Raw genomic sequence first — 113,691 nt, 5'->3', positions numbered from 1 at the left:
ATTCGCCAAGGCCTGTGGACGCTCGCCGCCATCCAGCACGCCTACCAGCAAATCAGCAGCGCCCAGCTCAACGACGATTTCAGACAAGGAAGGCGCCAGGCTGACAACCCGCTCGACCGCCGCAGCCTGGGCCGTGACGACCAGCAGCAACACCGCCAGCCAGGCGCGCATCAACCCAACTGACGCGGAATGCGATAGAGGTAGAACAGCACCAGGGTCGACAGCGCCAGCAGAAACAGCGGCACCGCTTCCAACCCGACAAACACCGCCAGTGCGCCGATCCAGGCCGGCAGTGAGGCCACCAGCAAGGCCACACGGCGACGGGCCGCGAGGGTGATCCAGGCAGCCGGTTCTTCAGGGGTATCGAGGGCTTTGCCGGTGGCGATCAGCGCGTGTTTATAGCCATGGAAGTAACGCAGGCTGACAAACATCGAGGCCACGCCGGCGATGAAAAACGGCATCGCCAGCACCGGCAGCAAGGGCTCGGCCTTGCCAAACACCAGGTTGATCACAAACAACGGCACCAGCGCCAACGCCAGGTATTGCCACCAGTTAAACGACAGTCGCCGCTTGACCTGGCCGCGCGTCACGCCCGGTCGACCTCGCCCTGGTGCTCGTTGCCCATCATGTGGTCGAGCTTGCTGGCCTTGGTGGCCAGGTACAGCTTGTTATGCGGGTTGTGGCCGGTGTGCAGCGGCACGCGCTCGGCGACGGTGATGCCCATGTCGGTCAAGGCTTTGACCTTGCGTGGGTTGTTGGTCATCAGGCGCAGGGATTTGACGCCCAGGTGCTGGAGCATCGGCAGGCAGATCCCGTAGTCACGCTGGTCAGCAGCAAAACCCAGGCGCTCGTTGGCTTCTACGGTGTCGGCCCCGCCATCCTGCAGCTCATAGGCGCGGATCTTGTTCAGCAGGCCAATGCCACGGCCTTCCTGACGCAAGTACAGCAACACGCCACGGCCTTCGCGGGCGATGGCCTGCATGGCGGCTTCCAGTTGCGAACCGCAGTCACAGCGCTGGCTGAACAGGGCATCGCCGGTCAGGCACTCGGAGTGCACGCGACCGAGCACCGGAGCGCCGTCCGCCACGTCACCGAGGCTCAGAACAACGTGTTCGCGCCCGGTGGTTTCTTCAAGAAAACCATTCATGGTGAACGTGGCAAAAGGGGTTGGCAGCTTGGAAGCGGCAACGAAAACGACGGGCACCGTGTGCTCCTGATTTCTGATTTCACAGGGGATAGATTGTAACAGCAGGTTCCTACAGACGCTTAAGCTGAATTGTCGCTGATAAAGATCAATAGGTTCGATTGGCCTTCAGCCTGGTTCTATGCCTTTCAGAAATGTTGATAGCCACGGATGGCGGGGGTGATGTCCTGGCCAGCCGCGTCCAGCAGGGTAACGCCCTGCCCCGGCTCGACCCGGCCAATCACATGGACCGGCGCACCGGCAGCCAACAACGGTGCCAGTTCGGCAGGTGGCAAGGTGAACGCCAGTACGTAGTCGTCCCCGCCGCTCAACGCGGCTACCCGCGCATCCGCGTCGCCGACAAAGGCGAGCAAGGCCGCCGACAACGGCAGCTTTTGCTGCTCGATCAACAAACTGACAGCCGACGCCTTGGCGATATGCCCGCAATCAGCCAGAAGGCCGTCGGAAATATCCATGGCAGACGTCGCCTTGCCCCGCAACGCCAGGCCCAGCGCCAACTGGGGTTGCGGCGACCAGTAATGGGCCAGCAACGGCTCGGCGACAGCGGCCTCTGCCGTGCGCTGCCCCAGTACCAGCGGCAATGCGCCTGCCGCATTGCCCAGCTCACCGCCGACACACAGCAAGTCGCCGGGCCGCGCACCGCTGCGGGTCAAGGCCTGGCCCGCCGGCACCCGGCCAAACACGGTGAGGGTCAGGCTCAGCGGCCCACGGGTAGTGTCGCCACCCACCAGAACCACACCGCAACTCTGGGCCATGGCGTTCAAACCCTGGGCATAGCGTTGCAGCCAATGGGCATCAACCGTCGGGGTGGTCAGGGCAAGGGTAAACGCGAGGGGGTTGGCGCCCATGGCTGCCAGGTCACTGACTGCCACGGCCAGCGAGCGCTGGCCGAGCAGAAACGGATCGCAGGGGTCGGCAAAATGCACGCCGGCCACCAAAGTATCAGTGGAAATCGCCAGCTGTTCCCCGGGAGGAACCGCCAGCAAGGCGCAGTCGTCGCCAATCCCCAGTGCAATGCCTTCGCCGCCTTGCGCACAGGGCGCGGCGGCGAAGTAGTTGCGGATCAGCTCAAACTCGCCCATTGCGTCAGCAAGCGCCAGTTAGCGCTTGTACGCCTTCACTTCGGCTTCACGCAGGCGCGGGGCCAGCTTGTCGAGCACGCCGTTGACGAACTTGTGACCGTCGGTGGAACCGTAGACTTTCGCCAGTTCGATCCCTTCGTTGATCACTACGCGGTACGGTACGTCGACGCGCTTGAGCAGTTCCCAGGTGGACAGGCGCAGTACGGCCAGTTCAACCGGATCCAGCTCTTCGAGGGTCAGGTCCAGGCACGGCGACAACGCAGCATCGATCTCGTCCAGGTTGGCCGGAACGCCGTGCAGGATGTCGTGGAAGTAGCTCTGGTCGGCAAACGTGAAGTCGTTATCGACGCGAAATTGCGCTTCAATCTCGTTAAGCGAAGTGCCGGCCATATGACGCTGGTACAGCGCCTGGGTGGCGAGCTGACGAGCCGAACGACGCTTTTCGCTTTTCGAGGGCTTGCCGGCGTCTGCTGCGCGCGGGTCCTGGGGGTTGAACTGATCGCTGTCGTCGCTAATCACTTGGCCTCCAACTGTGCCAGCAAGCTGACCATTTCCAGGGCGGACAGGGCAGCTTCGGCACCTTTGTTACCGGCCTTGGTGCCGGAACGTTCGATGGCTTGCTCGATGGAATCAACGGTCAGCACGCCGAAGGCGACCGGCACGCCGAACTCCATGGACACCTGGGCCAGGCCCTTGGTGCATTCGCCAGCCACGTATTCGAAGTGCGGAGTACCGCCACGAATGACCGCGCCCAGGGCGATGATCGCCGCGTATTCACCCTGCTGTGCAACTTTCTGCGCAACCAGTGGAATTTCGAAGGCGCCAGGAGCGCGGATAATGGTGATGTCGCTTTCGCTCACACCGTGGCGAACCAGGGCATCCACGGCACCGCTTACCAGGCTTTCAACCACGAAGCTGTTGAAGCGGCCAACCACCAGGGCATAGCGGCCTTTGGGGGCGATGAAGGTACCTTCGATGGTCTTCAGGGTCATTCGACAAATCTCTTAAAGAGCCGGGACGCGCTAAGTGCGCGCCCCTCAGTGATATTTGAACCGCGAACAAGGGGTAAACAACGCCGGCCTTTATTCGGAGGGCACGTATTCTACTACTTCCAGGTCGAAACCGGATATGGCATTAAATTTCATTGGCGCACTCATCAGGCGCATTTTGCGTACGCCCAGGTCCCGCAGGATCTGCGAACCGGCCCCGACGATGCTGTAGGTGGTCGGTTTTTTCACCGGCACGTGGTCGGCGGTTTCACGGATATGCGCCAGCAACACGTCGCCATCCACCGGATTACCCAGCAGCAATACCACGCCGCTGCCCGCCTCGGACACCGCAGACATCGCGGCCCGCAGGCTCCAGCGCCCCGGTTGCTTGACCATCAGCAGGTCGCGCAGCGGGTCCATGTTGTGCACCCGTACCAGGGTCGGTTCTTCAGCGCAGATGGTGCCCAGGGTCAGGGCCATGTGCACGTCGCCTTCCACGGAATCACGATAGGTCACCAGGTTGAACTGGCCCAGTTCACTGTCCAGCGGCTGCTCGGCAATCCGCTGAACGGTACGTTCGTGGATCATCCGGTAGTGAATCAGGTCGGCAATGGTGCCGATCTTGATGTTGTGCAGTGCGGCAAACTCTTCCAGCTCGGCGCGACGGGACATGGTGCCGTCGTCGTTCATCACTTCGCAGATCACACCGCTCGGCTCGAAACCGGCCATGCGCGCCAGGTCGCAGGCGGCTTCGGTGTGGCCGGCGCGAGCCAGGGTGCCACCCGGTTGGGCCATCAGCGGAAAGATGTGACCAGGGCTGACGATGTCTTCGGCCTTGGCGTCTTTCGCGGCAGCGGCTTGCACGGTGCGGGCGCGGTCAGCAGCGGAGATGCCGGTGGTGACACCGGTGGTGGCTTCGATGGACACGGTGAACTTGGTGCCAAACCCCGAACCATTGCGCGGCGCCATCAACGGCAGCTTCAGCAGCTCGCAGCGCTCGCGGCTCATTGGCATGCAGATCAGGCCACGGGCGTGCTTGGCCATGAAGTTGATGTGTTCCGGCTGGCAGCACTCGGCGGCCATGATCAGGTCGCCTTCGTTTTCGCGGTCTTCGTCATCCATAAGGATAACCATCTTGCCTTGGCGGATGTCTTCAACCAGTTCTTCGATGCTGTTGAGCGCCACGCGGCACCCCCTTGGGTCAGGATTTAAGGTAGCCGTTAGCGGCTAAAAAACTTTCAGTGATGTTACCGGCGGGCCCTTGAAGAGAATCAGACTCTGCGGCCTTATCGCCCAACAACAGGCGCTCCAGGTAACGGGCAAGCAAGTCGACTTCCAGGTTCACCCGGCGACCCGGCTGGTACGACGCCATGATGGTTTCGCTCAGGGTGTGGGGAATGATGGTCAGTTCAAATTCGGCGCCATTCACGGCGTTCACGGTCAGGCTGGTGCCGTCGACGGTGATCGAGCCCTTGTGGGCGATGTACTTGGCCAGTTCCTTGGGCGCGCGGATGCGGAATTCCACGGCGCGGGCATTTTCGCTGCGGGCAACCACTTCGCCGACACCGTCGACGTGGCCGCTGACCAGGTGCCCACCGAGGCGGGTGGTCGGGGTCAGGGCTTTTTCCAGGTTCACCGGGCTGCCGCTCTTGAGGTCGTTCATCGCGGTGCAGTCCAGGGTTTCCCGGCTGACATCGGCGGCAAAGCCGTTGCCAGGCAACTCGATGACGGTCAGGCATACACCGCTGACGGCGATGCTGTCGCCCAGTTTGACGTCGCTCAGGTCGAGCTTGCCGGTTTCAACCAGCAGGCGTACGTCGCCGCCTTTTGGGGTCATTGCACGGATGCTGCCGATGGATTCGATAATGCCGGTGAACATGCCGTTCTCCTGAAGACGTGGCGCAGGCCGGGAATTATACGCTCGCTGCAGGGACGGGGATGGCAGTGACTCGCCAGTCATCGCCCACAGCGCGCATTTCAGTGATCTTGAGTTGGGGGGCGTCGGCCAGTTTCTCAAGCGGCCAGTCCAGCAAAGGCCGGGCAGCGGAGCCGAGGAACTTGCCGGCGACGAATATCACGTATTCGTCCACCAGGCCTTGCTGGGCGAAGGCACCGGCCAGGCTTGGGCCGGCCTCCACCAACACCTCGTTGACGCCACGGGCGGCCAGGGCCACCAGCGCGGAACGCAGGTCGACCTGACCGTCGACGCCCGGCACCACCAGGCACTCGGGGCCGGTTGGGTATTGGTTGTCCGGGGTCACGCAGGTGATGACCAGCGCGGGGCCGGCCTTGAAGAACGGCGCATTCAGCGGCACCCGCAGGCGGCCGTCGATCAATACGCGCAGCGGCGGACGGGACATGGCCAGGGCGGTGGTTTCTTCATCCAGCCCCAGCTCGGCGGCGCGCACCGTCAGGCGAGCGCCATCGGCCAGCACGGTGTCGGCGCCGGTGAGCACCACACTGGCCTGGGCCCGCAGGCGTTGCACGGCGGCACGGGCGGCCGGGCCGGTGATCCACTGGCTTTCGCCATTGGCCATGGCGGTGCGACCGTCCAGGCTCATGGCCAACTTGACCCGCACAAACGGCAGGCCATGCTCCATGCGCTTGAGAAAGCCCGGGTTGAGCGCCCGCGCTTCGTTTTCCAGCAAGCCGGCGTACGTCTCGATCCCGGCCTGGGCCAGGCGACGCATGCCACGCCCGGCGACTTCCGGATTCGGGTCCTGCATCGCCGCGACCACACGGGCCAAACCGGCATTCACCAAGGCATCGGCGCACGGTGGCGTATGCCCGTGGTGGCTGCACGGTTCAAGGGTCACGTAGGCCGTGGCGCCCCGGGCCTTGTCGCCCGCCGCCCGCAGGGCATGGACTTCCGCATGGGGTTCGCCTGTGCGCACGTGCCAGCCTTCGCCAACAACCTGCCCGTCACGCACGATCACGCAGCCAACCCGGGGGTTGGGGTGGGTGGTGTACAGGCCCTTGCGCGCCAGTTCCAGGGCACGGGCCATGTAATGAGCGTCGAGTACCGCTTGTTCTGCCGAAGGTGGGTTCATTCTTTTACCGGCTCACGGGCCAGGCGGTCGATCTCTTCGCGGAACTCGTTGAGGTCCTGGAAGCGTCGATACACCGAGGCGAAACGGATATAGGCGACTTCGTCGAGCTTTTGCAGCTCGCCCATCACCAATTCTCCAACCACCAGGGATTTGACTTCGCGCTCGCCAGTGGCGCGCAGCTTGTGCTTGATATGCACCAGCGCCGCTTCCAGCCGCTCGACACTCACCGGGCGTTTTTCCAGGGCGCGCTGCATTCCGGCGCGCAGTTTTTCTTCGTCGAAAGGCTGGCGACTGCCGTCGGTCTTGATCAGACGTGGCAATACCAGTTCGGCGGTTTCGAAGGTGGTGAAACGTTCACCGCAGCCAGAGGCCAGGCATTCACGCCGGCGACGCACCTGTTCGCCCTCGGCGACCAGACGCGAGTCAATGACCTTGGTGTCGTTGGCACCGCAGAAGGGACAGTGCATGGTGGCAGGCAACAAAAAATGGGAGGGCCATGGTAGCGCATCCCTGTGGCAAGACAAGCCATAGCCTTTACGGTATATAGGCTGACTATTATGTTTCATATTTTTTAAGCCACGGATTTTGTCCTTTCTGGAGCCGTACATGCAGTTACGACCACTTGTTTTGCTCACGTTGCTCGGTTTTCTGGTCGCCTGCAGCAGCCATGCCCCAAAACCTGCCGCGCCGGTTGCCGCCCCTCAACAAGAGAAAAAAATCCCGGGTGTGGAAGAAGACCTCGGCCCGCTGCCCGCCTACCAGCGTGAAGTCAGCGGCCAATTGAACGGCGTACCGGCCGGTGCGGAAGTCGAACTGGCACTGCTGGTGATCGACGACCGCTCGCGCCCGCAACAACTGCTGGCCAGCAGCGTGCTGATTGGCAACAACAAGCCGTTGGCCTTCCGCCTGCGCTTCAACCCTGAAGCCTTCCCGGCAGGCGGGCGCGTTGAACTGCGCGGCCGTGCCAGCCAGTCCGGCCAGTTGATCCTGCACCTGCCGCCCGTGCGTATCACCCAAGCGATCACCCAGACCACAGGGCCGCTGCAACTCGTTACCGCACCATGACGCCACCGCTGGACCTGCAACGCGCACTGAGCGAACTGATCGGCGACGCCCAACTGGTGCCCTGCCCGCTGCCGGGCACCGAGTTGTCGTTGTGGCTGCTGGACGCCGACAACATGCACCGCGCCTTCAGCCCCGAAGAAACCCGACGCATCCTGCATGAACCGCCGTACTGGAGTTTTTGCTGGGCCAGCGGCCTGGCGCTGGCCCGGTATCTGGCGGCCAACCCTGAGTGGGTGGCAGGCAAGCGAGTGCTGGATTTCGGGGCAGGTTCGGGCGTTGCCGGGATTGCCTCGGTAAAGGCCGGAGCGCTGGAAGTGGTGGCGTGCGACCTGGATCCGCTGGCCCTGGCTGCCTGCCGGGCGAATGCGGAACTCAATGGCGTGACCCTGGGTTACTCCGCAGACTTCTTCGCCGAGGCCGATCGGTTCGACCTGATCCTGGTCGCCGATGTGCTGTACGACCGGGCGAACCTGCCGCTGCTGGATGAATTCCTGACTCGAGGCCGCGAAGCGCTGGTGGCCGATTCCCGCGTGCGGGACTTCCAGCACCCGGATTATCAGCGCCTGGGCATCCTCGACGCCCTGACACTGCCCGACCTGGCCGAGCCCTGGGAGTTTCGCAAGGTGAGCCTGTACCACTCGCAGCGCGCTTGAGAGCATCGCGGGCAAGCCCGCTCCCACATTTGAAATGCATTCCCCTGTGGGAGCTGGCTTGCCTGCGATTGCGATCCTGAGACCGCCCCGCTTTCAGCCAACCCCACCAACCCTTATAGTTGCCCCATCCCCTGCTTTCTTCGAGATACCCCATGAGTGAGCCCACGCCGTACATCTTCGACGCCACCACCGCCACGTTCGACCAGGCCGTGATCCAGAATTCCTTCGAAAAACCCGTGCTGGTGGATTTCTGGGCCGAGTGGTGCGCGCCGTGCAAGGCGTTGATGCCGATGCTCGCGCAGATTGCCGAGAGTTATCAGGGTGAGTTGCTGCTGGCCAAGGTCGATTGCGACGCCGAGCCGGACGTGGTCTCGCGCTTTGGCATTCGCAGCCTGCCCACCGTGGTGCTGTTCAAGGATGGCCAGCCGGTGGATGGGTTTGCCGGTGCGCAGCCCGAGTCCGCCGTGCGCGCGATGCTCGAGCCCCATGTGCAGATGCCGCCGCCAGCCGCTGCCGACCCACTGGAGCAGGCCCAGGCGTTGTTTGCCGAAGGCCGTATCACCGACGCCGAGGCCGTGCTGGTGACCTTGCTCGGGGAAGACAACACCAACGCCGCTGCGCTGATCCTGTACGCACGCTGCCTGGCCGAGCGCGGTGAGCTGAGCGAAGCGCAAACCGTGCTCGACGCCGTCAAGAGCGATGATCACAAGGCGGCACTGGCCGGCGCCAAGGCGCAGATTACCTTCCTGCGCCAGGCCGCCGACCTGCCGGACGCCGCAGATCTCAAGGCCCGCCTGGCGCAAAACCCGCAGGATGACGAGGCGGTGTACCAACTGGCCGTACAACAACTGGCGCGCCAGCAATACGACGCCGCGCTGGATGGCTTGCTCAAGCTGTTCATCCGCAACCGCAGCTACAGCGAGGGCTTGCCCCACAAGACGCTGTTGCAGGTATTCGAACTGCTCGGCAACGACCATCCGCTTGTCACGGTGTACCGCCGCAAGCTGTTCGCCGCGCTGTATTAAGCCTTACTCGATCCAACTGTACAGCGGCGTATCCCCGCCGCTGGCCACCTTGACCTTGGCGCTATGGCGCAGGCGCACCAGCAGGCGCTTGCCCGCCGAGGCGCTGCCGGCCAAGCCTTCCAGTTGATCAAGCAATTCCAGGCCGTTGAGTTGCCCGGCCTTGCGCAGCAAGTCCTGGGCGGCCTGCCACAGGCTCTCGTCCAGGTTACCCGCGGCCGGCGCCACCACGGGCTCGGCACTCGGCGGTTTGCTGGCTTGCAACTGCGCGCCCAGCCGGGCCCAGTCGCCGTCGTCCAGCTCCAGGGTCAAGTCCACTGGCAGGTCGCCAACGGTTCCACGAATTCTCAACATCGCACTTACTCCCGCACTTTTCTGACGAGCATGCTCCCACGCGTCTTGCGCTACGCCAAGCAGGCGGTCAAACTCCTCGCAAAATTGTTATAAGATCACATAACAAAACTTTCATCTTTGTTCGGGAGTTCCACCATGCGCCGTTTGCTGCTCGCTTTGCCGTTCGCCCTGTTGCCACTGGCCATCGCCCAGGCAGCCGACGAGCATGATCATGATCACGAGCACGGCAGCCTGGGAGCCCACGAACACGGTGTCGGCCGCCTCAACGCCGTGCTCGACGGCCAGGCCCTGGAGCTGGAACTGGACAGCCCGGCGATGAACCTGGTGGGTTTTGAACACCTCGCCACCACCCCTGCCGACAAAGCCAAGGTCGCCGCCGCCCGCAAGCAACTGGAGCAACCCTTGGTGCTGTTCAGCCTGCCCAAGGCCGCCGGTTGCGTGATCAGCACCCAGGAACTGAACAGCCCGCTGTTCGGCGACAAACCTGAAGCCGACCACGATGAGGACGATGACGACCACGCCACCGATGGCAAAGGCGCCGCCGCCCACGAGCACCACCACGACCACAGCGAAATCCACGCTCACTACCAGTTCACCTGCGCCACGCCGACCGCCCTGAGCAACCTCGACCTGACTCAGGTGTTCAAGACCTTCCCCGCCACCCAGAAAATTCAGGTACAACTCATTGGCCCGAGCGGCCAGCAGGGTGTGGAAGCGACCGCGCAGGCAGCCACCCTGAAATTCTGATGTAAACACCACACTGTAGGAGCTGGCTTGCCTGCGATGCAGACGCCGCGGTGCTCCAGAAACACCGCGGTGATGCCATCGCAGGCAAGCCAGCTCCTACCGTTGATCGGTGTCATCATCCAAATCGAGCCAGACCACTGACCTCCCTATGACCCAAGCACTTATCGAACTGTCTGACCTGGGCTTCAACTGGCCGGGTCACCCACAGTTGCTGGACATCCCGACGTTTCGCCTGGAGCCGGGGGAAACCCTGTTCCTCAAGGGCCCCAGCGGCAGTGGCAAGACCACCCTGCTGGGCCTGCTGGGCGGTGTGCAAAAGCCCAGTCGCGGCAGTATTCGCCTGCTGGGCCAGGAGCTGACCGAGCTCTCGGCCGGCGCCCGCGACCGCTTCCGCGTCGACCACACCGGCTACATCTTCCAGCAATTCAACCTGCTGCCGTTTCTTTCGGTGCGCGAGAACGTCGAACTGCCCTGCCACTTTTCCAAGCTGCGGGCGCAACGGGCAATCCAGCGTCACGGCAGCGTCGACCAGGCCGCCGCGACCTTGCTCGCCCACTTGGGCCTCAAGGACAAGAACCTGCTGGAACGCCGCGCCGACTCGCTCTCCATTGGCCAGCAACAACGGGTGGCCGCCGCCCGCGCGTTGATCGGCCAGCCGGAACTGGTGATCGCCGACGAACCGACGTCAGCCCTGGACTACGACGCCCGGGAAGCCTTCATTCAGTTGTTGTTCGCCGAATGCCGCGAAGCAGGCGCCAGCCTGCTGTTCGTCAGCCATGACCAGAGCCTGGCGCCGCTGTTCGACCGCAACCTGTCGCTGGCCGAACTCAATCGCGCCGCCACGCCCGCAGAGGTTTGAGATGTATTTGTTTCGACTAGCCATGGCCAGCCTGGCTAACCGCCGCTTTACCGCGATCCTCACCGCCTTCGCCATCGCCCTATCGGTGTGTCTGTTGCTGGCGGTGGAACGGGTACGCACCGAAGCCCGCGCCAGCTTCGCCAGCACCATCAGCGGCACCGACCTGATCGTCGGCGCGCGTTCCGGCTCGGTGAATTTGCTGCTGTATTCGGTGTTCCGCATCGGCAACGCCACCAATAATATTCGCTGGGACAGCTACGAGCACTTCGCCGCCAACCCGCAGGTGAAATGGGCGATTCCGATTTCCCTCGGCGACTCCCACCGCGGCTACCGCGTGATGGGCACCAACGAATCCTATTTCGAACACTATCAATACGGCCGCCGGCAGAACCTTGAACTGGCCAGTGGTCGCGCCTTCGCCACCGATCCATTCGAAGTGGTGCTCGGCGCCGAAGTGGCCGATGCACTGCATTACAAGCTGGGCGACAAGCTGGTGCTGGCCCACGGCGTGGCGGTGGTCAGCCTGGTCAAACACGATGACAAGCCGTTCACCGTGGTCGGCATCCTCAAGCGCACCGGTACCCCGGTGGACCGCACGCTGCACATCAGCCTCGGTGGCATGGAAGCGATTCACATCGACTGGCACAACGGCGTACCCGCCCAGGGCAAAGGCCGGATCAGCGCCGACCAGGCCCGCAACATGGACCTGACGCCCCAAGCCATCACCGCGTTCATGCTCGGCTTGAACAACAAGATCTCCACCTTCGCCCTGCAACGGGAGATCAACGAATTCCGTGGCGAACCAATGCTGGCGATCCTGCCGGGCGTGGCCCTGCAAGAGTTGTGGAGCATGATGGGCACCGCTGAAAAAGCGCTGTTCGTGATCTCGCTGTTCGTGGTGCTGACCGGCTTGATCGGCATGCTCACCGCGATCCTCACCAGCCTCAATGAGCGCCGCCGGGAAATGGCGATCCTGCGTTCGGTGGGCGCGCGGCCCTGGCATATCGCGACGTTGCTGATCTTCGAAGCCTTTGCCCTGGCGCTGTCCGGCGTGATCGCCGGCGTCGGGCTGCTGTATGTGTGCATCGCCGCGTCGCGCGGGTATTTGCAGGCCAATTACGGCCTGGACCTGCCGCTGTCGCTGCCGAGCGAATATGAATGGACCCTGCTCGGCGGTATTCTCGTCGCAGCCCTGCTGATGGGCAGCGTGCCGGCCTGGCGCGCCTACCGGCAATCGTTGGCCGACGGCCTGTCGGTACGTTTATGAGGAAGCTGTTGATGCGTCGCGTCGTGCTTGCGCTGTTACTGCTGGTGGCCCTGCCCGCCTGGGCTGAAGACCAGCCCAGGGACCTGTCCTGGCAGGAGATGATCCCGCCGGATGCGCCGCCGGAAATCCCCAATATGAAACCGTTGCACGACTTGTCGGGCATGGCTGATGCGTTGTCGGTGGAGTCTGCGCCGGCCGCCAAGCAGGACCTGCCCAACGCGCCAGTCGTACAGAGCCTGGACGGTAAGCACATCCGCCTGCCGGGTTATATCGTGCCGCTGGAAGTCAGCGAAGAAGGTCGCACCACGGAGTTCCTGCTGGTGCCGTATTTCGGCGCGTGCATCCATGTACCGCCACCGCCGTCGAACCAGATCGTGCATGTGAAAAGCGAAGTCGGCGTGAAGCTCGACGAGTTGTATCAACCGTACTGGATCGAAGGCCAGATGCAGGTCAAACCGTCCAGCAGCGAACTGGCCGATGCCGGCTACCAGATGGATGCCGACAAGATCTACGTGTACGAATTGCAGGAGTAGCGCGTTATCACCGTTTCATTGAGCTGAGTCAAAAGCCCAGCCGGAACGATCTCTACCATTGGATGTATCTCTTTTAATACATCCTCTGGAGCTCCCATGAACAAGTCCCTGCTCGGCGCGTCGCTTGTCGCGCTCGCCCTCATCGCCCCCGTTGCCCACGCTCACGAAGCCGGCGACATCCTGATTCGCGCCGGTGCCATCACCGTCAATCCGAAAGCGGACAGCAGCAGTGTCAAGGTTGACCAAGGCCCACTGGCCGGGACCAACCTGGGCGGCAAGGCGACCATGAGCAGCGACACTCAACTGGGCTTGAACTTCGCCTACATGTTCACCAGCCACTGGGGTATCGAACTGCTGGCGGCCACGCCGTTCGAGCATGATGTGAAGATCAAGAACACCGCCCTGGGCGCTGCCAACGGCAAGCTCGGTACGCTGAAGCACCTGCCTCCGACCCTGAGCGTCGTGTACTACCCGCTGGACAGCAAGTCGGTATTCCAACCGTACATCGGCGCCGGTATCAACTACACCTGGATCTACGACGAGCACGTCGGCAGCCGCGCCGAGCAGGCCGGCTTCAGCAACTTCAAGGCGGAAAACTCCTGGGGTTGGGCCGCGCAGATCGGTGCGGACTACATGATCAACGACAAGTGGATGATCAACGCCCAGGCGCGCTACATCGACATCAGCACCAAGGCCACCGTGGATAACAACGCGCTGGGCCAGGGCACTCGGGCCAAGGTCAATGTGGATGTTGACCCGATGGTGTACATGGTCGGTATTGGCTACAAGTTCTAGGTTCTACCCAAGGCCCTGTTGTACAGGGCCTTTTTTGTGAAGCTTCCCATGGAGCCAAGCGCCAATCAGAGGCCAGGCACACGCCCGTGTGCTGCGAGTCAGGCTTCAGCCAGGAGTTGGCGAACTTCAGCGATGACCAAGTCAATGTTGAACGGCTTTTTCAACACCGCATTGAACAAGTCCGACCGCTCCATACCAATATGTGCCTGGGCTCCGCTGATCAGGATGATGGGCAAGTGATTGACTGCCGGTAGCGCGCGGACAGCTTCGGCAAACTCCTGGCCGTCCATGACCGGCATCATGAAGTCGGTGATGATCAACGCTGGCCGCTCGCGCTCCAGGACCTCGAGTCCTTTCTGGCCATTGCTCGCTTTTACGACCATGTACCCCTCATCCTCCAGCGCATAGCCGAGAATGTCAGCGATCAAATACTCGTCGTCGACGACCAGGATGGTGGTCATGTCAGTTCAACCCGAATCAGAGACTTTGGACGCTGAGCCCGGCAGCGAAGAATCATTAGAGACAGCCAATGCATTTCTTGATGCCTTCTTCAGGTCAACGCCGTTTTCATGGATTACCACTTCAAGAAGCGAAGGATCGTAGAAGCTATCTCGTACCTTAAGAATCGAAAGCATTCTTCTTAGTTCAGATTGAATCTCGAAGAAACGCATCAGCAGCAGGTTATCGACAATACTGGACAGGTCCGGGGTCGGAGAACTGACCTCCGAACCAAAAACGTCACGCATCTCCCATGAGGCAAATACCGTTACGCCACGGGCACGAAGCTCGCTCATCAGCGCGCTGTAGAAATCGGTGATACGTGCCGGGTTTGTCGACACTCGGGTCATGCCGCTCAAGCTGTCGATGAACAGGCGCTTGATGCCCTTTTCCTCAACCATTTTCAGCAGCCGTGCGCCGAGACCGTCGATCAGGCCTTCTGTCGTGGGTTGCCAGGCAATACTCAGCGCACCACTTTCTTCCATACCCTTGATATCAATCCCCAGCGATTGGCCTTTGAGACGTAACCGCTGCGGGCTTTCATAAAAACCGAAATGCAGGCCCGGCGCGTCCACTGTCGACTCAGCGAGGAATCTGAGCCCCAACGTGGTCTTCCCGACGCCGGAAGGCCCCATGACGAGGGTAACGGAAGAACTGTGCAGGCCACCGCCGATGATGGCGTCCAGCGAACCGATGCCGCTGGTGATACGCGTCAGATCGGCACTGTCAGGTAACGACGGATGGCTGTAGAGGCTTTCCAGACGCGGATAAACCACCAGGCCATCGTCGGTAATTTCACACTCGTGCAATCCGGTCAGTGCACCACTGCCCCGAGTCTTGCGCAGTTGAATCCGGCGCACCGAACGGCTGCCGTGAAGCTCCTCACCCATTTCAATCACACCATCAACCATGGTGTGCTCAGGACTGCCGTCGTCCAACCGGGAACTGGTGAGAAACAGCACCGTACAACCGGCGAACGCAGCGTGGCCTTGCAGCTCGGAAATGAATTTCTTGGTGTCGATGGGCGAGTCAGCCTTGGAGCGTGCATTGAGCAAGCCGTCGACCACTAACACGGTGGCCTTCTGACGACTGATCTCACGCCGGAGCAGCTTGACCACTTCATCGAGACCTTCGTTCTCAAGGGTGTCAAACGCACTGACGAACTGAATTTCGGCTCCCACCCGGGAAACATCAAAGAAGTTCAGGGTCGAGAGGAATTGAAATAAACGGTCGTGGGACTCGGCCAGCAACGTGGCCACCAGTACACGGCCCCCGTTGCGCGCATGATTGAATCCCAGTTGATTGGCGAGGATGGTTTTACCCGATCCTGGGCGCCCCTGGATAATGTAGGAGGCACCTGCGACTAGCCCGCCCTTGAGCAGAGCATCCAGCCCTTCTATTCCGCTTTGAAGGCGATTTAGCTTTTCCACAATGCAACCCTGATGTGAACAACAGGCTCTTAAGCCGAAGGTTTACGATGCTAACTCCATTTGCGCAATCGGGCTATCCGCTCATCCAGTTCAAGAGCGCGGCAAATAAAGCGTGAACGTACTTCCCTGCCCCGGACGACTCTCGACCCTGACCTCTCCCCCCGACTGTTTGGCAAAACCCAATACCTGACTGAGCCCCAGCCCACTTCTCTGGCCTTTGCCTTGGGTGGAGAAAAACGGTTCAAAGATTCTATCGAGGCTGAACGGAGCGATACCCGAGCCATTGTCTGTGATGGACACGGCAACGAAACGCCCCTTGATAAGGGGATAGCCATCGGACACAGGGATAAGGTCCATCGACTCAACACGGATGACCAGCTCCCCCTTATCCATCATGGCGTCCCGGGCGTTCATGACCATATTGAGAACGGCGGCCTCAAACTGTCCTGGGTCAACGTGAACAACGCAGGGTAATTCTGTGGACTCGATGCGTACGTGGATGCCTGTGCCAACCCGCACAGCAATCGTATCGGCCATGGCCAACGTGCTTGAATTGATATCCAGCGGTGCGGGATGCAGGGCTTGCCTGCCAGCGAAGGACAGCAATTGGCTGGTGAAATGAGAACCACGCTCCACCGCCTGGGAAATGGCTTCCACCAGGCGCAGCCGCCGCTCTTGCGATACGGAAGGACGCTTCAAAAGATCCGCTGAAGAACGGATCACCGTCAGCAGATTATTAAAGTCATGAGCCACTCGGCCTGTTACCCGCCCCAGCGCGTCCATCTTCTGCGACTGAAGTGACTGCTCTTGGCTCACATCCTGAACAGTTCCCGTCATCGTGACGGGTAGACCATCATCGGCATAACGGGGTCTCGCGCACACGTGCAGCCAGCGAGTTTCACCGACTGGCGTCATGACGCGGTAGCGAACGTCGTAGTCGCCACGTTGAGCAATCGAGCGATCCCACGCTTCGGCCACTCGGCGCTTGTCTTCGGCGTGCACCAAGCGCTGCATGTGTTCATAGCTGAACGGTACGTGAGGTTCGAGTCCGAAGTTGAGGCGACAAGTGGACGAGGTCTTCAGCTCGCCCGTCGTCAAGTCCAGGCGCCATATACCAAGCCCGGCGGTACTCAAAGCGAACTGCAGGTCGTGCGCCTCCTCATACACATCATCGTGAGGCGGCGGCAAACCATTCACCGGAGAATGTGTTGCCATGATGGGTCGGGCTCCTCTTTTAGGCCGCCCATGGCGAGATGGGCGAAGTCTTCTTCTGAATGCAGACTTTTGCTTTTGCTGAACGAGCCGTAAGCACAATCAATCCCTATTGGCATGGATGACCGCGCGCACCAAAGGTTTCAAATTTTTCGTATGCCGTGGCGCCCCCGCCTGGCCAACACGTATCAACTGAATCCGTCCAGACAACCGCCACAAAAAAGGCGCCTGTTGCAGGCGCCTTTTTTTACGTTTGACCGTGTCGGTAGAACCGGTCGAGCAACGCCGGCAACCCGGCCCGCCATGCCCGTGGCTTGATGCCGAAGGTGTGGAGGATTTTCTTGCAGGCCAGCACCGCGTGTTGCGGTTCATCGGCAGCGTCCGGACGGGCGGCGTGGGCCTGGGCAGTCGGGGACTCCACGGCCAGCGGGTGGAAGTTGCGCGCCTCGGTCAGGATCGCCTGCCCCAACGCCAGCGGGGTGGTCGCTTCCTGGCCGGCATAGTGATAAGTGCCCCACAACGGCGCCGCGCAATCAAGTTGCTTGAGCACCGAAATGATCACCCGCGCCGCGTCGTCCACCGGCGTCGGGTTGCCCCGGCGGTCGTCGGCCATCAGCAGTTCGTCAGGTTTTTCGGCACGGGCCAGGAAGCGCCCGAGGGTGCCGTCGACGCTGTCATCCAGCAGCCAGCCAAAACGCAGCAGCACGTGCTGCGGGCAGGTGGCGCGTACGCTCTGCTCGATGCGCCACAACGCCTGGCCCCGCAGGCCCAAGGGCACGGGTTCGTCTTTTTCGCTGTAGGCGGTGGCGCGGGAGCCATCGAACACCCGGTAGCTGGACGGTTGCAGCAAAGTGATGCTGTGGTGCTGGCACAGTTCCGCCAGGCGCTCGATCGCGTACTCCTGCGCGGCAAGACGCGTCTCGCTGACCGTCTCCGCCTGAAACCAGTCGAAGTAATAGGCGAGATTGATCAAGGCATCGGGACGGGTGTCGTCGAGCAGTTGCGTGAGGCTCGCGGCATCCCAGCCGTCTTGGGGCGGACGCGGGGCGAGGAAACCGATGTCTTCCTCCGCACCGAGGCGAATCAGCGCCTGCCCGAGGGCATTCCCGCCGCCCAGTAACATAAGGCGCATTCGCATAGATTGAGCAGGCCCGGTCTGTTTGGAACGATGGTTATTATCGACAGGCTTGTGAGCCATGCCGTTGGCATTTGCCAGAATCGTTGCATTTTGCGGGTTTGTAGCGCAACCGTCACTTATAAAGTGTGCTGCCCATTGCCGCCTGGGTGGTTTGGATAGAGAGAGCGCATTTTTGTGGCTGGGGTGCTCGTTGTGGCGAGGGAGCTTGCTCCCGCTGGAGTGCGCAGCGCTCCCGCTTTTTTGGGGCCGCTACGCAGCCCAGCGGGAGCAAGCTCCCTCGCCACAACAAGCCCCGTCACCACAGCAAGCCTCCTCATCACACCAAGCACCCACCGGGGTTGCAAGTTGCCGGGGCTGGCCGCATAAATTGGGTATGAACCTTCCTGAATCAACGGACACGGCCTTGAACGGTTTCCACCCCGCCGTCAGCGCCTGGTTCCGCAGTACGTTCCCGTCGGTGACCACCGCCCAGGCCCAGGCGTGGCCGCTGATCCGCCAGCGCCGCTCGACGCTGATTGCCGCGCCCACCGGCTCCGGCAAGACCCTCACCGCGTTTCTCGCGGTGCTGGACGACCTTGTGCACCAAGGCCTGGCCAATGGCGGCCAACTGCCAGACCAGACGCTGGTGGTTTACGTCTCGCCGCTGAAGGCATTGTCCAACGATATACAGATCAACCTGCAAAACCCGCTGGCCGGCATCACCGACCACTTGCAGCGCCTGGGACTGCCGCCGCTGGCAATCCGCACTGCCGTGCGTACCGGCGACACGCCGCAGAAAGACCGCGCCCTGATGCGCAAGCACCCGCCGCATATCCTGGTGACCACCCCGGAGTCGCTCTACGTGCTGCTGGGCTCGGATTCCGGCCGGCAGATGCTCGCCAGCATCCGTACGGTGATCGTCGACGAAATCCACGCCATCGCCGCCAGCAAGCGTGGCAGTCACCTGGCCCTGACGCTGGAGCGCCTGCAGGGTTTATGCAGCGAACCGTTGACCCGCATCGGCCTGTCCGCCACGCAAAAGCCCATCGAAGCGGTGTCGCGTTTTCTAGCGGGCGCCGGCCGGCCCTGCGAGATCGTCGACATCGGCCACGCGCGCCCACGGGACCTGGATATCGAAGTACCGCCGGTGCCGCTGTCGGCCGTCATGGCCAACGACGTGTGGGAGCTGGTCTACGACCGTCTCGCCGAATTGGCCAAACAACACCGCACCACGCTGATTTTCGTCAACACCCGGCGCCTGGCTGAACGCTTGGCCCGGCACTTGAGCGAGCGCCTGGGCAAAACCGCCGTCGCCGCTCACCACGGCAGCCTCGCCAAGGAACTGCGCCTGGACGCCGAACAACGGCTCAAGGCTGGCGAGCTGCAAGTGTTGATCGCCACCGCGTCGCTGGAGCTGGGGATTGATATTGGCGATGTTGATCTGGTGTGCCAGATCGGCTCGCCCGGCTCGATCAACGGTTTCCTGCAACGGGTCGGACGCTCCGGGCATCAGGTTGGCGGCACGCCCAAGGGCCGATTGTTCGCCACCACCCGTGACGACCTGATCGAATGCGCCGCCCTCCTCGACTGCGTGCGCCGGGGCGAGCTGGACACCTTGCTGATCCCGGTCGCGCCGCTGGATGTGCTGGCCCAGCAGATCATCGCCGAAGTCAGCTGCCAGGAATGGCAGGAACAGGCCCTGCTCACGCTGATCCGCCGCGCCTCGCCCTACGCCGAACTGGATGAACGTCACTATCAAGCACTGCTGCAGATGCTCACCGAGGGCTACAACGGCCGCCAGGGCATCCGCAGCGCCTACCTGCACCGCGACGCCATCACTCGCACCCTGCGCGGCCGGCGTGGCGCCAAGCTCACCGCGGTGACCAGCGGCGGCACCATCCCCGACAACGCCGACTACAGCGTGCTGCTGGAGCCGCAAAGCCTGAACATCGGCAGCGTCAACGAAGACTTCGCGGTGGAGAGCATTGCCGGGGATATCTTCCAGCTGGGCAATACGTCCTACCGCATCCTGCGGGTGGAAGCCGGCAAAGTGCGGGTCGAGGATGCCCACGGCCAGCCGCCGACCATTCCGTTCTGGCTCGGCGAAGCACCGGGGCGCAGTGCCGAGTTGTCGTTTGCCGTGGCGCGCTTGCATGGGCAGTTGGACGAGCTGCTGGCCGCCACGCCCGGCAAGCTGCAAGCGGCGCTCGACTGGCTCACCGGCACCCTCGGTTTGAACCTGGCCAGCGCCGAACAGCTGGTGGATTACCTGGCACGGGCACGGCTGGCATTGAGTGCGCTGCCGTCCCAGGACACGCTGATCATGGAGCGGTTTTTCGACGAGTCCGGCGGCACCCAATTGATCATCCACACGCCGTTCGGCAGTCGCATCAACCGCGCCTGGGGCCTGGCGTTGCGCAAGCGGTTTTGCCGCACCTTCAACTTCGAACTGCAAGCCGCCGCCAGCGAAGATGCGATCGTGTTGTCGCTGTCCACCAGCCATAGCTTTGAGCTGGATGAGGTATGGCGCTACCTGAACAGCAACACCGCCGAGCACATCCTGATTCAGGCGGTGCTGGATGCGCCGCTGTTCGGCGTGCGCTGGCGCTGGAATGCTGGCGTGGCACTGGCGCTGCCGCGTTATACCGGCGGGCGCAAAGTGGCGCCGCAGATCCAGCGCATGAAGAGTGAAGACCTGATCGCCAGTGTGTTCCCGGACCAGATCGCCTGCCTGGAAAACCTCGCCGGCGAGCGTGAAGTGCCGGCGCATCCGCTGGTGGAGCAAACCCTCGACGACTGCCTGCACGAGGCCATGGACAGCGAAGGCTGGCTGACCCTGCTGCGGCGCATGGAGCGCGGAGAGATCCGTCTGATCAGCCGCGACCTGCCGGCGCCGTCACCCTTGGCGGCGGAGATTCTCAGCGCGCGCCCCTACACCTTTCTCGATGACGCACCGCTGGAAGAGCGTCGTACCCAGGCCGTGCTCAACCGCCGCTGGAGCGACCCGCAGAGCACCGACGACCTCGGCGCACTGGATGCCGAAGCGATTGCCGGTGTGTGCGAGGAAGCCTGGCCTGCGCCTAATGGCCTGGATGAAATGCATGAAGCGTTGATGAGTTTGGCGTGCATCGCCGAATCCGAGGTCACGCCGCAGTGGGCCGAATGGCTGCAAACCCTGGCCGACGGCGGGCGCGCCAACCGCTTGCAGACGGGTACCGACCAAGCCGTTTGGGTCGCCCTGGAGCGCTTGAGTTGCTTAAAGGCGATCTATCCAAATGACCTGCCACTACTGCCCGGCTTCGATGAGCCCTGGACCTTCGATGAAGCGCTGGTGGAAGTACTGCGGGCGCGCCTGAGCGGTTTTGGCCCATTGACGCTGATCGAGATCGCCGCCCCCCTGGCCTTGCCGGTAGCCGACGTGTCACAGGCCCTCGCACGGCTGGAAAGCGAAGGCTACGTACTGCGCGGCCGTTTCAGCCCCGGCGCCAGCGACGAACAATGGTGCGAACGCCACCTGCTGGCGCGCATTCACCGCTACACGGTCAAGCGCCTGCGCCGGGAAATCGAGCCGGTGGCGTTGCAGGATTTCATGCGGTTTCTGTTCGACTGGCAGCACCTGTCGGACGGCACCCGGGGCCAGGGCAGCGCCGTGTTGCCGCAGATCGTCGCGCAGTTCGAAGGGTACGCCGCAGCCACATCAGCCTGGGACAGCGATTTGCTCAGCGCCCGAATCAAGGATTACGCGCCCCACTGGCTGGACGATTTGTGCCGCAGCGGCAAGGTGGTGTGGACACGCCTGAGCAACAAGGCTGGCGCGACGGCCTTGCGTAGCACGCCGGTGGTGCTGTTGCCCCGCAGCCAGGTGCCGTTGTGGAGCGGATTGACCGAAGCGCCCGACAGTGCCGAGCTGTCGCCCAAGGCACAGAAAGTCCACCAGGCACTGCGGGAAAACGGCGCGCTGTTTTTCGATGAACTGATTCATGAAGCCCATCTGCTGCGCACCGAACTGGAAACCGCCTTGCAGGAACTGGTGGGCGCGGGGCTGGCGAACGCCGACAGCTTCGCCGGCCTGCGCGCCCTGACCACGCCCGCGAGCAAACGCCAGGCCCGCAGCAGTCGGCGCGGGCGCGGAGCGTTTGTCGGCGGGATGGACGATGCCGGGCGTTGGGCGCTGGTGCGGCGGGCGCCGGTGGCGGATGGCACACGTCCGGGGGCTCACTCGGCCGAGACGCTGGAGCATGTGGCGATGACATTGCTGCGGCGATACGGCGTGGTGTTCTGGCGCCTGCTGGAGCGCGAGGCGGACTGGCTGCCCAGTTGGCGCGAACTGCTGCGCACATTCCATCGGCTGGAAGCCCGAGGCGAGATTCGTGGTGGGCGGTTTGTGAGTGGTTTGGCGGGGGAACAGTTTGCGTTGCCGGAAGCGATTCCGCTGCTGCGGGAAGTTCGGCGGCGGCCTCACGATGGAAGCTTGATTGCCGTGTGTGGAGCGGATCCGCTGAACCTGGTGGGTACGCTGCTGCCGGGTGGTAAGGTGCCGGCGTTGAGCGGTAATCGGCTGGTGTATCGGGATGGATTGCCGGCGGCGGTGGAGATTGCGGGCAAGCAGCAGGTGTTGCTGGAGCTGGATGCGCAGGCGGCGGGGTTAGTGCGGGAAAAACTGATCAGGCGCTGAAGTGTGTAGCGCCTGCGATGAGGCCAGTACTGCCACCACAACAACTATTGGGTCCTCGGCTGCTCAGTCAGCACCACCGGCGAAGGCACCTCTTCCTCCGGCTCATCCACCTGCTGCCCAATCCGCTGCGGCACCATCACCTGCTGTGGATAAGTTTGCGCGAAGTGAACAAAGGCACAGTTATCCACAAGCTTTTTCAACCGCTGGTTAAATGCGCGGCTCACCGCATATTGCCCGCCCGACACCGTACGGAATTGCGCCGTCAGCACCACACCGTTGAGGTCCATCTTGTCGACGCCAAATATCTCCAGCGGCCCTTGCAGGTTGTACTTGAGGAACACGTCGTCGCGGATCGACTGCCCCGCCTCGCGGATCAACTCCACAGCCTTGTCGACGTCGGTGTCGTAGGTGAACTGCACCGAGAAGAACGCGTAGGCAAATTGCCGCGACTGGTTGGTAACCGCCTTGATCTGCCCGAACGGCACCGAATGCACAAACCCCTTGCCGTCCCGCAGGCGCAGGGTGCGGATGGTCAGGCCTTCGACGGTACCGGCGTGGCCAGAGTCGAGCACCACCCAGTCGCCGATCGACAGCGTGTCTTCGATGATGATGAACAGCCCGGTGATCACATCCTGCACCAGTTGCTGGGAGCCAAAACCAATGGCCAAACCCACCACCCCAGCACCCGCCAGCAGCGGTGCAACGTTGATCCCCAGGTTCGCCATGGTGGTGATCGCGCAGATCACCACCAGGATGATTTTCACCGCGTTGCGCAGCAGCGGCAGGATGGTTTTCACCCGCGTGCTGGGCTGGCGGCTGGAGCGTTTGTTGACCGGTGGTTTCAGCGCTTCCTGAATCGCGGTGTCGAGCACCACCCAGAACAGCCAGGTCACCAGCAGGATCAAACCGATACTGCTCAGGGAATCACTGATGGCCCGGCCGACGGAGTTGCGCTGGGCAAATTCAAATAACGAAACGCCCCAGATACGCCCGAGGATTTCGATAAAGGCGATGGCCATCACGATGCGCAACAGCGCGTGCAGCAGGCTGAGGAAACGCTCCTTGTAGGCGCTGCTGCGCTGGACCGCCACCGTGCTGCGGGACTGGAACAGGTGCTGCAATACCGTGCTGAGGAACACCGTGCCGATCAGCAGAATCGTGGTGAACAGTGCGCAGCGCAGGGCTTTCTGGCTGTCGTCGCCGGCGCCGATCAGGTTGATCGCCGACACCAGCACCATTAACAGAATCGGCCAATACCACAGGCCGGAAAACACCCGCAGGGATTGCTGCACCGCCGGGTGTTTCAAGCGCTGGGTCAGGGGCCGGTTGCGGATCAAATGCGCCACAGGACGGCGCAGGCGAATCACCAGCATGCCGAAAATCACCGAGGCAAACAGCCCGGTGAAAATCGCCACGCTGGCGGTGATATTGCCCCCCAATTGGCGGGCGATCTGCGGGCTGGTCAGCGCATCGCTGAGGGCCGCAAGGAAGCCGATCAGGAACAGCGGCTTGGGGCAGTAGTCACGAATAATCTGCACCGCCGGGCGCTTGTGGCCGACGTTGAACATGACGATCACGCACAGCAGCATCGAGGTCGAAAAAATACCGCTGCTGGTGGCGTAGGCAAAACACAGGGCCAGCGCACGGCCCACTGACGTGGGCAGGAAATGGCTGACGTAAAGCGTCAGTGGCAAACAGATCAAGGCCGGAATCGTGTAGGGAATGAGGTAGCCGAGCAACGCCTGGAGGCGCTGGCGCGGTGCGATATACCGCTGCAGGCTCAGGCGCTTGACGATAAGGCGCCCAAGCAGGGTCAGTGCGGCGAAGGCGCCGATCCACACCCCGGACAACAACAGGAAATCCCCCGCCACACTCCACGAGGAACGTTCGGACGGCTGGTTGACCAGCTTGTCCACTTCATCCGCCGCCCGATCGGCCCGCAGGCGCCAGGCGTCCACCAGGCTCTGGTTGAGGTCGAGTTTGTCCTGCACATGATCGATGCTGGAGCTGATGGCGCCGAGCAGGCCGCCTTCTACCAACAGTTCCGGCGTGGCCGGGGCGGCAGGCGCTGGAGCCGCGGGGGCGGTGGCCGCTTGCAGCGCGCCACTGCCGCAAAACAGCAGCGTGCCGAGCAGTAGCACAGTCTTTAAATTCAACAAAACACCGGGCTCCTTCAGAAGGGTCTGTAAGGAACTGACGGGTTTGAGGCCGGATCGTTCCCCCAGTACGTCGATCCGTGCGTTCCAGGCAAATATCAAATGCCAATACCTGTCTTTTTCCGCACAAGCCAACACCCGAGACTGCGCTCCTGATTGAAACCCACGGGAGTTGCAGCCATGCCCATTGCCTTGCTCGCGCTGACCCTCAGCGCTTTTGCCATCGGGACGACCGAGTTCGTCATCGTTGGCCTGTTACCCACCATCGGCGCCGACCTTGGCGTCAGCCTGCCGTCTGCCGGCCTGCTGGTCAGCCTCTACGCCCTGGGCGTGGCCATCGGCGCGCCGGTGCTCACCGCCCTGACCGGCAAAGTGCCACGCAAACTGCTGCTGTTGTCGCTGATGGTGCTGTTCACCCTCGGCAACCTGCTGGCCTGGCAAGCGCCGAGCTATGAATCCCTGGTACTGGCGCGGATCGTCACCGGTCTGGCCCACGGGGTGTTCTTCTCGATTGGCTCGACCATCGCCACCAGCCTGGTGCCCAAGGAAAAAGCCGCCAGTGCGATTGCCATCATGTTTACCGGCCTGACCGTCGCGTTGGTGACCGGTGTGCCGCTGGGGACATTTATCGGCCAGCACTTCGGCTGGCGTGAAACCTTCCTCGCCGTCTCGGCCCTGGGTCTGATCGCGTTTATCGGCAGCCTGCTCTACGTGCCGAACAACATCGCTCACAACAAACCCGCGTCGCTGTTGCAGCAACTGCAAGTGTTGAAACAACCACGGCTGCTGCTGGTGTACGCCATGACAGCGGTGGGTTACGGCGGCTCGTTCATCGCCTTCACCTACCTGGCGCCGATCCTTCAGGACATCTCCGGGTTCAGCGCCGGCACCGTGAGCCTGGTGCTGCTGGTGTACGGCATCTCGGTGGCCGTCGGTAACATCTGGGGCGGCAAACTGGCGGACAAACGCGGCCCGATCAGTGCCCTGAAAATCATCTTCGCCCTGCTCGCTGTTGTGTTGTTTGTATTGACCATGACCGCAAGCAACCCATGGCTGGCCTTGGCCACGGTGCTGGTGTGGGGCGCGGTCGCCTTCGGCAACGTGCCGGGCTTGCAGGTGTACGTGGTGCGCCAGGCGGAACATCACACGCCGAACGCGGTGGACGTGGCCTCGGGCCTGAACATTGCGGCGTTCAACCTGGGGATCGCCGGCGGTGCGTGGGCCGGTGGTTTGATCGTCGCTCACATGGGCTTGATCCACACGGCGTGGATTGGCGGTTCGGTGGTGCTGGTGGCCCTGGCGCTGACGGCCTGGAGCGGGCGCCTTGACCGGTTGGGGCCGGTGTATGCCGAGAGTTCGACCCGGGTGGTTGGCGGGCACTGATCCCGCAGCGATAAAGAACCCCATGTGGGAGCGGGCTTGCTCGCGAAAGCGGTGTGTCAGTCAACAGAGATATCGACTGACCCACCGTCTTCGCGAGCAAGCCCGCTCCCACATTTTGTGAAGTGCCGTCTGTAGGAACGTCGAAACTTTCTGCCGATCCTCACAGTCATCCAAAAACTGAGGTCATCACACAGTTAACCCACGGGAGTCATCATGGCCGCGATTCATATCGGCATTTCCGGCTGGCGCTACACGCCCTGGCGGGGGGATTTCTACCCCGAGGGCCTGACCCAGAAGCGCGAGCTGCAGTTTGCCTCACGGGCGGTCAACAGCATCGAGATCAATGGCTCGTTCTACGCGCTGCAAACACCCAAGCGCTACGCCGAGTGGTATGGCGACGCGCCCGAAGGGTTTGTGTTCAGCGTCAAGGCGCCGCGCTATATCACCCATATCCTGCGGTTGCGGGAGGTACACAAGCCGATGGCGAATTTCTTCGCCTCCGGTGTACTGGAACTCAAGGAAAAACTCGGGCCGATTCTCTGGCAGTTCCCACCCAGTTTCAAATTCGACCCGCCGTTGTTTGAAGCCTTCCTCGCCGAATTACCCACCACGACCCAACAGGCCGCCGCCCTCGCCCGCGAGCATGAGCCGCGCCTGAACGGCAAGGCGAGCATGCAGGCCCACGGTAAAAAGCCGCTGCGACACGCGGTGGAGATTCGCCATAAGAGTTTTGCGGTGCCGGAGTTTGTCGAAATGCTCGACAAGTATGGCGTGGCCCTGGTGGTGGCAGACACGGCCGGCAAGTGGCCCTATCTGGAAGATGTCACGGCGAACTTTGTCTATCTGCGGTTGCATGGGGACAAAGCGTTGTATGCCAGCGGCTATACGTCCGAAGCGATCAAGCGCTGGGGAGATCGCATCGAACGCTGGAGCCACGGCAAACAACCCGCCGATGCACAGTTGATCGACCCGAAGCACAAACCCCGCGCCCGCAAGCAGCGCGAGGTGTTTTGCTACTTCGATAACGACATCAAGGTGCGCGCGCCCTTCGACGCGCACCAATTGCTCCAGCGTTTTGGCCTGGACCAGGCATTGGCCACCGAGCCCGGCAAGTTGCCGGACACGGGGGTGCTGCCATGACCCATCCGGAGCTGATGCCGATCACGCCCACCGAAACCATCACCCGCTTCAGGGTGCTGACGGTCAATACCCACAAGGGCTTCACCGCGCTCAACCGGCGCTTCATCTTGCCCGAGTTGCGGGAGGCGATTCGCAGTGTGGCCGCCGACGTGGTGTTCCTTCAGGAAATCCATGGCACCCACGAGCGCCATCCCAAGCGCTACAGCAACTGGCCGAGCATGCCGCAGTACGAGTTCCTTGCCGACAGCATCTGGCCGCAATATGCCTATGGGCGTAATGCGGTGTATCCCCATGGCGACCACGGCAACGCGTTGCTGTCGAAATTCCAGATCATCCGCTACGACAACCTCGACATTTCCCAGAGCGGCCACGAAAGCCGCGGGCTGCTGCATTGCGTGCTGCGTTTGCCGGGCAACGTGCAGGAGGTGCATGCCATCTGCGTGCACCTCGGGTTGCGGGAAGTGCATCGCCAGCAGCAGTTGCGCCTGATCACGCAGCGGATCGCCGAGATTCCCGCCGACGCGCCGGTGATTGTCGCCGGTGACTTCAACGACTGGCGCCAGCGGGCCGATCTCGCCCACTGCGGGCTGCGGGAAGTATTTATCGAAACCCACGGCAAACCGGCCCGCACGTTCCCCGCTCGCCTGCCGCTGCTGCCGCTGGACCGCATCTATGTGCGCAACCTCAAGGTGCATCAGCCACAAGTCCTGACCAGCCGCCCATGGTCGCATTTGTCGGACCACGCGCCGCTCTCGGTGGAGATTGAACTATGAACAGCGCGCCGCTGGAAAAGGTCGCGGTAGAACACATCGCGACCGACCAACCGCCGGACGATGCCGTCGCCCGGGACCTGGATTACGGCTGGCAGAGCGGCAACCAGATTGAATTGCTGGAGAACGGCGAGGCGTACTTTCCCAAGGTGTTCGAGGCGATGCGCCAGGCTCAGCGGGAGATCCTGCTGGAGACCTTTATTCTGTTTGAAGACAAGGTCGGTCACGAGCTGAAAGGCATTTTGATCGAGGCCGCGCAGCGTGGCGTAAAGGTCGTCGCCAGCCTTGATGGCTTCGGTTGCGGCGAGCTGAGCCCAGGATTTCTTAGTGAGCTTAGCCAGGCCGGCGTAACCGTGCAGATGTTCGACCCGGCGAGCAAGACTCTGGGCTTTCGCACCAACTGGTTTCGCCGTCTGCACCGCAAGATTGTGGTGGTGGACGCCAGCGCGGCGTTTATCGGCGGGATCAATTTTTCTGCGGATCACCTGGGATTTCGGCCCCGAGGCCAAGCAGGATTATGCAGTACAGGTCAATGGCCCGGCTGTCGCCGACCTGCACCATTTCGCCCTCGCCCAAAGTGGCCGACGCGTGCGCAAACGCCGTGGCTGGCGGCGCGAGCAACGGCCCTCGCCATGGGCCGCGGGTGACGGCGATGGGTTGGTGCGGTTGATTTACCGGGACAACCTGCAACACCGTACCGATATTGAAGAGGCCTACCTGCACGCGCTGCGCAAGGCCGAGCGGCGGGCGGTGATTGCCAACGCGTACTTCTTCCCCGGCTACCGCCTGCTGCGGGAAATTCGTAATGCCGCGCGGCGCGGTGTGCAGGTGCAATTGATCATGCAGGGCCAACCGGATGTGCTGTTGGCCAAGCTGGCGGCACGCATGCTGTATGACTATTTGCTCAAGGAAGGCGTGGTGATCCACGAGTACTGCCAGCGCCCGCTGCACGGCAAGGTGGCGTTGGTGGATGAACAATGGAGCACGGTGGGTTCGAGCAATCTCGACCCGCTGAGCCTGGCGCTGAACCTTGAGGCCAATGTGCTGATTCGTGATCGTGGCTTCAATCAGCAACTGTTCGAGCGCCTGGAATATTTGAGTCAGAACCACTGCAAGACCATGCCGGAAAACCGCACGCCTCGTGGCTGGTTCTGGCGAGTGACCGTGGGCTTCGTCGTGTTCCATGTGCTGCGGCATTTTCCATCGTGGACCGGCTGGCTGCCGGCCCACAAGCCGAGGTTGAAACCCTTCGTCCATGAGGAGCGCCCGGATCATGACCCAAGCTCGCACCGCTGAAGAAAGCCCTCAACCCGGTTTTTTTAAACGCTGGAAAAAACCGCTGACGGTGGTGTTTTTCCTGGTGCTGATCGTGTTGTTCACCCTGCTCGCCCGGCGTATCGACTGGAGCGAGGTGTTCGACACCCTTGGGGATTTCAAGCTTCGCACCTTGCTTATCGCCGGCGCGCTGACCGTGTGCAGCTTCGTGGTGTATTCGTGCTTTGACCTGATCGGCCGCACCTACATCCGCCAGCCTTTGCGCTGGAAGCAGATCCTGCCGGTGGGCATCATCAGCTACGCCTTCAACCTCAACCTGAGCGCCTGGGTCGGTGGTATCGCCATGCGCTACCGCCTGTATTCCCGACTCGGGGTGAGCAGCGGGAATATCGCAAAAATTCTCGGCTTGAGCCTGGCCACCAATTGGTTTGGCTACATGGCGATTGCCGGCGCGGTATTCAGCAGCGGGCTGGTGACATTGCCGCCGGAGTGGAAGCTCAGCAGCGGCGCGCTGCAAGGCGTCGGTGTGTTGCTGGTACTGGCGAGCCTGGGTTATCTGCTGGCCTGTCGCTTGTCGAAAAAGCGCGCGTGGTCGGTGCGCGGGATTGAAATCAGCCTGCCGTCGCTGCGCATGGCAGTGTTGCAGCTGGCACTCGGTGCGCTGAACTGGTCGCTGATGGCGGCGGTGATCTTCACGCTGCTGCCCAAGCAGCTGGAATACCCGGTAGTGCTTGGGGTGTTGCTGATCAGCAGCATTGCCGGAGTGGTCACACACATCCCGGCGGGGCTTGGAGTGCTGGAGGCTGTCTTCATTGCCTTGCTGCAGCACGAAGCGTCCCGCGGCAGCCTGCTCGCGGGGTTGATCGCCTACCGCGCGATCTACTTCATCCTGCCGCTGCTGGTGGCCCTGGTGATGTACCTCGCGGTGGAAGCCAAGGCCAAGGCGCTGCGGGTGAAGAAGACGCCTACGACTGGATGATGCTCAAGCGTTCGCCCACCACCATCTCGGTGATCCAGTCCACCAGGATCGAGGTGTAGGCCTGCTGGGACACCGGGTCGCTCAGGGAGTGGTCCGCACCGTCGATAATCCGGTGGGTCAGCGAGTGCGTCTGCTGGCAGGCGGCGCGGTAGCTCATGATGGTGGCATGGGGCACGTGGTCATCCGTTTCGGATTCAACGATCAGCACATCACCGGTGAACGCCGCGCAGGCATGCAGCGCGCGATTGGTTTCGGCGTGCACAAAGGTCCCGCGATAATCCATCAAGTCGGCCTTGTCCAGGTCGCGCTTGGGCTTGAGCCATTCCTGGTCGCGGTACAACGCGGGCACCCGCAACGCCAGCCAGCGCACAGGGCGCAGCGAGGTGAGGATGGCGGCCAGGTAGCCGCCGTAGCTGGTGCCGACCACCGCCACCGCCGAGGTGTCGATGGCCGGGTGTGCCAGCAAGCGGTCATAGGCTGCGAGCAGGTCCCGCAGGTTGTCTTCCCGGGTAACGCGGGATAACGGAATGCCGTTGCCGGCGTGGCCGCGAAGGTCGAATGTGAGGCATACACAACCGAGCCCGGCGATGCCTTTGGCGCGCTCCAAGTCACGCTCCTGGCTGCCGCCCCAGCCGTGAACAAACAACACCCCCGGGACTTTCGATTTGGGACTGAGGAAGGTCCCGCTCATCTGTTCGTCGTCGATATCAATGGCAATGGTTTCGCTTCTAGCCGTCATAAGATTTGACCGTTACGTACTTGAGAAGAAAGTCGCTGTTTTCTGCCGGGCCGCGATACACCTCGATCGCGTCAGCGGGCAGTGGCTGGTCGACGTAGGTTTCTACCGACGAGACGTGAATTGCCCGCAGCCCGGGGTTGTTGACGAAGCTCTGCAGCGCCGCGACTTCCGCGCTGCTGGCCCCGCCCATGCGCCAGGACTGCTCAAGCACGCCACTGCGGCGCTGGCCGTTGCTGTCGAGGCCTTGGGCGATGTCGTAATTGCGCCGCGAGGCATAGAACCCGGGATAGGCCTCATCGGCCGCGTTATCGAAGGTCTGCGCCTGCTGGATAGCCAGGCGTACATCGTCGGGCAGCTCGAGCTGGAGCAGGTCCTCGTAGTAGCCCTGCACCACCAGCAGGTTAGAACCACCATAGACCTCTTCGCCCTGCCCGTCCCGGGTCAGGTATTGATCACCGCAGTAGCTGATGACGTGATCGCCGATAAAGCTCTGGCCGACACTGTGGGTGACCACGTCACTCAGGTCCTGCTCCAGCACCACGCCTTCACTGAACAATTGCGCTGCGTCGGGGCGCGCGAGGATGGCGTCGAATTCGTCGAGGCTGCGGATCACTTCCTGGCCGCGACCGGCGCAGGCATGCACGGGCTTGAGGCGGATCGGGCCGGTGTAGAGCAAATGGGTCGCCGCCGGTCGTGCATCTTCCAGGGAGTGCACGCTCAAGCCATCCAGTACCACATTACGAACGCGCTCGGAGAACAGTGGTGACCAGCCCTCGGGCGCAACCGCGTTTTTATTCAGCAAGCCGTGGCTGATGGCCTTGGTGCAGATGAAATCGTGGTCGACATAGCCGCCCCACAAATCCTCTGGTCCTTTGACACCCAACTGCCGCGCCTGGGCCGCGCCGACCAGCGTCTGGGTGGGCAATAGATAGAGGTCGCGCCCACTGTGCAGCTCAGGGCTATAGCTGCCGCCATATTTGAGGCCGAGGACGTGCGCCAGCCAACGGGCCAGCGCGCGGTTGGTTTCCACTTCGTGCAAGGGCGCTTGCGGACGGATTGAATGCGCCACCACGATTTTTTTGCGATTTGTCGGGGTCATGCGTCCCCCTTGGCTCTGCTGCCATGTGTGTAAGGAAACGGTAGCAGGGATCACGCCAAGGCGGCGTTTGTTTAAACGCGCGGGTAATCAAACAGTTGCGGGAAAAGCGATAGCACTTGGCCTGTTTTATTCTGCACGAAGTGATCCCGGTGTCGCGGTTTTCTGCACGATTCAGGCTTGGGCCTTGGTTGGGGTTACGCCGAAACGGCTGCGGTAGTCGCTTGGCGCCAGCCCGGTGATTTTCTTGAAGGTGGCGCGGAAGGCGCCGGGGTCCTGGTAACCCACGGTCCAGGCAATGTGATCGATGGTGCCGTTGGTGAACTCCAGCATCTGCCGCGCCTTGCCCACTCGCAGGTGCTGGCAGTATTCGGTGGGTTTCAACCCCGTAGCGGCGCGGAACCGTCGCAGGAAGGTGCGCTCCTCAAGTCCCGCCTCTAGCGCCATGGCAGCCAACGAAACATCCACCGCACCGCTGGCCTGCAGCCAATGCTGCACCTTGAGAATCGCAGCGTCGCCATGGGCGAGAATCGGCGCAAAGTTACTCCCGCATTCACTGGCGCTGTCGCTGTGTTCGATCACCAGGAAACGCGCAGTGCTGGCAGCGATGCTCGGGCCGAGCAGACGGTCCACCAGGCGCAGGCCCAGTTCGGACCAGGCCATGAGGCCGGCGGTGGTGATCAGGTCGCCGTCGTCGACGATGGGTTTGTCGGCTTCCAGGCGAATCGCCGGATAACGGGCGGCGAAGGATTTGGCCGATGTCCAGTGCGTGGTGGCGCTGCGACCGTCCAACAGGCCGCTCTCCGCCATCAGGATCGAGCCCACGCACACGCCGCCCAGAATGGTCCCGGTGCGGTGTTGCTGGCGCAGCCAATCCAGCAATTCAGCGGACGCCTGGCCTTCGGAAAAACCGGCGATGGAGGGTGGAATCAGCAAGGCTGTCAGTGCCTGACCGGAGCGGGGCTGGCTGTCGAACACACGGGTCGGCGCATGACCTGTTTCAGCCTGCCAATGGCTGATGCGCAGGGACGGCAGTTGCTCGGACTGATGCTCGGCCGCAATCCGGTTGGCGACCGCGAACAGGTCGGTCAAGCCATGCACGGCGGCCATTTGCGCACCGCTGTAGATCAGCACGCCGAGCTCGACGATCGCCATTGTCAGTTTTCCCTCTGTTATTGTCGGTGCGGCCAATCCCCAGGCGCCGCGCCAGCCAGGATACTGGACGCATCAACCCTCACAAGGAAACCAACATGGCCAAGCAAGCACTCATCCTAATCGATATCCAGAACGACTACTTCCCCCAGGGCAAGTGGCCGCTTGACGGAGTGGACGCAGCGGCGGACAAGGCACAACAAGTGCTCCAGGCGTTTCGCCAGGCCGGCGATGCGGTAATCCATGTACGTCACGAATTCACCTCCGACGATGCCCCCTTCTTCACCCCGGGTTCGGAAGGTGCGCATCTGCACTCCAAGGTGTTGAACCAGGCCGATGAGCCGGTGGTGCTCAAGCATTTCGTCAATGCGTTCCGCGAAACCAACCTGCGGGCGCTGCTGGAACAACGCAGCATCACCGAGTTGGTGGTGGTGGGCAGCATGAGCCATATGTGCATCGACGGCGTGGTGCGCGCCGCGTCAGACCTGGGCTACAGCGTGACGGTGATCCACGATGCCTGCGCGACGCGGGACCTGGAATTCAATGGCACCACCGTGCCGGCAGCCCAGGTGCATGCTGCGTTTATGTCGTCGTTGGGGTTTGCTTATGCGAGCGTAGTGTCGGCGGAACAGTTCTTGTCCGCCGATTGATCGCCCCCCGCTCTTACCGGGTAGCAATGATGAACAAGCGCGGGAACGGCAGCAACACAGTGCCGTCGGCCAGCGCTGGATAAGCCTTGGTGATCCGCGCCAGGTATTCGTCGAGGAAGGCGCTCTTTTCTGACTCGCTCAGAGGCGCCAGGAACGGGCGCAATGCCGAGCCTTTGAACCACTCCACCACCGCAGCAGAACCTGCCAGCGGATGGTGGTAGGTGGTGCGCCAAACATCCACGGTGGAGCAGTGTTTGCTCAGCAGTTCAAAGTAGTAGCTCGCGGTATGGCGTGCGTTATGTTTCACCGCGCCGATCTTTGTGGCCCATGGGCCGTCCGCGGCGACTTCCCGCGCCAGCTTGTGGGCCGGTTCATCGAGGTTGTCGGGTGTCTGCACCGCCAGGGTGCCACCCGGCGTCAACTGGCTCACCAGGTGCGGATACAACGTGGCGTGATCGGGCAGCCATTGCAGCGACGCATTGGCGAGGATGACGTCGAATGTTTGCGCCGGGTTCCAGGCGCCGATATCAGCCAATTCGAAATTCAACGCGGGCAGGCGCTTACGGGCGTCGACCAGCATGTCATCGGAGCTGTCCATGCCGGTGACCACTGCCTGCGCAAAGCGCTCAGCCAGGACTTCAGTCGAGTTGCCCGGGCCGCATCCCAGGTCGACGGCGCTGCGCACATCGCCATCCGGGATGGCCGCCACCAGATCCCGGACGGGACGGGTGCGCTGTTGTTCGAACATCGAGTATTGCTTGGCTGACCAGGTCATTGCGGCGTTCCTTCTTCTGTGAGGAGTGACGACAGCCTAAATCTTGTGATCCATGAGAACAAATGCCAGGATTGACCCTCTCCCATACCTGAAAAGTATTCCTATGCTGGAGCTCAGGCAGCTCAAGGCCTTCGTCGCGATTGCCGAAGAAGGCTATATCACCCGTGCAGCAGAACGACTGGGCATGCAGCAACCGCCATTGACGCGATTGCTGCAAAGCCTGGAAGCCGAGTTGGGCGTGGTGCTGATGGAGCGCCTGCCACGGGGCGTGCGCCCGACCACTGCGGGCTTGGCCTTGCTGGAAGAGGCGCGACAGATCTTGGCCAGTGTCGATGGTGTGGCCGACATCGTGCGCCGCGCTGCCCGTGGTGAACGTGGACGCTTGGCGATTGGCTTCACCAGTTCTGCCGCCTTGCATCCATTTGTGCCCAGCGTATTGCGCCTGTTTCGGGAAACCTTTGTCGGTGTTTCTGTGGTTTTGGAAGAAGCCGGCACGGGTGAACTGCTGGACGCGCTGCTCCATGAAAAGCTCGACGCGGCATTTATCCGTTCGCCGCTGAGCGGGACGCAGGCGTTGCAGGATGAACCGATTCTGGTGGAGCCGATGTTGCTGGCGCTGCCCACTGATCACCCGCTGGCTATGGATCCGTCGACGCCGCTGCCGTTGGCGGCATTGGCCACCGAGGCGTTTGTGCTGTATCGCCGCCGGGTGGGACTTGGGTTGTATGACGCGATTCTGGTGGCGTGTCGCGAAGCAGGTTTCAGCCCGCAGGTTGTGCAAGAGGCGCCGCGCATGACGGCGACGTTGAGCCTGGTGGCTGCGGGGCTTGGGGTTTCGATTGTGCCCGCGTCCATGCAGCGGTTGCGAGGGGACGGGATTGTTTATCGGGAGCTGTCGGAGTGTCGGAGCCTGGTAGCGCCGTTGCATTTGGCAACGCGGGCGGGTGATACGTCGTCAGTGCTGGAGCGGTTTCGGGAGCTGGTGGTAAGCGCCGCCTCTGCTGATGTTTAGCCGGTTGCCAGCCATGAAATGAAAAACCCCCGAGGCAAAAGCCATCGGGGGTTTTCTGGTGTTACACGACAGTTCGGGTCTCAAGCGACCTTAGAACGGAATATCGTCATCAAAGCTGTCGAAGTCGGCTGCCGGCTGAGGAGCGGCCTGCTGTGGCGCTGGACGCGACTCACGCTGTGGCTGCTGGGTCGGCTGCGGACGGGACTGCTGCTGTGGACGCGGTGCCGAGTTGGACATGCCGCCCTGGCCCTGTTGGTCGCCCTGTGGACGGCCGCCCAGCAATTGCATGGTGCCTTGCATGTCGACCACGATTTCAGTGGTGTAACGCTTGATGCCGTCTTTTTCCCACTCGCGGGTTTGCAGCTTGCCTTCGATGTAGACCTGCGAACCTTTGCGCAGGTATTCACCGGCGATCTCTGCAACCTTGCCGAACATCGACACACGGTGCCATTCGGTTTTCTCGACCTTCTGGCCGGTTTGCTTGTCGGTCCACTGCTCGCTGGTCGCCAGACTCAGGTTGGTCACGGCGTTACCGTTCGGCAAGTAGCGAACTTCGGGATCCTGGCCGCATGTACCGACCAATATGACTTTGTTAACCCCACGGGCCATAACGTTCTCCTAGGCTGGGCGCGCTGTCGGCACTGGGTTGACCAGTTGCTCGAGCGTCGCGCGATCCAATAATTCGGTGTCCAATTTGATGTAGATGGCGGCTTCTTCAGTAACAACCACAGCATCCGTAACCCCAACAACGGCCTTAAGGCGCTCGACCAGACCGGCTTCGCGGATCGCTTCGGGCGATAACGGCAAGCGCAGGCTCGTCACATAGGGAGGTTCGCGCATGGTAACAGCAAAGGCTAGCCAGAGGGCAGCCAGACCTGCGCATCCCAGGAACACAACCGACAAACCGCCATGCTGGAACATCCAGCCGCCCATGATCCCGCCCAGTGCAGAACCGAGGAACTGGCTGGTGGAATACACGCCCATCGCCGTGCCTTTGCCGCCGGCCGGTGAAACCTTACTGATCAGCGAAGGCAATGAAGCCTCCAGCAGGTTGAACGCGGTGAAGAACACCACCGTGCCGATCACCAGCGCCCGCAGGCTGTCGCCGAACTGCCAGAAGAATAGCTCAGTGAGCATCAGTGTCGCGACGGCGCCCAGCAGAACTCGTTTCATTTTGCGTTTCTTCTCGCCGTAGATGATGAACGGGATCATGGCGAAGAAGGAAATCAGCAGGGCAGTCAGGTACACCCACCAGTGCTGCTCCTTGGGCAATCCGGCTTTTTGCACCAAGGCCAGGGGCAAGGCGACGAAGCTGCACATCAGCATCGCGTGTAACACGAAGATACCCAAATCCAGACGCAGCAGGTCCGGGTGCTTGAGGGTGGGCAACAGCGCTTGTTTCGCGACGCCCGACTCACGATGCTGCAGCGGCCCGGTGGAATGCGGCACCATAAAGGCAACGATCACGATGCCGAACAATGCCATGCCACCCGTCGCCAGGAACAGGCCGTGCAAGCCGAACGCGCGGGTCAGCAGCGGGCCAACCACCATTGCCACGGCGAACGAAAGACCAATGGTCATGCCGATCATGGCCATGGCCTTGGTGCGGTGTTGTTCGCGGGTCAGGTCGGAGAGCAGCGCCATGACGGCGGCGGAAATCGCGCCGGCGCCTTGCAGGACGCGTCCGGCGATCACGCCCCAGATCGAGTCGGCATTGGCCGCGAGCACACTGCCCAGGGCGAATACGATCAGGCCCAGGTAGATCACCGGCCGGCGGCCGATGCGGTCGGAAATGACCCCGAACGGAATCTGAAACAGCGCCTGGGTCAGGCCATAGGCGCCAATCGCCAGGCCGATCAGGGCCGGGGTCGCTCCTGCGAGATCCATTCCATAGGTCGCCAGCACCGGCAACACCATAAACATGCCAAGCATACGGAATGCGAACACCAGGGCCAGACCGCTTGCTGCGCGGGTCTCGCTGCCACTCATGCGTTCGCTGTGGGGATCGTGCATGGATAAACCTCGTGTGAACCGGCGGCGATTCTACCAGTCCCATCGATTGAGAGGGTATATGCGGCGCTTTGCCGCGCAGCTTTCATGTAAGGCTGCACCCGGCACTTTGACAGTGTATATTCATCCAGTCTTTAGCCGTATACTCCTGCATTATTTACGCCCGCCGTGCGAGGCCATCTTGGACAAGATCCTGATTCGTGGGGCTCGAACCCACAACCTGAAGAACATCGACCTGACCCTGCCACGGGACAAACTGATCGTCATCACCGGCTTGTCCGGGTCCGGCAAGTCGTCCCTGGCGTTTGACACGCTGTACGCCGAAGGCCAGCGCCGCTACGTGGAATCCCTGTCGGCCTATGCCCGCCAGTTCCTGTCGATGATGGAAAAGCCCGACGTCGACACCATTGAAGGCCTGTCGCCCGCGATTTCCATCGAACAGAAATCCACATCCCATAACCCACGCTCTACCGTGGGCACCATTACCGAGATCTACGACTACCTGCGCCTGCTGTATGCCCGCGTGGGTATCCCCCGTTGCCCGGACCACGACATTCCCCTGGAAGCCCAGACCGTCAGCCAGATGGTCGACCTGGTGCTGGCCCAGCCGGAAGGCGCCAAATTGATGCTGCTGGCACCGGTGATCCGCGAGCGCAAGGGTGAGCACCTTTCAGTCTTTGAAGAGCTGCGTGCGCAAGGTTTCGTGCGTGCCCGGATCAACGGCAAGCTCTATGAGCTGGACGAAGCGCCAAAGCTGGATAAGCAGAAGAAGCACTCGATTGATGTAGTGGTCGACCGCTTCAAGGTGCGTGCCGATTTGCAACAGCGCCTGGCGGAATCCTTCGAGACCGCGCTCAAGCTGGCGGACGGTATCGCCCTGGTAGCACCAATGGACGACGAGCCGGGGGAAGAAATCATCTTTTCCGCGCGCTTCGCCTGCCCGATCTGCGGCCATGCCATCAGCGAGCTGGAACCGAAGCTGTTTTCCTTCAACAACCCCGCCGGCGCCTGCCCGACCTGTGATGGCCTGGGGGTTAAGCAATTCTTCGACATCAAGCGCCTGGTCAATGGTGACCTCACACTGGCGGAAGGTGCGATACGCGGCTGGGACAGGCGTAACGTCTATTACTTCCAGATGCTGGGTTCGCTGGCGTCCCACTACAAGTTCAGCCTCGAAGTGCCCTTCAACGAGCTGACGGCCGAACACCAGAAATTCATCCTGCACGGCAGCGGTTCGCAGAACGTCGACTTCAAGTATTTGAATGACCGTGGCGATATCGTCAAACGCTCGCACCCGTTCGAAGGCATCGTGCCGAACCTGGAGCGGCGCTACCGCGAGACCGAATCCGCCAGCGTGCGCGAAGAACTGGCCAAGTTCCTCAGCACCCAGCCGTGCCCGGACTGCCGTGGCACGCGCCTGCGCCGTGAAGCGCGGCATGTGTGGGTCGGCGAGAAGACACTGCCGGCGGTAACCAACCTGCCGATTGGCGATGCCTGCGAATACTTCGGCACGCTGAAGCTGACGGGACGCCGCGGGGAGATTGCCGACAAGATCCTCAAGGAAATTCGTGAGCGGTTGCAGTTCCTGGTCAACGTGGGCCTGGACTACCTGTCGCTGGACCGCAGTGCCGATACGCTCTCCGGTGGTGAAGCCCAGCGGATTCGCTTGGCCAGCCAGATTGGCGCCGGTCTGGTGGGTGTGTTGTACATCCTCGATGAGCCATCCATTGGTTTGCATCAACGGGACAACGATCGCCTGCTGGGTACACTGAAGCACCTGCGGGACATCGGTAATACGGTGATCGTGGTTGAGCACGATGAAGATGCGATTCGTCTTGCGGACTACGTGGTCGACATCGGCCCGGGCGCGGGTGTGCACGGTGGGCATATTGTCGCCGAGGGCACGCCAGCAGAAGTGATGGCGCATCCTGACTCGCTGACCGGCAAATACTTGTCGGGCCGTGTGAAGATCGCCGTGCCGGCCAAACGTACGCCGCGCAACAAGAAGATGGCACTGCACCTCAAGGGCGCGCGTGGCAACAACTTGCGCAACGTTGATCTGGAGATTCCGCTGGGTCTGCTGACCTGCGTGACCGGTGTATCCGGTTCGGGCAAGTCGACGCTGATCAACAACACGTTGTTTCCGTTGAGCGCCACTGCACTGAACGGCGCGACGACTCTTGAAGCCGCCGCTCATGACAGCATCAAGGGTCTGGAACACCTGGATAAGGTGGTCGATATCGACCAAAGCCCGATTGGCCGCACACCGCGTTCCAACCCGGCCACCTACACAGGGTTGTTCACGCCGATTCGCGAGCTGTTCGCCGGCGTGCCGGAATCCCGCTCCCGCGGTTATGGACCTGGCCGGTTCTCGTTCAACGTCAAGGGCGGGCGCTGTGAGGCGTGCCAGGGCGATGGCTTGATCAAAGTTGAGATGCACTTCCTGCCGGATATCTACGTGCCGTGCGACGTGTGCAAGAGCAAGCGCTACAACCGCGAAACCCTGGAGATCAAGTACAAGGGCAAGAGCATCCACGAAACCCTCGAGATGACGATCGAGGAAGCCCGGGTGTTCTTTGACGCGGTACCGGCCCTGGCGCGCAAGCTGCAGACGCTGATGGATGTTGGCCTGTCGTACATCAAGCTGGGTCAGTCGGCGACGACGCTGTCGGGTGGCGAGGCGCAGCGGGTCAAGCTGTCCCGCGAACTGTCCAAGCGTGATACCGGCAAGACGCTGTACATCCTCGACGAGCCGACTACTGGGCTACACTTCGCGGATATCCAGCAATTGCTGGATGTGCTGCATCGCCTGCGTGACCACGGCAACACGGTGGTAGTGATCGAGCACAACCTGGATGTGATCAAGACGGCCGACTGGCTGGTGGACCTGGGGCCGGAAGGCGGTTCCAAAGGTGGGCAGATCATTGCGGTCGGCACCCCGGAGCAAGTCTCGGAGATGAAGCAGTCTCACACCGGCTTCTACCTCAAGCCTCTGCTGGCTCGCGACAAGGACTGATTGTTCAAGCCCACGAGAAAGCCCCTGTCACTTACACAGTGACAGGGGCTTTTTTTGTAGCTGGAGGAATCAGAACTGCGATTGCAGGTAGTTCTCCAGGCCAATCCGCTTGATCAGGCCCAACTGCTTTTCCAGCCAGTAGGTGTGATCTTCTTCGGTGTCATTCAACTGCACCCGCAGTATTTCCCGCGTGACGTAGTCGTTGTGCTGCTCGCAGAGCTCGATGCCCTTGCAGAGCGCGGCACGGACCTTGTACTCAAGGCGCAGGTCGCTGGCGAGCATCTCTGGCACCGTGGTGCCGGTGTCCAGGTCGTCGGGACGCATACGCGGCGTGCCTTCGAGCATCAGGATACGGCGCATCAGCGCGTCAGCGTGCTGTGCCTCTTCTTCCATTTCATGATTGATACGCTCGTAGAGCTCGGTAAAGCCCCAGTCTTCGTACATCCGCGAGTGAATGAAATATTGGTCACGAGCTGCCAGTTCGCCCGTCAGCAACGTGTTGAGGTAATCGATTACGTCGGGGTGACCTTGCATCGCCCTACATCTCCCTACTTGAAAGTCTGTAGTTTGAACCATGATGACCCGGAGGTCACGGGACCAACGGCAGAAAAGTGAAGATTTCCGGTGAAAAGTAGCTGAAATAACGCAAAAACCGCCCAAATGAGGGCGGTTCTGCTTATCGTTTAGAGTTAGTTAAGCGATACACCCAGTGCAGATGCGATCCCTTCTCCATAAGCCGGATCGGCTTTGAAGAAGTACTGCAACTGGCGCTGCACCACATCACTGGAAACACCCGCCATGGCGCCGGCGATATTGTTGATCAGCAGGGCTTTCTGCTCATCATTCATCAGGCGGAACAGCGCACCGGCGTGGCTGTAGTAGTCGGTGTCCTCGCGGTGATCGTAACGATCAGCCGCACCGCTTAGGGCCAAGGCTGGCTCGGCGTACTGAGGAGCCTGCTTCGGTGCATCGGCATAGCTGTTTGGCTCGTAGTTGGGAGCCGCACCGCCATTGGCGCCGAATGCCATCGAACCGTCACGCTGGTAGCTGTTGACCGGGCTGCGTGGCGCGTTCACCGGAAGTTGCTGGTGATTGGTGCCAACACGGTAGCGGTGGGCATCAGCGTAAGCGAACACGCGACCTTGCAACATGCGGTCTGGCGACAAGCCAACACCTGGGACCATGTTGCTTGGACCGAAAGCCGCCTGCTCAACTTCAGCGAAGTAGTTCAGCGGGTTGCGGTTCAGCTCCAGCTCGCCCACTTCAATCAACGGGAACTCTTTCTGCGACCAGGTCTTGGTCACGTCGAACGGGTTCTCGTAGTGAGCGTTCGCTTGGGCTTCCGTCATGATCTGGATGCACACGCGCCATTTCGGGAAATCCCCACGCTCGATAGCGCCGAACAGATCGCGCTGGGCGTAATCAGGGTCGGTACCCGCCAAGCGTGCAGCCTCAGCCGGTGCCAGGTTCTTGATGCCTTGCTTGGTCTTGTAGTGCCACTTCACCCAGTGACGCTCGCCCTTGGCGTTAATCAGGCTGTAGGTGTGGCTACCAAAGCCGTGCATGTGACGGTAGCCGTCCGGGATGCCGCGGTCCGAAAACAGGATCGTGACCTGGTGCAGCGCCTCAGGGGAGTGCGACCAGAAGTCCCACATCATCTGTGCACTTTTCAGGTTGCTTTGCGGCAGGCGCTTTTGTGTGTGGATGAAGTCCGGGAATTTCAGCGGGTCACGGATGAAGAACACCGGGGTGTTGTTGCCAACGATGTCCCAGTTCCCTTCCTCGGTGTAGAACTTCAACGCGAAACCGCGTGGGTCGCGCTCAGTGTCAGCCGAACCGCGTTCGCCACCTACCGTGGAGAAGCGCAAGAAGGTCGGAGTTTGCTTGCCCACGGACTCGAACAACTTGGCGCTGGTGTACTGAGTGATGTCTTGGGTGACGGTGAAGGTACCGTAGGCGCCCGAGCCTTTGGCGTGTACGCGACGCTCAGGGATGTTTTCACGGTTGAAGTGCGCGAGCTTCTCGATCAGGTGAAAATCGTCGAGCAGCAATGGGCCGCGTGGGCCGGCCGAACGGGAATTCTGGTTATCGGCAACGGGGGCGCCGCTGGCGGTAGTAAGGGTTTTATTCTGGCTCATGCTCAATCTTCCTCAGGTCAGTCTTGGAACTGCCGGCTAATCGGCTTGGGAGCAGTATTGACCAGGAAGATGACACCATCAAATTCATTAAATCATGATCATCGATAGAAATTAACTAACGAGTCATCCGTACGGATAGCAAAAGGCAGTTTCATCAGCCAAATACCTATTCGCTCGAGTTAGTTCCAGTTTTCTACCGCGCACAAAAAACCGGGCACTAGGCCCGGTTCTTCGTTACAGACTGACGTCTTACTCAGCGGATACAGCTTCACCGCCAACTGGACGATCGATCAGCTCAACGTACGCCATAGGCGCGTTGTCACCAGCGCGGAAACCGCACTTGAGGATGCGCAGGTAGCCACCCTCACGGGTAGCGTAACGCTTGCCCAGGTCGTTGAAGAGCTTACCAACGATAGCTTTCGAACGAGTACGGTCGAAAGCCAAACGGCGGTTAGCCAGGCTGTCTGTCTTGGCCAAAGTAATCAGCGGCTCAGCAACGCGACGCAGTTCTTTAGCTTTCGGCAGTGTAGTTTTGATCAGCTCGTGCTCGAACAGCGACACCGCCATGTTCTGGAACATAGCCTTACGGTGCGAGCTGGTACGGCTCAGGTGACGACCACTTTTACGATGACGCATGGTTCATTCCTTACCAAACTCACGTTCGGTGATTACGACGATCAGGCAGTCGCCTTGTCGTCCTTCTTAAGACTTGCAGGCGGCCAGTTGTCGAGGCGCATGCCGAGGGACAGACCGCGGGAGGCCAGAACGTCCTTGATTTCAGTCAAGGATTTCTTGCCCAGGTTCGGAGTCTTCAACAGTTCTACTTCGGTGCGCTGAATCAGATCGCCGATGTAGTAAATGTTTTCCGCCTTAAGGCAGTTAGCCGAACGTACAGTCAGTTCCAGATCGTCAACCGGGCGAAGCAGGATCGGATCGATCTCGTCTTCCTGCTCGATTACCACTGGTTCGCTGTCACCTTTGAGGTCGACGAACGCAGCCAACTGCTGTTGCAGAATGGTTGCAGCGCGGCGGATAGCCTCTTCAGGATCCAGAGTACCGTTGGTTTCCAGATCAATAACCAGCTTGTCCAGGTTAGTACGCTGTTCGACACGGGCGTTTTCCACCACGTATGCGATACGGCGAACCGGGCTGAACGAAGAGTCGAGCTGCAAGCGACCAATGCTGCGGCTTTCGTCTTCATCGCTCTGACGCGAGTCGGCCGGTTCATAACCACGACCACGAGCTACAGTGAGCTTCATGTTCAGGGCGCCGTTAGACGCCAGGTTAGCGATTACGTGATCGGGATTAACGATCTCGACATCATGATCCAGCTGAATATCGGCAGCGGTAACCACCCCCGAACCCTTCTTCGACAAGGTCAGCGTAACTTCGTCACGGCCGTGCAGCTTGATAGCCAGACCTTTAAGGTTCAACAGGATTTCAATTACGTCTTCCTGTACACCTTCGATGGCGCTGTACTCGTGGAGCACACCGTCAATCTCGGCCTCGACTACTGCACAGCCGGGCATTGAGGACAACAGGATGCGGCGCAGCGCGTTGCCCAGGGTGTGGCCAAAACCACGCTCGAGAGGCTCGAGAGTGATCTTGGCGCGGGTTGGACTGACAACCTGCACATCAATGTGACGGGGTGTCAGGAACTCATTTACCGAAATCTGCATGGATGCACCTATTTTCTAGCCCTTACTTGGAGTAGAGCTCGACAATCAGGCTTTCGTTGATGTCGGCGGACAGATCACTGCGAGCAGGAACGTTCTTGAAAACGCCCGACTTCTTCTCAGTGTCTACTTCTACCCATTCTACGCGGCCACGTTGGGCACACAGATCGAGAGCTTGGACAATGCGAAGTTGATTTTTTGCTTTCTCGCGAATCGCGACCACGTCACCAGCACGAACCTGGTACGACGGGACGTTAACGGTTTGGCCGTTTACGCTGACGGATTTGTGCGATACCAGCTGACGGGATTCGGCACGAGTCGAACCAAAGCCCATACGGTATACAACGTTGTCCAGACGGCATTCGAGCAGTTGCAGCAGGTTTTCACCAGTTGCACCTTTCTTGCCAGCAGCTTCTTTGTAGTAGCCGCTGAACTGACGCTCGAGAACGCCGTAGATACGACGGACCTTCTGCTTTTCACGCAGTTGGGTGCCGTAATCGGACTGGCGACCGCGGCGTTGGCCGTGGATACCAGGTGCTGCTTCAATGTTGCACTTCGATTCGATCGCGCGCACGCCGCTCTTCAGAAAGAGATCGGTGCCTTCACGACGAGCGAGTTTGCATTTTGGACCAATGTAACGAGCCATTCTTTACAATCTCCTGGATTACACGCGGCGCTTCTTCGGCGGACGGCACCCGTTGTGCGGGATTGGCGTCACGTCGGTGATGCTGGCGATCTTATAGCCACAGCCGTTCAATGCACGGACAGCAGACTCACGACCTGGACCTGGACCTTTGACGTTAACGTCGAGGTTTTTCAGGCCATATTCCAGCGCAGCTTGACCAGCACGTTCAGCAGCTACTTGAGCAGCAAACGGGGTGGACTTGCGGGAACCGCGGAAACCCGAACCACCGGAGGTAGCCCAAGAAAGCGCGTTACCTTGACGGTCGGTGATGGTCACGATTGTGTTGTTAAAAGATGCATGGATGTGGGCGATGCCATCAACCACTGTCTTTTTAACTTTTTTACGAGGACGAGCAGCAGGTTTTGCCATGATTAATTTCCTGTCGATTCGCGTGGGCGATTACTTGCGGATCGGCTTACGCGGACCTTTACGGGTACGCGCGTTAGTCTTGGTACGCTGACCGCGTACTGGAAGACCACGACGATGACGCAGACCACGGTAGCAACCGAGGTCCATCAAACGCTTGATTTTCATGTTGATTTCGCGGCGCAGGTCACCTTCAGTGGTGAACTTCGCCACTTCGCCACGCAACAGCTCAATCTGCTCGTCGCTCAGATCTTTGATCTTTGCGGCTGGGTTTACCCCAGTGTCTGCGCAAATTTTCTGCGCAGTAGTGCGACCAACACCATAGATGTAGGTCAGCGAGATAACAGTGTGCTTGTTATCTGGAATGTTAACGCCTGCAATACGGGCCATTCAGTGGGACTCCAATTGACAGCTACCTACGCCCCGGAAGCCAAGAAATAGGGCGCGAGATAATATCGCTGTAATAACAAATAATCAACCCGGCAGCGCACTAGCTGCCGGGCTTCAAGCGGATCACACTCAGCCTTGGCGCTGTTTGTGACGCGGTTCCGCGCTGCAAATTACTCGAACAACACCTTCGCGGCGAATAATCTTGCAGTTACGGCACAGCTTTTTCACCGATGCACGAACTTTCATCACCAACTCCTCGAACCTTATGGGTACTCAGCGCAACATGCCGCTGCCGTAACCCTTCAGGTTGGCTTTCTTCATCAGGGATTCGTACTGGTGCGAAACGAGGTGCGATTGTACTTGGGACATGAAGTCCATCACAACCACGACGACGATCAGCAACGAGGTCCCGCCAAGGTAGAACGGAACGTTTGCTGCAACCACCAGGAACTGGGGCAACAAGCACACGGCCGTCATATATAGAGCACCGAACATGGTCAAGCGAGTCAGAACGCCATCAATGTAGCGCGCAGACTGCTCACCTGGACGAATACCCGGAATAAAGGCACCGGACTTCTTCAGGTTTTCCGCTACGTCTTTCGGATTGAACATCAACGCCGTATAGAAGAAGCAGAAGAAAATAATCCCTGCACTAAACAGCAGAATATTCAACGGCTGACCAGGAGCGATCGACTGCGAGATGTCCTGCAACCAGCCCATACCTTCAGACTGACCGAACCAGGCACCCAACGAAGCCGGAAACAGCAAAATGCTGCTCGCGAAAATGGCGGGAATAACCCCGGCCATGTTCACTTTCAGCGGCAAGTGGCTGGTCTGCGCGGCAAAGACCTTGCGGCCCTGCTGACGCTTGGCGTAGTGAACAGCAATACGACGCTGACCACGCTCAATGAACACCACAAAACCGATAATCGCTACTGCCAACAAACCGATGGCAACCAAGGCGAAGATGTTGATATCACCCTGACGTGCAGACTCGAAAGACTGCCCAATCGCTCTCGGAAGACCGGCAACGATACCTGCGAAAATCAACATCGAGATACCGTTACCAACACCACGCTCAGTAATCTGCTCACCCAGCCACATCATGAACATCGCACCAGCCACAAAAGTGGATACCGCGACGAAATGGAAGCCAAAGTCACCAGTGAACGCAACACCCTGCCCGGCCAGGCCAACGGACATGCCGATAGCTTGGACCAGGGCGAGGATGACAGTGCCGTAGCGGGTGTACTGGCTTATCTTGCGACGGCCAGCTTCACCTTCCTTCTTCAACTGCTCCAGCTGCGGGCTAACGGCGGTCATCAGCTGCATGATGATCGATGCCGAGATGTACGGCATGATCCCCAGTGCAAAGATGCTCATCCGTTCCAGCGCGCCGCCGGAAAACATGTTGAACAAGCTAAGAATGGTCCCCTCATTCTGTCGAAACAGGTCTGCGAGTCGGTCCGGGTTGATACCTGGAACCGGGATGTGTGCGCCTATTCGGTAGACGATAATCGCCAGGAACAGAAAACGCAGACGAGCCCAAAGTTCAGACATACCGCCTTTGCCGAGCGCTGAGAGAGCACCTTGCTTAGCCATTTATTCCTCGAACTTGCCGCCAGCTGCTTCGATAGCCGAACGCGCACCTTTGGTGGCGCCGATTCCCTTGCCGATAGTGACAGCGCGAGTCACTTCACCGGACAGCATGATTTTCACACGCTGTACGTTGACGTTGATCACGTTGGCATCTTTCAGGGTCTGCACGGTAACGATGTCGCCTTCCACTTTGGCCAGCTCGGACAGACGCACTTCTGCGCGGTCCATGGCTTTCAGGGAAACGAAACCGAACTTCGGCAGGCGACGATGCAGCGGCTGTTGACCGCCTTCAAAGCCTGGAGCGATGGTGCCACCGGAGCGGGAGGACTGACCTTTGTGGCCACGGCCACCGGTTTTGCCCAAACCACTACCGATACCACGGCCCGGACGATGCTTTTCGCGACGGGAACCCGGCGCTGGACTCAGATCATTGAGTTTCATCGAATTAACCCTCGACACGCAGCATGTAGTAAGCCTTGTTGATCATCCCGCGATTCTCGGGAGTATCAAGTACTTCTACAGTGTGACCGATGCGACGCAGACCCAAACCCTTAACGCACAATTTGTGGTTAGGGATGCGGCCGGTCATGCTTTTGATCAGCGTTACTTTAACGGTAGCCATGATCAGAAGATCTCCTTGACGCTTTTGCCACGCTTGGCGGCAATGGATTCAGGAGACTGCATAGCCTTCAAACCTTTAAAAGTGGCGTGAACCACGTTTACCGGGTTAGTCGAGCCGTAGCACTTGGCCAGAACGTTCTGAACGCCAGCAACTTCGAGGACAGCACGCATAGCGCCGCCAGCGATGATACCGGTACCTTCAGAAGCAGGCTGCATGTACACCTTCGAAGCGCCGTGAGCGGACTTCATTGCGTACTGCAGAGTGGTGCCGTTCAGATCAACTTGGATCATGTTGCGACGAGCAGCTTCCATTGCCTTCTGGATCGCAGCAGGCACTTCACGTGACTTGCCACGGCCGAAGCCAACACGCCCTTTACCATCACCAACCACGGTCAACGCGGTGAAAGTGAAGATACGGCCGCCTTTAACGGTTTTGGCTACGCGGTTAACTTGAACCAGCTTCTCAATGTAGCCTTCGTCGCGCTTTTGGTCGTTATTTGACATAACTTAGAACTCCAGCCCAGCTTCACGAGCAGCATCAGCCAGCGCTTTCACGCGGCCGTGGTACTTGAAGCCAGAGCGGTCGAAAGCCACTTGCGAGACGCCAGCGGCCTTAGCACGCGTAGCGACCAGCTGGCCAACCTTAGTGGCCGCGTCGATGTTGCCAGTGGCACCATCACGCAGTTCTTTATCCAAAGTCGAGGCGCTTGCCAGGACTTTGTTGCCGTCGGCCGAGATGACCTGGGCGTAGATGTGCTGCGACGAGCGGAACACGCAGAGACGCACGACTTCGAGTTCGTGCATTTTCAGGCGTGCTTTGCGAGCGCGACGCAGTCGAGTAACTTTTTTGTCGGTCATTTGCTATGCCCTACTTCTTCTTGGCTTCTTTACGACGGACGACTTCGTCCGCGTAGCGCACACCTTTGCCTTTGTACGGCTCTGGTGGACGGAAGTCGCGGATCTCAGCGGCCACCTGACCTACCAGCTGCTTATCAATACCCTTGATCAGGATATCGGTTTGGCTTGGGGTCTCAGCGGTGATGCCTTCCGGCAGTTCGTAATCCACTGGGTGCGAGAAGCCAAGGGCCAGGTTCAGAACCGTGCCTTTTGCTTGCGCTTTGTAACCAACACCGACCAGCTGGAGCTTACGCTCGAAGCCTTGGCTTACGCCTTGGACCATGTTGTTTACCAACGCACGAGTGGTACCGGCCATTGCGCGAGTTTGTTGATCGCCATTGCGAGCAGCGAAACGCAGCTCACCAGCTTCTTCAACGATCTCAACGGACGAATGGATGTTCAGTTCCAGAGTGCCCTTGGCACCCTTCACCGAAAGCTGTTGGCCTGCGAATTTTACTTCGACACCGGCTGGCAGCTTAACGGGGTTCTTAGCGACGCGTGACATGCTTATCCCCCCTTAGAACACAGTGCAAAGAACTTCGCCGCCGACACCGGCAGCGCGCGCAGCACGATCCGTCATCACACCTTTGTTGGTGGAGACGATAGACACACCGAGACCGCCACGAACTTTTGGCAGATCATCAACGGACTTGTACTGACGCAGGCCTGGACGGCTAACGCGCTTCACTTCTTCGATGACCGGACGGCCTTCGAAGTACTTCAGCTCGATGGACAGCAGTGGTTTGATTTCGCTGCTGATCTGATAACCCGCAATGTAGCCTTCGTCTTTCAGGACTTTGGCAACAGCAACCTTCAACGTGGAAGATGGCATGCTTACGACGGACTTTTCAGCCATCTGGGCATTACGGATACGAGTTAGCATGTCCGCTAACGGGTCCTGCATACTCATGGCTAGACGCTCCTAATACAAAAAAATTAGCCTTGCGGCCATTACGTGTCGCCGAGAATCTCCGAGCACAAAACACACGGGCTCAGGCGAGCCGCGTATTTTAGACACACTCCGGAAATGAAACAAGCCCCAAAAGGGGCTTGTTCCAGATTCTAGGTCACCGGCGGTCAGTATCTTGCGATCCTGACCACCTGGACTTCGAAAGTACTTACCAGCTGGCTTTAACCAGACCTGGTACGTCACCACGCATTGCCGCTTCACGCAGTTTGTTACGGCCGAGGCCGAACTTGCGGTAAACGCCGTGTGGACGACCGGTCAGGCGGCAGCGGTTACGCATGCGCGAAGCGCTTGCGTCACGTGGCTGCTTCTGCAGAGCAACTGTAGCTTCCCAACGTGCTTCTGGACTTGCGTTCAGATCAACGATGATTGCTTTCAGTGCTGCACGCTTCTTGGCGTACTTGGCAACCGTGAGCTGACGTTTCAGCTCGCGGTTTTTCATGCTCATCTTGGCCATGGTCCTACTCCAATCAGTTGCGGAACGGGAATTTGAACGCACGCAGCAGAGCGCGGCCTTCATCATCGTTCTTGGCAGTGGTGGTCAGGGTGATGTCCAGACCGCGGAGAGCATCGATCTTGTCGTAGTCGATTTCCGGGAAGATGATCTGCTCTTTAACGCCCATGCTGTAGTTACCACGACCATCGAAGGACTTGGCATTCAGGCCGCGGAAGTCGCGGACCCGAGGCAGGGAGATCGACAGCAGACGATCCAGGAATTCGTACATACGCTCACGGCGCAGAGTCACTTTGACGCCGATCGGCCATCCTTCACGGACTTTAAAGCCAGCGATGGATTTACGAGCGTAGGTCACAACGACTTTTTGGCCGGTGATCTTTTCCAGGTCAGCAACAGCGTGCTCGATGACTTTTTTGTCGCCGATCGCTTCGCCCAGACCCATGTTCAGGGTGATTTTGGTAACGCGCGGAACTTCCATCACGTTCGAAAGCTTAAGTTCTTCCTTAAGTTTCGGTGCGATTTCCTTCCGGTAAATCTCTTTTAGTCGTGCCATGGTCTTCTACCTAGCAGTGTTCAAGCATCAACCGCTTTTTGGGTCGACTTGAAGACACGAATTTTCTTACCTTCTTCTACTTTGAAACCAACGCGGTCAGCCTTGTTGGTTTCGCCGTTGAAGATGGCGACGTTAGAAGCGTGCAGTGGCGCTTCTTTCTCGACGATACCGCCTTGTACGCCCGACATCGGGTTAGGCTTGGTATGACGCTTGACCAGGTTCAGACCACTAACGACCAGACGGTCATCAGCAAGAACCTTCAGCACCTTACCGCGCTTACCTTTGTCTTTGCCGGCGATCACGATGATCTCGTCGTCACGACGAATCTTTTGCATGTCGGATCTCCTTACAGCACTTCTGGGGCGAGCGAGACGATCTTCATGAACTTCTCAGTACGAAGTTCACGGGTCACTGGCCCAAAGATACGGGTGCCGATCGGCTCTTGCTTGTTGTTCAGAAGAACAGCAGCGTTGCCATCAAAGCGGATAATGGAGCCATCTGCACGGCGTACGCCGTGACGAGTGCGGACTACAACAGCAGTCATCACTTGGCCTTTTTTCACTTTACCGCGAGGAATTGCTTCCTTCACGGTAACTTTGATGATGTCACCGATACCAGCGTAACGACGATGGGAGCCACCCAGCACCTTGATGCACATAACGCGGCGTGCGCCGCTGTTATCGGCCACATCGAGCATGGATTGAGTCTGAATCATATAATTTCTCCGACCCCTAGTCCTTAGACTTCCACAGCGCGTTCGAGAACATCAACCAGTGCCCAAGACTTGGTCTTGGCCAGCGGACGAGTTTCACGAATAGTGACTTTGTCGCCGATGTGGCACTGATTGGTTTCGTCGTGCGCGTGCAGCTTAGTCGAACGCTTAACGTATTTACCGTAGATCGGGTGCTTAACGCGACGCTCGATCAAAACGGTGATGGTTTTGTCCATCTTGTCGCTGACAACACGGCCAGTCAGCGTACGGACAGTCTTTTCGGCTTCAGCCATGATCACTTACCTGCCTGCTGGTTGAGCACAGTTTTCACGCGAGCAATGTCACGCTTAACTTGCGAGAGCAGATGAGACTGCCCCAACTGGCCAGTTGCTTTCTGCATACGCAGATTGAACTGGTCGCGCAGCAGGCCGAGCAGTTGCTCGTTCAGCTGCTGTGCGGATTTTTCACGAAGTTCATTCGCTTTCATCACATCACCGTCCGTTTAACAAAGGCGGTGGCGAGCGGCAGCTTTGCAGCAGCCAGGGCAAAAGCCTCACGCGCCAGCTCTTCAGTTACACCCTCGATTTCATACAGGACTTTACCTGGCTGAATCTGGGCTACCCAGTATTCCACGTTACCCTTACCTTTACCCATCCGAACCTCGAGAGGTTTTTTGGAGATCGGCTTGTCCGGGAATACACGGATCCAGATCTTGCCGCCACGTTTTACGTGACGGGTCAGTGCACGACGCGCTGACTCGATCTGACGAGCGGTGAGACGACCACGAGCTACAGACTTCAGCGCGAACTCGCCGAAGCTGACTTTGCTACCGCGCTGAGCCAGACCACGGTTGTGGCCTGTCATCTGCTTGCGGAACTTCGTACGCTTAGGTTGCAACATTTGGCGTACCCCTTACTTAGCAGCTTTTTTACGAGGCGCTGGTGCTTGTGGTTTCAGTTCTTCTTGGCGACCACCAATTACTTCGCCCTTGAAGATCCAAACCTTTACACCGATCACACCGTAAGTGGTGTGAGCTTCGTAGTTGGCATAGTCGATGTCGGCACGCAGGGTGTGCAATGGCACACGACCTTCGCGATACCATTCAGTACGTGCGATTTCAGCACCGCCGAGACGACCGCTCACTTGGATTTTGATGCCCTTGGCACCAATGCGCATGGCGTTCTGTACTGCGCGCTTCATAGCGCGACGGAACATTACGCGACGCTCCAGCTGCTGAGCTACGCTCTGCGCAACCAGCATACCGTCGAGTTCCGGCTTACGGATCTCTTCGATATTGATGTGCACAGGCACACCCATTTGCTTGGTCAGGTCCTGACGCAGTTTCTCAACATCTTCACCCTTCTTCCCGATAACGATACCTGGACGAGCGGTGTGGATGGTGATACGTGCAGTTTGAGCAGGACGATGGATATCGATACGGCTCACGGACGCGCTTTTTAGTTTGTCTTGGAGATACTCACGCACCTTCAGATCAGCGAACAAGTAGTCCGCATAAGTCCGACCGTCTGCGTACCAGACGGAGGTGTGCTCCTTGACGATTCCCAGGCGAATGCCAATGGGATGTACTTTCTGACCCATCTCTTCGACTCCGTTACTTGTCAGCAACCTTGACAGTGATATGGCAAGACCGCTTGACGATGCGATCAGCTCGGCCTTTGGCACGAGGCATGATGCGCTTCAGCGAACGCCCTTCGTTGACGAAAACGGTGCTGACCTTAAGGTCATCAACGTCTGCGCCTTCGTTGTGCTCGGCGTTGGCTACGGCCGACTCCAGCACTTTCTTGATGATCTCGGCGGCTTTCTTACTGCTGAAAGCCAACAGGTTGAGCGCTTCGCCCACCTTCTTCCCGCGGATCTGGTCGGCGACCAAGCGGGCTTTCTGGGCGGAGATTCGAGCGCCCGACAACTTAGCGGCTACTTCCATCGTTCCTTACCCCTTAACGCTTGGCTTTCTTGTCTGCCACGTGCCCACGATATGTGCGGGTACCGGCAAACTCGCCTAGTTTGTGGCCGACCATGTCTTCGTTCACGAGAACTGGAACATGTTGACGACCGTTATGCACTGCAATGGTCAGACCGACCATTTGTGGCAGGATCATCGAACGACGCGACCAGGTTTTCACCGGTTTGCGATCGTTCTTTTCCGCCGCCACTTCGATCTTCTTCAGTAGGTGAAGATCAATAAAAGGACCTTTTTTCAGAGAACGTGGCACTGTCGTATCCCTCTATTTACTTGCGACGACGGACGATCATTTTGTCGGTACGCTTATTACCACGAGTCTTCGCGCCCTTAGTCGGGAAGCCCCATGGCGATACCGGATGACGACCACCAGAGGTACGACCTTCACCACCACCGTGTGGGTGGTCAACCGGGTTCATGGCAACACCACGAACGGTTGGGCGAACGCCACGCCAGCGTTTGGCACCAGCTTTACCCAGCGAACGCAGGCTGTGCTCGGAGTTCGAGACTTCGCCCAGGGTCGCACGGCATTCAGCCAGTACTTTACGCATTTCACCAGAGCGCAGACGCAGGGTCACGTAGACACCTTCACGAGCGATCAGCTGAGCCGAAGCACCAGCGGAACGAGCGATTTGCGCGCCTTTACCCGGCTTCAATTCGATGCCGTGTACGGTGCTACCAACTGGAATGTTGCGCAGTTGCAGAGCGTTGCCCGGCTTGATCGGTGCCAAAGCACCTGCGATCAGCTGGTCACCAGCACTCACGCCTTTAGGGGCGATGATGTAGCGACGCTCGCCATCTGCGTACAGCAGCAGAGCGATGTGAGCAGTACGGTTTGGATCGTATTCGATACGCTCGACAGTGGCAGCGATGCCATCTTTGTCGTTGCGACGGAAGTCGACCAGACGATAATGCTGTTTATGGCCACCACCGATGTGACGAGTGGTAATACGACCATTGTTGTTACGACCACCAGTCTTCGATTTCTTCTCGAGCAGCGGTGCGTGAGGAGCGCCTTTATGCAGCTCCTGGTTGACCACCTTGACCACAAAACGGCGGCCAGGGGAAGTCGGTTTGCATTTAACGATTGCCATGATGCACCCCTTCCTTACTCAGCACTGCTGCTGAAATCGAGATCTTGGCCTGGCTGAAGGGAGATAACTGCCTTCTTCCAGTCATTACGCTTGCCCAGACCGCGAGCAGTGCGCTTGCTCTTACCCAGAACATTCAGGGTAGTAACACGCTCTACTTTCACGCTGAACAGGCTTTCGACGGCCTTCTTGATTTCCAGCTTGGTTGCGTCAGTTGCAACCTTGAAAACGAACTGGCCTTTCTTGTCAGCCAGAACCGTAGCCTTTTCGGAAACGTGCGGGCCAAGCAGAACTTTAAATACGCGTTCCTGGTTCATCCCAGCAGCTCCTCGAATTTCTTCACGGCCGACACGGTGATCAACACCTTGTCGTATGCGATCAGACTAACTGGATCGGAACCTTGCACGTCACGTACATCAACGTGTGGCAGGTTGCGAGCAGCCAGGTACAGGTTCTGATCAACAGCTTCAGACACGATCAAGACGTCAGTCAGGCCCATGCCGTTCAGCTTGTTCAGCAGATCTTTGGTTTTCGGCGCTTCAACAGCGAAGTCCTGAACCACGACCAGACGATCAGTACGCACGAGTTCAGCAAGGATGGAGCGCAGTGCTGCGCGGTACATCTTCTTGTTGAGCTTCTGGGTGTGATCCTGTGGACGTGCTGCGAAAGTGGTACCGCCGCCACGCCAGATTGGGCTACGGATAGTACCGGCACGAGCACGGCCAGTACCTTTCTGACGCCAAGGGCGCTTACCGCCACCACGAACGTCGGAACGGGTCTTTTGCTGCTTGCTACCTTGACGGCCGCCGGCCATGTAGGCCACGACTGCTTGGTGAACCAGCGTCTCGTTGAATTCGCCGCCAAATGTCAGTTCGGAAACTTCGATCGCTTGAGCGTCATTTACATTTAATTGCATGTCAGCTTCCCCTTAACCGCGAGCCTTGGCCGCTGGACGTACAACCAGGTTGCCGCCAGTAGCGCCAGGAACAGCACCCTTGACCAACAACAGATTGCGTTCAGCGTCGACGCGCACTACTTCGAGGGACTGCACGGTCACGCGCTCAGCGCCCATATGACCGGACATTTTTTTGCCCTTGAATACACGACCAGGAGTCTGGCACTGGCCAATAGAGCCCGGGACGCGGTGGGAAACGGAGTTACCGTGAGTGTTGTCTTGGCCACGGAAATTCCAACGCTTGATCGTACCCTGGAAGCCTTTACCTTTGGACTGACCGGTTACATCAACCAGTTGACCAGCGGCGAAGATTTCAGCGTTGATCAGATCGCCAGCCTGGTAGTCGCCGTCTTCAAGACGGAACTCCATAACAGTACGACCAGCTGCAACGTTTGCTTTAGCGAAGTGACCTGCTTGAGCAGCAGTCACACGCGAAGCACGACGCTCGCCGACAGTGACTTGCACTGCACGATAGCCATCGGTTTCTTCAGTTTTAAACTGGGTGACGCGATTCGGTTCGATCTCAATGACCGTGACCGGAATGGAGACACCTTCTTCGGTGAAAATACGGGTCATACCGCATTTACGACCGACTACACCAATAGTCATGTTGTAAACCTCATGAGTGTACGGGGCTTTCACCCGCTATGGCCGCCCATTTCAGAGCGTTACACGACTAAGACCCAAGTCTTAGCCGAGGCTGATCTGTACTTCCACACCGGCCGCCAGATCAAGCTTCATAAGTGCATCAACGGTTTTATCCGTTGGCAGGACGATGTCCAGCACGCGCTTATGAGTACGGATCTCGTACTGGTCACGCGCGTCTTTGTTGACGTGCGGGGAGACCAGAACGGTGAACCGCTCTTTACGGGTAGGCAGTGGAATTGGACCACGCACTTGAGCACCAGTACGTTTCGCGGTTTCCACGATTTCCTGGGTGGATTGGTCGATCAGTTTGTGGTCAAAAGCCTTCAACCTGATACGAATTTGCTGATTTGCCATTGGATTTCAGACTCCGGCTGCTATTCCCAGCGAGCGCAACACGCCCGTTAAAAGGAGGCGCAATTCTATAGACGCCCCATATGGGTGTCAACTCAATAAAAAAGCCCCCGCTGAGCGGGGGCTTTTTCAAGTCATCACTTATTAAGCGATGATTTTGGCTACGACGCCAGCGCCGACGGTACGACCGCCTTCACGGATAGCGAAACGCAGACCATCTTCCATTGCGATGGTTTTGATCAGGGTGACAACCATTTTGATGTTGTCGCCTGGCATTACCATTTCAACGCCTTCCGGCAGTTCGCAGTTACCGGTCACGTCAGTGGTCCGGAAGTAGAACTGTGGACGGTAGCCTTTGAAGAACGGAGTGTGACGACCGCCTTCTTCTTTGCTCAACACGTACACTTCAGCTTCGAAGGTAGTGTGCGGCTTAACCGAACCTGGCTTGACCAGAACCTGGCCACGCTCAACGTCGTCACGCTTGGTACCACGCAGCAGAACGCCGCAGTTCTCGCCTGCACGACCTTCGTCGAGCAGTTTACGGAACATTTCAACACCGGTGCAGGTGGTGACGGTAGTGTCACGCAGACCAACGATTTCCAGTGGATCTTGAACCTTAACGATACCGCGCTCGATACGGCCAGTTACAACAGTACCACGACCGGAGATCGAGAATACGTCTTCGATTGGCATCAGGAACGGCTTGTCGATAACACGAACTGGATCTGGAATGTAGCTGTCCAGAGTCTCAACCAGTTTACGAACGGCAGTGGTGCCCATTTCGTTGTCGTCAAGACCGTCCAGAGCCATACGAGCAGAACCGATGATGATCGGAGTGTCGTCGCCTGGGAAGTCGTAAGTGCTCAGCAGATCGCGCACTTCCATCTCAACCAGTTCCAGCAGCTCAGCGTCGTCTACCAGGTCAGCCTTGTTCAGGAAGACCACGATGTACGGAACGCCTACCTGACGGGACAGCAGGATGTGCTCACGGGTTTGTGGCATCGGACCATCAGCGGCCGAGCAAACCAGGATCGCGCCGTCCATCTGGGCAGCACCGGTGATCATGTTCTTCACATAGTCAGCGTGACCTGGGCAGTCAACGTGAGCGTAGTGACGGATCAGCGAGTTGTATTCAACGTGCGCGGTGTTGATGGTGATACCACGAGCTTTTTCTTCTGGTGCGCTGTCGATCTTGTCGAAGTCAACACGAGCCGAACCGAAAACTTCGGAGCAGACGCGAGTCAGAGCAGCGGTCAGAGTGGTTTTACCGTGGTCAACGTGGCCGATAGTGCCAACGTTTACGTGCGGTAGGGAACGATCAAATTTTTCTTTAGCCACGACAATTAACTCCTTGCCTAAAGGACTGAATCAGCCTTGTTTTTTGGATACAGTTTCAGCGATGTGCGCCGGAGCTGTGTTGTATTTTTTGAATTCCATAGAGTAGCTTGCGCGACCCTGAGACATGGAACGAACGTCGGTCGCATAACCGAACATCTCGCCCAACGGAACCTCGGCACGAATCACTTTGCCGGAAACCGTATCTTCCATACCCAAGATCATGCCGCGACGACGGTTAAGGTCGCCCATCACGTCACCCATGTAGTCTTCAGGCGTAACGACTTCTACTGCCATGATTGGCTCAAGCAACTCACCACCGCCCTTCTGGGCCAGTTGCTTGGTAGCCATGGAAGCAGCCACCTTAAACGCCATCTCGTTGGAGTCGACGTCGTGGTAAGAACCGTCAAAAACGGTCGCCTTCAGGCCGATGAGCGGATAGCCGGCAACAACACCGTTCTTCATCTGCTCTTCGATACCCTTCTGGATAGCCGGGATGTATTCCTTAGGAACAACACCGCCCACTACTTCGTTCACGAATTGCAGACCTTCCTGACCTTCATCAGCAGGAGCAAAACGGATCCAGCAATGACCAAACTGGCCACGACCGCCGGATTGACGAACGAATTTGCCTTCGATTTCGCAGTTCTTCGTGATGCGCTCACGATAGGAAACCTGAGGCTTACCGATGTTGGCTTCGACGTTGAACTCACGGCGCATCCGGTCAACCAGGATGTCCAGGTGAAGCTCGCCCATGCCGGAGATGATCGTTTGACCAGTCTCTTCATCAGTCTTGACGCGGAAAGATGGATCTTCCTGAGCAAGTTTGCCCAGAGCGATACCCATTTTTTCCTGGTCATCCTTGGTCTTAGGCTCAACGGCAACCGAAATTACCGGCTCCGGGAAGTCCATGCGAACCAGGATGATTGGCTTGTCAGCGTTGCACAAGGTTTCACCAGTGGTGACGTCCTTCATGCCGATCAAGGCCGCGATGTCACCAGCGCGTACTTCCTTGATCTCTTCGCGGGCGTTTGCGTGCATTTGCACCATACGACCCACGCGCTCTTTCTTGCCCTTAACCGAGTTGATCACGCCGTCGCCGGAGTTCAACACGCCCGAGTAAACACGGACGAAGGTCAAGGTACCCACGAATGGGTCAGTGGCAATTTTAAATGCCAGAGCGGAGAACGGTTCTGCGTCGTCTGCATGACGCTCCAGCTCGATAGTCTCGTCATCCGGGTCAGTACCCTTGATGGCAGGAATATCCACTGGTGCCGGCAGGTAGTCGATCACAGCATCGAGAACCAGGGGAACGCCCTTGTTCTTGAACGAGGAACCGCAAACAGCCAAGACGATCTCACCAGCGATAGTACGCTGACGCAGAGCGGCCTTGATTTCCGCGTTGGTGAGTTCTTCACCTTCGAGGTACTTGTTCATCAGCTCTTCGTTGGCTTCAGCCGCAGCTTCAACCATGTTGTTGCGCCACTCGTCAGCCAATTCCTGCAGTTCAGCAGGGATAGCTTCGCGACGAGGAACCATACCCTTGTCAGCATCGTTCCAGTACACAGCTTCCATGGTCAGCAGATCGATCTGCCCCTGGAAGTTGTCTTCGGAACCGATAGCCAACTGGATTGGCACTGGGGTGTGACCCAGACGCTGCTTGATCTGACCGATCACGCGCAGGAAGTTCGCACCAGCACGGTCCATCTTGTTTACGTAAACAAGACGTGGAACGCCGTATTTGTTGGCTTGACGCCATACGGTTTCCGACTGAGGCTCAACACCCGAGGTGCCGCAGAACACAACGACAGCGCCGTCGAGTACGCGCAGGGAACGTTCAACTTCAATGGTGAAGTCTACGTGGCCCGGGGTATCGATTACGTTGAAGCGGTGCTCATCTTTGTACTGCTTCTCGGAACCTTTCCAGAAGGCGGTAATAGCAGCAGAAGTAATGGTAATACCACGCTCCTGCTCCTGAACCATCCAGTCTGTGGTCGCGGCGCCGTCATGCACCTCGCCCATCTTGTGACTTTTGCCGGTGTAAAAAAGGACGCGCTCGGTGGTGGTGGTTTTACCAGCATCCACGTGAGCGACGATACCGATGTTACGGTAGCGACTAATCGGAGTAGTACGAGCCATAAAGCCCTCGCAAAATTAGTGAAGCTAGAATTAGAAGCGGTAGTGCGAGAAAGCTTTGTTGGCTTCAGCCATACGGTGCACGTCTTCACGCTTCTTAACAGCAGCACCTTTACCTTCAGCAGCGTCCAACAGTTCGCCAGCCAAACGCAGGGCCATAGACTTCTCGCCGCGCTTACGGGCGAAGTCTACCAACCAGCGCATTGCCAAAGCGTTACGACGGGACGGGCGAACTTCAACCGGAACCTGGTAAGTAGCACCGCCTACACGGCGCGACTTCACTTCGACCAGCGGAGCGATGGCGTCGAGAGCTTTCTCGAAGATTTCCAGGGGGTCGCTGTTCTTGCGTTCTTTAACCTTTTCCAGCGCGCCATAAACAATACGCTCGGCAACGGCTTTCTTGCCGCTTTCCATCACGTGGTTCATGAACTTGGCCAGAATTTGGCTTCCGTATTTTGGATCGTCAAGCACTTCGCGCTTGGCTGCTACGCGTCTTCTTGGCATGGATAAGCCCTCAAACGGTCTTCAGGTTCGCTCGGAATTAGTGCCCTTTCGGGACGCCTCCGACCTTACTCTTATCGACTCAGAAAATAAGATGATTCAGTTTTACAAAAAGCCGCTACTACTTAGGCTTCTTGGTACCGTACTTCGAACGACCCTGGTTACGACCTTTAACGCCGGAAGTATCCAAGGAGCCGCGTACGGTGTGGTAACGAACACCTGGCAAGTCTTTTACACGACCGCCGCGGATCAGTACCACGCTGTGCTCTTGCAGGTTGTGGCCTTCACCGCCGATGTACGAGGAAACCTCGAAACCGTTGGTCAGGCGCACACGGCATACTTTACGCAGTGCCGAGTTAGGTTTTTTCGGCGTAGTGGTATACACGCGAGTGCATACGCCACGACGTTGCGGGCAGTTCTGCAGCGCAGGCACGTCGGATTTCTCGACGATACGCTTACGCGGCTGACGTACCAGCTGGTTGATAGTTGCCATCTACTAGCTCCACTGTTGTCTTGCGACGCTATTGTCTTGCAAGAAAAGCAAAATGGCAGGAACGAATTCCCGCCAAATTTAGGGGTACAAGAGTCTAAAGAGGATCTTGTCCCCAGTCAAGGCAAGGCCCCGACCTCCCCCTCCATCGAACCGGGACAAATCTGTCTCGATCCGACGAACGGGGCTGCCAGGGCCCGGTCTTATTTACCGCAGAACTCAGTTACCGCTTGAGTTCAGTGCTTCGGTCAGTGCAGCTTCCACTTCACTGGCGCTTACGCGCAGCGGCTTGTCGAGTTCACGGCGGCGCTTGCGCTCGCTGTGGTAGGCCAAGCCGGTACCGGCTGGGATCAGTCGACCCACAACCACGTTTTCTTTCAGGCCGCGCAAGTAGTCGCGCTTGCCGGTTACCGCTGCTTCGGTCAGTACGCGAGTGGTCTCCTGGAAGGAGGCCGCCGAGATGAACGACTCAGTGGACAACGACGCCTTGGTGATACCCAGCAACACACGAGTGAACTTGGAAACGAATTTCTCGTCGTTCGCCAGGCGCTCGTTCTCTACCAGTACGTGAGTCAGTTCCATCTGGTCGCCCTTGATGAAACTCGAATCGCCGGATTCAGCGATTTCAACTTTACGCAGCATCTGACGCAGGATGGTCTCGATGTGCTTATCGTTGATCTTCACGCCTTGCAGACGGTAAACGTCCTGGATCTCGTTAACGATGTACTTGGCCAGCGCACTCACACCCAGCAGACGCAGGATGTCGTGTGGATCGCTCGGGCCGTCGGAGATAACTTCGCCGCGGTTTACCTGTTCGCCTTCGAAGACGTTCAGGTGACGCCACTTCGGAATCAGCTCTTCGTACGGATCGCTACCGTCGTTCGGGGTAATGACCAGACGGCGCTTGCCTTTGGTCTCTTTACCGAACGCGATGGTGCCGCTGACTTCAGCCAGAATCGACGCTTCTTTCGGACGACGAGCTTCGAACAAGTCGGCAACACGCGGCAGACCACCGGTGATGTCACGGGTCTTCGAAGTTTCTTGCGGGATACGAGCGATAACATCACCGATCGCGATCTTCGCACCATCCGCAACACCGACCAGGGCGTTGGCTGGCAGGAAGTACTGAGCGATAACGTCAGTGCCTGGCAGCAACAGATCCTTGCCGTTGTCATCAACCATCTTCACAGCAGGACGGATATCTTTGCCTGCAGCTGGACGGTCTTTGGCGTCGAGTACTTCAATGTTGGTCATACCGGTCAATTCGTCAGTCTGACGCTTGATCGTGATGCCTTCTTCCATGCCCACGTAGGTCACGGTACCTTTCATTTCGGTAACGATTGGGTGAGTGTGCGGATCCCACTTGGCCACGATTGCGCCAGCGTCGACCTTGTCACCTTCTTTAACCGAAATCACAGCACCGTACGGCAGTTTGTAACGCTCGCGCTCACGACCGTAGTCATCAGCGATTGCCAGCTCACCGGAACGGGACACAGCTACCAGGTGGCCATCCACTCGCTCAACGTGCTTCAGGTTGTGCAGGCGGACGGTACCGCCATTCTTCACCTGTACGCTGTCGGCTGCGGAGGTCCGGCTTGCCGCACCACCGATGTGGAACGTACGCATGGTCAGCTGGGTACCCGGCTCACCGATGGACTGGGCAGCGATAACGCCGACCGCTTCACCGATGTTCACCTGGTGACCACGAGCCAAGTCACGGCCGTAGCACTTGGCGCAAATGCCGTAGCGGGTTTCGCAGCTGATCGGCGAGCGAACAATCACTTCGTCGATGCTGTTGAGTTCGATGAACTCGACCCACTTCTCGTCTACCAGGGTGCCGGCAGGAACAATAACTTCCTCGGTACCTGGCTTGAATACGTCACGAGCGATTACTCGACCCAGTACGCGCTCACCCAACGGCTCTACAACGTCGCCGCCTTCGATGTGCGGAGTCATCAGCAGACCGTGTTCGGTACCGCAGTCAACTTCAGTCACAACCAAGTCTTGCGCAACGTCTACCAGACGACGAGTCAGGTAACCGGAGTTAGCGGTTTTCAACGCGGTATCCGCCAGACCTTTACGAGCACCGTGAGTCGAGATGAAGTACTGAAGTACGCTCAAACCTTCACGGAAGTTCGCAGTAATCGGCGTTTCGATGATGGAACCGTCCGGCTTGGCCATCAGGCCACGCATACCGGCGAGCTGACGGATCTGCGCAGCAGAACCCCGTGCGCCCGAGTCGGCCATCATGTACATCGAGTTGAACGACTCTTGATCGACTTCTACGCCATGACGGTCGATAACGCGCTCTTTCGAGAGGTTCGACATCATCGCCTTCGACACTTCGTCGTTGGCCTTGGACCAAAGGTCGATCACTTTGTTGTACTTCTCGCCCTGGGTTACCAGGCCGGAGGCGTACTGGCTTTCGATCTCTTTCACTTCATCGGTAGCAGCACCGATGATGGCAGCTTTCTCGTCCGGGATAACGAAGTCGTTAACACCGATGGAAACGCCGGAAATGGTCGAATAAGCAAAACCGGTGTACATCAACTGGTCAGCGAAGATAACGGTCTCTTTCAAACCAACCACGCGGTAGCACTGGTTGATCAGCTTGGAGATCGCCTTTTTCTTCATTGGCTGGTTGACCACGTCGTACGACAGGCCAGGCGGAACAACCTGGAACAACAGCGCACGGCCGACAGTGGTGTCGACAATACGGGTGTTCTTGACGCTGCCACCGTCACGATCGTTGATGGTTTCGTGGATGCGGACTTTAACCTTGGCGTGCAGTGCGGCTTCGCCGGCACGGAACACACGGTCAACTTCCTGCAGATCCGCGAACACACGACCTTCGCCCTTGGCGTTGATCGCTTCACGAGTCATGTAGTACAGACCCAATACAACGTCCTGCGACGGAACGATGATTGGCTCACCGTTGGCTGGCGACAGAATGTTGTTGGTCGACATCATCAACGCACGCGCTTCCAGCTGGGCTTCCAGCGTCAGCGGTACGTGCACGGCCATTTGGTCGCCGTCGAAGTCGGCGTTGTACGCAGCACAGACCAGAGGGTGCAGCTGGATAGCCTTACCTTCGATCAGTACCGGTTCAAACGCCTGGATACCCAGACGGTGAAGGGTCGGTGCACGGTTGAGGAGAACCGGGTGTTCACGGATCACTTCAGCGAGAACGTCCCAAACCTCAGGCAGTTCGCGCTCGACCATTTTCTTGGCGGCCTTGATGGTAGTCGCGAGACCACGCATTTCAAGCTTGCCGAAAATGAACGGCTTGAACAGCTCGAGAGCCATCTTCTTCGGCAGACCGCACTGGTGCAGACGCAGGGTCGGGCCTACGGTAATTACCGAACGACCGGAGTAGTCAACACGCTTACCGAGCAAGTTCTGACGGAAACGACCTTGCTTACCCTTGATCATGTCAGCCAGGGATTTCAGAGGACGCTTGTTCGAACCGGTGATAGCGCGGCCACGACGACCGTTGTCGAGCAGGGCATCGACAGCTTCTTGCAACATACGCTTTTCGTTGCGCACGATGATGTCCGGAGCGGACAGGTCGAGTAGACGCTTCAAGCGGTTGTTACGGTTGATCACGCGACGGTACAGGTCGTTGAGGTCGGAAGTCGCGAAGCGACCGCCATCCAACGGTACCAGCGGACGCAGGTCTGGCGGCAGAACCGGCAGAACGGTCAGCACCATCCACTCTGGCAAGTTGCCGGAACCCTGGAAGGCTTCCATCAACTTCAGACGCTTGGACAGTTTCTTGATCTTGGTTTCGGAGTTGGTTTGCGGAATTTCTTCACGCAGACGGCCAATCTCGTGTTCCAGATCGATAGCGTGCAGCAGTTCGCGGACAGCTTCGGCACCCATGCGGGCATCGAAATCGTCGCCGAACTCTTCCAGCGCTTCGAAGTACTGCTCGTCGTTCAGCAGCTGACCCTTTTCAAGGGTGGTCATGCCTGGATCGATAACGACATAGCTCTCGAAGTAGAGAACGCGTTCGATATCACGCAGGGTCATGTCCATCAGCAAGCCGATACGGGACGGCAGCGATTTCAGGAACCAGATGTGGGCAACCGGCGAAGCCAGCTCGATGTGCGCCATGCGCTCACGACGAACCTTGGCCAGTGCAACTTCAACGCCGCACTTCTCGCAGATCACACCACGGTGCTTCAAGCGCTTGTACTTACCGCACAGGCACTCGTAATCCTTTACCGGGCCAAAGATCTTGGCGCAGAACAGGCCGTCACGTTCTGGTTTGAACGTACGGTAGTTAATGGTTTCCGGCTTTTTAACTTCACCGAACGACCACGAACGGATCATCTCAGGCGATGCCAATCCAATACGGATGGCGTCGAACTCTTCGACTTGACCCTGGTTTTTCAGCAAATTCAGTAGGTCTTTCAAGGCCTTTCCTCCTGGCGGAGCAGAGAGCGGGCTAAACAGCCCCGCTCTCGATTCGCGTCACGTGTTATTCGGTTTCCAGATCGATATCGATGCCGAGGGAACGAATTTCTTTGATCAACACGTTGAAAGACTCGGGCATGCCCGGCTCCATACGGTGATCGCCGTCCACGATGTTTTTGTACATCTTGGTCCGACCGTTCACATCGTCCGACTTCACTGTGAGCATTTCTTGCAGAGTGTAAGCAGCACCGTATGCTTCCAGTGCCCAGACCTCCATCTCCCCGAAACGCTGACCACCGAACTGAGCCTTACCACCCAGCGGCTGCTGGGTAACCAGGCTGTACGAACCGGTAGAACGAGCGTGCATCTTGTCGTCTACCAAGTGGTTCAGCTTCAGCATGTACATGTAGCCAACAGTAACCGGGCGCTCAAACTTGTTGCCGGTACGGCCGTCGAACAGCTGCATCTGGCCGCTTTCTGGCAGGTCTGCCAGTTTCAGCATGGCCTTGATTTCGCTTTCCTTGGCACCGTCGAACACCGGGGTAGCCATTGGAACGCCGCCGCGCAGGTTCTTCGCCAGATCCAGGATTTCCTGGTCGGAGAAGGTGTCCAGCTCTTCGTTGCGACCGCCGATCTCGTTGTAGATCTCGTGCAGGAACTTGCGCAGGTCAGCAACCTTGCGCTGCTCTTCGATCATACGGTTGATCTTCTCGCCCAGACCTTTGGCCGCGAGGCCCAGGTGGGTTTCAAGGATCTGACCAACGTTCATACGCGAAGGTACGCCCAACGGGTTGAGGACGACGTCGACCGGGGTGCCATTGGCATCGTGCGGCATGTCTTCAACTGGCATGATCACGGAGACCACACCTTTGTTACCGTGACGACCGGCCATCTTGTCGCCCGGCTGGATGCGGCGACGGATTGCCAGGTAAACCTTGACGATTTTCAGCACGCCTGGAGCCAGGTCATCGCCCTGCTGCAGTTTGCGCTTCTTGTCTTCGAACTTGTCGTCCAGCAGACGGCGGCGATCGACGATGTAGGCCTGGGCCTTCTCGAGCTGCTCGTTCAGAGCATCTTCAGCCATGCGCAGTTTGAACCACTGGCCGTGCTCAAGACCGTCGAGTACTTCGTCGGTGATGTCCTGACCTTTCTTCAGACCTGCGCCGCCTTCAGCCTTGTGGCCTACCAGGGCGGAACGCAGACGTTCGAAGGTCGCGCCTTCAACGATACGGAACTCTTCGTTCAGGTCCTTGCGGATCTCGTCGAGCTGGGTCTTCTCGATAGACAGTGCACGAGCATCACGCTCAACGCCGTCACGGGTGAAGACCTGTACGTCGATAACAGTGCCCTTGGTACCGGTAGGTACACGCAGGGAAGTGTCTTTAACGTCGCTGGCTTTTTCACCGAAGATGGCACGCAACAGCTTCTCTTCCGGAGTCAGTTGGGTCTCGCCTTTCGGAGTGACCTTACCTACCAGGATGTCGCCTGCGCCAACTTCAGCACCTACGTAAACGATACCGGCTTCGTCCAGCTTGTTCAGTGCAGCTTCACCCACGTTCGGGATGTCTGCAGTGATTTCCTCTGGCCCAAGCTTGGTGTCACGCGCCACACAGGTCAGTTCCTGAATGTGGATCGTGGTGAAGCGATCTTCCTGAACCACACGCTCGGACAGGCAGATGGAGTCTTCGAAGTTGTAACCGTTCCAGGCCATGAACGCGATGCGCATGTTCTGACCCAGTGCCAGCTCACCCATATCGGTGGACGGACCGTCTGCCATGATGTCGCTGCGCTGAACCCGATCACCCTTGCTTACCAGCGGACGCTGGTTGATGCAGGTGTTCTGGTTGGAGCGGGTGTACTTGGTCAGGTTGTAGATGTCGACACCGGCTTCGCCAGTTTCAACTTCGTCATCGGCAACACGAACCACGATACGGCTGGCATCAACGGAGTCGATCACGCCGCCACGACGAGCCACGACGCAAACGCCGGAGTCACGGGCTACGTTACGCTCCATGCCGGTACCTACCAGCGGCTTGTCAGCGCGCAGGGTGGGTACAGCTTGACGCTGCATGTTGGAACCCATCAACGCACGGTTGGCGTCATCGTGTTCCAGGAACGGGATCAGCGACGCTGCAACCGAAACCACCTGCTTCGGCGATACGTCCATCAAGGTGACGTCTTCCGGTGCCTTGACGGTGAACTCGTTCAAGTGACGAACAGCTACCAGCTCGTCGATCAGCATTTTCTTGTCGTTCATCGTGGCCGAAGCCTGAGCGATCACGTGATCAGCTTCTTCGATGGCGGACAGGAACACGATCTCGTCGGTGACCAGTGCGTCTTTCACCACACGGTACGGGCTCTCGAGGAAGCCGTACTGGTTGGTGCGCGCATAAGCAGCCAGGGAGTTGATCAGGCCGATGTTCGGACCTTCCGGCGTTTCAATCGGGCATACACGACCATAGTGAGTCGGGTGTACGTCACGAACTTCAAAGCCTGCACGTTCACGAGTCAGACCGCCCGGGCCCAGTGCGGAAACACGGCGCTTGTGGGTGATCTCGGAGAGCGGGTTGTTCTGGTCCATGAACTGCGAGAGCTGGCTGGAACCGAAGAACTCTTTCACCGCCGCAGCCACTGGCTTGGCGTTGATCAGGTCTTGCGGCATCAGGCCTTCGCTTTCGGCCATCGACAGACGCTCTTTGACCGCACGCTCAACACGTACCAGGCCAACGCGGAACTGGTTCTCGGCCATTTCGCCTACGCAGCGAACACGACGGTTACCCAGGTGGTCGATGTCATCGACGATGCCTTTACCGTTACGGATGTCGACCAGGGTCTTCAGTACCGCGACGATGTCTTCCTTGCACAGCACGCCCGAACCTTCGATCTCGGTACGACCGATACGACGGTTGAACTTCATCCGGCCGACCGCAGACAGGTCATAGCGCTCAGGGCTGAAGAACAGGTTGTTGAACAGGGTCTCGGCAGCGTCTTTGGTTGGTGGCTCGCCAGGACGCATCATGCGATAGATCTCGACCAGCGCTTCCAATTGGTTGCTGGTGGAGTCGATCTTCAGGGTGTCGGAGACGAACGGACCGCAGTCGATGTCGTTGGTGTACAGGGTCTCGATGCGAACAACCTGGGACTTGGCGATTTTCGCCAGGATCTCGGTGTTCAGCTCGGTGTTGCATTCAGCCAGGATTTCGCCGGTGGCCGGGTGCACGATGACCTTGGCGGTGGTGCGACCCAGGACGTAGTCCAAAGGCACTTCCAGCGTCTTGATACCGGCTTTTTCGATCTGGTTGATGTGGCGCGCGGTAATACGGCGGCCGGCTTCAACGATGACCTTGCCTTTTTCGTCCTGGATGTCCAGAACGGCAATCTCACCACGCAGGCGCTGAGGCACCAGTTCCAGGCTGAGGGTTTCGCCGCTCAGGTGGAATACGTTAGTGGTATAGAAGGCATCCAGCACTTGCTCAGTGGTATAGCCGAGCGCGCGCAGCAGTACCGAGGCCGGCAGCTTGCGACGACGGTCGATACGCACGAACACGCAGTCTTTCGGGTCGAACTCGAAGTCCAGCCACGAACCACGGTACGGAATGATCCGCGCGGAGTACAGGAGCTTGCCGGAGCTGTGCGTCTTGCCGCGGTCGTGGTCGAAGAACACGCCCGGGGAACGGTGCAGCTGGGAAACGATAACGCGCTCGGTACCGTTGATAACGAAGGTACCGTTCTCAGTCATCAAGGGGATTTCACCCATGTAGACTTCTTGCTCTTTGATGTCCTTGATCGCTTTGTTCGACGACTCTTTGTCGAAGATGATCAGACGGACTTTTACCCGCAAAGGTACGGCGTACGTAACACCGCGCAACACGCATTCTTTGACATCAAATGCCGGTTCGCCCAGTCGATAACCGACGTACTCCAGCGCAGCATTGCCGGAGTAGCTGATGATCGGGAAAACGGATTTGAAGGCCGCATGCAGGCCCACGTCGCGGAACTGATCTTTGGTCGCTCCCGCCTGCAAGAATTCACGATACGAATCCAGCTGGATAGCCAGAAGGTACGGCACATCCATGACGTCCGGCAACTTGCTAAAGTCCTTGCGGATACGTTTTTTCTCAGTATATGAGTAAGCCATCAGCGTTCCCCAGCTTGGTCACCTGCTTGTTTGGCCCCTCCCGACGGGAGCAGCCAGAAAATCTTGCAAACCCCATGGTTTGCGCCACCGCATCGGGTGGTTACAGCGCGTTAGAGGCGACGACCGAGTCGATTGCCAATAACGGAAAAAGGCCGGTGGCAAGAGCCACCAGCCATCAGCCTTCAGCTTAACGCTTGGGCTGGAGACGCAAGGTCGATGCTTACTTCAGCTCGACTTTAGCGCCTGCTTCTTCCAGCACTGCTTTAGCTTTGTCAGCTGCGTCTTTCGACACTGCTTCCAGAACCTGGGCAGGGGCGCCGTCAACTACTGCCTTGGCTTCTTTCAGGCCCAGACCGGTCAGTTCACGTACTGCCTTGATCACGTTTACTTTCTTCTCGCCAGCTTCCAGCAGCATGACGTTGAATTCGGTTTGCTCTTCAGCAGCAACAGCAGCAACAGCTGGGCCAGCGGAAGCAGCGGCAGCGGAAACACCGAATTTTTCTTCGAAAGCTTTGATCAGCTCAACAACCTGCAGAACCGACATTTCAGCTACGGCGTTGAGGATATCGTCTTGGGAGATAGACATTGCTGTAATTCCTGAATTGGGGGACGGCCTACGCGGCCATCGAAATAAACAAAAATACGCGAGAGGAAGTGCTCAGCCTTAGGCTGCTGCAGCTTCTTTTTGCTCGCGAACTGCGGCCAGAGTACGAGCCAACTTGCTGGTAGCGCCTTGAATCACGCTCATCAGCTGAGAAATAGCTTCGTTACGGGTCGGCAGTGTTGCCAGTACGTCGATTTGGTTAGCTGCGAGGAACTTGCCCTCGAACGCAGCTGCCTTGATCTCGAACTTGTCCTGACCCTTGGCGAATTCCTTGAACAAACGGGCAGCAGCGCCAGGATGTTCCTTGGAGAACGCAATCAGGGTCGGGCCGGTGAACACGTCGTTGAGGACACTGTATTCAGTGTCAGCAACAGCGCGCTTGAGCAGGGTGTTACGTACAACACGTACGTATACGCCAGCTTCACGAGCCTCTTTACGGAGTCCGGTCATAGCGCTTACTGTCACACCACGGGCATCAGCCACGACAGCGGACAGAGCAGCTTTGGCAGCCTCGTTGACTTCAGCGACGATGGCCTTCTTGTCTTCGAGATTAATTGCCACGGGTTTAACTCCTGCTTGTTACCGTTTCATCTGGCCTAGGCCGGATGTCGTTTTGGTGTCTGATTCGGTAAGGAACCGGGAGCACCATCTGCGTAGGCTTGTGGTTTAAGACTTGCGTCGCCTACGGTCTTGGATAGCCCCCGCCAGGCAGGGACCCCAATCTTTCAATTGGCGCAATTACTTGCGCCAATTTGTGTCTTATACGTCCAGCGAGCCTTGGTCGATGACCAGACCTGGGCCCATAGTGGTGCTCAGGGTAACGCGCTTGACGTAGATACCTTTCGAGGAAGCTGGCTTGATACGCTTCAGATCAGCGATCAGGGCTTCAACGTTTTCCTTCAGCTTGACGGCATCAAAGCCGACCTTGCCAACGGAGGTGTGAATGATGCCGTTTTTGTCGGTGCGATAACGAACCTGACCAGCCTTGGCGTTTTTAACCGCGGTAGCTACGTCTGGAGTTACGGTGCCGACTTTAGGGTTAGGCATCAGACCACGTGGACCGAGGATCTGACCCAACTGACCTACAACGCGCATTGCATCCGGGGAAGCAATTACGACGTCATAGTTCAGGTCGCCGCCTTTCATTTCGGCAGCCAGGTCGTCCATGCCAACGCGATCGGCGCCGGCGGCCAGAGCAGCTTCAGCTGCTGGGCCTTGGGTGAAGACAGCAACACGTACAGTCTTGCCAGTACCGTGTGGCAGCACAGTAGCGCTGCGAACGACCTGGTCGGATTTACGTGGGTCAACGCCCAGGTTTACAGCAACGTCAACAGACTCGCTGAACTTGACAGTCGACAGCTCGGTCAGCAGAGCAGCAGCGTCTACAAAGTTGTAGGACTTACCCGCTTCGATTTTGCCGGCGATAGCCTTTTGGCGCTTGGTCAGCTTAGCCATTACACACCCTCCACGTTAAGGCCCATGCTACGAGCAGAACCGGCGATGGTACGCACGGCTGCATCCATATCAGCTGCAGTCAGATCCGCGTTTTTGGTTTTCGCGATTTCTTCCAGCTGAGCACGGGTCACGGTGCCAACCTTAACGGTGTTAGGACGAGCGGAACCGCTAGTCAGACCAGCAGCTTTCTTCAACAGAACCGAAGCCGGGGTCGACTTGGTTTCGAAGGTGAAGCTACGGTCGCTGTATACAGTGATGATCACTGGAGTCGGCAGACCTGGCTCAATACCCTGAGTACGGGCGTTGAAGGCCTTGCAGAATTCCATGATGTTCACGCCGTGCTGACCCAGAGCTGGACCAACAGGTGGGCTTGGGTTGGCCTGAGCGGCCTTCACTTGCAGCTTGATGTAAGCGGTAATCTTCTTGGCCATGAGGCACTCCAATTACGGGTTCGAACGCCTCGAAAGGCTCCCCGGTTACTTGCGCGTTTATCCCAGTGACGACAAAACCCCACAGCCTAAGGCTGCGGGGTTGGGATGCTTGCTCAGCTAGACTTTTTCGACCTGGCTGAACTCTAGCTCTACCGGAGTAGAGCGACCGAAAATGAGCACTGCCACTTGGATCCGGCTCTTTTCGTAGTTAACTTCTTCGACAGTGCCGTTAAAATCTGCAAACGGACCATCTGTAACACGAACAACCTCACCCGGCTCGAACAACGTCTTCGGCTTGGGCTTGTCGCTACCGTCAGCAACGCGGCGCAGAATTGCTTCTGCTTCTTTGTCGGTGATCGGAGCAGGCTTATCAGCGGTACCGCCGATGAAACCCATGACGCGAGGAGTGTCCTTGACCAAGTGCCAAGTACCCTCATTCATGTCCATTTGAACCAGCACGTAGCCAGGGAAGAACTTGCGCTCGCTTTTGCGTTTCTGGCCATTACGCATTTCAACCACTTCTTCAGTGGGAACCAGAATTTCGCCGAAGCCATCTTCCATGCCTGCCAGCTTTACGCGCTCTAGCAAAGAGCGCATGACATGCTTCTCGTAACCCGAGTAAGCATGCACAACGTACCAACGCTTAGCCACGGGACACCCTTAGCCAACAATCAAGGAAACAAGCCAGCCGAGCAGGGAATCAAGCCCCCACAACAGCAACGCCATAACCAGAACAACAGCTACCACGATCAACGTGGTCTGCGTGGTTTCTTGGCGAGTCGGCCAAACGACTTTACGGATCTCGGTACGAGCTTCCTTCACCAGGACCGCAAACGACTTACCTTTTGCAGTCTGCAGGCCAACAAAGGCAGCGACAGCAGCGAGGGCGAGCAATGCGAGGACACGGTACAGGATTGGCGACCCAGAGTAATACTGGTTGCCAACAACGCCTACAACCACTACAGCGACTACTACAAGCCACTTGAGCAGATCGAAGCGAGAGCCTTGAGCTTCAGCCTTAGGAGTCATCTATGAAGATCCTGTGAAAAGAAAGCCAGACACACCAAGTGAATCTGGCAGGTCAGGAGGGAATCGAACCCCCAACCTACGGTTTTGGAGACCGTCGCTCTGCCAATTGAGCTACTGACCTAAAACAAAATCAGGCCGACAATTATGCCGATCTGAAAAAGACTTTACAACAACAAACCCCTTCGAACCTTGAACCACCTCAAACGAAGACAACGAGAGAGGTCAGAATCAATCAGAGGTAGCTGTTAAAACAAAGGCAGATATTTTCATATCTGCCTTGTTATATGGAGCTCTTGAGCGGATTTGAACCGCTGACCTCACCCTTACCAAGGGTGTGCTCTACCAACTGAGCTACAAGAGCGAAACAACTTGCACAACCTGCAAACTTGGAGCGGGTAGCGGGAATCGAACCCGCATCATCAGCTTGGAAGGCTGAGGTTCTACCACTAAACTATACCCGCGGAGCTTGCAGCTCACGCTAAAATGGTGGAGGGGGAAGGATTCGAACCTTCGAAGTCGTAGACGTCAGATTTACAGTCTGATCCCTTTGGCCGCTCGGGAACCCCTCCTAAGCGAGCCGGCATTCTACATCATGCCAGCCTTCTGTCAACCACTTTCTCATTAAAAAATATGAGGTTAGCTGCGTTGACCATCGCTTCACCTTGTCGACCCAAGAGGTCTTCACTGCGAAGCGGGCGCCATTCTATGCAAACTATTCGAAGGTTGCAATGCCTTCGCACGGCATTATTTTATGTTTTAACTCATTGAATTCATTAGCAAGGTTTTCAAAGGGTAGATCGTCGGCCAAGCGCCTGCTTTCAGGGGCTACTCGCAACCAGTACCCCGGAGCCTCAGGCAAACTCAGAGATTGCAGTTTGACCTTTATATCCAGGCTTGTGAGGCGCTGCTCGAGGGACTGGACCTCTTTCTGATCGGACAGGCCGCCGATGTACAGGCATGTAGGCTGCACTTCAGGCGCCTTTACCTTGTCTCGCCGCACCATCGCATCAGCCGATTCACTTAACAGCCTGATATCTTGCTGAGAGCCACGATAGAGCGCCAAAGGCGTGACATCTTTAGCGCGCAGAGGGGCTTCCTGCTGATGCCAGATGTAATAGAAGACATTGAGGACCAGCAAAAGCAGAAACAGCCAACGCATAAAAACCTCAGGACAAAGGGCACGCCATCGCCAAGCCAACAAAAACCAGATCAGGGACGAGCCTCCCATGAGGCACCGCGTCAGCCACCAACTCGGCGTCACCACCGGTGAGAAAGACAGTGAAGTCGCTCCCCCAGTAGCTTCGAGCCAATTCCAGCTGAGTCAGTACAAACCCTCTTAGCATGAGCGTACAGCCACGCTCTACCGCCTCCACTGTTGTACGCCCTGGAGACAGGGCCTCAAGGGCGCGCTCAGCAGCGATATCGTCATAGCGTATTTTTCGGGTGTGCGTTCGCAACTGGTTACGCATCAGCGGCATGCCAGGACAAATAAAGCCTCCGAGATGATCACCGTCTGCGGCAATGAAGTCCGCCGTTGCTGCAGTACCGAAATCAAGCACCAGGCAAGCGCCCGATGCCAACTGAAAACCACCCAGCATTGCGAGCCAGCGGTCCAACCCAAGGCGCTCGAAGTCTTCGTACCCGTTCCTAACCCCACCCATCTGCCTTGCCGAAGTAGCGCATAGGACCTTCACGCCAAACGCCTCCACCAGGGCAGTCACGAGCTGATTCGTCTCATCCGAGGCTCGAACACTCACCAACCGACAGTCCCTTAGCGCAAGCCCCGTGAGAGCGAACAGGCTTTCGATCAACGAGGCATCCGACCCAACGACGCCCTCGGCAAAGATGCGCGCCTTATCTGACTCAAGCACCCGCCATTTGATAAAGCTGTTCCCACAGTCGAGCTCAAGAATCATCACGCAGCCTCAGGCTTAGCTCACCACCGCTATATACTTTTTCGACACCATCCACGCTCAACCGTAACGCACCTTGCCCGTCGATCCCCAATACCACTCCGTCAATCTGATTCACGCCAGCGATGAGCGATACCGCCCGCCCCTGCCATAAATGGCTCTGCTCCCATTCACCCTGGATCGCGGAAAAGCCGGACAACCGGTGTCGCTCAAGATAAGCCTGCAGTTGCACACCAAGACGCGCACCAGGTAGTTACGATCGACAGCATTGCCAGTCTCCAATTGCACGGAGGTCCATTGCTGATCGACCTCATCCGCTTTTTGCATATTCACATTAATGCCGATACCGAGGACGACGTGACAAACATCAGCAGGATCCCCGATCAGCTCCAGGAGAATTCCGGCTATCTTTTTCTGCCCAACCAAAACGTCATTAGGCCACTTCAACCCAGCATTGCGAACACCCGCATCCCGCAGCGCCTGCATAACTGCAAGTCCGACTACAAGGCTTAGGCCCTCCAACTGACGCATGCCGCCGTCGATCCGCAGCACGAGGCTGTAGTACACGTTCTGAGCGAAAGGACTGACCCACTTACGCCCGCGCCTCCCCCTGCCGGCAGTTTGCTGCTCCGAAAGCACAAGAAATGGCGCAGTGCGGCCAGCCTCGATAAGCCGCAACGCTTCGGCATTAGTAGAGTCAATGGAGTCCGAGATATGAACAGTCCATGCAGGAGGCGGTATATGCCGAGCAATTTCATCAGCACTCAACAACACCAGGGGCGTAGCCAACTGATATCCCCTGCCGCGAACTTTATGGATAGGGAGGTTCAATTCCGCCTCGAGATGCTGAAGCTGTTTCCATACAGCACTGCGACTGACGCCCAAGGCAGCACCAAGCGCTTCCCCGGAGTGGAATCGACCATCTTTTAGAAGTTTCAACAACGTCAGCATGCAAGTCTCGCCTCACAATGAGGCACGCATGATAGCCATGCGTAGGGCCATTGCATAGAAAGGCAGGACTTTAGCATTCAAGACACTGACAGTCTTCGCCCGCCATACTTTCCGACCGCCCAAAACAAAACCCCTGATTGCGTTAGCAATCAGGGGTTTCGGAATTTAATCTTGACGATGACCTACTCTCACATGGGGAAACCCCACACTACCATCGGCGATGCATCGTTTCACTGCTGAGTTCGGGATGGGATCAGGTGGTTCCAATGCTCTATGGTCGTCAAGAAATTCGGGTACTGAGTCGTGACCAGCTGGCCTCGCTTCAGCAAATTGGGTATGTGATAGCTTTCGGTGTTTGTGAGTATCTCGAACTTTCGGTTCGTTTCGTCTTCACACACCGCAATCTGGTGCTCTTTCGCTTTTCAGCTCGAAGCCTGCAAATTGCTTGGGTGTTATATGGTCAAGCCTCACGGGCAATTAGTATTGGTTAGCTCAACGCCTCACAGCGCTTACACACCCAACCTATCAACGTCGTAGTCTTCGACGGCCCTTCAGGGAACTCAAGGTTCCAGTGAGATCTCATCTTGAGGCTAGTTTCCCGCTTAGATGCTTTCAGCGGTTATCTATTCCGAACATAGCTACCCGGCAATGCCACTGGCGTGACAACCGGAACACCAGAGGTTCGTCCACTCCGGTCCTCTCGTACTAGGAGCAGCCCCTCTCAAATCTCAAACGTCCACGGCAGATAGGGACCGAACTGTCTCACGACGTTCTAAACCCAGCTCGCGTACCACTTTAAATGGCGAACAGCCATACCCTTGGGACCGGCTTCAGCCCCAGGATGTGATGAGCCGACATCGAGGTGCCAAACACCGCCGTCGATATGAACTCTTGGGCGGTATCAGCCTGTTATCCCCGGAGTACCTTTTATCCGTTGAGCGATGGCCCTTCCATACAGAACCACCGGATCACTAAGACCTACTTTCGTACCTGCTCGACGTGTCTGTCTCGCAGTCAAGCGCGCTTTTGCCTTTATACTCTACGACCGATTTCCGACCGGTCTGAGCGCACCTTCGTACTCCTCCGTTACTCTTTAGGAGGAGACCGCCCCAGTCAAACTACCCACCATACACTGTCCTCGATCCGGATAACGGACCTGAGTTAGAACCTCAAAGTTGCCAGGGTGGTATTTCAAGGTTGGCTCCACGCGAACTGGCGTCCACGCTTCAAAGCCTCCCACCTATCCTACACAAGCAAATTCAAAGTCCAGTGCAAAGCTATAGTAAAGGTTCACGGGGTCTTTCCGTCTAGCCGCGGATACACTGCATCTTCACAGCGATTTCAATTTCACTGAGTCTCGGGTGGAGACAGCGCCGCCATCGTTACGCCATTCGTGCAGGTCGGAACTTACCCGACAAGGAATTTCGCTACCTTAGGACCGTTATAGTTACGGCCGCCGTTTACCGGGGCTTCGATCAAGAGCTTCGCGTTAGCTAACCCCATCAATTAACCTTCCGGCACCGGGCAGGCGTCACACCCTATACGTCCACTTTCGTGTTTGCAGAGTGCTGTGTTTTTAATAAACAGTCGCAGCGGCCTGGTATCTTCGACCGGCATGAGCTTACGGAGCAAGTCCTTCACCCTCACCGGCGCACCTTCTCCCGAAGTTACGGTGCCATTTTGCCTAGTTCCTTCACCCGAGTTCTCTCAAGCGCCTTGGTATTCTCTACCCAACCACCTGTGTCGGTTTGGGGTACGGTTCCTGGTTACCTGAAGCTTAGAAGCTTTTCTTGGAAGCATGGCATCAACCACTTCGTCATCTAAAAGATAACTCGTCATCAGCTCTCGGCCTTAGAATCCCGGATTTACCTAAGATTCCAGCCTACCACCTTAAACTTGGACAACCAACGCCAAGCTGGCCTAGCCTTCTCCGTCCCTCCATCGCAATAACCAGAAGTACAGGAATATTAACCTGTTTTCCATCGACTACGCTTTTCAGCCTCGCCTTAGGGACCGACTAACCCTGCGTCGATTAACGTTGCGCAGGAAACCTTGGTCTTTCGGCGTGGGTGTTTTTCACACCCATTATCGTTACTCATGTCAGCATTCGCACTTCTGATACCTCCAGCAAGCTTCTCAACTCACCTTCACAGGCTTACAGAACGCTCCTCTACCGCATCACCCGAAGGTGATACCCGTAGCTTCGGTGTATGGTTTGAGCCCCGTTACATCTTCCGCGCAGGCCGACTCGACTAGTGAGCTATTACGCTTTCTTTAAAGGGTGGCTGCTTCTAAGCCAACCTCCTAGCTGTCTAAGCCTTCCCACATCGTTTCCCACTTAACCATAACTTTGGGACCTTAGCTGACGGTCTGGGTTGTTTCCCTTTTCACGACGGACGTTAGCACCCGCCGTGTGTCTCCCATGCTCGGCACTTGTAGGTATTCGGAGTTTGCATCGGTTTGGTAAGTCGGGATGACCCCCTAGCCGAAACAGTGCTCTACCCCCTACAGTGATACATGAGGCGCTACCTAAATAGCTTTCGAGGAGAACCAGCTATCTCCGAGCTTGATTAGCCTTTCACTCCGATCCACAGGTCATCCGCTAACTTTTCAACGGTAGTCGGTTCGGTCCTCCAGTTAGTGTTACCCAACCTTCAACCTGCCCATGGATAGATCGCCCGGTTTCGGGTCTATTCCCAGCGACTAGACGCCCTATTAAGACTCGCTTTCGCTACGCCTCCCCTATTCGGTTAAGCTCGCCACTGAAAATAAGTCGCTGACCCATTATACAAAAGGTACGCAGTCACAGAACAAAGTCTGCTCCCACTGCTTGTACGCATACGGTTTCAGGATCTATTTCACTCCCCTCTCCGGGGTTCTTTTCGCCTTTCCCTCACGGTACTAGTTCACTATCGGTCAGTCAGTAGTATTTAGCCTTGGAGGATGGTCCCCCCATATTCAGACAAAGTTTCTCGTGCTCCGTCCTACTCGATTTCATGACTAAGAGATTTTCGCGTACAGGGCTATCACCCACTATGGCCGCACTTTCCAGAGCGTTCCGCTAATCTCAAAGCCACTTAAGGGCTAGTCCCCGTTCGCTCGCCACTACTAAGGGAATCTCGGTTGATTTCTTTTCCTCAGGGTACTTAGATGTTTCAGTTCCCCTGGTTCGCTCCATACACCTATGTATTCAGTGTAAGGTAACCATCTTATGATGGCTGGGTTCCCCCATTCAGACATCTCCGGATCAAAGTCTGTTTGCCGACTCCCCGAAGCTTTTCGCAGGCTACCACGTCTTTCATCGCCTCTGACTGCCAAGGCATCCACCGTATGCGCTTCTTCACTTGACCATATAACCCCAAGCAATCTGGTTATACTGTGAAGACGACATTCGCCGAAAATTCGATTCTTGCTCATAAAGAGCAACTCACAAATTTTACCTTAGCCTGATCCGTTACCAGTGAAAGTAACGTTCAGTCTATCTTTCTATCACATACCCAAATTTTTAAAGAACGATCTAATCAAAGACTAGAAATCAACATTCACCATCATAACAATGGAATGCTCATTTCTAAGCTTTCATAACGTAGAAGCAGTAGTGGTGGAGCCAAACGGGATCGAACCGTTGACCTCCTGCGTGCAAGGCAGGCGCTCTCCCAGCTGAGCTATGGCCCCGTATTTCTACAGGCGTTTCCCACACAAAATTGGTGGGTCTGGGCAGATTCGAACTGCCGACCTCACCCTTATCAGGGGTGCGCTCTAACCAACTGAGCTACAGACCCAATTTCGGGCTGCTTCTTTATCGTCTTCTTCAATGAATCAAGCAATTCGTGTGGGAACTTATGGAGCAGCTGATGTCGTCGATTAAGGAGGTGATCCAGCCGCAGGTTCCCCTACGGCTACCTTGTTACGACTTCACCCCAGTCATGAATCACACCGTGGTAACCGTCCTCCCGAAGGTTAGACTAGCTACTTCTGGTGCAACCCACTCCCATGGTGTGACGGGCGGTGTGTACAAGGCCCGGGAACGTATTCACCGCGACATTCTGATTCGCGATTACTAGCGATTCCGACTTCACGCAGTCGAGTTGCAGACTGCGATCCGGACTACGATCGGTTTTCTGGGATTAGCTCCACCTCGCGGCTTGGCAACCCTCTGTACCGACCATTGTAGCACGTGTGTAGCCCAGGCCGTAAGGGCCATGATGACTTGACGTCATCCCCACCTTCCTCCGGTTTGTCACCGGCAGTCTCCTTAGAGTGCCCACCATAACGTGCTGGTAACTAAGGACAAGGGTTGCGCTCGTTACGGGACTTAACCCAACATCTCACGACACGAGCTGACGACAGCCATGCAGCACCTGTCTCAATGTTCCCGAAGGCACCAATCTATCTCTAGAAAGTTCATTGGATGTCAAGGCCTGGTAAGGTTCTTCGCGTTGCTTCGAATTAAACCACATGCTCCACCGCTTGTGCGGGCCCCCGTCAATTCATTTGAGTTTTAACCTTGCGGCCGTACTCCCCAGGCGGTCAACTTAATGCGTTAGCTGCGCCACTAAGAGCTCAAGGCTCCCAACGGCTAGTTGACATCGTTTACGGCGTGGACTACCAGGGTATCTAATCCTGTTTGCTCCCCACGCTTTCGCACCTCAGTGTCAGTATCAGTCCAGGTGGTCGCCTTCGCCACTGGTGTTCCTTCCTATATCTACGCATTTCACCGCTACACAGGAAATTCCACCACCCTCTACCATACTCTAGCTCGTCAGTTTTGAATGCAGTTCCCAGGTTGAGCCCGGGGATTTCACATCCAACTTAACGAACCACCTACGCGCGCTTTACGCCCAGTAATTCCGATTAACGCTTGCACCCTCTGTATTACCGCGGCTGCTGGCACAGAGTTAGCCGGTGCTTATTCTGTCGGTAACGTCAAAACAGCAAAGTATTAATTTACTGCCCTTCCTCCCAACTTAAAGTGCTTTACAATCCGAAGACCTTCTTCACACACGCGGCATGGCTGGATCAGGCTTTCGCCCATTGTCCAATATTCCCCACTGCTGCCTCCCGTAGGAGTCTGGACCGTGTCTCAGTTCCAGTGTGACTGATCATCCTCTCAGACCAGTTACGGATCGTCGCCTTGGTGAGCCATTACCCCACCAACTAGCTAATCCGACCTAGGCTCATCTGATAGCGCAAGGCCCGAAGGTCCCCTGCTTTCTCCCGTAGGACGTATGCGGTATTAGCGTCCGTTTCCGAACGTTATCCCCCACTACCAGGCAGATTCCTAGGCATTACTCACCCGTCCGCCGCTCTCAAGAGAAGCAAGCTTCTCTCTACCGCTCGACTTGCATGTGTTAGGCCTGCCGCCAGCGTTCAATCTGAGCCATGATCAAACTCTTCAGTTCAAACATCTTTGGGTTTTTAAGAAACCCTAAACTTGGCTCAGCAATCGTTGGTTACATCTTTGATTTCTCGCGGAGTAACTTGTGATGCTGATAATCTTGTTGACTATCAGTCTGACTCCACAAGCACCCACACGAATTGCTTGATTCAGTTGTTAAAGAGCGGTTGGTTAAGATCTTTCGTCTCAACCGAGGCGCGCATTCTACAGCAGCCCCTGTTGCTGTCAAGCGGTTTTTTTAAGAAGTTTTCAAAGTTTCCTTTGTAACTTCAACCACTTGCGCTTCCGATCTCTCGTTAGCGGGAGGCGAATTCTACAGCGTTACACGCTGCTGTCAACACCTCTTTTTCTCCGCTTTCGACCGAGAAGATCGAACCGTTAATAGGGCCAGACAACACTGCCTTACTAACTCCTTCTGGGCTTCGATGATCTGAAGCAGCTCGTTGTCGAAACCTACATAACTCGTTGTTTACCAAGGAGTTTTCCGTTTCGACTGCGCCGGAAGTGGGGCGAATTATAGACAGATATAAATCGCCGTCAACAGTTAATTTCAGGTTATTCGGATTTAAGCGTAATACGCGCAAATGCCTTCTTGCCGGCCTGGCAAACGTGGGTCGCGCCCAGCTCGTATATAAAGGTGCGATCAACAACCTCACCATCTATACGCACACCGCCAGAACCCAGAAGGTCGCGCGCCACTGCCGAGTTCTTCACCAGGCCCGCCTTATTAAGGACAGCAGCAATCGGCATTGCCTCGGCAGCAGTCAATTCAACCTCAGGCAGATCATCCGGCAGCTCGCCATCCTTCATACGGTTACCCGCAGCACGGTGAGCGCTGGCAGCAGCCTCTTCGCCGTGGAAGCGCGCAACAATCTCTTCCGCCAGCTTGATCTTCACATCCCGCGGATTCGCACCAGCTTCCACTTCAGCACGCAATGCATTGATCTCATCCATCGAGCGGAAGCTCAGCAGCTCAAAGTAACGCCACATCAGCGCATCGGGAATCGAAACCAGCTTGCCATACATCACACCCGGCGCTTCCTGGATACCAACGTAGTTACCCAAGGACTTGGACATCTTCTTGACGCCATCCAACCCCTCCAGCAAAGGCATGGTCAGAATGCACTGAGTCTCTTGCCCATACGCACGCTGCAGCTCACGCCCCATCAGCAGGTTGAACTTCTGATCGGTACCGCCCAACTCGACATCGGCACGCAACGCTACCGAGTCATACCCTTGAACCAACGGGTACAGGAACTCATGGATCGCGATCGGCTGATTGGTGGAGTAGCGCTTATCGAAGTCATCGCGCTCGAGCATGCGAGCAACGGTGTATTGGGACGTGAGACGAATGAAGTCCGCCGGCCCCATCTGATCCATCCAGGTGGAGTTGAATGCCACCTCGGTCTTGGCCGGATCGAGAATCTTGAAGACTTGGGTTTTGTAGGTCTCGGCATTATCGAGAACCTGCTCACGGGTCAGCGGCGGACGCGTAGCGCTCTTGCCGCTCGGATCGCCGATCATCCCAGTGAAGTCACCTATAAGGAAGATCACCTGATGCCCCAGCTCTTGGAACTGGCGCAGCTTATTAATAAGCACTGTATGCCCAAGGTGCAGATCCGGCGCTGTCGGATCAAAGCCGGCCTTAATACGCAGGGGCTGGCCACGCTTGAGCTTTTCGATCAGCTCAGCTTCGACCAACAGTTCTTCCGCACCACGTTTGATCAGCGCTAGCTGCTCTTCAACCGACTTCATAACAGACCCGCAAGGCTCAGATTCAAAAGGGAACCAACCATACAAGATCAGGGACTAATTACAAGTTTTGCCCTGCGCACGGACACCGTTCAGCAAGCCCAGCGTTCGCAAGCTTGCACCACAGATGATTTGGTTATATTTTATACAGTTATTTCATCTTCATCATGTCATTCATCTTTTCCAATTCATCTTTTCAAAGTCAAAATTACTTATGACCACAGAACCGTCTAAAGCGCCGCCGCTTTACCCGAAGACCCACCTGCTCGCCGCAAGTGGGATCGCCGCCCTTCTGAGCTTGGCACTCCTGGTATTTCCTTCCAGCGATGTAGAAGCCAAACGAACGACACTGAGCCTTGACCTGGAAAGTCCGGTTGAGCAACTGACACAAGATCAAGACGCTTCCGACGCACTGCAAGCCACAAATGGCGCAGCAGAATCGCCGTTTGCCCAGATCGAAGACAGCGCTGAAGACACTAAAGAGACCGCAAAGGTCGAGCCTGCCGTAGAAGCACCCAAGAATCCGCTACACCGCGAAGTCATTGTTGCCAAGGGCGACACTCTTTCGACCCTGTTCGAAAAGGTCGGCCTCCCAGCCGCGACGGTCAACGATGTGCTGGCAAGCGACAAGCAGGCCAAGCAGTTCACCCAGCTCAAACATGGCCAGAAGCTCGAATTCGAATTGGCGCCCGATGGCCAACTGAACAACCTGCACAGCAATATCAACGACCTGGAAAGCATCACGCTGACCAAAGGCGCCAAAGGCTTTGCATTCAATCGCATCACCACCAAGCCAGTGATGCGCTCCGCCTATGTACACGGCGTGATCAACAGCTCGTTGTCGCAATCCGCCGCTCGCGCCGGCTTGTCCCACAGCATGACCATGGACATGGCCAGCGTGTTTGGCTACGACATCGACTTCGCCCAGGACATTCGCCAGGGCGACGAATTCGACGTGATCTACGAGCAAAAGGTCGCCAACGGCAAGGTCGTCGGCACCGGCAATATCCTTTCTGCGCGGTTCACCAACCGTGGCAAGACCTACACCGCCGTGCGCTACACCAACAAACAAGGCAACAGCAGCTACTACACCGCCGACGGCAACAGCATGCGCAAGGCTTTCATCCGTACTCCGGTTGACTTCGCTCGTATTAGCTCGCGTTTCTCGATGGGTCGCAAGCATCCAATTCTGAACAAAATTCGCGCTCACAAAGGCGTCGACTACGCCGCCCCACGCGGCACGCCGATCAAGGCTGCTGGTGACGGCAAGGTATTGCTGGCAGGTCGCCGTGGCGGCTACGGCAACACCGTGATCATCCAGCACGGCAACACCTACCGTACCCTGTATGGTCACATGCAAGGTTTTGCCAAAGGCATCCAGACTGGCGGCAACGTCAAGCAAGGCCAGGTGATTGGCTATATCGGCACCACCGGCCTGTCCACCGGCCCGCACCTGCACTACGAGTTCCAGGTCAACGGTGTGCACGTCGACCCACTGGGTCAAAAGCTGCCAATGGCTGATCCAATCGCCAAGGCCGAGCGCGCACGCTTCCTGCAGCAGAGCCAGCCACTCATGGCCCGCATGGACCAGGAGCGCTCCACCCTCCTGGCCTCGGCGAAACGCTAAGCCATGTCGCTCTATATAGGTGTGATGTCCGGGACCAGCCTTGATGGCCTGGACATCGCGCTGATCGAGCTGCAGCCGGCGATCAAGCTGATCGCCACCCACTACATCCCCATGCCTGAGTCCCTGCGTTCCGAGCTGCTTGGCCTTTGCGCCAGCGGCCCGGACGAGATTGCCCGCTCAGCGATCGCCCAGCACAACTGGGTGACACTTGCCGCCCAAGGCATTCACGCCCTACTCGATCAGCAGAAACTCAAACCTCAGGACATTCGAGCGATCGGCAGCCACGGCCAAACCATTCGCCACGAGCCTGCCCGGGGCTTTACCGTGCAGATCGGCAACCCGGCGCTGCTCACCGAATTGACCGGAATCACCGTCGTCAGTGATTTCCGCAGCCGCGATGTCGCCGCAGGTGGACAAGGCGCCCCGCTGGTTCCTGCCTTCCATGAGGCGTTGTTTGGCGAGCGCACGAGCAACCGCGCCGTATTGAACGTTGGCGGCTTCAGCAACCTCAGCTTGATCGAGACTGGCAAGCCGGTCGCTGGCTTTGACTGCGGCCCGGGTAACGTCCTGCTGGATGCCTGGATTCACCAGCAACGCGGCGAGAACTTCGACCGCGATGGCCAGTGGGCTGCCAGCGGGAAAGTTGAACCCCAGCTACTCAAGGCGTTACTCAGCGATCCGTTCTTCGTGACCAAAGGGCCAAAAAGCACCGGCCGCGAAGTATTCAACCTGGAATGGCTCGAGCATCACCTGGGGCAGTTACCGCCATTCGCAGCCCAAGACGTGCAAGCCACGCTGCTTGAGCTGACCGCCCTGACCATCGTCGAATCCCTGCAAACCGCACAACCACAGACCGAAACCCTGCTGGTCTGCGGCGGCGGTGCCCACAACGCAACCTTGATGAACCGCCTCGGCGCACTGCTACCAGCCACCCAAGTCAGCAGCACCGCCACTTACGGCGTGGACCCCGACTGGGTCGAAGCCATGGCCTTCGCCTGGCTGGCCCATTGCTGCCTTGAAGGCATCGCCGCCAACCGCCCCAGCGTCACCGGCGCCCGCGGCCTTCGCGTACTCGGCGCGATCTACCCCGCCTAAAAGCCCCACATAGCAAAACGCCGCTTGACCCTATCAAGGCCAAGCGGCGTTTTTACATCCGCTGTCGATCAGATCGAGAACGAAGACCCGCAACCACAAGTAGTAGTGGCATTCGGGTTCTTGATCACGAAGCGCGAACCTTCCAGACCTTCCTGATAGTCCACCTCGGCTCCTGCCAGGTACTGGAAGCTCATTGGATCGACGACCAGGCTTACGCCCTCGCGCTCAACGATGGTGTCGTCATCGGCCACGTCTTCATCGAAGGTGAAACCGTACTGAAACCCTGAACAACCGCCGCCCGTAACAAATACGCGCAGCTTCAAGCGATCATTACCCTCTTCATCGACCAGGCTCTTCACCTTGTGCGCAGCACCGTGGGTGAATTGCAAAGCCGTGGGGGTGAAGGATTCAACGCTCATGCTGATAATCTCCCGGCGTAGCGCCGCCATATGCGTGATGGCGGGCATTATCCGCTTCTCCTAGAAAAGCGGTCAACTATTGTTACGGTATATCAATCTGCGCAGCGGCCATTAAAAACACGAAAGGCCCGATCAACGGGCCTTTGCGCGACAGCAGAAAACTTACGGCAGCATGCCCGCGTGGGACAGGCCCAGCTTCTCATCCAGGCCAAACAGGATGTTCATGTTCTGCACAGCCTGGCCCGAGGCACCCTTGACCAGGTTATCGATCACCGACAGCACCACCACCAGATCACCATCCTGTGGACGGTGCACCGCGATACGGCACACATTGGCACCACGCACACTGCGGGTTTCCGGGTGGCTGCCCGCCGGCATCACATCGACGAACGGCTCATTGGCATAACGTTTTTCAAACAGCGCCTGCAGGTCCACCGAACGATCAACGACTGTCGCATACAGCGTGGAGTGGATCCCGCGGATCATCGGCGTCAGGTGCGGCACAAACGTCAGGCCGACATCTTTACCTGCTGCGCGACGCAGCCCCTGGCGAATTTCCGGCAAGTGACGGTGACCTTTGACCGCATAGGCTTTCATGCTTTCCGACGTCTCGGAGTACAGCGAGCCTACGGCTGCCCCACGACCCGCGCCGCTGACGCCCGACTTGCAGTCAGCAATCAGCCGCGATGCGTCCGCCAGCCCGGCTTCCAGCAATGGCAGGAAACCCAGCTGTGTAGCAGTTGGATAGCAACCCGGTACGGCGATCAGGCGCGCTTGTTTGATCTGCTCGCGATTGACCTCCGGCAGGCCATACACCGCTTCGTCCAGCAACTCCGGCGCGCCGTGAGGCTGGCCGTACCACTTGGCCCACTCATCGGCGTCCTGCAGGCGGAAGTCGGCCGACAAATCGATCACCTTGGTGCCCGCTGCCAGCAACTCGCCCGCCAGGGCATGGGCAACACCGTGGGGCGTGGCGAAGAACACCACATCACAGGCACCCAGGGTGTTGATATCCGGCACGCTGAACGCCAAGCCGTCGTAGTGGCCTCGCAGGTTCGGATACATGTCCGCCACCGCCAGGCCGGCCTCGGATCGGGAAGTGATCACCACCACCTCAGCTTGCGGATGCTGAGCCAACAGACGCAGCAATTCGACACCGGTGTAACCCGTGCCGCCGACGATACCGACCTTGACCATAAACCTGCCCTCAACGAACCCACTGGAAAGCCGTCGATAATAGGGTCCGTATCGTCCTGCGACAACCGTCAACGTGACGTGTAGACGCTTGAGCCACTACTATCTTCAGCTACCGTGAACCTGGGAATAACTAAAAATGCTTTATCTATGGGTCAAAGCCTTCCATATCGTCAGCATCGTCTGCTGGTTTGCCGCGCTGTTCTACCTTCCGCGCCTGTTCGTCTACCACGCCCAAAGCGAGGACACCGTCAGCAAGGAACGCTTCAGCGTCATGGAGCGCAAGCTCTACCGCGGCATCATGGGGCCGGCGATGATTGCCAGCCTGGTATTCGGCGCCTGGCTGATCTACCTCAATCCCGCCATCTTTCAATCCGGGGCGTGGATTCACGCCAAGTTGACTCTGGTAGTACTGCTGATTGGCTACCACCACATGTGCGGCGCGCAGGTAAAGCGTTTTGCCCGTGGCGAAAACACCCGCAGCCATGTCTTTTATCGCTGGTTCAATGAAGTGCCAGTTCTGATATTGCTGGCTATCGTAATTTTGGTCGTGGTCAAACCGTTCTAATCTCTATTACTCGGGGTACTTCCAATGTCGCTGCCCGCTTCGCTCGAACACAGTCTGCGCCTGCCTGTAGTGGCTGCGCCGATGTTTCTTATTTCCAACCCGCAACTGGTCCTGGCCTGCTGCCGTAACGGAATCGTCGGCAGTTTCCCTGCCCTCAACCAACGGGAAAGCAGCGGTTTCAAGGCCTGGCTGGAAGAGATCGAAGCGGGCCTGGCGCTGCTGGACAACCCGGCGCCCTATGCGGTCAACCTGATCGTGCACAACAGCAACCCACGTGTGGAAGCTGACCTGGCGATCTGCGTCGAGCACAAAGTGCCGATCGTCATCACCAGCCTGGGCGCGGTGAAAGAATTGGTGGACGCCGTACACAGCTACGGTGGCCTGGTATTCCACGATGTCACCACCCGGCGCCATGCAGAGAAAGCCGCTGAAGCGGGCGTCGACGGCCTGATCGCCGTTGCGGCGGGCGCCGGTGGCCATGCCGGCACCTGGAGCCCGTTCTCGCTGATCGCAGAGATCCGTCAGTTCTTCGACAAAACCCTGCTGCTCGCCGGTTGCCTGAACCACGGCCACGAAATCCTCGCCGCGCAACTGCTCGGCGCTGACCTGGCCTATTTTGGCACCCGCTTTATCGGCACCACCGAAAGCCACGCCCCGGATGCTTATAAAGAGATGCTGCTCACATCGCGCGCCGCCGACATCGTGCACACTCCAGCCGTCTCCGGTGTACCCGCAAGCTTCATGCGCCAGAGCCTGGAAAACGCCGGTTTCGATCTGGCCGCGCTGCAAGGTAAGGGCGAAGTCAATTTCGGCTCCAAGCTCAAGCCGCTCAACGACGAAGCCAAAGCCTGGAAGACCGTCTGGTCCGCCGGCCAGGGCGTCGGTGAGATTGATGATTTGCCAAGCGTCGATGAACTCGTGGCCCGCCTGGATGCCGAATACCGCAAGGCGCTTGAGCACGCGGCACAACTGCCGGCACGCTGGCCACGCTGACCCGCGATGTAACGCCTGCTGATCAAAGCAGGCTTCCCCCATTCAAGTGACAAGGATGCCCGCATGAGCGACAACCGTTTCAAGATTGTGTTTGATGGCGCATTGCTCCCGGGTGTCGAAAGCACCACCGCCAAGCTGAATCTCGCCGAACTGTTCAAAAGCGACGTTGAAGCGATCGAAAAACTCTTTACCGGCCGCCCGGTCGCCCTGAAACGCGACCTTTCCCGCGCCGATGCCGAGACCTATCTGCAAGCGTTGAAAAACGCCGGGGTCGATGCACGCATAGAAGAAGAGCAGCCTGTCGCCTTCAGCCTTGCCGAAACCCACGAAACGGACGCCGGCAGTTCCACTGATTACACCCGCCCCGCCGCTTCGCCTTACGCCCCGCCCCGGGCAGCCGTCGGCGAGAACCTGCCGGAGTTTTCCACCCTTAAAGTGTTCACCGTCAACGGCCGTATCGGACGCCTGCGCTTCCTGGCGTGGACACTGGTGTTGAGCGTGGTGATGCTCCTTATCTCAGGCGCGTTCTTCACTGTCGGGCTGGGCATCGCCGCGGTGTCCCCAACGATTGCCATGGTCATTGGCTTCCTGGTGGGGATTGCCCTGCTCGTGGCCGCTGTGTGGGTCAGCGTGCAGATCACCGTGCAGCGCCTGCATGACCTGGGCTGGTCCGGCTGGCTGTGGTTCCTGCACCTGGTGCCCTTCGTAGGCAGCATCTTCCCGATTCTGCTGATGGTGCTCCCGGGCAATACCGGCGCCAACCAGTACGGCGCGCCGCCACCGCGCAACTCTACCGCGGTCAAAATCCTGTCCGCCCTGTGGCTTGCATTCATTCCGTTGGTCTTTGCCGGCGCAGTGCTAGTGGGCATGAGCGGCTACCTGGACCAACTGGAAAGCGACGTAGGCGGCAGCTACGAAAGCAGCTCCATCAACTCCGATGACGACAGCGACCAGGCCACCACCGTCGATGAAGTCGATGTGCAAAGTGCTGACGACGCAGCCGAACCTGTAGACTCTACGCAACAGTGAAAAACGCCCGACGCCTGTGACGCCTCTGTCACAGGCCCGGTAGCGTTGCGATGGAGAAACGCATGACCCGTTACGCTCTGATCACCGGTGCCTCCAGCGGCATCGGCCTGGCCTTGGCCGAAGCACTGGCCCGTCGCGGCCGCAGCTTGATTCTGGTGGCCCGCCAGCGTGATCAGTTGGAAAGCATTGCAATCGAATTGACTCAGCGCTTCGGCGTCGAGGTGCTGTTCCGCGCCTGCGACCTCGGTGAACCCTTGCGACTGTCGGGGTTCCTGCTGGAGCTCGAGGAAGGCGAGCGGCAAATCGACCTGCTGGTCAACTGCGCCGGCATCGGCACCAGCGGCCCGTTCCTGGCACAGGACTGGATGACCGAACAGGACCTGATGGAAGTCAACATCCTGGCCCTGACCCGCATGTGCCATGCACTCGGCAATGCCATGGCCCTGCACGGCGGTGGGCAGATTCTCAACGTCGCGTCGGTTGCCGCCTTCCAGCCAGGGCCGTGGATGAGCACGTACTACGCCAGCAAGGCCTACGTGCTGCACTTCTCCGAAGGCTTGCGCGAGGAACTGAAGACCTGCGGCATCAAGGTTTCCGTACTCTGCCCAGGCCCGACCCGCACCGCATTCTTCGGCACCGCACAAATGGACACCGCCAAGCTCGACCGCAGCCAACAGCTGATGAGCCCGGAAGAAGTCGCGCTGTACACCGTGCGCGCCCTGGCCAAGAACAAAGCCATCATCATTCCGGGCCGGCGCAACCGCTGGCTGGCGTTCAGCCCGCGCCTGAGCCCGCGCTGGCTGACCCGCAAAATCGCCGGCGCGATCAACAAGGCCTATTGCCCGCGCTGATCGCGTGAGTACACTCACCCTGCACTTTCACAATGGAGAAACAGCTGTGGATACTCTGTTCACCAAGATCATCAACAGAGAAATACCCGCGAAGATCATCTACGAGGATGACCAGGTCCTGGCATTCCACGACATCGCGCCAATGGCCCCGGTGCATTTCCTGGTGATCCCGAAAAAGCCGATCCGCACCCTTAACGACCTCACCGAGGAAGACAAGGCACTGGCCGGGCATATCCTGTTCACCGCCCAGCGCCTGGCGGTGGAGCAAGGCTGCGAAAAGGGCTTCCGTGTGGTGATGAACTGCAATGAAGACGGCGGGCAGACCGTTTATCACATCCATATGCATGTGCTGGGTCAGCGCCAGATGAACTGGCCGCCGGGCTGAGCACTACCTGTGGCGAGGGAGCTTGCTCCCGCTGGGCTGCGTAGCAGCCCCAAAAACGAGAGCGCTGCGCACTCCAGCGGGAGCAAGCTCCCTCGCCACACATGCAATTTGACCCAGCGCAAACGCTTCCCCCTCTCTTGCGGTAAACTGGCCGCCGAGATTCTTCCCGGAGGTCAGCATGACTACCCAACGTCACTACTCGCCGATTGATCGCCTGTTGCTGCAAGCCGACACGGCCATGCGCACGCTGTTGCCATTCAGTGGCCAACCGCACCGTCCGTCGCCCGCCATCGTGCAACCCGAAGCACAGATGAGCGAGACCGACACCCGCCACGTAGCCGGCCTGATGCGCATCAACCATACCGGTGAAGTCTGTGCCCAGGCGTTGTACCAAGGCCAGGCCCTGACCGCCAAGCTGCCGCAAGTGCGCGCCGCCATGGAACACGCTGCCGAAGAAGAAATCGACCACCTGGCCTGGTGCGAGCAACGCATCCGACAGTTGAACAGCCATCCAAGCGTGCTGAATCCGCTGTTCTACGGCTTATCGTTTGGTATCGGCGCGGTAGCGGGCTTGATCAGCGACAAAGTCAGCCTGGGTTTTGTAGCGGCCACCGAGCATCAGGTGTGCAAGCACCTCAATGAACACCTTGAACAACTGCCGGCTGAAGACGAAAAGTCCCGGGCGATTCTTGAGCAGATGCGCATTGATGAAGAACATCACGCCGAAAGCGCGCTGGACGCGGGCGGCTTCCGCTTCCCGGCTCCAGTGAAGTTTGGCATGAGCCTGTTGGCCAAGGTCATGACCAAGAGCACTTACCGCATCTGACAGTCCCGCATAACGCAAAAAGGGCGCTTTTTAAGCGCCCTTTCTTTTTGCCTGCCAATCAACGATCAGCCCAGCTCAATGATCTCGTAGTCATGAGTGATGGCAACACCCGCAGCGCCCAACATGATCGAGGCCGAGCAATACTTCTCAGCCGACAGCTCAATGGCACGCTTGACCTGGGCTTCTTTCAGCGCCCGGCCCTTGACGACAAAGTGCATGTGGATCTTGGTAAACACTTTCGGGTCTTCGGTCGCACGCTCAGCTTCCAGGAACGCTTCGCAGCTTTCCACGGCCTGGCGGGACTTCTTCAAGATGCTGACCACATCGAAATTGCTGCAACCGCCTACACCAAGCAGGAGCATTTCCATCGGGCGTACGCCCAGGTTGCGGCCACCGGCCTCAGGCGGACCGTCCATGACCACAACATGGCCACTGCCCGACTCACCGAGGAACATGGCTTCGCCCGCCCATTGGATGCGTGCCTTCATCGCCCAGACTCCACTGCTAAAAAAGGGTCGCCAGCTTAGCACAGGGCTTTGGGACCTCAGCGTTTCCCATGAAAGTGATCAACAGCAGCGATTACGGGGTAAATTCCCTAATGGAGCCGGAATGTGTCTGTTAAGCTGGCGCCAAATCAATGGCGCATTGCCATCCATTGGATGACATCACCCAACCGTTGATCGCGCTGACCAAAAAAACAAGCTCAACAACACCGTGCAGTCTTTTCGGGATACAACCATGGTTGCGATTACTCCCACACCCAAGATCAAGAACCTCGACAAACTGCTGATGCATTGTCAGCGCCGGCGTCATCCGGCCAAGCACAACATCATCTGCGCGGGCGAGCGTTCGGAAACCCTGTTTTTCATTATCAAAGGCTCAGTCACCATCCTGATCGAGGATGACGATGGCCGCGAAATGATCATCGCCTACCTCAATACCGGTGATTTCTTCGGCGAGCTCGGACTTTTCGAGCAAGCGGGCAAGGAACAGGAGCGCAGCGCCTGGGTGCGGGCCAAGGTCGAATGCGAAGTCGCCGAGATCAGCTATGCGAAGTTTCGCGAATTGGCCCAGCAGGACCCCGACATTCTGTACGCCTTGAGCGGCCAGATCGCCCAGCGCCTGAGAGACACCACGCGCAAAGTCGGCGACCTGGCATTTTTCGACGTCACCGGCCGGGTTGCCCGCTGCCTGCTGGAACTGTGCAAGCAGCCGGATGCCATGACCCATCCCGACGGGATGCAGATCAAGATCACCCGTCAGGAGATCGGACGTATCGTCGGTTGCTCGAGGGAAATGGTTGGCCGGGTGCTGAAGGACCTGGAAGAACGCAACCTGGTGCATGTCAAAGGCAAGACCATGGTGGTCTTCGGTACCCGTTAAACCGTGAGGAAGCTCGCAAGCATCTGGCGGTATAACGTGTCGAGCCGGGCAATCGCGTCTGGCGCAGCAAAGGCTTCGTGCAGGGCGATGTGGCTTTCGGCGCGCACCCGTTGTTCCAGGCCACACGCTTCATTGAAGCGATTGACCGCGGCGATCAACTCGACGCGATCATCATCCAGCAACAACGCACCATGCACCAACCCCACCGGGCGCCCGCCACTCTGGCGCCAGCGCTGGGCAGTGCCGACCATTTTGCGGCCATCCAGATTGACGTTGTAGCGACCGTCGCAAAAGGCCCCGTCAATCTCGCCCACCGAAGCATTGCCACCCAGCTCGATAAGCAGGTCGCAAATCGGCTGGCACAAACGCTGGTAGCCGGTTTCGATGCGGCCCTGGTCACCTTCACTGCGCGGTGGCGCGTAGACCAGCGCGATATTGACCGTGGCTGCCGACTGTGGAACCGGCTCACCGCCTGTTTCCCGCAGCAGCACCGGCCAACCGGCGTCTGCCGACACCTGGCTGGCGGTCTCGAATGCCGGAAGGCGGCTCAAACGACGAGGCATCACCAACGCTTGATCGCTGGGCTGCCAGAACAACAGGCCGAACGGTTGCTCACCCGCACAGACAGCGGCGAGCAAATCCTGCTCGGCCTTAAGGCCTGCCTCGACCGTCATCGCCACCGGCTGGGTCATCATCAATCCAGGGTCGAACCGCTGACAGCAACGCCACGCTCCGGGAAGAACAGGCGCTGCAATTCAGCTCCCGGGTTCTCGGCACGCATGAAGGTTTCGCCGACGAGGAACGAGTACACGCCGCTGATTTCCATCAGTTCGACATCGGCACGATTGACGATGCCACTTTCGGTAATCACCAACCGGTCACGCGGGATACGCGGCAACAGGTCGAGGGTGTTTTCCAGGCTGACTTCAAACGTGTGCAGGTTGCGGTTGTTGACGCCCACCAACGGTGTGTCGAGGGTTTTCAACGCGCGTTCCAGTTCATCACCGTCGTGCACTTCCACCAGCACGTCGAGGCCAACACTTTTGGCCACGGCTGCCAGCTCGGCCATCTTCACGTCATCCAGTGCGGAGACGATCAACAGCACGCAATCGGCGCCCAAGGCACGGGCTTCGACGATCTGGTAGGGGTCGACCATGAAGTCCTTGCGGATCACCGGCAGCGAGCACGCGGCACGTGCTTGCTGCAAGTACAGGTCGGAACCCTGGAAGAAGTCGATATCAGTCAACACCGAGAGGCACGTCGCGCCGCCCTTTTCATAGCTCTTGGCAATGTCTTCAGGGATGAAGATCTCGCGGATCACGCCCTTACTCGGCGAAGCCTTCTTGATTTCAGCGATAACGGCCGGCTGCTTTTCCTTGGCCTGCTTGATCAGCGCATTGGCAAACCCGCGCGGTGCATCAGCGGTTTTCGCCAGGCCTTCCAGCTCAGCCAGGCTGACCCGGGCGCGGCGCTCAGCGACTTCTTCTGCCTTGCGAGCCAGGATTTTCTCCAGAACGGTCGGAACACTCATCCTTCATTCTCCACTTTGAACACCGCAGTAAACGCACCCAGTTCTTCGAGCTTTTCGCGCGCCAGCCCGGTATGCAATGCATCATGAGCGAGGGCAACACCCTCTTTAAGACTGTAGGCGTGATCCGCGGCATACAGCGCCGCACCGGCATTGAGCACAATCATTTCTGCGGCTTTCTGGCCGTTTTCGGTCTTGCGACGCCCCAGGGCATCGCGAATCAATTCAAGGGAGGCCGCCGGGCTTTCCACCGCCAGGCCGTGCAGGCTCTGGCTTTTCATGCCGAGGTCTTCAGGTTCGACCCAATATTCGGTGACCTGGTCGTCCTTCAGCTCCGCCACGAAGGTCGGTGCGGCCAGGCTGAACTCGTCCAGGCCGTCCTTGGAGTGCACCACCAGCACATGCTTGCTGCCCAGGCGCTGCAAGACTTCGGCCAATGGCCGGCACAGCGCCTGGCTGAACACGCCCACCACCTGATGCTTCACACCGGCCGGATTCGTAAGCGGGCCGAGCATGTTGAACAGGGTGCGCAGGCCCAAATCCTTGCGCGGACCGGCGGCGTGCTTCATCGCGCCGTGATGGGACTGGGCAAACATGAAGCCGATGCCGACGTTATCGATGCAACGCGCCACTTGTACCGGAGTCAGGTTCAGGTAGATGCCTGCGGCCTCCAGCAAATCGGCACTGCCGCTTTTACCCGACACCGCGCGATTACCGTGTTTGGCCACGGTGCAGCCGGCGGCCGCCACTACAAAGGAAGAAGCCGTCGACACGTTGAAAATGTTCGCACCGTCGCCGCCGGTGCCGACCACGTCGACCACGCCGTCGAGGGTCTTGAGTTCGACCTTGTCTGCCAGCTCACGCATGACCGACACGGCGCCGACGATTTCATCGATGCTCTCGCTCTTCATGCGCATGGCCATCATGAACGCGCCAATCTGCGCATCGGTGCATTGACCGGTCATGATCTCGCGCATCACATCGCTCATTTCAGCGGTGCTCAGGTCCAGATGGCCGACGATACGGCTCAGGGCAGTCTTGATATCCATGAAAAGTCCTTAGCGCGTGCCGCCGCTCTGCTTGAGAAAGTTAGCGAACAGCTCGTAGCCCTGCTCGGTCAAAATCGATTCCGGGTGAAATTGCACCCCTTCGACGTTCAGTGTCTTGTGACGCAGGCCCATGATCTCGTCGACGGAGCCGTCTTCCAGTTGGGTCCAGGCCGTCAGTTCAAGGCATTCGGGCAGGGTTTCACGCTTGACCACCAGCGAGTGGTAGCGGGTGACCGTCACCGGCAGGTTCAAACCGTGGAATACACCCTGGTCCTTGTGGAACACCGGGCTGGTCTTGCCGTGCATCACCTGGCGGGCGCGAACTACGTCGCCGCCGAACGCCTGGCCGATGGACTGATGGCCCAGGCAAACACCCAGGATCGGCAGCTTGCCGGCGAAATATTGGATGGCTTCGAGGGAGATGCCGGCTTCGGTCGGCGTGCACGGGCCTGGGGAAACAACGATGCGTTCAGGGTTCAACGCGGCGATTTGCGCCACGCTCAATTCGTCGTTGCGCACTACCTTGACCTCGGCGCCGAGCTCGCCCAGGTACTGCACAACGTTGTAGGTAAAGGAGTCGTAGTTATCAATCATCAGCAACATGTGGGTTAAAACCTCTTGAATTCACTGACTTCTAATGACGGCCTTCCAAGGGAGTGACCCGCTGCCAGACGCACTTTCCGGTTGCCGGGGTTGGCCGGCAAGGGGCGTCGAACAAAGGGTGAAGAAGGCAAATCGGTACAGGTCCGGCGGGGCCGGTAGAGAAAAGTTAGGCGCGCCAACGCCAACGGGCGTGTGCCTTGACTACTCGCATCAAGAGTTTGCTGATGATCAACACGGGGAGGGTCTCATTCATACGTCCAAGCACAGTAACGTAGCCTCGCCAGCGGTGCAATATGGCGCCGCAAATACGGGGCGAAGTGCCCGACCGATAATTGGCGTCAATTTTTTCAGAACCCTTGAAAGGTCGCTACAGTCACAGTGCTGATAAAAAAACAAAAGCATGGACGGACTCATGACCAAGACCCCTTATTTCGCTCCACTCGTCGGCTGCCTGCTAAGCCTGGCTTGCTCCCAAGCGTTCGCCGCGCCGTCGCCCTACTCGACCATGATCGTATTCGGCGACAGCCTGGCCGATGCCGGGACATTCGCCGACCCTGGGGCACCGGGTTCAACCTATCGCTTCACCAACCGTACCGGCCCGCAGTACTTCGACGGCAGCGGCGAAAGCACTTCGCTGATTTCCTCGACGTTATTGGGCGGCAAGCTGGGAGTCGCGGCAGGCGACCTGAACGCATCCACCTCGCCGCAGCGCGCCGCGCAAGGCCAGGCAGACGGTAACAACTGGGCCGTCGGCGGCTACACCACCCAGCAGATCTACGATGCCATCACCGGCAACTCCACCGTCACCGATAGCGACACCGGGCAGGTGTTGCGTACCCGCCCCGGATACCTGACATCCACGGGCGGCCGAGCCGACCCCAACGCGTTGTACTTTCTCTCCGGCGGCGGAAATGATTTCCTCGACGGCCTGGTCCTCAGCCCCGGCCAAGCCTCGGCCGCAGCCGGTCGCCTGGCCGACAGCGCCCAGGCTCTGCAACAGGCTGGCGCCCGATATGTCATGGTGTGGATGCTGCCGGACCTGGGCCTGACGCCTGCCGTCAATGGCACGCCGCTCCAAGGGACGGTCAGCGCGTTGGCCGGCGTGTTCAACCAGACCCTGGTGCAGCGCCTGTCGCAAATCGATGCGCAGATCATCCCGCTGAACATTCCGTTGCTGCTCAAGGAAACCTTCGCCGATCCCGGGCGCTTTGGCTTTGCCACCAATCAGAACCTCAACCAGACCTGCTTCAGCGGCACCACCTGCCGGAACCCCGTGTATGGCGTCGGCGGTACCAACCCGGACCCGACCAAGCTGATCTACAACGACACGGTCCACCCGACCGAGGCCGGCCAGGTCTTGATCGCCGACTACGCGTATTCGCTGCTGGCTGCCCCTTGGGAAATCACCCTGCTTCCGGAAATGGCCCAAGGTACCTTGCGCGCCCATCAGGATTCATTGCGCAACCAATGGCAAGCCGACTCGGGTAGCTGGCAGGCCGTAGGCCAATGGCGGGCGATTGTCGACGCTGGCGGCCAGCATCTGGACTTCGATGATCAAAACAGCTCGGCCAGCGGTGACGGCAGCGGCTACAACCTCAACATCGGTGGCAGCTACAGGCTCAATGACGAATGGCGCGTGGGAGTGGCGGCAGGCTTCTACCGCCAGAGTCTTGAGGCCGGCGCCAGCGATTCGGACTACAAGCTCAATAGCTACCTGGGCACCGCGTTCGCCCAGTATCAAGAGGACCACTGGTGGGCCGACGCCGCGCTGACCGGCGGCAAGCTGGACTTCGACAACCTCAAGCGCAAGTTCGCCCTGGGCACCAGCGAAGGCACCGAGAAAGGCGACACTGACGGCTGGCTATGGGCCTTGAGCGCACGCGTGGGGTATGACATCGCCGAGCCGAACAGCGAATGGCACTTCTCGCCCTTCATCAGCGCCGATTATTCGCGGGTCGAGGTGAATGGTTATTCGGAGAAAGATGCCCGCTCCACCGCGCTGACCTTTGATGACCAACAGCGCGACTCCAAGCGCCTGGGAATCGGATTACAAGCCAACTACCGCTTCACGCCGCAAACCTTGGTGTTTGCTGAAGTGGCCCACGAGCACGAGTTTGAAAACGATACCCAGCGAGTGGGGATGTCCCTCAACAGCGTGCCGGGGATTGATTTCAAACTGGACGGCTACACGCCACGCAGCAATTCGGATCGCTTGAACCTGGGGATTACCCACAAGGTGACCAAGGACCTGGCGTTGAACGCGGCCTATAACGTGAGAAAGGATGACAACTTTACCCAGCAAGGGGTGAGTGTCGGGGTGAGTCTGAATTTCTGACTCGGACTTGAAGATTGCACAAAAACAAATGTGGGAGCGGGCTTGCTCGCGAATTGCAGTGGGTCAGTCAATACATCAGGTGACTGTCACACCGCCTTCGCGAGCAAGCCCGCTCCCACATTTTTGATCTACGTCTGACTTCAGTCCTGCGGGGTCTGCTCAGCCAACGCCACCGCACGGAACATCGCCCGGCGCTTGTTCAGCGTCTCTTCCCACTCCAGCGCCGGCACCGAGTCGGCCACGATCCCGCCGCCTGCCTGCACGTGCAGTTCGCCGTCCTTGATCACCGCCGTACGGATCGCGATCGCAGTGTCCATATTGCCGTTCCAGGCGAAATACCCCACCGCGCCGCCATACACACCACGTTTGACCGGCTCCAGCTCGTCGATGATTTCCATCGCACGAATCTTCGGCGCACCCGACAAGGTGCCCGCCGGCAGGATCGCCCGCAGTGCATCCATCGCGGTCAATCCGGCCTTCAGCTCGCCGGTGACGTTGGACACGATGTGCATTACGTTGGAATAACGCTCGATCACCATCTTCTCGGTGAGCTTCACCGAACCGATTTCCGAAACACGCCCGGTGTCGTTGCGGCCCAGGTCGATCAGCATCAAGTGCTCGGCGATTTCCTTGTCGTCGCTCAGCAGGTCCTGCTCCAGCGCCAGGTCCGCCTCCTCGGTCGCGCCGCGAGGACGCGTGCCGGCAATCGGGCGCACGGTGATCAGGTTGTCTTCCACACGCACCAGCACTTCCGGCGAACTGCCCACCACATGGAAGTCGCCAAAGTTGAAGAAGTACATGTAGGGCGTCGGGTTGAAGCAGCGCAGCGCCCGGTACAAATCGATGGGCGCGGCCTTGAAGTCGATGGACATGCGTTGCGACGGCACCACCTGCATGCAGTCTCCGGCAAGGATGTATTCCTTGATGGTATCGACGGCACGCTCGTAGTCAGCCTGGGTAAAGCTGGAGCGGAACACCGGGTCGGCCGCCGGTGGACGGCTAAGGTCCAGGCCACGGCGCGGAGTGATCGGCTGACGCAGCTTTTCCAGCAGCGCTTCGAGGCTGGCCTGGCCTTGCTCGAACGCGTCGGCCTGGGAAGGGTCGGCCAACACAATCGCGTGCATCTTGCCCGCGAGGTTATCGAACACCACCACCGCGTCGGAAACCATCAGCAGAATGTCCGGCACGCCCAACGGATCGGGGTTCGGGGATTTGCCCAGGCGTTTTTCCACGTAGCGCACGCAATCGTAGCCGAAGTAACCCACCAGGCCGCCGTTGAAGCGCGGCAGGCCGGCGATGGTCGGCACGTTGTAGCGCGCCTTGAACGCCTCGACGAAGGCCAGCGGATCTTCCACGTCGTGGCTTTCAATCTCGACGCCGTCCAGGGTGATGCTCACATGGTGATCATGGACACGCAGCACCGTACGGCACGGCAGGCCGATGATCGAATAACGGCCCCATTTTTCGCCACCCTGCACCGACTCCAGCAGATAGGAGTTGGGCTCGTCGGCCAGTTTCAGGTAGATCGACAATGGCGTGTCGAAGTCGGCCAGGGTTTCGCAGGCCATGGGGATAAGGTTGTAGCCGGCAGCGGCCAAACGCAGGAATTCTTCGCGGATCATGAGGTGCCTCGTGGCTTGAGGGTCTAACGGTCAGGTGTGCAAACGTGCCGCAGCGCGGCCAGGATCAGTCAGGCGCGCCAACGCCAGCGGGCCAGGGCCTTGATGACTTTCATCCAGAGTTTGCGAGTGACCACCACGATGGGATTTCCAGAAGGGGATGGAACAGCGTCGGGCAACGTTATCTCAGCGCCCGTTCCCAAGCAACCGGGGATTAACAGGCGCAGGTCATCAATCACCAGCGCCGGGGATTCTTCGGCAATCGGCCGGCCATGGTTATAGCCGTAACTCAAGGCCACGCACTTGACACCCGCCGCTTTCGCCGCCAGCACATCACTGCGCGAATCGCCGACAAACAGCGATTGGGAGGCCGGGATATTGGCCATTTTCATCACGAAAAACAGTGCCGCCGGGTCGGGTTTCTTCTGCGGCAAGGTATCGCCACCGATGATCCAGCGGAAATACCGACCGATCTTCATCTGGTCCAACAGCGGCGCGACGAAGCGCTCCGGCTTGTTGGTGATCAGGGCCATTTCCACGCCCTGCTTGTGCAGCCATTTCAGGGTGTCGCGCACGCCGGGATAAACCACGGTCAATTCGTGGCCGTTTTCATAGGCCACGTTGAACAACTCAAGCGCATGCTCGGCTTCCACCTCATCGACCCCCTCGGCCTCGATGTTGTTGGCCAGAGCCCGGCGCACCAGCATCTGCACGCCGTTGCCAACCCACTCGCGCACCGACTCGATGCCCGCCGGCTTGCGACCGAGCTTGAGCAGCATGTCGTCCACCGCGGCCGCCAGGTCCGGCACCGAATCGATCAACGTACCGTCCAGATCGAACATCACCAGCCGTGGCAGTTTGCCGGGGAACAGCTGCTCAAAGCCGCTCATGGACGCGCCAGCGCCAGTTCTGCACGCATCTTGGCGATCACTTCCTGATAGTCCGGGGCATTGAAGATCGCCGAGCCGGCCACAAAGGTGTCGGCACCCGCTGCGGCGATTTCGCGGATGTTGTTGACGTTGACGCCACCGTCGATCTCCAGGCGGATATCACGGCCCGAGGCATCGATCAGCGCCCGCGCTTCACGCAGCTTGTTGAGGGTGCCGGGGATGAATTTCTGCCCGCCGAAGCCCGGGTTGACGCTCATCAACAGGACCATGTCGACCTTGTCCATCACGTACTCAAGCACGCTCAGCGGAGTGGCCGGGTTGAACACCAGGCCCGCCTTGCAACCGCCCTCGCGGATCAGTTGCAGGGTGCGGTCCACGTGCAGCGTGGCTTCCGGGTGGAAGGTGATGTAGGTCGCACCGGCTTCGATGAAGTCGCCGACGATGCGGTCCACCGGGCTGACCATCAAGTGCGCGTCGATGGGCGCGGTCACGCCGTATTTACGCAGGGCGGCGCAGACCATCGGACCAATGGTCAGGTTCGGCACATAGTGGTTGTCCATGACATCGAAGTGAACGAAGTCGGCACCGGCGGCCAACACGTTGTCCACTTCCTCACCCAGGCGGGCGAAGTCGGCGGAGAGAATCGATGGAGCAATGACGAAGGGCTGCATGACGCACCTTTTTGAGCTAAATCACGATGGCGCGCATTGTATACCTCATGCTTTGCCGCGCGCACCGTGACCTCGCTCAATGGTTAATAAGCTGCCCGGTAGATTTTCTCGATATCAGCGGCGCTGAGCTTGCGCGGATTGTTGCGCATCAGGCGTTCGATTCCCGCGGCCTCTATGGCCATGGCCGGGATCGCGTCTTCGGGCACACCGAAGCTGCGCAGGCCGGACGGGATCTCGACTGCGGCACACAGTCGCGTCATCGCCTCGACGGCCTGGTCCGCCGCATCCACGGCGCTCAGCCCCGTGACATTCACGCCCATGGCCTCGGCAATCTCCTGCATGCGCTCCACACACGCCAGCTTGTTCCAGTGCATCACGTAGGGCAGCAGCAAGGCATTGCTCACGCCGTGGGCGATGTTGAAGCGCCCGCCCAGTGGATAGGCCAACGCATGCACCGCGCCCACGCCGGCATTCCCGAACGCCATCCCGGCCATCAGGCTGGCGGTGGCCATGTCGTCACGGGCTTGCAGGTTGAGCGGATTGGCGTAGGCCTTGGGCAACGCCTTGGCGATCAGCTTGATCGCACCGATGGCCAGCGCATCAGTGATCGGCGAGGCATTCAGCGACAAGTAGGACTCGATGGCATGCACCAACGCATCCACGCCACTGGCGGCAGTCACGCTGCGGGGGCAGGTGAGGGTCATTTGCGGGCTGATCAGAGCTACGTCCGGCAGCAGGAAATCGCTGACGATACCTTTTTTCAGTTGCGCGACCTTGTCCGACAGAATCGCCACGTTGGTCACTTCAGAACCGGTGCCGGCGGTGGTGGGAATCGCGATCAGCGGCGGGCCTTTGCGCGGCACCTGGTCGACGCCGAACAGGTCGGCCAGGGCGCCGTGATAACCGGCGTAGGCCGCCACGCTCTTGGCGATGTCGATGGCACTGCCGCCACCGACGCCGATCAGGCCGTCATGCCCGCCTTCGCGGTAGACACGCATGCAGTCCTCGACGATGGCGATTTCCGGGTCGGGCAGCACCCGGTCGAAAATTTCATAGGTCCGTTCGCCCAGGTGCGCCAGCGCCAGCGCCACGGTGCCGGACTTGACCAGTGCCGCATCGGTGACAATCAGCGGGTTATCGATATCCAGCCGCGTCAGCTCGGCGGCCAGTTGCTCGATGGCACCCGGGCCGGTGAGCAGTTTGTGGGCGATCTTGAATGAGGAAGTACTCATGTGCGCGGCCTCTTATCAGTTATGGGCTGGCACAAGAGTAGCTGACTTAGGCTGGTTGTCTTGCATTCAGCGACTGAATAGACACAGAACCGATGTGGGAGCGGGCTTGCTCGCGAAGGCGGTGTGTCAGTCACCCAATACATCAACTGATCCACCGCCTTCGCGAGCAAGCCCGCTCCCACATGTTGATCTCTGTTTGGCTTTAGACTTGGGCGGTGCGCAGCTTTTCACTGCGCCCGCGCAGCCATTCCAGGGTCAGCAACAGCACCACCGAGAACGCAATCAACAAGGTCGCCGCTGCGGCAATGGTAGGGCTGAGGTTTTCGCGGATGCCGCTGAACATCTGGCGGGGCAAGGTTGCCTGCTCGGGCCCGGCGAGGAACAGCGTCACCACCACTTCATCAAACGAGGTGGCAAAGGCAAACAGCGCCCCGGAGATCACCCCCGGCGCAATCAGCGGTAAGGTCACCCGGCGAAACGCCGTCAGCGGGGACGCGCCCAGGCTGGCCGCCGCCCGCACCAGGTTATGGTTGAACCCTTGCAAGGTCGCCGACACCGTGATGATCACAAACGGCACGCCCAGCACCGCGTGCACCACGATCAGCGAAAAGAAGCTGTTGCCCAGGCCCAGCGGTGCGAAGAACAGGTAACTGGCCACGCCGATAATCACCACCGGCACCACCATCGGCGAAATCACCAGGGCCATTACCAGCGCCTTGCCCGGGAAATTCCCGCGCGTCAGGCCAATCGCCGCCAGGGTGCCGAACACCATCGCCAGCACCGTGGCCGCCGGGGCGACGATGATGCTGTTCTTCAAGGCGCGCATCCATTCCGCCGAGCCGAAGAAGTCCTGGTACCAGTGCAGCGAGAAGCCTTGCAGCGGGTAGACCAGGAAACTTCCGCTGTTGAACGACAGCGGGATGATCACCAGCACCGGCAAGATCAGGAACAACAGGATCAGGCCGCAGAGAATCCGCAAGCTATAGAACCAGACCCGTTCCACGGGCGACATATAAGGGCTCAGCATCGCAACGGTCTCCTTAGCTCAGGCGCAGGCGGCTGGCGCCCACCAGCCAGTTGTAGATCAGGTACAGCACCACGGTGGCCAGCAGCAGCAAGCCGCCCAAGGCCGTGGCCATTCCCCAGTTGATGCTGGTGTTGGTGTAGAAGGCCACGAAGTAGCTGACCATCTGGTCGTTCGGGCTGCCCAGCAACGCCGGGGTGATGTAGTAGCCGATCGCCAAAATGAACACCAACAGGCAGCCGGCGCCTACGCCTGCATAAGTCTGCGGGAAGTACACGCGCCAGAAGCTGGCGAATGGGTGGCAACCCAGGGAAATCGCCGCCCGCATGTAAGTCGGCGAGATGCCTTTCATCACGCTGTAGATCGGCAGAATCATGAACGGCAGCAGGATGTGCACCATGGAGATGTAGACGCCGAGCCGGTTGAACACCAGTTCCACCGGTTTATCGATCAGGCCCATGCCCATCAGCGCGCTGTTGATCAAGCCGCCGGACTGCAGCAACACGATCCAGGCCGCCACGCGCACCAGCACCGAGGTCCAGAACGGCAACAGCACCAGGATCATCAGCAGGTTGCTTTGCCGCGCCGGCAGGTTGGCCAGCAGGTAAGCCAGTGGATAGGCCAATAGCAGGCAGCACACGGTGATGACCAGACCCATCCAGAACGTACGGGCGAAGATATCGAGGTAGATCGCCTGGTCTGGAGTGGCCGGGGCAATTTCGCCGAGGTCGTCGATGCGATGATCGACGGCGGCCAGCAGGTAGTAAGGCGTCAGGCTGCTGGTGTTGCGCCGGATCGCCTGCCAGTACGCCGGGTCGCCCCAGCGTTCGTCGAGGTTTTCCAGCGCTTCTTTATAAGAGGCAGGCGCCTCGGTGAACGGCAGCGCCCGCGCGGTTTTCGTCAGCAGGCTGCGATAGCCCGCCAGTTCCATGTTCAAGCGTTTTGAGAGGTCGCCCAGGGTCGAGTTTTTCCGGGCTTCGCCCAGGTCCTCGCTGATGGCCTGGTACACCGGCTCGCCCGGTAGGCCACGACCGTCCCAAGCGGTTACCGCTACCACCGTACGCGGCAGGCCGCCCACCACTTCCGGGTTGCCGACGCTTTTGTAGAGCAGCGCCACAATCGGCACCAGGAACACCAGCAGCAGAAACACCACCAGCGGCGCGATCAAGGCCTGGGCCTTCCAGCGGTTGAGCCGCTCGGCACGCGCCAGGCGCTGTTTCAGGGTGGGGCTGGGAATGGCGAGGGCCATGGCGAACTCCGGATCGTAAAAAAGAATGCAGACCTGTGAAGGCCCACACCTGTGGCGAGGGGGCTTGTCCCCCGTTGGGCTGCGCAGCAGCCCCAGTAAAGCCACTGTGGTTTATTAGACTGACCGCGGTGGCTGGTTTTGGGGCCGCTTCGCAGCCCAACGGGGGACAAGCCCCCTCGCCACAAAAAGCCCATCCACCCTGGGTGCGGTGGTTACTTGGCAGCCCAGGAGTTGAAGCGCTGCTCCAATTGCTCACCGTTATCCGCCCAGAAGCTCACGTCGATCTGCACCTGGTTGGCGATGTTTTCCGGGGTAGTCGGCATATCCTTCAGGATGTCCTTCGCCAGCAACGGTACGGCTTGCGTATTGGCCGGACCGTAGGCGATGTTTTCCGAGTAGGTCTTCTGCTGCTGCGGCTGTACCGAGAAGGCGATGAATTTCTTCGCCGCCTCAGCACGGTCCTTGGCCAGGCCTTTCGGAATGGCCCAGGCGTCGAAGTCGTAGATCCCGCCGTTCCACACCACTTTCAGGTTGCTTTCTTTCTGCACGGCGGCGATCCGGCCGTTGTAGGCAGAACTCATCACGACGTCGCCAGAAGCGAGGTACTGCGGCGGTTGGGCGCCCGCTTCCCACCACTGGATATACGGTTTGAGCTCATCCAGTTTCTTGAAGGCACGGTCCTGGCCATCTTTGCCGGCCAGCACTTTGTACACATCCTTCGGTGCCACACCGTCAGCCATCAAGGCGAATTCCAGGGTGTACTTGGCGCCCTTGCGCAGGCCGCGCTTGCCCGGGAATTTCTTGGTGTCCCAGAAATCTGCCCAGCCGCCTGGTGGAGCTTTGAGTTTGTCGGCGTTGTAGGCCAGCACGGTGGACCACACGAAGAAGCCCACGCCGCACGGCTGGATCGCGCCCTTCACGTAGTCGCCCGGGTTGCCGAACAGCTTCGGGTCCAGGGGTTCGAACATGTCTTCGTCACAACCACGGGACAGTTCCGGCGACTCTACTTCCACCAAGTCCCAGGACACGCTCTTGGTGTCGACCATGGCTTTGACCTTGGCCATTTCGCCGTTGTACTCGCCGGCGACGATCTTGCCGTTGCCCGCGCTTTCCCACGGTGCGTAGAAGGCCTTGACCTGTGCCGCCTTGTTCGCGCCACCGAAGGACACGACCGTCAAATCAGGGCCCGCCATGGCCTGTGTCGCGCCCATCAGGCTCAAAGCCAGGGCTGAATATTTCAGGGATCTCAACATTGTTGTTCTCTCCACGTGCGAGGTTGGTGAAGCAAGGGGGCGATCAATTCGCCTCTAGAAGTGGGTCGAGTGCGCGAACGTGCTCGACTTGCCAGCCAATCGGTACCACGTCGCCGACCGCCAGGGCTGTGTCCAGCTCGGCGATCGGTTGTTTCACAAAAAAATCAGTCTTGCCGCAGACTTCCAGGCGCACCCGCACGTGGTCGCCCAGGTAGATGAATTCCGCCACGCGCCCGGAGAAACGGTTGACGCAGCTTTCGCTGGAACCGTTAAGGCTCACGCGCTCCGGGCGTACCGACAGGGTCACCGGACCGCCGACCTGGCCAACGTTCACCGCCAGCGCCTCGACCTTTTCGCCACGCGCCAGCTCGACCACGCAGCGGTCGCCGGTGTGGCTGTGGAGGCGGCCATTGAGGCGGTTGTTCTCGCCGATGAAGTTGGCAACGAAAGTGTTTTTCGGTTCTTCATACAAGGTGCGCGGGGCGGCGATCTGCTGGATCTCGCCCTGGTGGAATACCGCCACCCGGTCGGACATCGTCAGCGCTTCGCCCTGGTCGTGGGTCACGTACACCACGGTCACGCCGAGGCGCTGGTGCAGGTGCTTGATCTCCATCTGCATGTGCTCGCGCAGTTGCTTGTCGAGGGCGCCAAGGGGTTCGTCCATCAGCACCAACTGCGGCTCGAACACCAGCGCCCGGGCCAGGGCCACCCGCTGTTGCTGGCCACCGGAGAGTTGCGCCGGGTAGCGCTGGGCGAAGGCATCGAGCTGGACCATGTTCAGCACACGCTTGACCCGCTCGCTGATGTCGGTCTTGCTCAGGCCGCGCACAGAGAGCGGAAACGCCAGGTTCTCGGAGACAGTCATGTGGGGGAACAGCGCGTAATTCTGGAACACCATGCCGATGTCACGCTTGTGGGGCGGCACGTTGTTGATGGAGCGGCCGGCCAGCTGGATCTCGCCGGCGGTAGGGGTTTCGAAGCCGGCGAGCATCATCAGGCTGGTCGTCTTGCCCGACCCCGACGGCCCAAGCAGGGTCAGGAACTCGCCCTTGCGAATCTCCAGGTTGAGGTCTTTGACGATCAGGTTCTCGCCGTCGTAGCTCTTTTGCACGCCACGAAAGCTGACCAGCACATCATTTGAATCCACCTCGCTCATACCCGCACCTTTTTGTTTTGGACTGCCATGGAGCAAGCGTAGTCCAGCCGCAAGCCCGCGGAAATCGGGGGGCCGGAGAGATTGGCATCAGCCGGATGGAAGGTTTGGGGTAGGGATCGCCCTACACGGATGGCGGGCACAGGACAGTGCGACAGCTACAGGTGGCAGGAATGGGTTTTCTAGCGGCACAGAGTGGTCGCAAATAGATATGCGGTTATAGAAGCTTATGCTCCATGGCGTACTTCACCAGTTCCGCCAGGGAGGTGATGTTGAGCTTTTGCATCAAGCGCGCCTTGTGGGTGCTGATGGTCTTGCTGCTCAACGCCAACTGCTGGGCGATGTCGTTGACGTTGGCGCCCTGGGCCAGGCGCTCGAATACCGAGAATTCGCGCTCCGACAACAATGAATGCAACGGGCGCGAATCGGTCAGGCCGACTTCAAAGACCATGCGGTCAGCCAGGTCCGGGTCGATATACCGCCCGCCCGCCGCGACCTTGCGGATCGCCGTCAGCAGCAGCGCCGGGTCACTGTCCTTGGTGGCGTAGCCGGCGGCACCGACCTTCAGCGCACGGGCGGCCATTTGCGCTTCGTCGTGCATCGACAGCACCAGGATCGCCGGGGGATTGTTCAGCGCACGAATCCGCGGAATGGCTTCCAGGCCGTTGACGCCAGGCATCGAGATGTCCAGCAAGACCACCTCGCAGGGCACGTGGCGCAGGGTCTCCAGCAACTGCTCGCCATTGCTCGCCTCGCCCACCACCAGCAGGTCCTTGGCCAGGCCGATCAGTTGCTTGATGCCTTCGCGAACGATGGTGTGGTCTTCAGCTACCAGTACACGGATCACTGTGGATGTCCTCTTCTTTTGGTTATCAATCCAGCGGCACCGTCACGCTCAGGGTGGTGCCTTCGCCCAACTCACTGTCCAGGCTCAGTTGCCCGCCCATGATCAACACCCGTTCGCGCATGCCCACCAGGCCAAACGACACTGGTCGACCGGGAGCCTGGACGAAACCAATGCCATCGTCGCTGATGGTCAGCCGCAAGTGCGCGCCCTCCACCACCAGCGTCAGTTCGACAGTATGCGCCTGGGCATGGCGCATCACATTGGTCAGTGCCTCCTGCAGGATGCGGAACAGGCCGATGGCCTTGGCGTCGCTCAGTACCGGCAGGTTATCCGGCACCTGCACCAGGCACGGAATCTGCGTTCGGGCTTCGAAGCGCCGGGCCTGCCATTCGATCGCCGAGGCAATCCCGGCATCGAGAATCGGCGGGCGCAAGGCGGTGGCCACATCGCGTACCAGTTGGAACAGTTGGGCGATCAGGCGCTTCATGCTGTTCAGCCGCTCGTGCAGGCCGGGATCCAGTTGCGCGTAGGTCAGCTCGCACATCGAGGTTTCCAGCTTGAGCACGGTGAGCATCTGCCCAAGCTCATCGTGCACTTCCCGGGCGATGCGGGCCTTCTCTTCCTCGCGCACGGTTTCCAGGTGCGCCGACAATTCCCGCAGTTGCGCGCGGGAGGCGTCCAGCTCCAGCTCGATGCGTTTGCTCTCGCTGATGTCCCAGACAATTCCGTCCCAGACCACGGTGCCGTCTTCCAGGCGCCGGGTCACCGCCTTGATATCGGCCCAGCGCTGCTCGCCCAGGCGAGTCAGGATGCGGCCCTGCCAGGCCCAGTTGCTCTCGGTCTCGATGGCCTGGTCCTGGGTGCGGTGATAACTGGCGCGGTCGTCGGGATGCACCAGGCTGCGAATGCCCATGGCCGGGTGACTGAGCACTTCCGGCGCGTAACCCACCAGGCCCTCGCTGCCCTGGCTGATGTAGGCGAACTCGATCGCCTCGCTGCGCGGCAAGCGTTCCAGGCGAAACACCAGCCCCGGCACATTGGCGGCAATCCCTTGCAGCCGCGCTTCACTTTCCTGCAAGGCCGCGAGGGCCCGGCGACGCTCGGTGACGTCGTTGAGGTAGACCACCAGGTATTCGCCGTCGGCAAAGCGCAGGAAACTCAGGGACACATCGGCTGGCAATACGCTGCCATCGGCGCGCAGGCAATTGGTCGCAAAACTCTGCGGCCCGTCTTCGCTGGCCCGGGCGCGCTTCCACAGGTTGAGCCAGCGGTCCATGGTCAGCGTCGGGTCGAATTCGATCAGCGGTCGCTCGATCAGGGCGCCGGGAACGTAGCCAAGCATGGTTTCTGCGGCCTGGTTGGCGTAGCGCACATGGCTGTCCCAGTTGACCCAAAGGATGCCGACGGTGCTTTGGTCGATGGAGAATTGGGTCAGGCGCAAGGCTTCGGCACCGGCGGCCCGGGCGGCGCTTTCTTCACGGGCGGCCAGCAGGCTGTGTTCCAGGCCGCGTTGCTGGCGGCGCTGCCAGAACACCACGGCCAGGCTGGCGAGCAAGAGAAGGCCGAGAAGCAAGGTGAGGTTTTGCCAGAACCCGGGCGACTCGGTCACCCGTGGGTATTTGGGCTGCAGCCAGCGTGTGTGCAACTGGTCCAGATCGCGGGCGGGAATCGAACGCAAGGCGCTTTGCATGATGTCGGCCAGCTCTGGCCAGTCGCGGCGCGTCGCCACCCGCAGTAATTGCGGCAGGCCGATATCGCCCACCACGGCGAGGCCGGCGAACTCGGTTTCCCCAGACAACCGGCTCAATTGCGCCTCATCCACCACCGCATACCGCGCCTGCTGGCTCACCAGTAATTGCAGGGCCTGGCGCTCCATGGGCACGCCTTGCAGGTTGAGGCTCGGGTAGGTGCTGCGCAAGTAATCCGCCACGGCGCTGGGCATGCGCACGGCGACGCGGGATTGGTCGTCGAGTTTTTCCAGATCGACAGCGGTGCTGCCATCGCGAACCCCGACGATGTGCTGGGGCACCCGCATATACGGATCGGAGAATAACCACAGGCGCAGGCCGGCCGGGGTTTGCAGCAGGCCGGGGGCGAGGTCGACCTCGCCGTCACGCACCGCCGCCTCCAGTTGCTCCTGATTGGGAAAGTTGCGCCAGGTCAGTTCGATATTCAGCGCCTTGGCCAGCCACTGCATCAATTCGACGTTGGCTCCGGACAGCCGCTGCAAGCGCCGATCGTATTGGGCATAAGGCGCCTGCAATACCAGGCCGACCCGCAGGTCCGGATGTTGGTCGAGCCATTCACGCTGGCCGGCATCAAGCTGCGCCTGATGAGCGGCAGGCGCAGGCACGGCGCCCGCGATCAAGGGAAAGCATATACAGCCGATAACCAGCAGGTAGCGAAAACCCATGATCCACGTCTCATATCACTGACAAATACTGACCAACCCATTAGGCTGCCGGAATCACTTCTGGCCGGAAATCAACGATGCCACTTTCCCACCGTTCGGCACTGCCAGCATTGTGCCTGTCGCTGCTGTTTACCAGCGCCTTTTGTGTCGAGGCTGCTGACACTCCCGCTCCCGCCCCGGAAAAACCGGTGGTACGCCAGCCCTTGCCCGAGCGCAGCCAGGAAGAAGCCAACGCCCTGGAGCGACAAATCCCGCAGCAGGAACAGCAACAGTTGCAGGCAGGCAGCGATTCTTTCCTGGCCCTGTGGAAGCCGGCCAACACCGGCGAGCCTGAAGGCGTGGTGATTATCGTCCCGGGCAATGGCGAAAGTGCTGACTGGCCTCAAGCAATCGGGCCGTTGCGCAAGAAATTGCCGGACGCTGCCTGGGGCACCCTGAGCTTGTCGCTGCCGGACCTGACCCTGGACACGCTGCCACCCCGGGTCATCGAATCGCCCAAGGCGGCCGTGGACACCAGCAGCAAAGACGCGAGCACCGTCGCCAAACCCGTGGAGCAAGCCGCCAGCGCCGAAGCTGAAGGCACCGACCCGGCCGTGGTGCCGGGCAACGATGAACAAGACAAGACCGATGCCACGCGAATCTTCGCGCGCATTGACGCCGCCCTCGCCTTCGCCCAGACCCAGAATGCCCGCAGCATTGTGCTTCTGGGCCACGGCACCGGCGCCTGGTGGGCCGCACGCTACCTGAGTGAAAAACAACCGGCGCAGGTACAGAAATTTGTCATGGTGGCCGGACAAACCCCGGTGGGCCGTGCCCCGGACCTGCAACAACTGGCACCGAAACTGAAGGTGGCCACGGCAGACTTTTTCTACCAGGACAACGCCCTGGTACGCAAAGCGGCCCAGGAACGTTCCCAGGCCAGCAAGCGTTTGAAGAATGACAGCTACAAGCAGGTGTCGTTGAAGGCCTTCCCCGATAACAGCCAGGCCGGGCAAGAACAACTGTACCGCCGGATTCGCGGCTGGCTGAGCCCGCAAAACCCCGGGGACTGATCGTAAATCTCAAAAACACTGGAGAGTAAAATGTGGGAGCGGCGGTGCGACGATTCGACTTGCTCGCGAATGCGGTGGATCAGTAACAGATACAGTGACTGACTCACCGCATTCGCGAGCAAGCCCGCTCCCACAGTTGATCCGGTTTACACCATAAAAAGCAGCGCCTGATGATTCTGCTAGCGAAAGTCTCGTCTTTCGCGAATCAGCGCATAGGCGTTGTGCAGCTCGCGGGTACGTTCGGTCGCCTCCCGCACCTGGGCTGGACTGGCGCCACTGCCAGCAATCTTGTCCGGGTGGTGCCGGCTCAGCAGGCGCCGGTAAGCGCGCTTGATCACCGAAGGTTCGGTGGTCGAGGTCACCCCCAGAATCCGCAGCGCCTCCTGGTAGGCCCCGCCACGATTGGCCAACGGTTTGCGCTCTGGCTCGTAGTCAGCCGCCAATGCCCGGATCTGTTGCACGGTCCAGCCCAGCCATTTGCCCCATTGCTCAATCAACTCGCGCTCGGCGGGACTGGCCTTGCCGTCCGCCCAGGCCATGCGCCAACAGGCACGCAGCACACCTTCCGCCGCATGAGGCTGAGCCTTGAGCACGCTCAAATAACTGCGCACCCGGTCCGAGCCGGACTTGCCCCGGTTAAAGGCGGCAATCGCCCTGCGCTGGGCTGGCTCAGACATATCCAGCGAGCGCATTTCCTGGCGCGCCTGCTGGATATGCCCGTCCACCACCCGGCCGTTACTCTTGGCCAGGCGACCGAGCAACACGAACAGCAGTTCGTCATTGCGCAACGCCGGCCGGCCGCCAAGGCGCTCGCGTAACTGAGCCCAGCTTTGCAGCTCCAGGCGCCGGTCCAGCGCCTGGCCCAGCAACGCGCCCAACATGGCCCCCGGAATGCTGGCAATGGCAAAGCCTGCCCCGGCTCCGATCAGAGTCCCTGGCCACAACATCCTAGTGCCCCGCTGTCAGCAGGGTTTCGACTTGCGCCAGGCGCTCCAGTGTCCCGACATCGATCCAGCGTCCGTTCATGTGTTCCCCCGTCACCAACCCTTTCGCCATGGC

The 113,691-nt window shown here is 59.0% G+C and carries 113 protein-coding genes, 6 tRNA genes, 3 rRNA genes and 2 pseudogenes (2 of these 124 running past the window's edge); 28 read left to right on the top strand and 96 right to left on the bottom strand.

The window, feature by feature from the left end:
• The 10 genes from ACUN0G_RS16740 to nrdR all read right to left on the bottom strand — a co-directional run.
• Positions 1–171 carry the start of a cobalamin-binding protein gene (locus ACUN0G_RS16740; RefSeq protein ID WP_445573846.1) on the bottom strand. 627 nt of this gene lie to the left of the window's left edge, so the window shows 171 of its 798 coding nt (coding positions 1–171); its start codon is at positions 169–171; the stop codon falls past the left edge of the window.
• A complete protein-coding gene (locus tag ACUN0G_RS16735; RefSeq protein WP_258348444.1) occupies positions 171–590 on the bottom strand; it encodes a nuclear FMR1 interacting 1 family protein in 420 nt (139 codons plus the stop codon). The genes ACUN0G_RS16740 and ACUN0G_RS16735 overlap by 1 nt, the downstream gene beginning before the upstream one ends.
• A complete protein-coding gene (ribA, locus tag ACUN0G_RS16730; protein WP_063026867.1) occupies positions 587–1,204 on the bottom strand; it encodes a GTP cyclohydrolase II in 618 nt (205 codons plus the stop codon). The genes ACUN0G_RS16735 and ribA overlap by 4 nt, the downstream gene beginning before the upstream one ends.
• A gap of 128 nt (positions 1,205–1,332) precedes the next feature.
• Positions 1,333–2,286: a thiamine-phosphate kinase gene (gene thiL / locus ACUN0G_RS16725; RefSeq protein WP_445573845.1), complete on the bottom strand. Its 954-nt coding sequence runs from the start codon at positions 2,284–2,286 to the stop codon at positions 1,333–1,335.
• 18 nt (positions 2,287–2,304) lie between these two features.
• Positions 2,305–2,805: a transcription antitermination factor NusB gene (gene nusB, locus ACUN0G_RS16720; RefSeq protein WP_421524786.1), complete on the bottom strand. Its 501-nt coding sequence runs from the start codon at positions 2,803–2,805 to the stop codon at positions 2,305–2,307.
• Positions 2,802–3,278 (bottom strand): 6,7-dimethyl-8-ribityllumazine synthase, encoded by a 477-nt coding sequence (ribH, locus tag ACUN0G_RS16715; protein WP_003209986.1) that lies wholly within the window; start codon positions 3,276–3,278, stop codon positions 2,802–2,804. Before ribH ends, nusB begins: the two co-directional genes overlap by 4 nt.
• Positions 3,279–3,368: 90 nt before the next feature.
• The gene (gene ribBA, locus ACUN0G_RS16710; protein WP_294739054.1) at positions 3,369–4,460 is read right to left on the bottom strand and encodes a bifunctional 3,4-dihydroxy-2-butanone-4-phosphate synthase/GTP cyclohydrolase II; all 1,092 of its coding nucleotides are present in this window, start codon (positions 4,458–4,460) and stop codon (positions 3,369–3,371) included.
• Positions 4,461–4,476: 16 nt separating this feature from the next.
• Positions 4,477–5,154 carry a riboflavin synthase gene (locus ACUN0G_RS16705; RefSeq protein WP_003209988.1) on the bottom strand — a complete coding sequence of 226 codons (678 nt, stop codon included), beginning with the start codon at positions 5,152–5,154 and terminating at the stop codon, positions 4,477–4,479.
• Positions 5,155–5,188: 34 nt separating this feature from the next.
• On the bottom strand, positions 5,189–6,325 hold the full coding sequence (ribD, locus tag ACUN0G_RS16700; RefSeq protein WP_445573844.1) for a bifunctional diaminohydroxyphosphoribosylaminopyrimidine deaminase/5-amino-6-(5-phosphoribosylamino)uracil reductase RibD: 1,137 nt from the start codon (positions 6,323–6,325) through the stop codon (positions 5,189–5,191).
• The gene (gene nrdR / locus ACUN0G_RS16695; protein ID WP_003209990.1) at positions 6,322–6,792 is read right to left on the bottom strand and encodes a transcriptional regulator NrdR; all 471 of its coding nucleotides are present in this window, start codon (positions 6,790–6,792) and stop codon (positions 6,322–6,324) included. The genes ribD and nrdR overlap by 4 nt, the downstream gene beginning before the upstream one ends.
• A 139-nt stretch (positions 6,793–6,931) precedes the next feature.
• Here nrdR and ACUN0G_RS16690 point away from each other — a divergent pair, with 139 nt between their 5' ends.
• The 3 genes from ACUN0G_RS16690 (at position 6,932) to trxA (ending at position 9,068) form a co-directional block, all read left to right on the top strand.
• The gene (locus ACUN0G_RS16690) at positions 6,932–7,390 is read left to right on the top strand and encodes a YbaY family lipoprotein (protein ID WP_421524789.1); all 459 of its coding nucleotides are present in this window, start codon (positions 6,932–6,934) and stop codon (positions 7,388–7,390) included.
• On the top strand, positions 7,387–8,043 hold the full coding sequence (locus tag ACUN0G_RS16685; protein ID WP_445573843.1) for a class I SAM-dependent methyltransferase: 657 nt from the start codon (positions 7,387–7,389) through the stop codon (positions 8,041–8,043). The genes ACUN0G_RS16690 and ACUN0G_RS16685 overlap by 4 nt, the downstream gene beginning before the upstream one ends.
• Positions 8,044–8,195: 152 nt before the next feature.
• A complete protein-coding gene (gene trxA, locus ACUN0G_RS16680) occupies positions 8,196–9,068 on the top strand; it encodes a thioredoxin (RefSeq protein ID WP_445573842.1) in 873 nt (290 codons plus the stop codon).
• A gap of 3 nt (positions 9,069–9,071) precedes the next feature.
• Here trxA and ACUN0G_RS16675 read toward each other — a convergent pair whose 3' ends face one another.
• Entirely contained in the window at positions 9,072–9,419 is a 348-nt protein-coding gene (locus ACUN0G_RS16675) for a hypothetical protein (protein WP_102369989.1), read from the bottom strand.
• A 135-nt stretch (positions 9,420–9,554) separates the two neighbouring features.
• Between ACUN0G_RS16675 and ACUN0G_RS16670 the strand changes: the two genes are divergently transcribed.
• The 5 genes from ACUN0G_RS16670 to ACUN0G_RS16650 all read left to right on the top strand — a co-directional run bounded on the left by ACUN0G_RS16670 (position 9,555) and on the right by ACUN0G_RS16650 (position 13,620).
• Entirely contained in the window at positions 9,555–10,166 is a 612-nt protein-coding gene (locus ACUN0G_RS16670; protein WP_017476295.1) for a DUF2796 domain-containing protein, read from the top strand.
• 148 nt (positions 10,167–10,314) lie between these two features.
• Positions 10,315–11,025 (top strand): ABC transporter ATP-binding protein, encoded by a 711-nt coding sequence (locus ACUN0G_RS16665; RefSeq protein WP_017476296.1) that lies wholly within the window; start codon positions 10,315–10,317, stop codon positions 11,023–11,025.
• A 1-nt stretch (position 11,026) separates the two neighbouring features.
• A complete protein-coding gene (locus ACUN0G_RS16660; protein WP_258348457.1) occupies positions 11,027–12,292 on the top strand; it encodes an ABC transporter permease in 1,266 nt (421 codons plus the stop codon).
• 11 nt (positions 12,293–12,303) lie between these two features.
• On the top strand, positions 12,304–12,825 hold the full coding sequence (locus ACUN0G_RS16655) for a DUF3299 domain-containing protein (RefSeq protein ID WP_258348463.1): 522 nt from the start codon (positions 12,304–12,306) through the stop codon (positions 12,823–12,825).
• A gap of 96 nt (positions 12,826–12,921) precedes the next feature.
• Positions 12,922–13,620, top strand: a complete 699-nt coding sequence (locus ACUN0G_RS16650; protein WP_258348464.1) for an OmpW/AlkL family protein — start codon at positions 12,922–12,924, stop codon at positions 13,618–13,620.
• Between the two features lie 98 nt (positions 13,621–13,718).
• Here ACUN0G_RS16650 and ACUN0G_RS16645 read toward each other — a convergent pair whose 3' ends face one another.
• From ACUN0G_RS16645 to ACUN0G_RS16630, 4 genes are all read right to left on the bottom strand, one after another.
• Entirely contained in the window at positions 13,719–14,081 is a 363-nt protein-coding gene (locus ACUN0G_RS16645; protein ID WP_063026844.1) for a response regulator, read from the bottom strand.
• Between the two features lie 6 nt (positions 14,082–14,087).
• On the bottom strand, positions 14,088–15,548 hold the full coding sequence (locus ACUN0G_RS16640) for an ATPase domain-containing protein (protein ID WP_445573841.1): 1,461 nt from the start codon (positions 15,546–15,548) through the stop codon (positions 14,088–14,090).
• A 90-nt stretch (positions 15,549–15,638) separates the two neighbouring features.
• Positions 15,639–16,763 (bottom strand): ATP-binding protein, encoded by a 1,125-nt coding sequence (locus ACUN0G_RS16635; RefSeq protein WP_445573840.1) that lies wholly within the window; start codon positions 16,761–16,763, stop codon positions 15,639–15,641.
• Positions 16,764–17,007: 244 nt separating this feature from the next.
• On the bottom strand, positions 17,008–17,898 hold the full coding sequence (locus ACUN0G_RS16630; protein ID WP_258342399.1) for an NAD(P)-dependent oxidoreductase: 891 nt from the start codon (positions 17,896–17,898) through the stop codon (positions 17,008–17,010).
• A gap of 373 nt (positions 17,899–18,271) precedes the next feature.
• Between ACUN0G_RS16630 and ACUN0G_RS16625 the strand changes: the two genes are divergently transcribed.
• Positions 18,272–22,552: a DEAD/DEAH box helicase gene (locus ACUN0G_RS16625; protein WP_445573839.1), complete on the top strand. Its 4,281-nt coding sequence runs from the start codon at positions 18,272–18,274 to the stop codon at positions 22,550–22,552.
• 44 nt (positions 22,553–22,596) lie between these two features.
• Here ACUN0G_RS16625 and ACUN0G_RS16620 read toward each other — a convergent pair whose 3' ends face one another.
• On the bottom strand, positions 22,597–24,711 hold the full coding sequence (locus ACUN0G_RS16620) for a mechanosensitive ion channel family protein (protein ID WP_445573838.1): 2,115 nt from the start codon (positions 24,709–24,711) through the stop codon (positions 22,597–22,599).
• A gap of 177 nt (positions 24,712–24,888) precedes the next feature.
• On the opposite strand from ACUN0G_RS16620, the gene ACUN0G_RS16615 reads away from it, so the two are divergent.
• The 5 genes and pseudogenes from ACUN0G_RS16615 (at position 24,889) to ACUN0G_RS16595 (ending at position 30,255) form a co-directional block, all read left to right on the top strand.
• Entirely contained in the window at positions 24,889–26,091 is a 1,203-nt protein-coding gene (locus ACUN0G_RS16615; protein ID WP_258342402.1) for an MFS transporter, read from the top strand.
• Positions 26,092–26,304: 213 nt separating this feature from the next.
• Entirely contained in the window at positions 26,305–27,231 is a 927-nt protein-coding gene (locus ACUN0G_RS16610) for a DUF72 domain-containing protein (protein WP_445573837.1), read from the top strand.
• Entirely contained in the window at positions 27,228–28,004 is a 777-nt protein-coding gene (locus tag ACUN0G_RS16605; protein ID WP_404607345.1) for an endonuclease/exonuclease/phosphatase family protein, read from the top strand. Before ACUN0G_RS16610 ends, ACUN0G_RS16605 begins: the two co-directional genes overlap by 4 nt.
• A pseudogene (gene clsB, locus ACUN0G_RS16600) lies at positions 28,001–29,297 on the top strand (cardiolipin synthase ClsB). The gene ACUN0G_RS16605 and the pseudogene clsB overlap by 4 nt, the downstream one beginning before the upstream one ends.
• A complete protein-coding gene (locus ACUN0G_RS16595) occupies positions 29,275–30,255 on the top strand; it encodes a lysylphosphatidylglycerol synthase domain-containing protein (RefSeq protein WP_445573836.1) in 981 nt (326 codons plus the stop codon). Before clsB ends, ACUN0G_RS16595 begins: the two are co-directional and overlap by 23 nt.
• Here the strand turns inward: ACUN0G_RS16595 and ACUN0G_RS16590 are convergent.
• The 3 genes from ACUN0G_RS16590 to ACUN0G_RS16580 form a co-directional block, all read right to left on the bottom strand.
• A complete protein-coding gene (locus ACUN0G_RS16590; RefSeq protein WP_258342408.1) occupies positions 30,242–30,994 on the bottom strand; it encodes an alpha/beta hydrolase family protein in 753 nt (250 codons plus the stop codon). The genes ACUN0G_RS16595 and ACUN0G_RS16590 overlap by 14 nt on opposite strands.
• Positions 30,984–32,093, bottom strand: coding sequence for a DUF3182 family protein (locus ACUN0G_RS16585; RefSeq protein WP_445573835.1), 1,110 nt, complete (start codon positions 32,091–32,093; stop codon positions 30,984–30,986). Before ACUN0G_RS16585 ends, ACUN0G_RS16590 begins: the two co-directional genes overlap by 11 nt.
• A gap of 171 nt (positions 32,094–32,264) precedes the next feature.
• Positions 32,265–33,245: a GlxA family transcriptional regulator gene (locus ACUN0G_RS16580; protein ID WP_445573834.1), complete on the bottom strand. Its 981-nt coding sequence runs from the start codon at positions 33,243–33,245 to the stop codon at positions 32,265–32,267.
• A 95-nt stretch (positions 33,246–33,340) separates the two neighbouring features.
• On the opposite strand from ACUN0G_RS16580, the gene ACUN0G_RS16575 reads away from it, so the two are divergent.
• The gene (locus ACUN0G_RS16575) at positions 33,341–33,892 is read left to right on the top strand and encodes a cysteine hydrolase family protein (protein WP_445573833.1); all 552 of its coding nucleotides are present in this window, start codon (positions 33,341–33,343) and stop codon (positions 33,890–33,892) included.
• 13 nt (positions 33,893–33,905) lie between these two features.
• Here the strand turns inward: ACUN0G_RS16575 and tam are convergent, their stop codons facing one another.
• Positions 33,906–34,667 carry a trans-aconitate 2-methyltransferase gene (tam, locus tag ACUN0G_RS16570; RefSeq protein WP_421524805.1) on the bottom strand — a complete coding sequence of 254 codons (762 nt, stop codon included), beginning with the start codon at positions 34,665–34,667 and terminating at the stop codon, positions 33,906–33,908.
• Between the two features lie 103 nt (positions 34,668–34,770).
• Here tam and ACUN0G_RS16565 point away from each other — a divergent pair, with 103 nt between their 5' ends.
• Entirely contained in the window at positions 34,771–35,679 is a 909-nt protein-coding gene (locus ACUN0G_RS16565; RefSeq protein ID WP_445573832.1) for a LysR family transcriptional regulator, read from the top strand.
• Between the two features lie 90 nt (positions 35,680–35,769).
• Here ACUN0G_RS16565 and ACUN0G_RS16560 read toward each other — a convergent pair whose 3' ends face one another.
• Together ACUN0G_RS16560 and ACUN0G_RS16555 are read right to left on the bottom strand one after the other, a co-directional pair.
• Positions 35,770–36,288: a single-stranded DNA-binding protein gene (locus tag ACUN0G_RS16560; RefSeq protein ID WP_003210042.1), complete on the bottom strand. Its 519-nt coding sequence runs from the start codon at positions 36,286–36,288 to the stop codon at positions 35,770–35,772.
• Positions 36,289–36,297: 9 nt separating this feature from the next.
• The gene (locus tag ACUN0G_RS16555; protein WP_003210044.1) at positions 36,298–37,692 is read right to left on the bottom strand and encodes an MFS transporter; all 1,395 of its coding nucleotides are present in this window, start codon (positions 37,690–37,692) and stop codon (positions 36,298–36,300) included.
• 178 nt (positions 37,693–37,870) lie between these two features.
• On the opposite strand from ACUN0G_RS16555, the gene uvrA reads away from it, so the two are divergent.
• Entirely contained in the window at positions 37,871–40,705 is a 2,835-nt protein-coding gene (gene uvrA, locus ACUN0G_RS16550) for an excinuclease ABC subunit UvrA (RefSeq protein ID WP_010174605.1), read from the top strand.
• A 69-nt stretch (positions 40,706–40,774) separates the two neighbouring features.
• Here uvrA and bfr read toward each other — a convergent pair whose 3' ends face one another.
• The 55 genes and pseudogenes from bfr to tyrS all read right to left on the bottom strand — a co-directional run bounded on the left by bfr (position 40,775) and on the right by tyrS (position 83,347).
• Positions 40,775–41,239, bottom strand: a complete 465-nt coding sequence (gene bfr, locus ACUN0G_RS16545; RefSeq protein ID WP_445573831.1) for a bacterioferritin — start codon at positions 41,237–41,239, stop codon at positions 40,775–40,777.
• A gap of 155 nt (positions 41,240–41,394) precedes the next feature.
• Positions 41,395–42,843, bottom strand: a complete 1,449-nt coding sequence (locus ACUN0G_RS16540; protein WP_258342417.1) for a catalase — start codon at positions 42,841–42,843, stop codon at positions 41,395–41,397.
• A 249-nt stretch (positions 42,844–43,092) separates the two neighbouring features.
• A complete protein-coding gene (rplQ, locus tag ACUN0G_RS16535) occupies positions 43,093–43,479 on the bottom strand; it encodes a 50S ribosomal protein L17 (RefSeq protein ID WP_003210053.1) in 387 nt (128 codons plus the stop codon).
• A gap of 41 nt (positions 43,480–43,520) precedes the next feature.
• Entirely contained in the window at positions 43,521–44,522 is a 1,002-nt protein-coding gene (locus ACUN0G_RS16530; RefSeq protein WP_003176403.1) for a DNA-directed RNA polymerase subunit alpha, read from the bottom strand.
• A gap of 22 nt (positions 44,523–44,544) precedes the next feature.
• Complete coding sequence (gene rpsD, locus ACUN0G_RS16525; protein WP_003210056.1) at positions 44,545–45,165, bottom strand: 30S ribosomal protein S4; 621 nt, start codon at positions 45,163–45,165, stop codon at positions 44,545–44,547.
• A gap of 18 nt (positions 45,166–45,183) precedes the next feature.
• The gene (gene rpsK / locus ACUN0G_RS16520; RefSeq protein WP_002555466.1) at positions 45,184–45,573 is read right to left on the bottom strand and encodes a 30S ribosomal protein S11; all 390 of its coding nucleotides are present in this window, start codon (positions 45,571–45,573) and stop codon (positions 45,184–45,186) included.
• Between the two features lie 30 nt (positions 45,574–45,603).
• Positions 45,604–45,960 (bottom strand): 30S ribosomal protein S13, encoded by a 357-nt coding sequence (rpsM, locus tag ACUN0G_RS16515; protein ID WP_003210063.1) that lies wholly within the window; start codon positions 45,958–45,960, stop codon positions 45,604–45,606.
• Between the two features lie 129 nt (positions 45,961–46,089).
• Positions 46,090–46,206, bottom strand: a complete 117-nt coding sequence (rpmJ, locus tag ACUN0G_RS16510; RefSeq protein WP_002555468.1) for a 50S ribosomal protein L36 — start codon at positions 46,204–46,206, stop codon at positions 46,090–46,092.
• Between the two features lie 27 nt (positions 46,207–46,233).
• Positions 46,234–47,562: a preprotein translocase subunit SecY gene (secY, locus tag ACUN0G_RS16505; protein WP_003210064.1), complete on the bottom strand. Its 1,329-nt coding sequence runs from the start codon at positions 47,560–47,562 to the stop codon at positions 46,234–46,236.
• A complete protein-coding gene (rplO, locus tag ACUN0G_RS16500; protein ID WP_003210066.1) occupies positions 47,563–48,000 on the bottom strand; it encodes a 50S ribosomal protein L15 in 438 nt (145 codons plus the stop codon).
• A 4-nt stretch (positions 48,001–48,004) separates the two neighbouring features.
• On the bottom strand, positions 48,005–48,181 hold the full coding sequence (rpmD, locus tag ACUN0G_RS16495; protein WP_003186033.1) for a 50S ribosomal protein L30: 177 nt from the start codon (positions 48,179–48,181) through the stop codon (positions 48,005–48,007).
• A gap of 2 nt (positions 48,182–48,183) precedes the next feature.
• Complete coding sequence (gene rpsE / locus ACUN0G_RS16490; protein ID WP_003186035.1) at positions 48,184–48,684, bottom strand: 30S ribosomal protein S5; 501 nt, start codon at positions 48,682–48,684, stop codon at positions 48,184–48,186.
• Between the two features lie 3 nt (positions 48,685–48,687).
• A complete protein-coding gene (gene rplR, locus ACUN0G_RS16485) occupies positions 48,688–49,038 on the bottom strand; it encodes a 50S ribosomal protein L18 (RefSeq protein WP_003186037.1) in 351 nt (116 codons plus the stop codon).
• A 10-nt stretch (positions 49,039–49,048) separates the two neighbouring features.
• Entirely contained in the window at positions 49,049–49,582 is a 534-nt protein-coding gene (rplF, locus tag ACUN0G_RS16480) for a 50S ribosomal protein L6 (RefSeq protein ID WP_003176412.1), read from the bottom strand.
• 12 nt (positions 49,583–49,594) lie between these two features.
• Entirely contained in the window at positions 49,595–49,987 is a 393-nt protein-coding gene (rpsH, locus tag ACUN0G_RS16475) for a 30S ribosomal protein S8 (RefSeq protein ID WP_003186040.1), read from the bottom strand.
• 208 nt (positions 49,988–50,195) lie between these two features.
• On the bottom strand, positions 50,196–50,501 hold the full coding sequence (rpsN, locus tag ACUN0G_RS16470; RefSeq protein WP_003176414.1) for a 30S ribosomal protein S14: 306 nt from the start codon (positions 50,499–50,501) through the stop codon (positions 50,196–50,198).
• Between the two features lie 13 nt (positions 50,502–50,514).
• Entirely contained in the window at positions 50,515–51,054 is a 540-nt protein-coding gene (gene rplE, locus ACUN0G_RS16465) for a 50S ribosomal protein L5 (RefSeq protein ID WP_003210069.1), read from the bottom strand.
• Positions 51,055–51,074: 20 nt separating this feature from the next.
• The gene (gene rplX, locus ACUN0G_RS16460; RefSeq protein ID WP_003210072.1) at positions 51,075–51,389 is read right to left on the bottom strand and encodes a 50S ribosomal protein L24; all 315 of its coding nucleotides are present in this window, start codon (positions 51,387–51,389) and stop codon (positions 51,075–51,077) included.
• Positions 51,390–51,400: 11 nt separating this feature from the next.
• Positions 51,401–51,769, bottom strand: coding sequence for a 50S ribosomal protein L14 (rplN, locus tag ACUN0G_RS16455; protein WP_002555479.1), 369 nt, complete (start codon positions 51,767–51,769; stop codon positions 51,401–51,403).
• Positions 51,770–51,792: 23 nt separating this feature from the next.
• Entirely contained in the window at positions 51,793–52,059 is a 267-nt protein-coding gene (gene rpsQ / locus ACUN0G_RS16450) for a 30S ribosomal protein S17 (RefSeq protein WP_003176419.1), read from the bottom strand.
• Positions 52,060–52,061: 2 nt separating this feature from the next.
• Positions 52,062–52,253, bottom strand: a complete 192-nt coding sequence (rpmC, locus tag ACUN0G_RS16445) for a 50S ribosomal protein L29 (RefSeq protein WP_002555481.1) — start codon at positions 52,251–52,253, stop codon at positions 52,062–52,064.
• The gene (gene rplP, locus ACUN0G_RS16440) at positions 52,253–52,666 is read right to left on the bottom strand and encodes a 50S ribosomal protein L16 (protein ID WP_003232424.1); all 414 of its coding nucleotides are present in this window, start codon (positions 52,664–52,666) and stop codon (positions 52,253–52,255) included. Before rplP ends, rpmC begins: the two co-directional genes overlap by 1 nt.
• Positions 52,667–52,678: 12 nt before the next feature.
• A complete protein-coding gene (rpsC, locus tag ACUN0G_RS16435; protein ID WP_003176422.1) occupies positions 52,679–53,365 on the bottom strand; it encodes a 30S ribosomal protein S3 in 687 nt (228 codons plus the stop codon).
• A gap of 13 nt (positions 53,366–53,378) precedes the next feature.
• Positions 53,379–53,711: a 50S ribosomal protein L22 gene (rplV, locus tag ACUN0G_RS16430; RefSeq protein WP_003210077.1), complete on the bottom strand. Its 333-nt coding sequence runs from the start codon at positions 53,709–53,711 to the stop codon at positions 53,379–53,381.
• A gap of 13 nt (positions 53,712–53,724) precedes the next feature.
• Positions 53,725–54,000 carry a 30S ribosomal protein S19 gene (rpsS, locus tag ACUN0G_RS16425; RefSeq protein ID WP_002555486.1) on the bottom strand — a complete coding sequence of 92 codons (276 nt, stop codon included), beginning with the start codon at positions 53,998–54,000 and terminating at the stop codon, positions 53,725–53,727.
• A gap of 16 nt (positions 54,001–54,016) precedes the next feature.
• A complete protein-coding gene (rplB, locus tag ACUN0G_RS16420) occupies positions 54,017–54,841 on the bottom strand; it encodes a 50S ribosomal protein L2 (RefSeq protein WP_003210080.1) in 825 nt (274 codons plus the stop codon).
• A 14-nt stretch (positions 54,842–54,855) separates the two neighbouring features.
• Entirely contained in the window at positions 54,856–55,155 is a 300-nt protein-coding gene (rplW, locus tag ACUN0G_RS16415) for a 50S ribosomal protein L23 (RefSeq protein WP_002555488.1), read from the bottom strand.
• Positions 55,152–55,754, bottom strand: coding sequence for a 50S ribosomal protein L4 (rplD, locus tag ACUN0G_RS16410; protein ID WP_003210082.1), 603 nt, complete (start codon positions 55,752–55,754; stop codon positions 55,152–55,154). The genes rplW and rplD overlap by 4 nt, the downstream gene beginning before the upstream one ends.
• A gap of 12 nt (positions 55,755–55,766) precedes the next feature.
• On the bottom strand, positions 55,767–56,402 hold the full coding sequence (rplC, locus tag ACUN0G_RS16405) for a 50S ribosomal protein L3 (protein WP_003194649.1): 636 nt from the start codon (positions 56,400–56,402) through the stop codon (positions 55,767–55,769).
• An 81-nt stretch (positions 56,403–56,483) separates the two neighbouring features.
• Positions 56,484–56,795, bottom strand: coding sequence for a 30S ribosomal protein S10 (gene rpsJ, locus ACUN0G_RS16400; RefSeq protein ID WP_003210084.1), 312 nt, complete (start codon positions 56,793–56,795; stop codon positions 56,484–56,486).
• Positions 56,796–56,936: 141 nt separating this feature from the next.
• Positions 56,937–58,130 (bottom strand): elongation factor Tu, encoded by a 1,194-nt coding sequence (tuf, locus tag ACUN0G_RS16395; protein ID WP_003210085.1) that lies wholly within the window; start codon positions 58,128–58,130, stop codon positions 56,937–56,939.
• Between the two features lie 30 nt (positions 58,131–58,160).
• Entirely contained in the window at positions 58,161–60,266 is a 2,106-nt protein-coding gene (fusA, locus tag ACUN0G_RS16390) for an elongation factor G (RefSeq protein WP_258342422.1), read from the bottom strand.
• Between the two features lie 30 nt (positions 60,267–60,296).
• Entirely contained in the window at positions 60,297–60,767 is a 471-nt protein-coding gene (rpsG, locus tag ACUN0G_RS16385) for a 30S ribosomal protein S7 (RefSeq protein WP_002555493.1), read from the bottom strand.
• A gap of 118 nt (positions 60,768–60,885) precedes the next feature.
• Complete coding sequence (gene rpsL, locus ACUN0G_RS16380; protein WP_002555494.1) at positions 60,886–61,257, bottom strand: 30S ribosomal protein S12; 372 nt, start codon at positions 61,255–61,257, stop codon at positions 60,886–60,888.
• 216 nt (positions 61,258–61,473) lie between these two features.
• Entirely contained in the window at positions 61,474–65,673 is a 4,200-nt protein-coding gene (gene rpoC, locus ACUN0G_RS16375; RefSeq protein WP_003210090.1) for a DNA-directed RNA polymerase subunit beta', read from the bottom strand.
• 64 nt (positions 65,674–65,737) lie between these two features.
• Positions 65,738–69,811, bottom strand: coding sequence for a DNA-directed RNA polymerase subunit beta (gene rpoB, locus ACUN0G_RS16370; protein ID WP_017476319.1), 4,074 nt, complete (start codon positions 69,809–69,811; stop codon positions 65,738–65,740).
• Positions 69,812–70,031: 220 nt separating this feature from the next.
• Positions 70,032–70,397, bottom strand: coding sequence for a 50S ribosomal protein L7/L12 (rplL, locus tag ACUN0G_RS16365; protein ID WP_003210093.1), 366 nt, complete (start codon positions 70,395–70,397; stop codon positions 70,032–70,034).
• A 78-nt stretch (positions 70,398–70,475) separates the two neighbouring features.
• Positions 70,476–70,976: a 50S ribosomal protein L10 gene (gene rplJ, locus ACUN0G_RS16360; protein WP_003210095.1), complete on the bottom strand. Its 501-nt coding sequence runs from the start codon at positions 70,974–70,976 to the stop codon at positions 70,476–70,478.
• A 198-nt stretch (positions 70,977–71,174) separates the two neighbouring features.
• Positions 71,175–71,870 carry a 50S ribosomal protein L1 gene (gene rplA, locus ACUN0G_RS16355; protein ID WP_003176434.1) on the bottom strand — a complete coding sequence of 232 codons (696 nt, stop codon included), beginning with the start codon at positions 71,868–71,870 and terminating at the stop codon, positions 71,175–71,177.
• Positions 71,870–72,301 carry a 50S ribosomal protein L11 gene (gene rplK / locus ACUN0G_RS16350; RefSeq protein WP_003210097.1) on the bottom strand — a complete coding sequence of 144 codons (432 nt, stop codon included), beginning with the start codon at positions 72,299–72,301 and terminating at the stop codon, positions 71,870–71,872. Before rplK ends, rplA begins: the two co-directional genes overlap by 1 nt.
• Before the next feature lie 117 nt (positions 72,302–72,418).
• Positions 72,419–72,952, bottom strand: coding sequence for a transcription termination/antitermination protein NusG (nusG, locus tag ACUN0G_RS16345; RefSeq protein WP_003176436.1), 534 nt, complete (start codon positions 72,950–72,952; stop codon positions 72,419–72,421).
• 9 nt (positions 72,953–72,961) lie between these two features.
• Positions 72,962–73,330, bottom strand: a complete 369-nt coding sequence (gene secE, locus ACUN0G_RS16340) for a preprotein translocase subunit SecE (protein ID WP_003210099.1) — start codon at positions 73,328–73,330, stop codon at positions 72,962–72,964.
• A gap of 45 nt (positions 73,331–73,375) precedes the next feature.
• A tRNA-Trp gene (locus ACUN0G_RS16335) sits at positions 73,376–73,451 on the bottom strand.
• A 164-nt stretch (positions 73,452–73,615) separates the two neighbouring features.
• Positions 73,616–73,691, bottom strand: a tRNA-Thr gene (locus ACUN0G_RS16330).
• A gap of 26 nt (positions 73,692–73,717) precedes the next feature.
• Positions 73,718–73,791: transfer RNA gene (locus ACUN0G_RS16325), tRNA-Gly, on the bottom strand.
• A gap of 23 nt (positions 73,792–73,814) precedes the next feature.
• Positions 73,815–73,899 (bottom strand) — tRNA-Tyr (locus ACUN0G_RS16320).
• A 143-nt stretch (positions 73,900–74,042) separates the two neighbouring features.
• Positions 74,043–74,489, bottom strand: coding sequence for a hypothetical protein (locus tag ACUN0G_RS16315; protein WP_258342429.1), 447 nt, complete (start codon positions 74,487–74,489; stop codon positions 74,043–74,045).
• Positions 74,490–74,496: 7 nt separating this feature from the next.
• Entirely contained in the window at positions 74,497–75,246 is a 750-nt protein-coding gene (locus ACUN0G_RS16310; protein ID WP_445573830.1) for a pantothenate kinase, read from the bottom strand.
• Positions 75,236–76,194 (bottom strand): annotated as a pseudogene (birA, locus tag ACUN0G_RS16305) (bifunctional biotin--[acetyl-CoA-carboxylase] ligase/biotin operon repressor BirA). The gene ACUN0G_RS16310 and the pseudogene birA overlap by 11 nt, the downstream one beginning before the upstream one ends.
• A 169-nt stretch (positions 76,195–76,363) precedes the next feature.
• Positions 76,364–76,479: ribosomal RNA gene (gene rrf / locus ACUN0G_RS16300) — 5S ribosomal RNA — on the bottom strand.
• Between the two features lie 171 nt (positions 76,480–76,650).
• Positions 76,651–79,544, bottom strand: a 23S ribosomal RNA gene (locus tag ACUN0G_RS16295).
• Positions 79,545–79,793: 249 nt separating this feature from the next.
• Positions 79,794–79,869: transfer RNA gene (locus ACUN0G_RS16290), tRNA-Ala, on the bottom strand.
• Positions 79,870–79,899: 30 nt separating this feature from the next.
• Positions 79,900–79,976: transfer RNA gene (locus ACUN0G_RS16285), tRNA-Ile, on the bottom strand.
• Between the two features lie 83 nt (positions 79,977–80,059).
• Positions 80,060–81,596: ribosomal RNA gene (locus ACUN0G_RS16280) — 16S ribosomal RNA — on the bottom strand.
• The 16S, 23S and 5S rRNA genes sit together here with 2 tRNA genes alongside, the layout of an rRNA operon.
• Positions 81,597–82,147: 551 nt before the next feature.
• Positions 82,148–83,347 carry a tyrosine--tRNA ligase gene (tyrS, locus tag ACUN0G_RS16275; protein ID WP_445573829.1) on the bottom strand — a complete coding sequence of 400 codons (1,200 nt, stop codon included), beginning with the start codon at positions 83,345–83,347 and terminating at the stop codon, positions 82,148–82,150.
• Between the two features lie 211 nt (positions 83,348–83,558).
• On the opposite strand from tyrS, the gene ACUN0G_RS16270 reads away from it, so the two are divergent.
• Together ACUN0G_RS16270 and ACUN0G_RS16265 are read left to right on the top strand one after the other, a co-directional pair.
• Positions 83,559–84,971, top strand: coding sequence for a peptidoglycan DD-metalloendopeptidase family protein (locus ACUN0G_RS16270; protein ID WP_421525972.1), 1,413 nt, complete (start codon positions 83,559–83,561; stop codon positions 84,969–84,971).
• A gap of 3 nt (positions 84,972–84,974) precedes the next feature.
• Positions 84,975–86,066 carry an anhydro-N-acetylmuramic acid kinase gene (locus ACUN0G_RS16265; RefSeq protein ID WP_445573828.1) on the top strand — a complete coding sequence of 364 codons (1,092 nt, stop codon included), beginning with the start codon at positions 84,975–84,977 and terminating at the stop codon, positions 86,064–86,066.
• Positions 86,067–86,134: 68 nt separating this feature from the next.
• Here ACUN0G_RS16265 and erpA read toward each other — a convergent pair whose 3' ends face one another.
• Together erpA and argC are read right to left on the bottom strand one after the other, a co-directional pair.
• A complete protein-coding gene (gene erpA, locus ACUN0G_RS16260) occupies positions 86,135–86,485 on the bottom strand; it encodes an iron-sulfur cluster insertion protein ErpA (RefSeq protein WP_003176443.1) in 351 nt (116 codons plus the stop codon).
• 162 nt (positions 86,486–86,647) lie between these two features.
• Positions 86,648–87,682: an N-acetyl-gamma-glutamyl-phosphate reductase gene (gene argC, locus ACUN0G_RS16255; RefSeq protein ID WP_445573827.1), complete on the bottom strand. Its 1,035-nt coding sequence runs from the start codon at positions 87,680–87,682 to the stop codon at positions 86,648–86,650.
• A gap of 136 nt (positions 87,683–87,818) precedes the next feature.
• On the opposite strand from argC, the gene hemJ reads away from it, so the two are divergent.
• The 6 genes from hemJ to coq7 all read left to right on the top strand — a co-directional run bounded on the left by hemJ (position 87,819) and on the right by coq7 (position 92,331).
• Complete coding sequence (gene hemJ, locus ACUN0G_RS16250; RefSeq protein WP_069551961.1) at positions 87,819–88,247, top strand: protoporphyrinogen oxidase HemJ; 429 nt, start codon at positions 87,819–87,821, stop codon at positions 88,245–88,247.
• A 24-nt stretch (positions 88,248–88,271) separates the two neighbouring features.
• Complete coding sequence (locus ACUN0G_RS16245; protein ID WP_076017917.1) at positions 88,272–89,240, top strand: NAD(P)H-dependent flavin oxidoreductase; 969 nt, start codon at positions 88,272–88,274, stop codon at positions 89,238–89,240.
• A gap of 63 nt (positions 89,241–89,303) precedes the next feature.
• Positions 89,304–90,269, top strand: coding sequence for a DUF805 domain-containing protein (locus ACUN0G_RS16240; protein ID WP_017476330.1), 966 nt, complete (start codon positions 89,304–89,306; stop codon positions 90,267–90,269).
• Between the two features lie 62 nt (positions 90,270–90,331).
• Complete coding sequence (locus tag ACUN0G_RS16235; protein ID WP_010167219.1) at positions 90,332–91,120, top strand: SDR family NAD(P)-dependent oxidoreductase; 789 nt, start codon at positions 90,332–90,334, stop codon at positions 91,118–91,120.
• 46 nt (positions 91,121–91,166) lie between these two features.
• Positions 91,167–91,505 carry a histidine triad nucleotide-binding protein gene (locus ACUN0G_RS16230; RefSeq protein WP_003210943.1) on the top strand — a complete coding sequence of 113 codons (339 nt, stop codon included), beginning with the start codon at positions 91,167–91,169 and terminating at the stop codon, positions 91,503–91,505.
• 178 nt (positions 91,506–91,683) lie between these two features.
• Positions 91,684–92,331 (top strand): 2-polyprenyl-3-methyl-6-methoxy-1,4-benzoquinone monooxygenase, encoded by a 648-nt coding sequence (gene coq7, locus ACUN0G_RS16225; protein ID WP_076017915.1) that lies wholly within the window; start codon positions 91,684–91,686, stop codon positions 92,329–92,331.
• Between the two features lie 65 nt (positions 92,332–92,396).
• On the opposite strand, the gene ACUN0G_RS16220 is transcribed toward coq7, so the two are convergent.
• On the bottom strand, positions 92,397–92,819 hold the full coding sequence (locus ACUN0G_RS16220; protein ID WP_005792019.1) for an OsmC family protein: 423 nt from the start codon (positions 92,817–92,819) through the stop codon (positions 92,397–92,399).
• A 250-nt stretch (positions 92,820–93,069) separates the two neighbouring features.
• On the opposite strand from ACUN0G_RS16220, the gene crp reads away from it, so the two are divergent.
• Positions 93,070–93,714, top strand: a complete 645-nt coding sequence (gene crp, locus ACUN0G_RS16215) for a cAMP-activated global transcriptional regulator CRP (RefSeq protein WP_017476332.1) — start codon at positions 93,070–93,072, stop codon at positions 93,712–93,714.
• Here the strand turns inward: crp and ACUN0G_RS16210 are convergent.
• From ACUN0G_RS16210 to ACUN0G_RS16195, 4 genes are read right to left on the bottom strand one after another with little or no spacing between them, the layout of a single operon-like run.
• Complete coding sequence (locus ACUN0G_RS16210) at positions 93,711–94,406, bottom strand: lipoate--protein ligase family protein (RefSeq protein ID WP_177008793.1); 696 nt, start codon at positions 94,404–94,406, stop codon at positions 93,711–93,713. The genes crp and ACUN0G_RS16210 overlap by 4 nt on opposite strands.
• Before the next feature lie 2 nt (positions 94,407–94,408).
• Complete coding sequence (gene trpC, locus ACUN0G_RS16205) at positions 94,409–95,245, bottom strand: indole-3-glycerol phosphate synthase TrpC (RefSeq protein WP_063026793.1); 837 nt, start codon at positions 95,243–95,245, stop codon at positions 94,409–94,411.
• Entirely contained in the window at positions 95,242–96,291 is a 1,050-nt protein-coding gene (gene trpD, locus ACUN0G_RS16200; protein ID WP_017476335.1) for an anthranilate phosphoribosyltransferase, read from the bottom strand. The genes trpC and trpD overlap by 4 nt, the downstream gene beginning before the upstream one ends.
• A 9-nt stretch (positions 96,292–96,300) precedes the next feature.
• Positions 96,301–96,894, bottom strand: a complete 594-nt coding sequence (locus tag ACUN0G_RS16195; RefSeq protein ID WP_258342441.1) for an aminodeoxychorismate/anthranilate synthase component II — start codon at positions 96,892–96,894, stop codon at positions 96,301–96,303.
• Between the two features lie 412 nt (positions 96,895–97,306).
• Between ACUN0G_RS16195 and estP the strand changes: the two genes are divergently transcribed.
• Positions 97,307–99,229 (top strand): esterase EstP, encoded by a 1,923-nt coding sequence (gene estP / locus ACUN0G_RS16190; RefSeq protein ID WP_445573826.1) that lies wholly within the window; start codon positions 97,307–97,309, stop codon positions 99,227–99,229.
• Positions 99,230–99,369: 140 nt separating this feature from the next.
• Here the strand turns inward: estP and trpE are convergent, their stop codons facing one another.
• The 10 genes from trpE to ACUN0G_RS16140 all read right to left on the bottom strand — a co-directional run bounded on the left by trpE (position 99,370) and on the right by ACUN0G_RS16140 (position 111,580).
• Positions 99,370–100,851: an anthranilate synthase component I gene (gene trpE / locus ACUN0G_RS16185; protein WP_445573825.1), complete on the bottom strand. Its 1,482-nt coding sequence runs from the start codon at positions 100,849–100,851 to the stop codon at positions 99,370–99,372.
• Positions 100,852–100,919: 68 nt separating this feature from the next.
• Positions 100,920–101,738 (bottom strand): phosphoglycolate phosphatase, encoded by an 819-nt coding sequence (locus ACUN0G_RS16180; protein ID WP_421525978.1) that lies wholly within the window; start codon positions 101,736–101,738, stop codon positions 100,920–100,922.
• On the bottom strand, positions 101,735–102,409 hold the full coding sequence (rpe, locus tag ACUN0G_RS16175) for a ribulose-phosphate 3-epimerase (RefSeq protein ID WP_008434441.1): 675 nt from the start codon (positions 102,407–102,409) through the stop codon (positions 101,735–101,737). The genes ACUN0G_RS16180 and rpe overlap by 4 nt, the downstream gene beginning before the upstream one ends.
• Positions 102,410–102,492: 83 nt before the next feature.
• Positions 102,493–103,641 carry an iron-containing alcohol dehydrogenase gene (locus tag ACUN0G_RS16170; protein WP_421525979.1) on the bottom strand — a complete coding sequence of 383 codons (1,149 nt, stop codon included), beginning with the start codon at positions 103,639–103,641 and terminating at the stop codon, positions 102,493–102,495.
• Positions 103,642–103,843: 202 nt separating this feature from the next.
• On the bottom strand, positions 103,844–104,668 hold the full coding sequence (locus tag ACUN0G_RS16165) for an ABC transporter permease (RefSeq protein WP_010167249.1): 825 nt from the start codon (positions 104,666–104,668) through the stop codon (positions 103,844–103,846).
• A 13-nt stretch (positions 104,669–104,681) separates the two neighbouring features.
• Positions 104,682–105,914, bottom strand: a complete 1,233-nt coding sequence (locus ACUN0G_RS16160; RefSeq protein WP_003210972.1) for an ABC transporter permease — start codon at positions 105,912–105,914, stop codon at positions 104,682–104,684.
• Positions 105,915–106,126: 212 nt separating this feature from the next.
• Positions 106,127–107,167 (bottom strand): ABC transporter substrate-binding protein, encoded by a 1,041-nt coding sequence (locus tag ACUN0G_RS16155; protein ID WP_258342451.1) that lies wholly within the window; start codon positions 107,165–107,167, stop codon positions 106,127–106,129.
• A gap of 43 nt (positions 107,168–107,210) precedes the next feature.
• Positions 107,211–108,323 (bottom strand): ABC transporter ATP-binding protein, encoded by a 1,113-nt coding sequence (locus tag ACUN0G_RS16150; RefSeq protein WP_445573824.1) that lies wholly within the window; start codon positions 108,321–108,323, stop codon positions 107,211–107,213.
• A gap of 214 nt (positions 108,324–108,537) precedes the next feature.
• Positions 108,538–109,167 (bottom strand): response regulator, encoded by a 630-nt coding sequence (locus ACUN0G_RS16145; protein WP_003210977.1) that lies wholly within the window; start codon positions 109,165–109,167, stop codon positions 108,538–108,540.
• A gap of 25 nt (positions 109,168–109,192) precedes the next feature.
• Positions 109,193–111,580 carry a PAS domain-containing sensor histidine kinase gene (locus ACUN0G_RS16140; RefSeq protein ID WP_445573823.1) on the bottom strand — a complete coding sequence of 796 codons (2,388 nt, stop codon included), beginning with the start codon at positions 111,578–111,580 and terminating at the stop codon, positions 109,193–109,195.
• Positions 111,581–111,657: 77 nt separating this feature from the next.
• Between ACUN0G_RS16140 and ACUN0G_RS16135 the strand changes: the two genes are divergently transcribed.
• The gene (locus tag ACUN0G_RS16135) at positions 111,658–112,632 is read left to right on the top strand and encodes an alpha/beta hydrolase family protein (RefSeq protein WP_076017902.1); all 975 of its coding nucleotides are present in this window, start codon (positions 111,658–111,660) and stop codon (positions 112,630–112,632) included.
• 179 nt (positions 112,633–112,811) lie between these two features.
• Here the strand turns inward: ACUN0G_RS16135 and ACUN0G_RS16130 are convergent, their stop codons facing one another.
• Both ACUN0G_RS16130 and murU read right to left on the bottom strand, forming a co-directional pair.
• Positions 112,812–113,579, bottom strand: a complete 768-nt coding sequence (locus ACUN0G_RS16130) for a TerB family tellurite resistance protein (protein WP_258342455.1) — start codon at positions 113,577–113,579, stop codon at positions 112,812–112,814.
• A 1-nt stretch (position 113,580) separates the two neighbouring features.
• Positions 113,581–113,691, bottom strand: the 3' end of a protein-coding gene (gene murU, locus ACUN0G_RS16125; RefSeq protein ID WP_093204454.1) for an N-acetylmuramate alpha-1-phosphate uridylyltransferase MurU. It continues 564 nt past the right edge of the window; the window shows 111 of its 675 coding nt (coding positions 565–675); its start codon lies beyond the right edge, outside the window; the stop codon is at positions 113,581–113,583.

The sequence above is a fragment of the Pseudomonas sp. 32A genome, assembly GCF_052682255.1.
The sequence above is the reverse complement of the archived record's forward strand: the minus strand, read 5'-3'. Positions and strand labels throughout refer to the sequence as shown.

Coding starts and splice junctions, on each gene's coding strand:
- thiL (WP_445573845.1), bottom strand. CDS start 2,286: ATGGGCGAGTTTGAGCTGATCCGCAACTACTTCGCCGCCGCGCCCTGT.
- ribH (WP_003209986.1), bottom strand. CDS start 3,278: ATGACCCTGAAGACCATCGAAGGTACCTTCATCGCCCCCAAAGGCCGC.
- ACUN0G_RS16705 (WP_003209988.1), bottom strand. CDS start 5,154: ATGTTCACCGGCATTATCGAATCCATCGGCAGCATCCGTGCAATGACC.
- ribD (WP_445573844.1), bottom strand. CDS start 6,325: ATGAACCCACCTTCGGCAGAACAAGCGGTACTCGACGCTCATTACATG.
- nrdR (WP_003209990.1), bottom strand. CDS start 6,792: ATGCACTGTCCCTTCTGCGGTGCCAACGACACCAAGGTCATTGACTCG.
- ACUN0G_RS16690 (WP_421524789.1), top strand. CDS start 6,932: ATGCAGTTACGACCACTTGTTTTGCTCACGTTGCTCGGTTTTCTGGTC.
- ACUN0G_RS16685 (WP_445573843.1), top strand. CDS start 7,387: ATGACGCCACCGCTGGACCTGCAACGCGCACTGAGCGAACTGATCGGC.
- trxA (WP_445573842.1), top strand. CDS start 8,196: ATGAGTGAGCCCACGCCGTACATCTTCGACGCCACCACCGCCACGTTC.
- ACUN0G_RS16675 (WP_102369989.1), bottom strand. CDS start 9,419: ATGTTGAGAATTCGTGGAACCGTTGGCGACCTGCCAGTGGACTTGACC.
- ACUN0G_RS16670 (WP_017476295.1), top strand. CDS start 9,555: ATGCGCCGTTTGCTGCTCGCTTTGCCGTTCGCCCTGTTGCCACTGGCC.
- ACUN0G_RS16665 (WP_017476296.1), top strand. CDS start 10,315: ATGACCCAAGCACTTATCGAACTGTCTGACCTGGGCTTCAACTGGCCG.
- ACUN0G_RS16660 (WP_258348457.1), top strand. CDS start 11,027: ATGTATTTGTTTCGACTAGCCATGGCCAGCCTGGCTAACCGCCGCTTT.
- ACUN0G_RS16655 (WP_258348463.1), top strand. CDS start 12,304: ATGCGTCGCGTCGTGCTTGCGCTGTTACTGCTGGTGGCCCTGCCCGCC.
- ACUN0G_RS16650 (WP_258348464.1), top strand. CDS start 12,922: ATGAACAAGTCCCTGCTCGGCGCGTCGCTTGTCGCGCTCGCCCTCATC.
- ACUN0G_RS16645 (WP_063026844.1), bottom strand. CDS start 14,081: ATGACCACCATCCTGGTCGTCGACGACGAGTATTTGATCGCTGACATT.
- ACUN0G_RS16635 (WP_445573840.1), bottom strand. CDS start 16,763: ATGGCAACACATTCTCCGGTGAATGGTTTGCCGCCGCCTCACGATGAT.
- ACUN0G_RS16630 (WP_258342399.1), bottom strand. CDS start 17,898: ATGCGAATGCGCCTTATGTTACTGGGCGGCGGGAATGCCCTCGGGCAG.
- ACUN0G_RS16625 (WP_445573839.1), top strand. CDS start 18,272: ATGAACCTTCCTGAATCAACGGACACGGCCTTGAACGGTTTCCACCCC.
- ACUN0G_RS16615 (WP_258342402.1), top strand. CDS start 24,889: ATGCCCATTGCCTTGCTCGCGCTGACCCTCAGCGCTTTTGCCATCGGG.
- ACUN0G_RS16610 (WP_445573837.1), top strand. CDS start 26,305: ATGGCCGCGATTCATATCGGCATTTCCGGCTGGCGCTACACGCCCTGG.
- ACUN0G_RS16605 (WP_404607345.1), top strand. CDS start 27,228: ATGACCCATCCGGAGCTGATGCCGATCACGCCCACCGAAACCATCACC.
- ACUN0G_RS16595 (WP_445573836.1), top strand. CDS start 29,275: ATGACCCAAGCTCGCACCGCTGAAGAAAGCCCTCAACCCGGTTTTTTT.
- ACUN0G_RS16590 (WP_258342408.1), bottom strand. CDS start 30,994: ATGACGGCTAGAAGCGAAACCATTGCCATTGATATCGACGACGAACAG.
- ACUN0G_RS16585 (WP_445573835.1), bottom strand. CDS start 32,093: ATGACCCCGACAAATCGCAAAAAAATCGTGGTGGCGCATTCAATCCGT.
- ACUN0G_RS16580 (WP_445573834.1), bottom strand. CDS start 33,245: ATGGCGATCGTCGAGCTCGGCGTGCTGATCTACAGCGGTGCGCAAATG.
- ACUN0G_RS16575 (WP_445573833.1), top strand. CDS start 33,341: ATGGCCAAGCAAGCACTCATCCTAATCGATATCCAGAACGACTACTTC.
- tam (WP_421524805.1), bottom strand. CDS start 34,667: ATGACCTGGTCAGCCAAGCAATACTCGATGTTCGAACAACAGCGCACC.
- ACUN0G_RS16565 (WP_445573832.1), top strand. CDS start 34,771: ATGCTGGAGCTCAGGCAGCTCAAGGCCTTCGTCGCGATTGCCGAAGAA.
- ACUN0G_RS16560 (WP_003210042.1), bottom strand. CDS start 36,288: ATGGCCCGTGGGGTTAACAAAGTCATATTGGTCGGTACATGCGGCCAG.
- ACUN0G_RS16555 (WP_003210044.1), bottom strand. CDS start 37,692: ATGCACGATCCCCACAGCGAACGCATGAGTGGCAGCGAGACCCGCGCA.
- bfr (WP_445573831.1), bottom strand. CDS start 41,239: ATGCAAGGTCACCCCGACGTAATCGATTACCTCAACACGTTGCTGACG.
- ACUN0G_RS16540 (WP_258342417.1), bottom strand. CDS start 42,843: ATGAGCCAGAATAAAACCCTTACTACCGCCAGCGGCGCCCCCGTTGCC.
- rplQ (WP_003210053.1), bottom strand. CDS start 43,479: ATGCGTCATCGTAAAAGTGGTCGTCACCTGAGCCGTACCAGCTCGCAC.
- ACUN0G_RS16530 (WP_003176403.1), bottom strand. CDS start 44,522: ATGCAGATTTCGGTAAATGAGTTCCTGACACCCCGTCACATTGATGTG.
- rpsD (WP_003210056.1), bottom strand. CDS start 45,165: ATGGCTCGTTACATTGGTCCAAAATGCAAACTCGCTCGTCGTGAAGGC.
- rpsK (WP_002555466.1), bottom strand. CDS start 45,573: ATGGCAAAACCTGCTGCTCGTCCTCGTAAAAAAGTTAAAAAGACAGTG.
- rpsM (WP_003210063.1), bottom strand. CDS start 45,960: ATGGCCCGTATTGCAGGCGTTAACATTCCAGATAACAAGCACACTGTT.
- rpmJ (WP_002555468.1), bottom strand. CDS start 46,206: ATGAAAGTTCGTGCATCGGTGAAAAAGCTGTGCCGTAACTGCAAGATT.
- secY (WP_003210064.1), bottom strand. CDS start 47,562: ATGGCTAAGCAAGGTGCTCTCTCAGCGCTCGGCAAAGGCGGTATGTCT.
- rplO (WP_003210066.1), bottom strand. CDS start 48,000: ATGAAACTCAATGATCTGAGTCCAGCGCCGGGTTCCCGTCGCGAAAAG.
- rpmD (WP_003186033.1), bottom strand. CDS start 48,181: ATGGCTACCGTTAAAGTAACGCTGATCAAAAGCATGACCGGCCGCATC.
- rpsE (WP_003186035.1), bottom strand. CDS start 48,684: ATGTCAAATAACGACCAAAAGCGCGACGAAGGCTACATTGAGAAGCTG.
- rplR (WP_003186037.1), bottom strand. CDS start 49,038: ATGACCGACAAAAAAGTTACTCGACTGCGTCGCGCTCGCAAAGCACGC.
- rplF (WP_003176412.1), bottom strand. CDS start 49,582: ATGTCACGCGTCGCTAAGAACCCCGTTAAGCTGCCAGCCGGTGTCGAA.
- rpsH (WP_003186040.1), bottom strand. CDS start 49,987: ATGAGTATGCAGGACCCGTTAGCGGACATGCTAACTCGTATCCGTAAT.
- rpsN (WP_003176414.1), bottom strand. CDS start 50,501: ATGGCCAAGATGAGCATGAAAAACCGCGAGCTGAAACGTCAGCTCACG.
- rplE (WP_003210069.1), bottom strand. CDS start 51,054: ATGGCACGACTAAAAGAGATTTACCGGAAGGAAATCGCACCGAAACTT.
- rplX (WP_003210072.1), bottom strand. CDS start 51,389: ATGCAAAAGATTCGTCGTGACGACGAGATCATCGTGATCGCCGGCAAA.
- rplN (WP_002555479.1), bottom strand. CDS start 51,769: ATGATTCAGACTCAATCCATGCTCGATGTGGCCGATAACAGCGGCGCA.
- rpsQ (WP_003176419.1), bottom strand. CDS start 52,059: ATGGCTGAAGCCGAAAAGACTGTCCGTACGCTGACTGGCCGTGTTGTC.
- rpmC (WP_002555481.1), bottom strand. CDS start 52,253: ATGAAAGCGAATGAACTTCGTGAAAAATCCGCACAGCAGCTGAACGAG.
- rplP (WP_003232424.1), bottom strand. CDS start 52,666: ATGTTGCAACCTAAGCGTACGAAGTTCCGCAAGCAGATGACAGGCCAC.
- rpsC (WP_003176422.1), bottom strand. CDS start 53,365: ATGGGTCAGAAAGTACATCCCATTGGCATTCGCCTGGGAATCGTCAAG.
- rplV (WP_003210077.1), bottom strand. CDS start 53,711: ATGGAAGTAGCCGCTAAGTTGTCGGGCGCTCGAATCTCCGCCCAGAAA.
- rplB (WP_003210080.1), bottom strand. CDS start 54,841: ATGGCAATCGTTAAATGCAAACCGACTTCCCCTGGCCGCCGTTTTGTG.
- rplW (WP_002555488.1), bottom strand. CDS start 55,155: ATGAACCAGGAACGCGTATTTAAAGTTCTGCTTGGCCCGCACGTTTCC.
- rplD (WP_003210082.1), bottom strand. CDS start 55,754: ATGCAATTAAATGTAAATGACGCTCAAGCGATCGAAGTTTCCGAACTG.
- rplC (WP_003194649.1), bottom strand. CDS start 56,402: ATGACTATTGGTGTAGTCGGTCGTAAATGCGGTATGACCCGTATTTTC.
- rpsJ (WP_003210084.1), bottom strand. CDS start 56,795: ATGGCAAATCAGCAAATTCGTATCAGGTTGAAGGCTTTTGACCACAAA.
- fusA (WP_258342422.1), bottom strand. CDS start 60,266: ATGGCTCGTACTACTCCGATTAGTCGCTACCGTAACATCGGTATCGTC.
- rpsG (WP_002555493.1), bottom strand. CDS start 60,767: ATGCCAAGAAGACGCGTAGCAGCCAAGCGCGAAGTGCTTGACGATCCA.
- rpsL (WP_002555494.1), bottom strand. CDS start 61,257: ATGGCAACTATCAACCAGCTGGTACGTCAGCCGCGTAAGCGTATCGTC.
- rpoB (WP_017476319.1), bottom strand. CDS start 69,811: ATGGCTTACTCATATACTGAGAAAAAACGTATCCGCAAGGACTTTAGC.
- rplL (WP_003210093.1), bottom strand. CDS start 70,397: ATGTCTATCTCCCAAGACGATATCCTCAACGCCGTAGCTGAAATGTCG.
- rplA (WP_003176434.1), bottom strand. CDS start 71,870: ATGGCTAAGCTGACCAAGCGCCAAAAGGCTATCGCCGGCAAAATCGAA.
- rplK (WP_003210097.1), bottom strand. CDS start 72,301: ATGGCCAAGAAGATTACCGCTTACATCAAGCTGCAAGTGAAGGCCGCT.
- secE (WP_003210099.1), bottom strand. CDS start 73,330: ATGACTCCTAAGGCTGAAGCTCAAGGCTCTCGCTTCGATCTGCTCAAG.
- ACUN0G_RS16315 (WP_258342429.1), bottom strand. CDS start 74,489: ATGCGTTGGCTGTTTCTGCTTTTGCTGGTCCTCAATGTCTTCTATTAC.
- ACUN0G_RS16310 (WP_445573830.1), bottom strand. CDS start 75,246: ATGATTCTTGAGCTCGACTGTGGGAACAGCTTTATCAAATGGCGGGTG.
- tyrS (WP_445573829.1), bottom strand. CDS start 83,347: ATGAAGTCGGTTGAAGAGCAGCTAGCGCTGATCAAACGTGGTGCGGAA.
- ACUN0G_RS16270 (WP_421525972.1), top strand. CDS start 83,559: ATGACCACAGAACCGTCTAAAGCGCCGCCGCTTTACCCGAAGACCCAC.
- ACUN0G_RS16265 (WP_445573828.1), top strand. CDS start 84,975: ATGTCGCTCTATATAGGTGTGATGTCCGGGACCAGCCTTGATGGCCTG.
- erpA (WP_003176443.1), bottom strand. CDS start 86,485: ATGAGCGTTGAATCCTTCACCCCCACGGCTTTGCAATTCACCCACGGT.
- argC (WP_445573827.1), bottom strand. CDS start 87,682: ATGGTCAAGGTCGGTATCGTCGGCGGCACGGGTTACACCGGTGTCGAA.
- hemJ (WP_069551961.1), top strand. CDS start 87,819: ATGCTTTATCTATGGGTCAAAGCCTTCCATATCGTCAGCATCGTCTGC.
- ACUN0G_RS16245 (WP_076017917.1), top strand. CDS start 88,272: ATGTCGCTGCCCGCTTCGCTCGAACACAGTCTGCGCCTGCCTGTAGTG.
- ACUN0G_RS16240 (WP_017476330.1), top strand. CDS start 89,304: ATGAGCGACAACCGTTTCAAGATTGTGTTTGATGGCGCATTGCTCCCG.
- ACUN0G_RS16235 (WP_010167219.1), top strand. CDS start 90,332: ATGACCCGTTACGCTCTGATCACCGGTGCCTCCAGCGGCATCGGCCTG.
- coq7 (WP_076017915.1), top strand. CDS start 91,684: ATGACTACCCAACGTCACTACTCGCCGATTGATCGCCTGTTGCTGCAA.
- ACUN0G_RS16220 (WP_005792019.1), bottom strand. CDS start 92,819: ATGAAGGCACGCATCCAATGGGCGGGCGAAGCCATGTTCCTCGGTGAG.
- crp (WP_017476332.1), top strand. CDS start 93,070: ATGGTTGCGATTACTCCCACACCCAAGATCAAGAACCTCGACAAACTG.
- ACUN0G_RS16210 (WP_177008793.1), bottom strand. CDS start 94,406: ATGACCCAGCCGGTGGCGATGACGGTCGAGGCAGGCCTTAAGGCCGAG.
- trpC (WP_063026793.1), bottom strand. CDS start 95,245: ATGAGTGTTCCGACCGTTCTGGAGAAAATCCTGGCTCGCAAGGCAGAA.
- trpD (WP_017476335.1), bottom strand. CDS start 96,291: ATGGATATCAAGACTGCCCTGAGCCGTATCGTCGGCCATCTGGACCTG.
- ACUN0G_RS16195 (WP_258342441.1), bottom strand. CDS start 96,894: ATGTTGCTGATGATTGATAACTACGACTCCTTTACCTACAACGTTGTG.
- estP (WP_445573826.1), top strand. CDS start 97,307: ATGACCAAGACCCCTTATTTCGCTCCACTCGTCGGCTGCCTGCTAAGC.
- trpE (WP_445573825.1), bottom strand. CDS start 100,851: ATGATCCGCGAAGAATTCCTGCGTTTGGCCGCTGCCGGCTACAACCTT.
- ACUN0G_RS16180 (WP_421525978.1), bottom strand. CDS start 101,738: ATGAGCGGCTTTGAGCAGCTGTTCCCCGGCAAACTGCCACGGCTGGTG.
- rpe (WP_008434441.1), bottom strand. CDS start 102,409: ATGCAGCCCTTCGTCATTGCTCCATCGATTCTCTCCGCCGACTTCGCC.
- ACUN0G_RS16170 (WP_421525979.1), bottom strand. CDS start 103,641: ATGAGTACTTCCTCATTCAAGATCGCCCACAAACTGCTCACCGGCCCG.
- ACUN0G_RS16165 (WP_010167249.1), bottom strand. CDS start 104,668: ATGCTGAGCCCTTATATGTCGCCCGTGGAACGGGTCTGGTTCTATAGC.
- ACUN0G_RS16160 (WP_003210972.1), bottom strand. CDS start 105,914: ATGGCCCTCGCCATTCCCAGCCCCACCCTGAAACAGCGCCTGGCGCGT.
- ACUN0G_RS16155 (WP_258342451.1), bottom strand. CDS start 107,167: ATGTTGAGATCCCTGAAATATTCAGCCCTGGCTTTGAGCCTGATGGGC.
- ACUN0G_RS16150 (WP_445573824.1), bottom strand. CDS start 108,323: ATGAGCGAGGTGGATTCAAATGATGTGCTGGTCAGCTTTCGTGGCGTG.
- ACUN0G_RS16140 (WP_445573823.1), bottom strand. CDS start 111,580: ATGGGTTTTCGCTACCTGCTGGTTATCGGCTGTATATGCTTTCCCTTG.
- ACUN0G_RS16135 (WP_076017902.1), top strand. CDS start 111,658: ATGCCACTTTCCCACCGTTCGGCACTGCCAGCATTGTGCCTGTCGCTG.
- ACUN0G_RS16130 (WP_258342455.1), bottom strand. CDS start 113,579: ATGTTGTGGCCAGGGACTCTGATCGGAGCCGGGGCAGGCTTTGCCATT.